At 63.8% G+C, this 108037-nt stretch carries 122 protein-coding genes, 1 tRNA gene and 3 pseudogenes (2 of these 126 only partly in view); 62 read left to right on the top strand and 64 right to left on the bottom strand.

Translation table 11 applies throughout. From position 1 onward, the window contains the following. Positions 1–620, top strand: partial view of an ArsR/SmtB family transcription factor gene (locus LIW51_RS13770; RefSeq protein ID WP_227374680.1) — the 3' portion only. The gene continues 82 nt to the left of window position 1, outside the view; only the last 620 of its 702 coding nucleotides appear in the window; the start codon falls outside the window, past its left edge; its stop codon occupies positions 618–620. A gap of 38 nt (positions 621–658) precedes the next feature. Here LIW51_RS13770 and LIW51_RS13775 read toward each other — a convergent pair whose 3' ends face one another. Next, entirely contained in the window at positions 659–1126 is a 468-nt protein-coding gene (locus LIW51_RS13775) for a DUF8526 domain-containing protein (RefSeq protein WP_227374681.1), read from the bottom strand. An 81-nt stretch (positions 1127–1207) separates the two neighbouring features. Between LIW51_RS13775 and gatD the strand changes: the two genes are divergently transcribed. Further along, entirely contained in the window at positions 1208–2449 is a 1242-nt protein-coding gene (gatD, locus tag LIW51_RS13780; RefSeq protein ID WP_227374682.1) for a Glu-tRNA(Gln) amidotransferase subunit GatD, read from the top strand. Beyond that, a complete protein-coding gene (locus LIW51_RS13785; protein ID WP_227374683.1) occupies positions 2440–3351 on the top strand; it encodes a GNAT family N-acetyltransferase in 912 nt (303 codons plus the stop codon). The genes gatD and LIW51_RS13785 overlap by 10 nt, the downstream gene beginning before the upstream one ends. A gap of 2 nt (positions 3352–3353) precedes the next feature. Here LIW51_RS13785 and LIW51_RS13790 read toward each other — a convergent pair whose 3' ends face one another. From LIW51_RS13790 to LIW51_RS13810, 5 genes are all read right to left on the bottom strand, one after another. After that, positions 3354–4478 (bottom strand): DUF7972 family membrane protein, encoded by a 1125-nt coding sequence (locus tag LIW51_RS13790; RefSeq protein WP_227374684.1) that lies wholly within the window; start codon positions 4476–4478, stop codon positions 3354–3356. A 60-nt stretch (positions 4479–4538) separates the two neighbouring features. Next, positions 4539–5297 carry a 5'/3'-nucleotidase SurE gene (surE, locus tag LIW51_RS13795; protein ID WP_227374685.1) on the bottom strand — a complete coding sequence of 253 codons (759 nt, stop codon included), beginning with the start codon at positions 5295–5297 and terminating at the stop codon, positions 4539–4541. Positions 5298–5300: 3 nt separating this feature from the next. After that, positions 5301–5576, bottom strand: coding sequence for a ubiquitin-like small modifier protein 1 (locus tag LIW51_RS13800; protein WP_227374686.1), 276 nt, complete (start codon positions 5574–5576; stop codon positions 5301–5303). 141 nt (positions 5577–5717) lie between these two features. Further along, positions 5718–6884: a DUF8167 domain-containing protein gene (locus tag LIW51_RS13805; RefSeq protein WP_227374687.1), complete on the bottom strand. Its 1167-nt coding sequence runs from the start codon at positions 6882–6884 to the stop codon at positions 5718–5720. Beyond that, the gene (locus tag LIW51_RS13810) at positions 6881–8071 is read right to left on the bottom strand and encodes a potassium channel family protein (protein ID WP_227374688.1); all 1191 of its coding nucleotides are present in this window, start codon (positions 8069–8071) and stop codon (positions 6881–6883) included. The genes LIW51_RS13805 and LIW51_RS13810 overlap by 4 nt, the downstream gene beginning before the upstream one ends. A gap of 161 nt (positions 8072–8232) precedes the next feature. Between LIW51_RS13810 and LIW51_RS13815 the strand changes: the two genes are divergently transcribed. Continuing rightward, positions 8233–9414, top strand: a complete 1182-nt coding sequence (locus tag LIW51_RS13815; protein WP_227374689.1) for an NAD-binding protein — start codon at positions 8233–8235, stop codon at positions 9412–9414. A gap of 27 nt (positions 9415–9441) precedes the next feature. Here the strand turns inward: LIW51_RS13815 and LIW51_RS13820 are convergent. The 4 genes and pseudogenes from LIW51_RS13820 to LIW51_RS13835 all read right to left on the bottom strand — a co-directional run bounded on the left by LIW51_RS13820 (position 9442) and on the right by LIW51_RS13835 (position 13064). Next, positions 9442–10965: pseudogene (locus LIW51_RS13820) on the bottom strand (universal stress protein). Between the two features lie 37 nt (positions 10966–11002). Continuing rightward, the gene (locus LIW51_RS13825; protein WP_227374690.1) at positions 11003–11785 is read right to left on the bottom strand and encodes a nucleoside phosphorylase; all 783 of its coding nucleotides are present in this window, start codon (positions 11783–11785) and stop codon (positions 11003–11005) included. Between the two features lie 228 nt (positions 11786–12013). Then, complete coding sequence (locus LIW51_RS13830; RefSeq protein ID WP_227374691.1) at positions 12014–12478, bottom strand: DUF5812 family protein; 465 nt, start codon at positions 12476–12478, stop codon at positions 12014–12016. A 67-nt stretch (positions 12479–12545) separates the two neighbouring features. Beyond that, positions 12546–13064 carry a DUF8056 family protein gene (locus LIW51_RS13835; RefSeq protein WP_227374692.1) on the bottom strand — a complete coding sequence of 173 codons (519 nt, stop codon included), beginning with the start codon at positions 13062–13064 and terminating at the stop codon, positions 12546–12548. A gap of 116 nt (positions 13065–13180) precedes the next feature. Between LIW51_RS13835 and LIW51_RS13840 the strand changes: the two genes are divergently transcribed. The 3 genes from LIW51_RS13840 to LIW51_RS40435 all read left to right on the top strand — a co-directional run bounded on the left by LIW51_RS13840 (position 13181) and on the right by LIW51_RS40435 (position 14727). Beyond that, a complete protein-coding gene (locus LIW51_RS13840; protein WP_227374693.1) occupies positions 13181–13777 on the top strand; it encodes an NUDIX hydrolase in 597 nt (198 codons plus the stop codon). Positions 13778–14012: 235 nt separating this feature from the next. Next, positions 14013–14354 carry a DUF7991 family protein gene (locus LIW51_RS40430; protein ID WP_497007380.1) on the top strand — a complete coding sequence of 114 codons (342 nt, stop codon included), beginning with the start codon at positions 14013–14015 and terminating at the stop codon, positions 14352–14354. Between the two features lie 94 nt (positions 14355–14448). After that, a complete protein-coding gene (locus tag LIW51_RS40435) occupies positions 14449–14727 on the top strand; it encodes a hypothetical protein (protein ID WP_497007381.1) in 279 nt (92 codons plus the stop codon). Between the two features lie 44 nt (positions 14728–14771). Here LIW51_RS40435 and tmk read toward each other — a convergent pair whose 3' ends face one another. After that, positions 14772–15365 carry a dTMP kinase gene (gene tmk / locus LIW51_RS13850; protein ID WP_227374695.1) on the bottom strand — a complete coding sequence of 198 codons (594 nt, stop codon included), beginning with the start codon at positions 15363–15365 and terminating at the stop codon, positions 14772–14774. An 83-nt stretch (positions 15366–15448) separates the two neighbouring features. On the opposite strand from tmk, the gene LIW51_RS13855 reads away from it, so the two are divergent. From LIW51_RS13855 to cofC, 3 genes and pseudogenes are all read left to right on the top strand, one after another. Beyond that, complete coding sequence (locus LIW51_RS13855; RefSeq protein WP_227374696.1) at positions 15449–16345, top strand: complex I NDUFA9 subunit family protein; 897 nt, start codon at positions 15449–15451, stop codon at positions 16343–16345. Between the two features lie 199 nt (positions 16346–16544). Beyond that, positions 16545–17543, top strand: a pseudogene (locus tag LIW51_RS13860) (tubulin/FtsZ family protein); the annotation flags it as partial. A gap of 99 nt (positions 17544–17642) precedes the next feature. Then, the gene (cofC, locus tag LIW51_RS13865; protein ID WP_227374697.1) at positions 17643–18254 is read left to right on the top strand and encodes a 2-phospho-L-lactate guanylyltransferase; all 612 of its coding nucleotides are present in this window, start codon (positions 17643–17645) and stop codon (positions 18252–18254) included. Positions 18255–18468: 214 nt separating this feature from the next. Here the strand turns inward: cofC and LIW51_RS13870 are convergent, their stop codons facing one another. After that, complete coding sequence (locus LIW51_RS13870; RefSeq protein WP_227374698.1) at positions 18469–19005, bottom strand: S26 family signal peptidase; 537 nt, start codon at positions 19003–19005, stop codon at positions 18469–18471. Between the two features lie 145 nt (positions 19006–19150). On the opposite strand from LIW51_RS13870, the gene cofG reads away from it, so the two are divergent. Then, positions 19151–20236: a 7,8-didemethyl-8-hydroxy-5-deazariboflavin synthase subunit CofG gene (cofG, locus tag LIW51_RS13875; RefSeq protein ID WP_227374699.1), complete on the top strand. Its 1086-nt coding sequence runs from the start codon at positions 19151–19153 to the stop codon at positions 20234–20236. A gap of 102 nt (positions 20237–20338) precedes the next feature. On the opposite strand, the gene cofH is transcribed toward cofG, so the two are convergent. Beyond that, complete coding sequence (cofH, locus tag LIW51_RS13880) at positions 20339–21688, bottom strand: 7,8-didemethyl-8-hydroxy-5-deazariboflavin synthase subunit CofH (RefSeq protein ID WP_227374700.1); 1350 nt, start codon at positions 21686–21688, stop codon at positions 20339–20341. A gap of 144 nt (positions 21689–21832) precedes the next feature. Between cofH and LIW51_RS13885 the strand changes: the two genes are divergently transcribed. Continuing rightward, entirely contained in the window at positions 21833–22852 is a 1020-nt protein-coding gene (locus LIW51_RS13885; RefSeq protein ID WP_227374701.1) for a phosphoribosylaminoimidazolesuccinocarboxamide synthase, read from the top strand. A gap of 299 nt (positions 22853–23151) precedes the next feature. Further along, positions 23152–24018: a dihydrodipicolinate synthase family protein gene (locus LIW51_RS13890; protein WP_368411795.1), complete on the top strand. Its 867-nt coding sequence runs from the start codon at positions 23152–23154 to the stop codon at positions 24016–24018. 142 nt (positions 24019–24160) lie between these two features. On the opposite strand, the gene LIW51_RS13895 is transcribed toward LIW51_RS13890, so the two are convergent. Then, positions 24161–24430 (bottom strand): hypothetical protein, encoded by a 270-nt coding sequence (locus LIW51_RS13895; RefSeq protein WP_227374703.1) that lies wholly within the window; start codon positions 24428–24430, stop codon positions 24161–24163. A gap of 225 nt (positions 24431–24655) precedes the next feature. Between LIW51_RS13895 and LIW51_RS13900 the strand changes: the two genes are divergently transcribed. Beyond that, a complete protein-coding gene (locus LIW51_RS13900; RefSeq protein ID WP_227374704.1) occupies positions 24656–25126 on the top strand; it encodes a DUF7384 family protein in 471 nt (156 codons plus the stop codon). Positions 25127–25133: 7 nt separating this feature from the next. Here LIW51_RS13900 and LIW51_RS13905 read toward each other — a convergent pair whose 3' ends face one another. The 11 genes from LIW51_RS13905 to LIW51_RS13955 all read right to left on the bottom strand — a co-directional run bounded on the left by LIW51_RS13905 (position 25134) and on the right by LIW51_RS13955 (position 31610). Continuing rightward, entirely contained in the window at positions 25134–25367 is a 234-nt protein-coding gene (locus LIW51_RS13905; RefSeq protein ID WP_227374705.1) for a hypothetical protein, read from the bottom strand. A 41-nt stretch (positions 25368–25408) separates the two neighbouring features. Then, a complete protein-coding gene (locus LIW51_RS13910) occupies positions 25409–25945 on the bottom strand; it encodes an XTP/dITP diphosphatase (protein WP_227374706.1) in 537 nt (178 codons plus the stop codon). A gap of 39 nt (positions 25946–25984) precedes the next feature. After that, on the bottom strand, positions 25985–26257 hold the full coding sequence (locus tag LIW51_RS13915; RefSeq protein ID WP_227374707.1) for a DUF5808 domain-containing protein: 273 nt from the start codon (positions 26255–26257) through the stop codon (positions 25985–25987). Between the two features lie 163 nt (positions 26258–26420). Further along, on the bottom strand, positions 26421–28043 hold the full coding sequence (locus LIW51_RS13920) for a bifunctional N(6)-L-threonylcarbamoyladenine synthase/serine/threonine protein kinase (RefSeq protein WP_227374708.1): 1623 nt from the start codon (positions 28041–28043) through the stop codon (positions 26421–26423). After that, the gene (locus LIW51_RS13925) at positions 28043–28177 is read right to left on the bottom strand and encodes a 30S ribosomal protein S27ae (protein WP_227374709.1); all 135 of its coding nucleotides are present in this window, start codon (positions 28175–28177) and stop codon (positions 28043–28045) included. The genes LIW51_RS13920 and LIW51_RS13925 overlap by 1 nt, the downstream gene beginning before the upstream one ends. After that, a complete protein-coding gene (locus LIW51_RS13930) occupies positions 28177–28500 on the bottom strand; it encodes a 30S ribosomal protein S24e (protein ID WP_227374710.1) in 324 nt (107 codons plus the stop codon). The genes LIW51_RS13925 and LIW51_RS13930 overlap by 1 nt, the downstream gene beginning before the upstream one ends. 143 nt (positions 28501–28643) lie before the next feature. After that, positions 28644–29222, bottom strand: a complete 579-nt coding sequence (locus LIW51_RS13935) for a GTP-dependent dephospho-CoA kinase family protein (RefSeq protein ID WP_227374711.1) — start codon at positions 29220–29222, stop codon at positions 28644–28646. A 4-nt stretch (positions 29223–29226) separates the two neighbouring features. Continuing rightward, entirely contained in the window at positions 29227–29424 is a 198-nt protein-coding gene (gene spt4, locus LIW51_RS13940; protein WP_227374712.1) for a transcription elongation factor subunit Spt4, read from the bottom strand. Positions 29425–29426: 2 nt separating this feature from the next. After that, positions 29427–29999 (bottom strand): DNA-directed RNA polymerase, encoded by a 573-nt coding sequence (locus tag LIW51_RS13945; RefSeq protein WP_227374713.1) that lies wholly within the window; start codon positions 29997–29999, stop codon positions 29427–29429. A 1-nt stretch (position 30000) separates the two neighbouring features. Next, complete coding sequence (locus tag LIW51_RS13950) at positions 30001–30378, bottom strand: type II toxin-antitoxin system VapC family toxin (RefSeq protein ID WP_227374714.1); 378 nt, start codon at positions 30376–30378, stop codon at positions 30001–30003. Continuing rightward, entirely contained in the window at positions 30378–31610 is a 1233-nt protein-coding gene (locus LIW51_RS13955; RefSeq protein WP_227374715.1) for a translation initiation factor IF-2 subunit gamma, read from the bottom strand. The genes LIW51_RS13950 and LIW51_RS13955 overlap by 1 nt, the downstream gene beginning before the upstream one ends. Positions 31611–31759: 149 nt before the next feature. Between LIW51_RS13955 and LIW51_RS13960 the strand changes: the two genes are divergently transcribed. From LIW51_RS13960 to LIW51_RS13980, 5 genes are all read left to right on the top strand, one after another. Beyond that, positions 31760–32683, top strand: a complete 924-nt coding sequence (locus LIW51_RS13960; protein ID WP_227374716.1) for a winged helix-turn-helix domain-containing protein — start codon at positions 31760–31762, stop codon at positions 32681–32683. 102 nt (positions 32684–32785) lie between these two features. Further along, positions 32786–33028 carry a hypothetical protein gene (locus tag LIW51_RS13965; protein ID WP_227374717.1) on the top strand — a complete coding sequence of 81 codons (243 nt, stop codon included), beginning with the start codon at positions 32786–32788 and terminating at the stop codon, positions 33026–33028. 81 nt (positions 33029–33109) lie between these two features. Then, a complete protein-coding gene (locus LIW51_RS13970; protein ID WP_227374718.1) occupies positions 33110–33382 on the top strand; it encodes a hypothetical protein in 273 nt (90 codons plus the stop codon). A 38-nt stretch (positions 33383–33420) separates the two neighbouring features. After that, the gene (locus tag LIW51_RS13975; protein ID WP_227374719.1) at positions 33421–34380 is read left to right on the top strand and encodes a DUF5787 family protein; all 960 of its coding nucleotides are present in this window, start codon (positions 33421–33423) and stop codon (positions 34378–34380) included. Positions 34381–34413: 33 nt separating this feature from the next. After that, positions 34414–35805, top strand: a complete 1392-nt coding sequence (locus LIW51_RS13980; protein ID WP_227374720.1) for an arylsulfotransferase family protein — start codon at positions 34414–34416, stop codon at positions 35803–35805. Positions 35806–35869: 64 nt separating this feature from the next. On the opposite strand, the gene LIW51_RS13985 is transcribed toward LIW51_RS13980, so the two are convergent. Together LIW51_RS13985 and LIW51_RS13990 are read right to left on the bottom strand one after the other, a co-directional pair. Further along, positions 35870–36688 (bottom strand): MBL fold metallo-hydrolase, encoded by an 819-nt coding sequence (locus LIW51_RS13985; protein ID WP_227374721.1) that lies wholly within the window; start codon positions 36686–36688, stop codon positions 35870–35872. 3 nt (positions 36689–36691) lie between these two features. Next, a complete protein-coding gene (locus tag LIW51_RS13990) occupies positions 36692–38023 on the bottom strand; it encodes an ATP-binding protein (RefSeq protein WP_227374722.1) in 1332 nt (443 codons plus the stop codon). Between the two features lie 218 nt (positions 38024–38241). Here LIW51_RS13990 and LIW51_RS13995 point away from each other — a divergent pair, with 218 nt between their 5' ends. After that, on the top strand, positions 38242–39081 hold the full coding sequence (locus tag LIW51_RS13995) for a hypothetical protein (RefSeq protein ID WP_227374723.1): 840 nt from the start codon (positions 38242–38244) through the stop codon (positions 39079–39081). A gap of 6 nt (positions 39082–39087) precedes the next feature. Beyond that, positions 39088–40287, top strand: coding sequence for a polysaccharide deacetylase family protein (locus LIW51_RS14000; RefSeq protein ID WP_227374724.1), 1200 nt, complete (start codon positions 39088–39090; stop codon positions 40285–40287). A gap of 42 nt (positions 40288–40329) precedes the next feature. Here LIW51_RS14000 and LIW51_RS14005 read toward each other — a convergent pair whose 3' ends face one another. Together LIW51_RS14005 and LIW51_RS14010 are read right to left on the bottom strand one after the other, a co-directional pair. Continuing rightward, positions 40330–40857, bottom strand: coding sequence for a hypothetical protein (locus LIW51_RS14005; protein WP_227374725.1), 528 nt, complete (start codon positions 40855–40857; stop codon positions 40330–40332). Positions 40858–40924: 67 nt separating this feature from the next. After that, positions 40925–42739, bottom strand: coding sequence for a flippase activity-associated protein Agl23 (locus LIW51_RS14010; RefSeq protein ID WP_227374726.1), 1815 nt, complete (start codon positions 42737–42739; stop codon positions 40925–40927). Positions 42740–42881: 142 nt separating this feature from the next. Here LIW51_RS14010 and LIW51_RS14015 point away from each other — a divergent pair, with 142 nt between their 5' ends. Continuing rightward, complete coding sequence (locus LIW51_RS14015; RefSeq protein WP_227374727.1) at positions 42882–44030, top strand: thiolase family protein; 1149 nt, start codon at positions 42882–42884, stop codon at positions 44028–44030. Between the two features lie 183 nt (positions 44031–44213). On the opposite strand, the gene LIW51_RS14020 is transcribed toward LIW51_RS14015, so the two are convergent. Then, positions 44214–44681: an NUDIX domain-containing protein gene (locus LIW51_RS14020; RefSeq protein ID WP_227374728.1), complete on the bottom strand. Its 468-nt coding sequence runs from the start codon at positions 44679–44681 to the stop codon at positions 44214–44216. A gap of 128 nt (positions 44682–44809) precedes the next feature. Continuing rightward, positions 44810–46486, bottom strand: a complete 1677-nt coding sequence (locus LIW51_RS14025) for an aldehyde ferredoxin oxidoreductase family protein (protein ID WP_227374729.1) — start codon at positions 46484–46486, stop codon at positions 44810–44812. A gap of 171 nt (positions 46487–46657) precedes the next feature. Here LIW51_RS14025 and LIW51_RS14030 point away from each other — a divergent pair, with 171 nt between their 5' ends. Then, complete coding sequence (locus LIW51_RS14030; RefSeq protein WP_227374730.1) at positions 46658–47194, top strand: DUF7344 domain-containing protein; 537 nt, start codon at positions 46658–46660, stop codon at positions 47192–47194. On the opposite strand, the gene LIW51_RS14035 is transcribed toward LIW51_RS14030, so the two are convergent. From LIW51_RS14035 to LIW51_RS14045, 3 genes are all read right to left on the bottom strand, one after another. After that, on the bottom strand, positions 47191–49077 hold the full coding sequence (locus LIW51_RS14035; RefSeq protein WP_227374731.1) for a cation:proton antiporter domain-containing protein: 1887 nt from the start codon (positions 49075–49077) through the stop codon (positions 47191–47193). The genes LIW51_RS14030 and LIW51_RS14035 overlap by 4 nt on opposite strands. A gap of 56 nt (positions 49078–49133) precedes the next feature. Further along, complete coding sequence (locus tag LIW51_RS14040) at positions 49134–51068, bottom strand: AMP-dependent synthetase/ligase (protein WP_227374732.1); 1935 nt, start codon at positions 51066–51068, stop codon at positions 49134–49136. 83 nt (positions 51069–51151) lie between these two features. After that, the gene (locus tag LIW51_RS14045; RefSeq protein ID WP_227374733.1) at positions 51152–52069 is read right to left on the bottom strand and encodes an MBL fold metallo-hydrolase; all 918 of its coding nucleotides are present in this window, start codon (positions 52067–52069) and stop codon (positions 51152–51154) included. Between the two features lie 134 nt (positions 52070–52203). Here LIW51_RS14045 and LIW51_RS14050 point away from each other — a divergent pair, with 134 nt between their 5' ends. Further along, complete coding sequence (locus LIW51_RS14050) at positions 52204–52458, top strand: hypothetical protein (RefSeq protein ID WP_227374734.1); 255 nt, start codon at positions 52204–52206, stop codon at positions 52456–52458. Positions 52459–52490: 32 nt separating this feature from the next. Here LIW51_RS14050 and LIW51_RS14055 read toward each other — a convergent pair whose 3' ends face one another. From LIW51_RS14055 to LIW51_RS14080, 6 genes and pseudogenes are all read right to left on the bottom strand, one after another. After that, on the bottom strand, positions 52491–53660 hold the full coding sequence (locus LIW51_RS14055; protein WP_227374735.1) for a pyridoxal-phosphate-dependent aminotransferase family protein: 1170 nt from the start codon (positions 53658–53660) through the stop codon (positions 52491–52493). Between the two features lie 123 nt (positions 53661–53783). Beyond that, positions 53784–54254 (bottom strand): annotated as a pseudogene (locus tag LIW51_RS40440) (DUF7965 family protein). After that, positions 54244–54510, bottom strand: coding sequence for a CopD family protein (locus LIW51_RS14070; RefSeq protein ID WP_227374738.1), 267 nt, complete (start codon positions 54508–54510; stop codon positions 54244–54246). The pseudogene LIW51_RS40440 and the gene LIW51_RS14070 overlap by 11 nt, the downstream one beginning before the upstream one ends. 6 nt (positions 54511–54516) lie before the next feature. Beyond that, positions 54517–54651: a hypothetical protein gene (locus tag LIW51_RS38565; RefSeq protein ID WP_255766690.1), complete on the bottom strand. Its 135-nt coding sequence runs from the start codon at positions 54649–54651 to the stop codon at positions 54517–54519. 35 nt (positions 54652–54686) lie between these two features. Continuing rightward, positions 54687–55358: a TIGR00266 family protein gene (locus LIW51_RS14075; protein ID WP_227374739.1), complete on the bottom strand. Its 672-nt coding sequence runs from the start codon at positions 55356–55358 to the stop codon at positions 54687–54689. A 183-nt stretch (positions 55359–55541) separates the two neighbouring features. Next, positions 55542–56516 (bottom strand): cation diffusion facilitator family transporter, encoded by a 975-nt coding sequence (locus LIW51_RS14080; RefSeq protein WP_227374740.1) that lies wholly within the window; start codon positions 56514–56516, stop codon positions 55542–55544. Between the two features lie 72 nt (positions 56517–56588). Here LIW51_RS14080 and LIW51_RS14085 point away from each other — a divergent pair, with 72 nt between their 5' ends. Next, positions 56589–57107 carry a metallophosphoesterase gene (locus tag LIW51_RS14085; RefSeq protein WP_227374741.1) on the top strand — a complete coding sequence of 173 codons (519 nt, stop codon included), beginning with the start codon at positions 56589–56591 and terminating at the stop codon, positions 57105–57107. Between the two features lie 94 nt (positions 57108–57201). On the opposite strand, the gene LIW51_RS14090 is transcribed toward LIW51_RS14085, so the two are convergent. Beyond that, the gene (locus LIW51_RS14090; protein ID WP_227374742.1) at positions 57202–57849 is read right to left on the bottom strand and encodes an ArsR/SmtB family transcription factor; all 648 of its coding nucleotides are present in this window, start codon (positions 57847–57849) and stop codon (positions 57202–57204) included. Positions 57850–57934: 85 nt separating this feature from the next. Here LIW51_RS14090 and LIW51_RS14095 point away from each other — a divergent pair, with 85 nt between their 5' ends. Then, positions 57935–58087, top strand: coding sequence for a DUF7859 family protein (locus LIW51_RS14095; RefSeq protein WP_227374743.1), 153 nt, complete (start codon positions 57935–57937; stop codon positions 58085–58087). Here the strand turns inward: LIW51_RS14095 and LIW51_RS14100 are convergent. Then, entirely contained in the window at positions 58084–59100 is a 1017-nt protein-coding gene (locus LIW51_RS14100; RefSeq protein WP_227374744.1) for a threonine aldolase family protein, read from the bottom strand. The two genes, LIW51_RS14095 and LIW51_RS14100, sit on opposite strands and share 4 nt — an antisense overlap. A gap of 143 nt (positions 59101–59243) precedes the next feature. Between LIW51_RS14100 and LIW51_RS14105 the strand changes: the two genes are divergently transcribed. Together LIW51_RS14105 and LIW51_RS14110 are read left to right on the top strand one after the other, a co-directional pair. Next, complete coding sequence (locus LIW51_RS14105) at positions 59244–60338, top strand: aminopeptidase (protein ID WP_227374745.1); 1095 nt, start codon at positions 59244–59246, stop codon at positions 60336–60338. Between the two features lie 109 nt (positions 60339–60447). Then, positions 60448–60597, top strand: a complete 150-nt coding sequence (locus LIW51_RS14110; protein WP_227374746.1) for a hypothetical protein — start codon at positions 60448–60450, stop codon at positions 60595–60597. Here LIW51_RS14110 and LIW51_RS14115 read toward each other — a convergent pair. Further along, positions 60572–60763, bottom strand: a complete 192-nt coding sequence (locus LIW51_RS14115) for a hypothetical protein (RefSeq protein WP_227374747.1) — start codon at positions 60761–60763, stop codon at positions 60572–60574. The genes LIW51_RS14110 and LIW51_RS14115 overlap by 26 nt on opposite strands. Positions 60764–60941: 178 nt before the next feature. Between LIW51_RS14115 and ligA the strand changes: the two genes are divergently transcribed. Further along, the gene (ligA, locus tag LIW51_RS14120) at positions 60942–62999 is read left to right on the top strand and encodes an NAD-dependent DNA ligase LigA (protein WP_227374748.1); all 2058 of its coding nucleotides are present in this window, start codon (positions 60942–60944) and stop codon (positions 62997–62999) included. Here the strand turns inward: ligA and LIW51_RS14125 are convergent. Genes LIW51_RS14125 through LIW51_RS14135 form a run of 3 tightly spaced genes read right to left on the bottom strand, consistent with a single transcriptional unit; the run spans position 62996 to position 65138 of the window. Next, positions 62996–63883 (bottom strand): ABC transporter permease, encoded by an 888-nt coding sequence (locus tag LIW51_RS14125; RefSeq protein ID WP_227374749.1) that lies wholly within the window; start codon positions 63881–63883, stop codon positions 62996–62998. The two genes, ligA and LIW51_RS14125, sit on opposite strands and share 4 nt — an antisense overlap. After that, positions 63880–64794 carry an ABC transporter ATP-binding protein gene (locus tag LIW51_RS14130; RefSeq protein ID WP_227374750.1) on the bottom strand — a complete coding sequence of 305 codons (915 nt, stop codon included), beginning with the start codon at positions 64792–64794 and terminating at the stop codon, positions 63880–63882. The genes LIW51_RS14125 and LIW51_RS14130 overlap by 4 nt, the downstream gene beginning before the upstream one ends. Positions 64795–64838: 44 nt before the next feature. Further along, positions 64839–65138 (bottom strand): DUF7967 family protein, encoded by a 300-nt coding sequence (locus LIW51_RS14135; RefSeq protein WP_227374751.1) that lies wholly within the window; start codon positions 65136–65138, stop codon positions 64839–64841. Positions 65139–65226: 88 nt separating this feature from the next. On the opposite strand from LIW51_RS14135, the gene LIW51_RS14140 reads away from it, so the two are divergent. The 3 genes from LIW51_RS14140 (at position 65227) to thrS (ending at position 69590) form a co-directional block, all read left to right on the top strand. Then, positions 65227–65835 carry a hypothetical protein gene (locus tag LIW51_RS14140; protein WP_227374752.1) on the top strand — a complete coding sequence of 203 codons (609 nt, stop codon included), beginning with the start codon at positions 65227–65229 and terminating at the stop codon, positions 65833–65835. 9 nt (positions 65836–65844) lie between these two features. Beyond that, entirely contained in the window at positions 65845–67584 is a 1740-nt protein-coding gene (locus LIW51_RS14145) for an excinuclease ABC subunit C (RefSeq protein ID WP_227374753.1), read from the top strand. Between the two features lie 83 nt (positions 67585–67667). Next, complete coding sequence (gene thrS / locus LIW51_RS14150) at positions 67668–69590, top strand: threonine--tRNA ligase (RefSeq protein ID WP_227374754.1); 1923 nt, start codon at positions 67668–67670, stop codon at positions 69588–69590. 29 nt (positions 69591–69619) lie between these two features. Here thrS and LIW51_RS14155 read toward each other — a convergent pair whose 3' ends face one another. Both LIW51_RS14155 and LIW51_RS14160 read right to left on the bottom strand, forming a co-directional pair. Next, positions 69620–70660: a DUF7972 family membrane protein gene (locus tag LIW51_RS14155; protein WP_227374755.1), complete on the bottom strand. Its 1041-nt coding sequence runs from the start codon at positions 70658–70660 to the stop codon at positions 69620–69622. Between the two features lie 45 nt (positions 70661–70705). After that, a complete protein-coding gene (locus tag LIW51_RS14160) occupies positions 70706–71566 on the bottom strand; it encodes a PspA/IM30 family protein (protein ID WP_227374756.1) in 861 nt (286 codons plus the stop codon). 54 nt (positions 71567–71620) lie between these two features. Here LIW51_RS14160 and LIW51_RS14165 point away from each other — a divergent pair, with 54 nt between their 5' ends. The 8 genes from LIW51_RS14165 to LIW51_RS14200 all read left to right on the top strand — a co-directional run bounded on the left by LIW51_RS14165 (position 71621) and on the right by LIW51_RS14200 (position 77091). Continuing rightward, positions 71621–72220, top strand: coding sequence for an alpha/beta hydrolase (locus LIW51_RS14165; protein ID WP_227374757.1), 600 nt, complete (start codon positions 71621–71623; stop codon positions 72218–72220). A 77-nt stretch (positions 72221–72297) separates the two neighbouring features. After that, the gene (gene pyrG, locus LIW51_RS14170; protein ID WP_227374758.1) at positions 72298–73944 is read left to right on the top strand and encodes a CTP synthase; all 1647 of its coding nucleotides are present in this window, start codon (positions 72298–72300) and stop codon (positions 73942–73944) included. Continuing rightward, positions 73944–74861, top strand: coding sequence for a glutamine-hydrolyzing GMP synthase (gene guaA, locus LIW51_RS14175; protein WP_227374759.1), 918 nt, complete (start codon positions 73944–73946; stop codon positions 74859–74861). Before pyrG ends, guaA begins: the two co-directional genes overlap by 1 nt. Beyond that, a complete protein-coding gene (locus LIW51_RS14180; RefSeq protein ID WP_438267340.1) occupies positions 74858–75181 on the top strand; it encodes a DUF7126 family protein in 324 nt (107 codons plus the stop codon). The genes guaA and LIW51_RS14180 overlap by 4 nt, the downstream gene beginning before the upstream one ends. 45 nt (positions 75182–75226) lie before the next feature. Further along, positions 75227–75739: a GNAT family N-acetyltransferase gene (locus tag LIW51_RS14185; protein WP_227374761.1), complete on the top strand. Its 513-nt coding sequence runs from the start codon at positions 75227–75229 to the stop codon at positions 75737–75739. 66 nt (positions 75740–75805) lie between these two features. After that, complete coding sequence (locus LIW51_RS14190; protein WP_227374762.1) at positions 75806–76291, top strand: DMT family transporter; 486 nt, start codon at positions 75806–75808, stop codon at positions 76289–76291. After that, positions 76207–76725 (top strand): DMT family transporter, encoded by a 519-nt coding sequence (locus LIW51_RS14195; protein ID WP_227374763.1) that lies wholly within the window; start codon positions 76207–76209, stop codon positions 76723–76725. Before LIW51_RS14190 ends, LIW51_RS14195 begins: the two co-directional genes overlap by 85 nt. Before the next feature lie 138 nt (positions 76726–76863). Then, positions 76864–77091 carry a hypothetical protein gene (locus tag LIW51_RS14200; RefSeq protein ID WP_227374764.1) on the top strand — a complete coding sequence of 76 codons (228 nt, stop codon included), beginning with the start codon at positions 76864–76866 and terminating at the stop codon, positions 77089–77091. A gap of 107 nt (positions 77092–77198) precedes the next feature. On the opposite strand, the gene LIW51_RS14205 is transcribed toward LIW51_RS14200, so the two are convergent. Further along, positions 77199–77870 (bottom strand): MBL fold metallo-hydrolase, encoded by a 672-nt coding sequence (locus tag LIW51_RS14205; RefSeq protein ID WP_227374765.1) that lies wholly within the window; start codon positions 77868–77870, stop codon positions 77199–77201. 72 nt (positions 77871–77942) lie between these two features. Here LIW51_RS14205 and LIW51_RS14210 point away from each other — a divergent pair, with 72 nt between their 5' ends. Both LIW51_RS14210 and LIW51_RS14215 read left to right on the top strand, forming a co-directional pair. Further along, positions 77943–78182 (top strand): DUF8142 family protein, encoded by a 240-nt coding sequence (locus LIW51_RS14210; RefSeq protein ID WP_227374766.1) that lies wholly within the window; start codon positions 77943–77945, stop codon positions 78180–78182. Between the two features lie 62 nt (positions 78183–78244). After that, entirely contained in the window at positions 78245–78556 is a 312-nt protein-coding gene (locus LIW51_RS14215; protein WP_227374767.1) for a cupin domain-containing protein, read from the top strand. Positions 78557–78638: 82 nt separating this feature from the next. Here LIW51_RS14215 and hisG read toward each other — a convergent pair whose 3' ends face one another. Further along, complete coding sequence (gene hisG, locus LIW51_RS14220) at positions 78639–79487, bottom strand: ATP phosphoribosyltransferase (RefSeq protein WP_227374768.1); 849 nt, start codon at positions 79485–79487, stop codon at positions 78639–78641. Positions 79488–79583: 96 nt separating this feature from the next. Here hisG and LIW51_RS14225 point away from each other — a divergent pair, with 96 nt between their 5' ends. The 3 genes from LIW51_RS14225 to LIW51_RS14235 all read left to right on the top strand — a co-directional run bounded on the left by LIW51_RS14225 (position 79584) and on the right by LIW51_RS14235 (position 83052). After that, positions 79584–80876, top strand: coding sequence for an amidohydrolase (locus tag LIW51_RS14225; protein WP_227374769.1), 1293 nt, complete (start codon positions 79584–79586; stop codon positions 80874–80876). Between the two features lie 163 nt (positions 80877–81039). Continuing rightward, positions 81040–81720: a hypothetical protein gene (locus LIW51_RS14230; RefSeq protein WP_227374770.1), complete on the top strand. Its 681-nt coding sequence runs from the start codon at positions 81040–81042 to the stop codon at positions 81718–81720. A gap of 48 nt (positions 81721–81768) precedes the next feature. Beyond that, complete coding sequence (locus tag LIW51_RS14235; protein ID WP_227374771.1) at positions 81769–83052, top strand: adenosylhomocysteinase; 1284 nt, start codon at positions 81769–81771, stop codon at positions 83050–83052. Positions 83053–83075: 23 nt separating this feature from the next. Here the strand turns inward: LIW51_RS14235 and LIW51_RS14240 are convergent, their stop codons facing one another. Further along, positions 83076–83909, bottom strand: coding sequence for a formate/nitrite transporter family protein (locus tag LIW51_RS14240; protein WP_227374772.1), 834 nt, complete (start codon positions 83907–83909; stop codon positions 83076–83078). 91 nt (positions 83910–84000) lie between these two features. On the opposite strand from LIW51_RS14240, the gene hjc reads away from it, so the two are divergent. After that, a complete protein-coding gene (gene hjc, locus LIW51_RS14245; protein WP_227374773.1) occupies positions 84001–84489 on the top strand; it encodes a Holliday junction resolvase Hjc in 489 nt (162 codons plus the stop codon). Positions 84490–84673: 184 nt separating this feature from the next. Here hjc and LIW51_RS14250 read toward each other — a convergent pair whose 3' ends face one another. After that, positions 84674–85354 (bottom strand): SWIM zinc finger family protein, encoded by a 681-nt coding sequence (locus tag LIW51_RS14250; RefSeq protein WP_227374774.1) that lies wholly within the window; start codon positions 85352–85354, stop codon positions 84674–84676. 276 nt (positions 85355–85630) lie between these two features. Between LIW51_RS14250 and LIW51_RS14255 the strand changes: the two genes are divergently transcribed. After that, on the top strand, positions 85631–85858 hold the full coding sequence (locus LIW51_RS14255) for a DUF7472 family protein (RefSeq protein WP_227374775.1): 228 nt from the start codon (positions 85631–85633) through the stop codon (positions 85856–85858). 54 nt (positions 85859–85912) lie between these two features. Here the strand turns inward: LIW51_RS14255 and LIW51_RS14260 are convergent, their stop codons facing one another. Beyond that, a complete protein-coding gene (locus LIW51_RS14260) occupies positions 85913–86998 on the bottom strand; it encodes a DNA primase large subunit PriL (protein WP_227376811.1) in 1086 nt (361 codons plus the stop codon). A gap of 144 nt (positions 86999–87142) precedes the next feature. Here LIW51_RS14260 and LIW51_RS14265 point away from each other — a divergent pair, with 144 nt between their 5' ends. Then, positions 87143–87730, top strand: coding sequence for a DUF7474 family protein (locus LIW51_RS14265; RefSeq protein WP_227374776.1), 588 nt, complete (start codon positions 87143–87145; stop codon positions 87728–87730). Between the two features lie 25 nt (positions 87731–87755). Here the strand turns inward: LIW51_RS14265 and LIW51_RS14270 are convergent, their stop codons facing one another. After that, positions 87756–88499, bottom strand: a complete 744-nt coding sequence (locus tag LIW51_RS14270) for a DNA polymerase sliding clamp (protein WP_227374777.1) — start codon at positions 88497–88499, stop codon at positions 87756–87758. A 168-nt stretch (positions 88500–88667) separates the two neighbouring features. Here LIW51_RS14270 and LIW51_RS14275 point away from each other — a divergent pair, with 168 nt between their 5' ends. The 3 genes from LIW51_RS14275 (at position 88668) to LIW51_RS14285 (ending at position 89981) form a co-directional block, all read left to right on the top strand. Continuing rightward, positions 88668–88817, top strand: a complete 150-nt coding sequence (locus tag LIW51_RS14275) for a hypothetical protein (protein ID WP_227374778.1) — start codon at positions 88668–88670, stop codon at positions 88815–88817. 126 nt (positions 88818–88943) lie between these two features. Further along, positions 88944–89702: a 23S rRNA (uridine(2552)-2'-O)-methyltransferase gene (locus tag LIW51_RS14280; RefSeq protein ID WP_227374779.1), complete on the top strand. Its 759-nt coding sequence runs from the start codon at positions 88944–88946 to the stop codon at positions 89700–89702. A 129-nt stretch (positions 89703–89831) separates the two neighbouring features. Further along, positions 89832–89981: a PLDc N-terminal domain-containing protein gene (locus LIW51_RS14285; RefSeq protein WP_227374780.1), complete on the top strand. Its 150-nt coding sequence runs from the start codon at positions 89832–89834 to the stop codon at positions 89979–89981. Between the two features lie 114 nt (positions 89982–90095). Here LIW51_RS14285 and LIW51_RS14290 read toward each other — a convergent pair whose 3' ends face one another. From LIW51_RS14290 to LIW51_RS14300, 3 genes are read right to left on the bottom strand one after another with little or no spacing between them, the layout of a single operon-like run. Further along, positions 90096–90821 (bottom strand): queuosine precursor transporter, encoded by a 726-nt coding sequence (locus LIW51_RS14290; protein WP_227374781.1) that lies wholly within the window; start codon positions 90819–90821, stop codon positions 90096–90098. Further along, positions 90814–90987 (bottom strand): ribbon-helix-helix domain-containing protein, encoded by a 174-nt coding sequence (locus LIW51_RS14295; RefSeq protein WP_227353343.1) that lies wholly within the window; start codon positions 90985–90987, stop codon positions 90814–90816. Before LIW51_RS14295 ends, LIW51_RS14290 begins: the two co-directional genes overlap by 8 nt. Before the next feature lie 59 nt (positions 90988–91046). Then, the gene (locus LIW51_RS14300; protein ID WP_227374782.1) at positions 91047–93533 is read right to left on the bottom strand and encodes a twin-arginine translocase subunit TatC; all 2487 of its coding nucleotides are present in this window, start codon (positions 93531–93533) and stop codon (positions 91047–91049) included. A gap of 94 nt (positions 93534–93627) precedes the next feature. Here LIW51_RS14300 and tatC point away from each other — a divergent pair, with 94 nt between their 5' ends. After that, positions 93628–94494, top strand: coding sequence for a twin-arginine translocase subunit TatC (gene tatC, locus LIW51_RS14305; protein WP_227374783.1), 867 nt, complete (start codon positions 93628–93630; stop codon positions 94492–94494). Between the two features lie 237 nt (positions 94495–94731). Here the strand turns inward: tatC and larE are convergent, their stop codons facing one another. Beyond that, positions 94732–95607 carry an ATP-dependent sacrificial sulfur transferase LarE gene (gene larE / locus LIW51_RS14310; RefSeq protein WP_227374784.1) on the bottom strand — a complete coding sequence of 292 codons (876 nt, stop codon included), beginning with the start codon at positions 95605–95607 and terminating at the stop codon, positions 94732–94734. Positions 95608–96181: 574 nt separating this feature from the next. Between larE and LIW51_RS14315 the strand changes: the two genes are divergently transcribed. Then, the gene (locus LIW51_RS14315) at positions 96182–98158 is read left to right on the top strand and encodes a MutS-related protein (RefSeq protein WP_227374785.1); all 1977 of its coding nucleotides are present in this window, start codon (positions 96182–96184) and stop codon (positions 98156–98158) included. Between the two features lie 204 nt (positions 98159–98362). Here LIW51_RS14315 and LIW51_RS14320 read toward each other — a convergent pair. Continuing rightward, positions 98363–98437 (bottom strand) — tRNA-Arg (locus LIW51_RS14320). Between the two features lie 91 nt (positions 98438–98528). On the opposite strand from LIW51_RS14320, the gene LIW51_RS14325 reads away from it, so the two are divergent. Both LIW51_RS14325 and LIW51_RS14330 read left to right on the top strand, forming a co-directional pair. Then, the gene (locus LIW51_RS14325; RefSeq protein WP_227374786.1) at positions 98529–99110 is read left to right on the top strand and encodes an AAA family ATPase; all 582 of its coding nucleotides are present in this window, start codon (positions 98529–98531) and stop codon (positions 99108–99110) included. After that, positions 99107–99532 (top strand): RNA-binding domain-containing protein, encoded by a 426-nt coding sequence (locus tag LIW51_RS14330; RefSeq protein WP_227374787.1) that lies wholly within the window; start codon positions 99107–99109, stop codon positions 99530–99532. The genes LIW51_RS14325 and LIW51_RS14330 overlap by 4 nt, the downstream gene beginning before the upstream one ends. Here the strand turns inward: LIW51_RS14330 and LIW51_RS14335 are convergent, their stop codons facing one another. From LIW51_RS14335 to fer, 4 genes are all read right to left on the bottom strand, one after another. Next, a complete protein-coding gene (locus LIW51_RS14335) occupies positions 99533–100090 on the bottom strand; it encodes a magnesium transporter (RefSeq protein ID WP_227374788.1) in 558 nt (185 codons plus the stop codon). Further along, positions 100091–100669, bottom strand: a complete 579-nt coding sequence (locus tag LIW51_RS14340; RefSeq protein WP_227374789.1) for a magnesium transporter — start codon at positions 100667–100669, stop codon at positions 100091–100093. It abuts the gene before it with no gap. A 315-nt stretch (positions 100670–100984) separates the two neighbouring features. Beyond that, entirely contained in the window at positions 100985–102370 is a 1386-nt protein-coding gene (locus LIW51_RS14345) for a signal recognition particle protein Srp54 (protein ID WP_227374790.1), read from the bottom strand. A 107-nt stretch (positions 102371–102477) separates the two neighbouring features. Continuing rightward, positions 102478–103122, bottom strand: coding sequence for a ferredoxin Fer (gene fer, locus LIW51_RS38940; RefSeq protein WP_303659912.1), 645 nt, complete (start codon positions 103120–103122; stop codon positions 102478–102480). Positions 103123–103234: 112 nt separating this feature from the next. Between fer and thpR the strand changes: the two genes are divergently transcribed. The 6 genes from thpR to ftsY all read left to right on the top strand — a co-directional run bounded on the left by thpR (position 103235) and on the right by ftsY (position 106634). After that, positions 103235–103792, top strand: a complete 558-nt coding sequence (gene thpR / locus LIW51_RS14360) for an RNA 2',3'-cyclic phosphodiesterase (protein WP_227374791.1) — start codon at positions 103235–103237, stop codon at positions 103790–103792. A gap of 53 nt (positions 103793–103845) precedes the next feature. After that, positions 103846–103998, top strand: a complete 153-nt coding sequence (locus LIW51_RS14365; RefSeq protein WP_227374792.1) for a 50S ribosomal protein L39e — start codon at positions 103846–103848, stop codon at positions 103996–103998. Next, complete coding sequence (locus tag LIW51_RS14370) at positions 103998–104273, top strand: 50S ribosomal protein L31e (RefSeq protein WP_227374793.1); 276 nt, start codon at positions 103998–104000, stop codon at positions 104271–104273. The genes LIW51_RS14365 and LIW51_RS14370 overlap by 1 nt, the downstream gene beginning before the upstream one ends. Positions 104274–104277: 4 nt before the next feature. Then, the gene (locus LIW51_RS14375; RefSeq protein ID WP_227374794.1) at positions 104278–104943 is read left to right on the top strand and encodes a translation initiation factor IF-6; all 666 of its coding nucleotides are present in this window, start codon (positions 104278–104280) and stop codon (positions 104941–104943) included. Between the two features lie 128 nt (positions 104944–105071). Then, a complete protein-coding gene (pfdA, locus tag LIW51_RS14380; RefSeq protein WP_368411798.1) occupies positions 105072–105527 on the top strand; it encodes a prefoldin subunit alpha in 456 nt (151 codons plus the stop codon). A 6-nt stretch (positions 105528–105533) separates the two neighbouring features. Further along, positions 105534–106634 (top strand): signal recognition particle-docking protein FtsY, encoded by a 1101-nt coding sequence (ftsY, locus tag LIW51_RS14385; RefSeq protein ID WP_227374796.1) that lies wholly within the window; start codon positions 105534–105536, stop codon positions 106632–106634. Positions 106635–106725: 91 nt separating this feature from the next. Here ftsY and LIW51_RS14390 read toward each other — a convergent pair whose 3' ends face one another. Beyond that, positions 106726–107133: a nuclear transport factor 2 family protein gene (locus LIW51_RS14390; protein WP_227374797.1), complete on the bottom strand. Its 408-nt coding sequence runs from the start codon at positions 107131–107133 to the stop codon at positions 106726–106728. Between the two features lie 215 nt (positions 107134–107348). On the opposite strand from LIW51_RS14390, the gene LIW51_RS14395 reads away from it, so the two are divergent. Beyond that, positions 107349–108037: the 5' portion of a methyltransferase domain-containing protein gene (locus LIW51_RS14395; protein ID WP_227376813.1), read on the top strand. The gene runs 280 nt beyond the window's last position; only the first 689 of its 969 coding nucleotides appear in the window; its start codon is at positions 107349–107351; the stop codon falls past the right edge of the window.

The raw sequence follows: 108037 nt of genomic DNA on the forward strand, positions 1-108037 counted from the left end.
ACGTCACGGAGATAAGCGAGTATCTTGGTGTCAGTCCGAAGGCGGTCATCGACCACCTCCGGAAGTTGGAAGAAGCGGGGTTAGTCGAGAGTCGGACTGACGACCAGCGCCGCAAGTATTTCCATATCTCGCGGAACCTCCGACTGGAAGTCGACGTTTCTCCCTACGAGTTCGGCATGAAAAGCGCCTACCCGGCAAGCGCCAATCTCGACGTGAGCACGTGCCAATACCTCTCGCTCGACATGCAGTACAGCCGCGACAGCGGTGAGCGGGACACGGGTGACGAGCAGGTGAGCGACGTGAAAGCGGGACAGATCGCCGACCTCGCGGAAGAACTCAACTGCTTGGAGGAGCTGAAAAGCGAACTCTCGCTCGCACAGCGATGGGTTCACGGGCAGATAACCTCCGTCCTCGATACGATGAGCGAGGCGGTGGACGGAACTGGCGAAAACCGCATCCGCGCCGAAATCTTGGCCGCACTCGCGGCGGGCGCGGAGACGGTTTCGGAAGTGAGTCAGAAAGCCGACGCCCCCGGACACGTTGTCGAGGCACATCTCATGAGCATGGCCGAACGGGGCATCGTCGAACGAGAGGACGACCGCTGGACGCTATCCGGTTAGCGGTGTCGGTACAACGGTCGCAAAGTAGCGGTCGCGGGTTAGAGGTCGCGGGTCAGGCCGTCGCGCAGGTCGCCGCCGAAGTACGCGCTGAGACCGGCCACCAGAAAACCCGCGCCGAGGCCGACCGCCGCGAAGAGGGTCCCGTCGACTGCCAGCAGCGCGAGGTTCCCCAGGAGGAAGGCTAATCCGGCCGCGACCGCCCCCCCAGTCGCGGTTTCGAGGATGCGCGAATCTCCCGTCACCACGCCGAGGACGAACGACGCGGCGAACAGCGCGACGAGTCCGCCGAATTTGTCCACGAAGGGCACCGTCCCGCCGACGAACATTGCTATCGTCAGCACCACCGTGGCCAGCAGGAAGTAGCGCGGGGAGAAGAACTCGACCGCTCGTTTCTTTGCGCGACTCCGGTAGCTCTCGCCCCCGCCCGCCTGCTGCACCTTCTCGGAGTCGCCGAGCACGTCCGAAAGGTCGTCGCTCGTCTCGCGCGTCCGGGTGCGCTGGGTCATGACTCGGAGTTGACGCCCTGCGATAATGTGCCTTTCCCCGAAACGAGTGGATTCAAGTCGAACGCTGCGTAACCTCGAAGCATGAATTCCGGAGACCGCGTCCGCGTCGAGCGGGCCGACCAGACGTACGAGGGAGTACTGTTGCCCTCCACGACGGCGGACAACCTCGTCGTCAAACTCGACGGCGGATACAACGTCGGTATCGACCGCGACGCCGCCGACGTGGACGTGCTCGAATCGTCGGTCTACGACATCGAAGACGGGGAGACGGGCGACTCGTCCGTCGTCGAGTTCGACCCGAATCTTCCGACCGTCTCGCTCATTAGCACGGGGGGAACCATCGCTTCGACCGTTGACTACCGAACCGGCGCGGTGACCGCGCAGTTCGACACCGAAGACGTGCTCCGTGCGGTGCCGGATCTCGCAGGCCAGGCGAACTATCGCGGCCGAGTCGTCGCCAACATCCTCTCGGAGAACATGACGCCGGACGTGTGGCGGGAGTTGGCCCGCGCCGTCCACAACGAGATCGAGAACGGCGCGGACGGCGTCGTCGTCATGCACGGCACCGACACGATGCAGTTCACCGCCGCCGCGCTCTCGTTCATGCTCGACACGCCGGTTCCCGTCGTCTTCACGGGCAGCCAGCGATCCGCCGACCGCCCGTCATCGGACAACGTGATGAACGCGGTCTGCGCCGTGGAAGCCGCGAAATCCGACTGTTCCGAGGTGCTGGTCTGTATGCACGCCTCCGAGAGCGACGACGTTTGCGCGCTCCACCGCGGCACGCGCGTCCGCAAGAATCACACGTCGCGCCGGAACGCCTTCGAGACCGTCGGCGCGAAACCGCTCGGCGAGGTGGACTACGACACCGGAGACGTAACGTTTCGACGCGAGCACGCCGAACGCGGCGTACGAGAACTCGCGCTCGCGGACGACCTCGAAAGCGAGGTCGAACTGCTGAAGTTCACGCCCGGCATGGGCGTCAAGGCGCTCGACCTCGCCGACGGGAAGGCCGGTCTCGTTCTCGAAGGAACAGGGCTAGGCCACGTCCACTCGGACTGGGTCGACCGCATCGCGGAACTGATCGACGCCGGAACCACCGTCGTCATGACCAGCCAGTGCATCGAGGGGCGCGTCTGCGACCGCGTCTACGACACCGGACGCGACCTGCTCGACGCGGGCGTCGTGGAGGGCGAGGACACGCTCCCCGGCACCGCCAAAGTGAAACTGATGTGGGCGCTGGCGAACAGCGCCGACCCCGCGACGACGATGCGAGAACCCCTCGCGGGCGAGATCTCCGAACGGTCGGTGCCATGGGAGTAACCGAAATCGAACTTCGGGAAGCCACCCACGACGATTACGAGGCCGTCGCCGCGTTCACCGAGAACACGTGGCCCGACCGCGACGGCGGCGACTACATCCCGTACGTCTACCACGACTGGATAGAGGGCGACGGAAATCGGACCGTGGTCGCCGCCGCGGGCGACGATATCGCCGGAATCGTGCAGGCGGTCATGCTCTCCGAGTGGGAGGCGTGGGGCCAGGGGATGCGCGTCAATCCCGACTTTCGCGGGCGCGGCGTCGCCACCGACATGACCCACGACCTGTTCGACTGGGCGCGCGGGCAGGGAGCGACCGTCTTCCGTAACATGGTGTTCTCGTGGAACGTTGCCGGACTCGGCCAGTCGCGGGCAGTCGGCTACGACCCCACCACCGAGTTCCGGTGGGCGCACCCCGACCCTGACCCCGACGCTACCCCCGCGATGGCGGTGACCGCCGACGCGGACGCCGCGTGGCGCTACTGGAGCGGAAGCGACGCCCGTGCCCATCTCCGCGGCCTCGCGCTCGACGTCGCGGAGTCGTGGGCGCTCTCCGAACTCACCCGCGACGACCTCCACCGCACCGCCGCGGACGGCGACCTGTTCGTCGTGCAGGGCGGCGGAACGCGCGGGTTCTCCTTCGCGCTCCGCGAGTACGAACGCGAGAACGAGGACAGCGAGAAACGGACGTGGGTCGAGTACGGCGTCGGCGCGTGGGCGGACGCCGACGCTGCACGGTCGCTGTTTGCCGCCATCGCCCGCGACGCCGGGAGACGTGGTGCCGACCGAACGCGCGTCCTGATTCCCGAGACGCCCCGGTGCGTCAGCGACGCGGCCTACTGCCGCGTCCCGGTCGCGGACGAACCCGATTTCGTGCTCGGAGCCGACCTCACCGCGGCGGACTGACGTCAGTCGTCGGAGTGTCTTTTCTTCGGTTGGGTGACATTCCAATCGCCCGTCGCGTTCTCGCTCCAATCGAACTCGTCGATATTCGCGCCCCGCTGGAGGATGAACGGACCGGCGGCGAGCGTGTTGAGCGTCACCGCCACTGCTCGGATAACGTACGCGGTGAGGATGATGTACGGTGCGAGCGCGATAGTGTAAGAAACGCTGACGAACAGCAACAGCGGCGAGATACCGAACACCGACGTCGCCGGGAAAATACTCGTATCCAGCGCCAGCAGGACGTATGAGGAGAAGACGATAGTCGGTAACGAGACGTACAGCAGGCGACTGGAGAGGCGCGCGAGTTCGCGCTTGTAGTACAGCGACTTGAAGTATTCGCGGCCGGTGGCGAAGAACTTCAGCGTGTCGATGAGATCATTTATCGCCTCTCGCTCGTCGTCGGCGAGACTGTGTTCGTACTTGCGCTTGAACCGTCGCGCGGCGTTAAGTTGGCGCGAGTAGTCGTAGTTCAGTCCGGCGAGCAACACCCTGAACGTGCCGAACTCGGCGTTCGACAGCGTCTCCCCGGCGCACTCGGCGTCGGCGGTCACTCGGTCGGAGAACGTCTCCGCCTCCTCGCGGAACTCGTCGTCGTCGCTCTTGGAGGCGATGTTGGCCAGCGCCGTCGTCTGTCGATCGATGACTTGGAGAATGACCCGCAGGAACTCCGCGGGACGGGCGGGGCTGACGTTCGATTCGAGGAACTCCTCGATGCGGCCGCGGTACTGTATCGAGGCGTCGATGCGCTCGCGCTGGTTCTGGATGTCGGTTATCTCTTGGGAGAAGACGATGGAGTTGATGGAGACGACGATGGAGACGAGCAGGATGATACCGCTCAACAGCGTGTTGAACATCGACTGCACCGTGTTCGTCTCCGACAGCAGTCTGTGCATATCCACCGGTCGAACCACCGACAGCAGTAACAGGGCGGCGAGTACGCCGGTCAACAGGAGCACGGAGACCGAGACGCGCGTGCCACGAAGGAGAAACCACTGGCTCAGCCGCTCGTGGATCGACAGTCGTTCGTCAGCCTCACCTCCTGGAAGGAACTCGTCGAACGATCGCTCGTCGGGCGTCACAGTTTTCATCCGAAACTAAGTTCGAATCGGCGAGGTCATTCTGTTTGAAAAGGAAAGCAAACGACTCGGCTACGCGAACTCGTCGGCGACGGTAGTCAGGAAGTCTCGCTGGCGCGTCTCGTGCCCGATACCGAGCGCCGATACGCTGATTTCGCCGTCGGCGAGCGCTCGGCGGTCGGTTCCAACTGGGTCGTCCAACTCTTCGGGACGATTCCGTTTGAGCGGGTCGTAGAACCGGTCTATCAGTTCGAGTCCGTCGTCACTCTCCTCGATTCGAACGTCGAAGTCGCGTACCGGGCGCGTTACTCGAATCGGCGGCGTCTCCTCGACCGTCGGAGCGTTGACGTTCAGGAACGTACCGGAGCCGAGAGCGTCGGCGTGCGCGACGAGATGGCGCGTGACTCGCGCCGCTTGCTCGAAATCCTCTCGCTCGAACGCCCGTAAGCCGCCGACGGCGGGGTCGTACGCGGAAACCGCTATACCGGGTACGTCGAGGAAGACGGCCTCCTTCGCGGCGCCGACGGTTCCTGAGCGGTCGAGTTTGTGCGCCCCGAAATTCGGCCCGGCGTTGCACCCCGCGACGACCACGTCCGGGTTCGCTTCGAGCGCGCGGAGTCCGACTGCGACGCAGTCGCAGGGCGTTCCATGGACGACGAGTCCGCGGTCGTGGTCGTCCACCTCGACGTTGTGCGAGTTCGTGCGTCCGACGCCGCTCTGGTCGTCGGCGGGAGCGACGACCGTCACGTCGGCGATGGTCGAGAGTTCGTCGTAGAGCGCGTCGATGCCGGGTTCGTCCGTGCCATCGTCGTTCGTCAGGAGGACGCGCACGGCTCAGCCTCCACTCACGGGCGGGAAGAGCGCGAGTTCGTCGCCCGATTCCAGCTTCGTCTCCAGCCCGTTTTCGGTGAAGACGTTTGTCCCGCTTCGGAGGACGTTGATGTGGTCGCGGAGGTGGCCATCCTCGTCGAGCACGCGATCTTCGAGTTCCGGACGCGGTTCGAGGAGCGCGTCCAAGGCGTCGCCCACGGTGTCGCCCGGTTCGGCGTCCACGGACACCGTCTTGTTCCCGGCGAGTTCGGCGAGATCCGCGAAGAGTTTCCACTGCATAGTTGCCGTGACGGGTGGGTGCGGGAAGTGGCTTTCTCTCTCGGAGGGTGGCGTTCGGTACCGCCTTCGCTATTGAGCGGACGAACCGCACGACGAACGTCAGCATCGGGGCGACCATCGCCCGATTTTGGTTTCGGTATCCTACTTAAATGCTCGTGCGGGTTCGCCCGCTCGGTCGTCCGCCGCCCGTTCGATTCGTCGGAGGAGACTCGGCCGGGCGACGACGTAGAGGGTGTCGCTTTCCGCGAACTTTCGCGAACGAAGGGGAAGCGGTTCCACGGGGCCGGACTCGGGGCGAACCGCGACCACGGTCGCGTCGAGACTGCCGACGGGAACCCCGACGAGATCGCTTCCCGGTGCGACCGTCACCACGCCCATGGTCTCGTCGGCGGCCCGCAACCGGGTGGCGAACTCGCGCTCCGGTCGGTCTCGCGTCGGGAGCGTCACCAGCCGATACCGCTCCGTCGCGTCGAGTTTCTCCGCTTCGGTCGCGTCCACCGCCACCGTCACCACGTCTTCCGTGACGCCTCGGAGTTCGCCGGTCGTGACGCGCTCGGCACCGTCTTCGTCTCGTCGCCAAACGGCGACCGCATCGCCGACGCCCGCGCTGAACGCCGGATCAGCTCGAAGCACGACCGCGACCGTTCCCGGCGCGAGCATCGGTCCGAGACCGGCGACGCGACTCCCGAGTGCGAGATACTCGATGGTTCCGTCGGCGGCGAGGTCGATGTCCACGTAGCCGACGCCGTGGTCGTCCCTGAGTCGGGCGACGAGACGCTCCTTGAGTTCGGCGACGGTCAGCCCCCGCGGGAACAGGAACGTCGAACCGGCCAGTTCGTCCTTCGTCTCCGAGGAGACGGCGTCGTGTCCGTCGATGTCATGGATGGTCTCCGGAAGCGTGATCGCGACGACGCGCCCCACCGCACCCACGATTCGGCTCACGTCGTCGTCGAGCTTCGTCACCCCCGAAAGCGCCGCCACGTTGGTCGTCAATCGATCGCCGATTCGTGCGCCGACGATGGCGGTGAGTCCCGCGAGGACGAACGAGACCACGGTTTCCGCCGCGTTCGACAGCGTCAGCACTTCTTCATTTCCGGGGGGGAGGTACAGTTGGAGCGTCTTCCATGTGCCGGTCGCTATGCCGACCGCACCGACCCCGACGAGCACGGTGAGTCCGGTCGGCACCCGTTCGCGGGCGTACCAGCGATGGACGAAGGCGACCGTACCCGCGACCGCCCCCGAGAGGACGGCGAGACCGACGATGCGAGCGAGCGCATCGACCGGAATCGGAGGGAGTTGTTGTATCATCCGACCGCCTCCGAAAACCGCTCCAGCGCGGTTCGAGGTCCCGCAACGTACAGGTCGTCGCCGTCGGCGAGCACGGTCGTTCCGTGCGGCGCGACCGTCCAGTCGTCGTCTCGCTCAACCGCGAGTATCGCCACGCCGTAGCTGTCTCGAACGCGCGTCTCGCCGAGCGTCGCTCCGTCGAGGTCGCTCCCCGCACGTATCGACATCCGCCTGAACTGCTGGCCCGCCTGCTTGAGCAGGTTGACGAGTTGGAACTCGGAACGCCGTCCGCGCGAGCGAACTCGCAACTTCAGCGGCTCGTCTTCGAGGAGTTCCGTCGCGTCGGCTCTCGGCACCGAAACCGTCACGCGTCCGTCCCCCCCGGTCGTCGTCGGCGCGCGCGAAACCGACTCGCCGTCGCCAGCCGTCTCGTCGTCGGTCGATTCGCTGTCGGTCTTCGCGCTCAGGACGGTTCCGGTCACCTCGTCGTCGGCGACCGTGAATGCGACCTCGTCGCCTCGGGCGAGACCGGTCGGCACGAGCGTATCGACCGACACCGCCCGTCGATTCGACGGAATCCGACGGGAGAGCGATCCTTCCGGCGGTGCGGCGCTCACCGTCGCCGTTCCCGTCGCGTCGATTTCGACGGTCACGTCCGCGAAGTCGTGTTCGGTTCTGAGACGGTCAGCCAACCGCGACTCCAACTCCCGAAGCGGGAGGTCGGCGGGAAACGTCCACTCCTCCTCGCGCAGTTTCGCTCGCAGATCGTCCGACAACGGCGGGTAGCCTTCGATATCTCCGATTTCACCCGCGACGGTGACGCGAACTCGTCCGAACCGCCCGACTCGCTCGATCACGTCGCTCGAAAGGCGGTGCTCTCGCAGTCGTCGAAGACCGATACGGCGAGGGAACGACGCGCCCATCGCGTCCCCTTTCGCGTGGGCGTACTGCGTCGCTAGCATCACGACGATGACCCCGACGACGACGATGGGGGAGTTGACTACGGGGGGTTCCAGCAAGCCGAGCAGCCCGCCCTGCACGCCCGCGATGGCGACCCCGAGCACCACGACGGCGAACCCCGGAAGCGAGACGCCGGTCACGTACCGGAACACGAACCCGAGGCTCCACGCGACGAGCGCCGGAACGACGCCGGTGAGCGCTCCGAGATACAGGCCGAGGAGCAGTTCGACCGGAAGCGAGTAACCCATACACCGAGCAGACGTGGCAATCACAAAGACGTACCGACCCCCGCGCTGGGGGGAACGTCAGTCACGGTGACGTCCCCGACGACGAGCGGTTCTCCAAAATTCGCCCGCCGCGGATCGATCGGCCACCTGACTTATCATTCGCGGCGTAGCAGAGCGGTCGTATGGAATGGGGTGTGCGGGAGGGGGCCGTCTCGGCGCGCATCGTCGCGTGGCTGACGATCGGCGTCGCGCTGCTCTCCATCGCCACCGGGGTGGTGGCGACTGCTACCACCACCAGCGGCGGTGGGTTGTTCGGCGGCGTAGTTCCCAATCCGGTTCGGACGACGGCGTCGTTCACCGGCACCATCGTCGGATTCCTGCTGCTCGTTTCCGCCGTCGGTCTCCGACGGGGCCTTCGAACCGCCTGGTACGCGAGCGCCGCGCTGGTTCCGCTCGCCGCGATCCACGGTCTGCTGCAGTCGTCGCCGTACTCACTACCGCTCATCGCCGTCTCCCTCGTCACCCTCCCCGCACTGTTCGGAGCGCGCCGACGGTTCGAGCGCCCCCTCGCGCTGACGGCGGCGCAGCTCGCCGCCGCGTCCGCCGTCATCGGGGCGCAGTTGTACGGGACGGTCGGAGCGTATGCGCTTCGGAGCCAGTTCCGGCGTCTCGACACGCTGTTCGACGCCTTCTACTTCACCGTCACCACCGCGAGTACGGTCGGATACGGCGGCATTCATCCGAGAACACCTATCGCGAAGGCGTTCGGAATGACCGTCATCGTGCTCGGCACCGGCAGCTTCGCGGTCGCGTTGGGCGTGCTGTTCACGCCCATCGTCGAAAACAGATTCGCCAGCGCCCTCGGCAAAACCACCGACACCAACGTCGAACTCATGGAGAACCACCTACTCGTGCTCGGATACGGGCAACTGCTCACCGAATCGATCATCGACGAACTCGGCGGCCGAACCGAGTACGTGCTCGTCGTCGACGACGCCGACCTCGCGAGTAAACTGCGGGACAAAAGGCGAAACGTGCTCCACGGCGACCCGAGCGACGAGGAGTTGCTCCGGCGCGTCGGCGTCGAACGGGCGCGGTCGGTGCTCGTCGCGACCGACGACGACGCCGAGGACGCGCTCGCGGTGCTAACCGCTCGGCAGTTGAATCCCGACGTTCGCATCGTCGCGGGCGCGACCCAGCGCGAGAACGTGGAGAAACTGCGGCGAGCGGGCGCGGACGTCGTCGTCAGTCCGTCCTTCGTCGGTCGGCTGCTCGTCAAGGCGGCGCTCGGCGGGGAGCACGCGGAGGAGCTGGCGGATCAGCTGGTCGGCGACGACGCGAACCGAACGCTCGACGAGTTCTGAAAGGGAGGTCGGTTGGTTCGCGGCGGTTCACCCGCAATGAACGACCGCCACGTCGCAGTCGATTTCGTGCATTCGCTCGAACGTCGGCGGCGAGATAAACCGCGAGGCGGCGCTTCGGTCGGTGCTCGCCCCGATGATGGCGAGGTCGTAGTGGTCGTCGTTCGCCGCGAGGAAGTTCTCGATGTTACTCCGCGAGACGCGCGTCTCGAACGAACCGGAGAACGCCTCCACGAGGTCGGCGAGGGTCGATTCGGCGCTTCTGCGCTCCGCTTCACGGTCGATACAGGTGCAGACGCTCACCGACCCCGAGCGCCCGACCAATCGCCGCGCGAAGTCGATCATGGTGTGCGCCGTATCCCCCGGTCGACGGACGGGAACGAGGACACGATTCCAGCGCCGACGCGCCCTGCTGTCGGGTGCGGGCCGGTACGCGATGGCGTCGATTCGGCCCCGGAAAAGGCCCCTGATGAACGGCGAGAGGCCACCGTGTTTCTTCTAGTACGGCGTGACGACGAGGTCGCAGTTCACCTCGCGGGCGGTCTTCACCACCGTCTTGGCGGGCGTTTTCCCGTCGCCCGTGACGACGACTTCGCAGGGGACGCCCATCTGTGTCCGGATTCGATGCGCCTGCGTTTCGAGCCGGTCGGCGACTTCGTCGGCGGCCTGCGCTTCGACGGCTTCCTCCTCGGAAGCGAGTTCCGCCGCCTCCGTATCGACGAGGTTCTGCTGGTTCTTGCCGGACTCGGCTATCGTCTCCTCGGCCTCTTCGATGGCTGATTCGTCGACTATGTCCACCAGCACGACCTTCCCGGCGTCGTGCGCCGCCGCCAGTTTCGCGCCGAACATCGCCGCTTGCTCGGCGTGCTCCCCGCGCACGGGGACGAGCACGTGGTCGTCGCCCTTCGTCGAGCGGTAGAGGTAGCGCGCCCTGCGTTCGTAGAACTCCCGCCGCCAGACGACGAACACCCCGGCGACGATGCTGCTGGAGACCGCGATACCGAGAACGTACAGGAAATCGGTTAACCATCGACCCGCACCGGCGAACGCGAAGCCGCTCGCGTCGGAGAATCGAAACATGAGGACGAGCAGGGCCGTCGAGAACGCCGTCGGCTGTTCCAGATCAAGCGACCACGTCGCGAGCACCGTCAGAAAGATGCCGAGCGCCGCGGCACCCGCGTGAACCCTCATCGAGTCCGGCGGAACGTTGTAGAGGTACTTGGCGGAGAATTCCAGTGCGACCCAACCGCAGAGCGCACCGGCGGTCATTCCCCCCACGAACTTCGTCGGGGAGGCATACTTCCCCTCTGGGTCGGCGAAGAGGGTGTACGTCCCCGATGCGAGCGGCGGGAAGAGCAGGAACCACTCGGCACCGACGGTGTTCGAGAGCCACGTGATACCGGCGATGAGGATTGGCACGAACACCAGTATCGTGAGGCGGGTCAGGTTACGCGTGTGTTCGACCCACCGCGTGAACTGCTGGATTTCACGTCGCTCGAACCGGCGGATGCGGCGTAACGCCGCGTGATACCGCATCAGCAGGTCGTCGAACATGGGGAAAATTGCGGTCGTGCGGAATAAATGCGTTCTGTTACCGGGCGAGGGCGGCGACCGCATCGAGCGAGATTCGGATGGCGCGCTCGACGTTGTTCTTCGCCTTTTCGGGGAGTTCGTCGTCCTCGGTGTCGGTGCCCTTCTGGGTGCCCTTCACGAGGTTCCCGTCCACGGTACAGATGGCTCCCGAGCGCATCCCCTTCCGACGGGCGACGGAGAAGACGGCAGCGGCTTCCATCTCGACGCAGAGGATGTTCGCTTCCTCCCAGTCCGCGACGTACTCGTCGGTTTCGGCGTAGAAAGCGTCGTCGCTCGCAATCGGGCCGACGTGGACGTCCCCGACGCTACTCGCGGTTTCACCGCTCGCTCCATCCGCGGCCCAGCGGGCCGCGCGCGCCTCCGCCGAATCGACCAGCGCGGAGAGCACGTCGTAGTCCGGCACGGCGGGGTAGGTGTCCTTCTCGTAGCGCCGAGTCGTTCCCTCGTCTTTCGCCGCGCCAGTGGCGACGACCATGTCGCCGATCTCGATGTACTCTTGGAGTGCCCCGGTCGTCCCGACGCGAATCACGGTTTCGACGCCGACGGCCTCCATCTCCTCGATGGCGATGGTCGCGGAGGGACAGCCGATACCGGTCGAGCAGATGGTCAGCGGGACGCCCTCGTATTCGGCGTTGACGACCTTGTACTCGCGGTTCTCGGAGACGACCTCCGATGAATCGCACTGCGCCGCGATTCGGTCGACGCGCCCCGGGTCGCCCGGAATCAATGCGATGTCGTTCAGGTCGCCCTCGTCCACGAGCAGGTGGGGTTGCGTTGCCATGGGCAGGGTTTCTCGGGAGTACGGGAAAAAGCGTCCGGGTTTAGCCGTAGCCATAGGTTTTTGTCATAGTGGCTGGATTTCGGTGGGGCGTCTCACTGCCCCGATTGCGGCGAAGAAGTCGACGAATTGGTGAAAGGAAGCGCGTCCGCGAGCCACACCTTCAGCGCGGCGACGGTCTGGGAGTGCCCGCACTGCGACGCGATCCTCGGCGTGAGCGACAACAGATAATCACGGCAAGTAGCGAACGCTCACGACACCCGCTTCCGACCGCACCTCCACGCGGTTCACCCCGAGTCGGGCCGCGCGCGCGAGGGTGCCCTCGTCGTCCAGCACGTCGCTCACGGCGTCCTCGGTTTCCCCCGGCGGCACCGAGAGGACGTGAATCTCGCCGATTCCGGCGCGCTCGGTTTGGGCGAGGTCGCCAACGTCCTGCTCGTCGGCCATCTTGCGCTCCTGCGTCGTCGGCTGTTCGTCGCTCTCCTCGACCGAAAGCGGTCGCCGGTCGTCGATATCCACGATTTCCCACGTGACCTCCATCGGGGGTTCGGGGGCAACCGTGGCGTCGATGGCGTCGCGGGTTTCGACGCCGGGGTTGGTCGAGAGGGTGTGCACCTGTCCGTCGTTAACGTCCTTCAGCACCGCCGACTCGTCCTCGGCGTGGGTGACGAGGAACGTGCTCGACTTCTCGGTCATGCTCGGAGATAGGTGGTCGCTCCTTTTCCGGATTCCGCTCTCTTCCGGTCGCGGTATCCTGCACGCATCACCGGGCGAGACGGTGGAGGGCGAAGATGAGGAGCGTAGCGACGAGCGGCGGAACGAGGCCGTACAACTGCGGGAGCGAGTAGAGAAATCCGCCGACCGCGCCGGGGTTTGGAGACTGGTACTCCGGCGGGACGGTGATGACGATTCCGACGTACAGTGAGACGACGAAGACGAACCCCGCGAGCGCGAGAAGGGTATCGTAGGCGGGGCGGGGCGTCTCGCCGCGTCGGTGGCGGCGCGCGACGAACAGGACGGGCGCGAACAGCGGCCCAAGGACGAAGAGGGCGATGACGCCGAGGAAGGCGTTCGAGGTCGTCCGCAACGCCGACTGGCCGAGAACTTCGGTGAACCAGAACACCAGCGCCAGCACGAAGATGATAGCGAGGAAGCTACCGAGGACGAAACTGACGAAGACGTACAGCCGAAAGGCCAGCGAGTCGGACGCGCGAAAACTGTAGCGGAACGCGCCGAGGAGGCCAGAGTAGTCGTCCGTTCCGGCGGTGGCGGCGTCGGTCATCGCTCGAAACTCGAACTCGCGCCAAGGTAAATGGCGCGACTCGCGTCGACGGACACCGACTCGCGGGCCGGACGTGTTCCGAAGAACGTTTGAGACAGATAGTTCTCTGTACCAATATGAGCACCGACAGCGCCACAGATTCGTCCGGAGAGTCCTTCTCCGAGGACGCCGACGAAGTCCACAAAAACGCCCGTAAATCCGTCGTCGCCGTGGATGCCGACGACAACGAGCAGGAAGTCGTCAACCGGCTCGAAGCACACATGGGAGACGGCGTCCGCCACCGGGCGTTCACCGCGCTCATCTTCGACGAGGACGATAACATCCTGCTCGCCCAGCGCGCGCCGACCAAGCGCCTCTGGGACACCTACTGGGACGGAACCGTCGCGTCCCATCCCAACCCGGGCCAGTTGCAGGAGGACGCGACCCGTCGGCGACTCGAAGTGGAACTCGGTATCTCGCCCGACCAGTACGACGACCTGCGCCTGACCGACCGATTCGAATACAAACGCTACTACGCCCGCGAAGGCGTCGAACACGAGGTCTGTGCCGTACTGAAGCTCACACTGCACGATACCACGCTCGACCCCGACGAAGAGGAAGTTGCGGGTCTGATGTGGGTGCCCTATGAGCGCCTGTACGAAAATCCGAGATGGTATCGCCAACTGCGACTCTGTCCGTGGTTCGAGATCGCCATGCGCCGCGACTTCGAGTAGATCGAGTTCGAACGGCGCGCGTTCGTCGCGGTGATATTCTTCGTCGGTTTAGGTGGTTCGTGAGGTAGAAACGGTTCTCGACGCGAGAGCGACTGACCGACGAGGACGTGGCTGCGCCCTACGACTAGCGAGCGATAGCAGGCGGTCGATCCGACCCGCGAACGGCGTTCACACGGAGTACCGCTCCTCGCCGCCATCCGGTACGCAAAAGAACGATGACATCCTAGCCTCGCGTATGGTCTCGGCCGCTACGACGCTCGGCTTTCTCGTCATCATCTTAGTCAACACCGTCATCACGGCCGTCGTTATCCGCTTCTTCCGCCTTCGGCTCTCGACGCGCTGGGGAGCCGTGGTGTACACCCTGCTACTGGTTCCTCTCGTCTACGTCGCCACGACGCTCGTGCTGAGCGGCGTGGTCGGCTTCGGCGGGAGCGGTATCAGGGACAAGGGCACCGCCCTCATCCTCATCTGGGTCCTTCCGTTCACGCTCGGGGTGTCCATCGACCTGTTCTGGATGCCCCCGCCCGAGGAGATCGACCTTCCGGACAAGTCGCGCGAGCAACAACAGGGTCGCTGAGGGCGCGACCGCCAGCCAACCCGCACCCGCCGTGACCGCGATTCCCTCCCAGAGGTAGACGAGACCGACCGGGCCGACGACCACCCCGGAGACGATGGTTCCGACGACGACCCGGAGCCACGGCGCCGGCGACCCGCTCAGCGCGAGCAGCGCGTCGAGAGCGTCGAGGACGAGCAGCGCGGCGACGACGCTCCGCGTGCGTACGCGAACTCGGCGCGAACGCTCCGGACGCTCTGGGCGTTCGAACACGGGAAGGATGAGCCGAATCCGGTCGGGGAGCGTGACCGGCGGGAGACTCATCGGCGGGAGCGTGAAACGGATTCCCGAATCGTCGTCCCTGTCTGCCATGGCGGAAGTACGACTTCGACCGTGAAAACTGCTCGTTCGCTATTCGCCGTGCTACTCCTTCCGCATCACCTACTCCTCCGCGTCGCCGGTCACGCGCTCGATGGTCGAGACGACGCTGTCGATGACAGCTTCGGGCGACTGTGTGGCGTCAACGCGGACGAATCGTCCGGACTCGGCGTCCATCAGTCGCTCGTAGTTCGACCGAACCTGCGCGAGGAACCCGGCCTGTTCGAACTTATTCGTCGCGCCGCTTCGCGCCGCCCCGGTTTCGGGGTCGACGTCAAGGTAAACGGTGCAGTCCGGCGGACGCGTCCACGGCTTGTGGACGCCGACGATGTACTCCATGGGGCGCGTGACGTGCCCGTCCAGCGCGACCGCCTGATATGCGTACCGAGAGTCGGAGTAGCGATCGGAGATGACGAGCTTTTCGTCCGCCAGCGCGGGTCGGACGGTGTTCGAGAGATGGGCCGCGTGGTCGGCGGTGTAGAGGAACAGCTCCGCAATGGGGTCGGCGTCGTCGTCACTGATAGAACGTTCGACGGCCTCGCCGTACCACGAATCGGTCGGTTCGCGGGTGAACACCGCGTCGGGGTACTCCTCGTGGAGCACCTCCCAGACGGTGGTCTTTCCGCTCCCGTCCAGTCCCTCCAGCGTTATCAGCATGCCCGGACGTTCGAGTCGAGTGATAAAATCTTCGGGGTTTCGTAGCAAGTAGATTTACCTACTTTCGTGTACATATCTGAACTATGAAGGTTCTCGTAGCCGGCGGAACCGGGTTCATCGGGGAAAATCTCGTGCGGGAACTCCACGAACGTGGCCACGAGGTGACGGTTCTCGCGCGCAATCCGGACGAGACCGACTTCCCCGACGCCATCAAGCGAGCGATGGGAGACGTGACCGCGCTCGCGTCCATCGAGGGCGCGTTCGAGGGACAGGACGCGGTGGTCAACTTCGTCGCGCTCTCGCCGCTGTTCAAGCCGCCACGCGGACTGACCCACATGAGCGTCCACCTCGGAGGCACGCAGAACGTCGTGCAGGCCGCGGAGGAGCACGACGTCGGGAAAATCGTCCAGATAAGCGCCCTCGGCGCCGACCCGACCGGGGCGACCGAGTACATCCGGGCGAAGGGGCAGGCCGAGGAGGTCGTGAAGGGTTCCGACCTGCGATGGACTATCTTCCGCCCGTCCGTCGTCTTCGGCGAGGGCAGCGAGTTCCTCTCGTTCACGAAGACGCTCACGCCGCCCTACCTCGCACCCCTCCCGGGCGGCGGGAAGACCCGCTTTCAGCCGATTTGGGTGGAAGATGTCGTCCCGATACTCGCGGACGGCCTCGACGAAGCGCACGACGGCGAAATCTACGAGGTCGGCGGGCCGGAGGTGTTGACCCTCGCTGACGTGGCGAAACTCGTCCGTCGCGCGGAGGGACAGCCGGTCACGATCGTCTCCCTGCCGATGGCGCTCGCGGGGGCGGGGCTAAAAGCCGGCGGCGCGATTCCGGGTTTCCCGATGGGTGCCGACCAGTACCGCTCCCTGAAGTTCGACAATACCGTCCCCGACAACGACGCGACCGACTTCGGCGTCGAACCGGAGGAGATGACGACTCTCGGTGAGTATCTCGATATTACATCCGATGGAAATAATTGACAGAAAAATAGTAGAATGGATATATCCGGGCTTAAAAAGAGGTGTATAAAAACCATCCAATCGGACATGAAAAAGCTGTTAATGCTTCGCAGTTCGTCGATTTTTAGCTTAGGCTGTCACCAGTCTGAAACGGTCATCACCACAATATTTACATTCTAATCTATATCGTTATTATAATAATTATTATCATTATAAATAGATTAAACTTGCGATGATCGGATTCGGTCAAGCAGGCGGAAAGGTCGTTGACAAGTTCCTGGAATACGACCAGCGAACACAGAGCGGCATCGTTCGTGCCACGGTCGCGGTCAACACCGCGCGTGCTGAACTCATGGGCCTCGAACACGTTCCACAGGAGAACCGTATACTCATCAGATAGTCCCGCGTCAAAGGACACGGCGTGGGTGCAGACAACGAACTCGGCGCGGAAATCGCCGAAGAGTATATCGACGAAGTGCAGGGCGCTATCGACAACATCCCCGTCCACGAAGTCGATGCGTTCCTCATAATCACCGGAATGGGCGGCGGTTCGGAAAGCGGCGGTGCGCCAGTCGTGGCGAAACACCTGAAGCGCATCGACACCGAACCCGTCGACGGGCTCGGTATCCTGCCCAGAAGCGACGAGGGTGGCATCTACACCCTGACCACGGCGCGCTCGTTCCTGACGTTCGTCCGCGAAGTGAACAACCTGATGGTGTTCGACACCGACTCATGACGCCAGTCGGGCGAGAGCGTCGAGAGCGGCTACTCCGAAATCAACGAGGAGATCGTCACGTGGTTCGGCATCCTCTTTGGAGCGGGTGAAGTCGGCGGCGACGATGTCTCGGAGAGCGTCGTAGATCCCAGCGAGATCATCAACACGCTCGCCGGCGGCGGCGTCTCGACCATCGACTACGCCGCAGAAGACGTCGAGATGCAGAACTCCGGCGGCCTCCTCTCGCGGTTCACCGGGAACGGCGGCGGTCACGGCGAAGACACTGCCCACACGACGAACCGAATCACGAGCTTCGTCCGAAAGGCGGCGCTCGGTCGACTGACCTTCCTCTGTGAGATTCAGGGAACCGAACGCGCACTGCTCGTCCTGAGCGGTCCGTCACAGCATCTAAACCGGAAAGGTATCGAGCGCGGTCGCAAGTGGCTCGAGGGGCAAACGGGCAGTATGGAAGTTCGCGGTGGCGACTCCCCCGTCCACGAACCCAACAGCAGACCAACTACCGACTGCGCTGACTGCCACACTGTTGACCGTTGCGACTCGATTTTCGCAACCCCTTAACCTACCTGCCGAGTAGCACCGCCCATGCAGGTGGTGGTGCCGTTCGCGGCTGGCGAACCGAAGACGCGACTCGCCGACGCCCTCGCGCGCGACGAACGCCGCGAGTTCGCGCGCGCGATGCTCGGAGATGTGCTTTCCGCGATTCGCGCGACCGGTCGGGTACCCGCGGTTCTCACCACCAGCCGGATCGACGTGGACGCGCCACAGACGGTCGATTCCCGGCCGCTGACGCCCGCCGTGAACGCGGTGCTGGACGAGGAGGGGACGACCGCGATCGTGATGGCCGACCTCGCGCTGGCGACGCCCGCCGCGCTGGAACGATTGTTCTCCTCCGCGGGCGACGTGGTGCTCGCGCCGGGTCGCAGGGGCGGGACGAACGCACTCGTCGCGCGCCATCCCGAGTTTCGGGTCGATTACCACGGCACGTCGTATCTCGACCACCTCCGAATCGCGCGGACGATAGGTGCCTCCGTCGCGGAAGTGGACTCCCACCGACTCGCCACTGACGTGGACGAAATCGCCGACCTCGCGGAGGTGCTCACGCACGGTGACGGCGCGGCCCGCGACTGGCTTCTGGATGCGGGCTTCTCGCTCTCGGTGACGGACGGGCGAGTCGACGTGAGTCGGGAGAGATAAGTCGAGCGAAGTGAGTCAGGACGAGCGAGGTCGAAACTACGCCGAGACGGTTGCCAAAGTGGTGGCCGGAACGGACACCGGGCGACCGGAACGACTCTAGCAATTCCGGCGTCGTGGTCGTGGCGAACTGCAGTCGAACGTGCCCGAACCACGGGATGCGGAGTTTCGCCTTGCCGACGACCCACGACGGTTTAACCGGGTCATATCGCCCCACCTAGTCGTAACCCGCGTTGTTGTCCCCCTTCATGATGAATCCAGCGTGCGGGGCGGGGCAGTTGGCCAATTCCCGACAGTTGTTCGAAACGCCGACGTAGTCGGAGTCGGTCCTATTGTACCAGTTCTCGCCCGCTTCCACCCAGAACATCGCGCGGTGGATGATCGGCGTTTCCCGACCGTTGCCGTCGGGTTCGAAGATTATCACGTCACCGTGGTCGTTGAACTCCTCGTAGCCGGACTGCTTTCCGGCGGGGTAGGTGACGACGTCCGTGTCGGCGTGGGCCGCCCCGCCCGCGAGTCGGCCTTCCTCCATCACAAAGATGAGGTCGCCGCGGTACATCTGCGGTTCCATGCTCCCGCTCTCGACGGCGACCATCGGCGGCCAGACGCCGCTGACGGCGAACAGGAGCAGACCGACGCCGACCGCCCATAACACCGTGCTCAGGACGTCGCGGACGAAGGCAACGGGTTCCTCGTCGGTGGTTCGCAACCAGTGGAGTAGTTCGGTAGGGTTGGCGTCGGTCGGCGGGGACATTCGTGTTTTCAGTGATGTATTTGTCTTGTTTGAATGTTTGAATTTACGTAAATTGATGTTCAGGGGTGGTTCCTCCTCTGACCATCCCACGTCTCGCTTCCGACTTCCAAACTCACTTTTACCCCCTGCGACCTACCACTAGTCAATGATTCCGGGGGCCGACGAGTACGACATCGACATCGCCATCGAAGCGTCCGAAATCGACCGCCTCCTCTCCGTCACCCCCGAAGACGTATCTTCCGCCGACGCGCTCACCTACGCAAAGAACGTTTTCATCCCCCTCACGACGGCCTGCCGGTACACCTGCACCTACTGCACCTACTTCGACCCACCGGGGGAGGCGTCACTGCTCTCGCCCGAGGAGGTTAAAGAGATTCTTCGCACGGGCGCGGACGCGGGCTGTACCGAGGCACTGTTCACCTTCGGTGACGACCCGGACGACCGCTACACGCAGGTCAACGAGCAGTTGACCGACTGGGGCCACGACTCGATCCACTCCTACCTCCGCGAAGTGTGCGAACTCGCGCTGGAAGAAGGGCTGCTTCCCCACTCGAATCCGGGCGATCAGACCCGAGAGCAGATGGAACTCGTCGCGGACGTGAACGCCAGCATGGGCGTGATGCTGGAAACGACGGCGGACGTGTCGGCCCACGCCGGCCCGCGACAGAAGAATCCAGGGCAGCGACTCGCCACGATTCGAACCGCTGGCGAGTTGGGCGTTCCGTTCACCACCGGAATCCTCGTCGGCATCGGTGAGGACTGGCGCGACAGGGCCGAGAGCCTGCTCGCCATCCGCGCAATGCACGAGCGATACGACCACGTTCAGGAGGTCATCGTCCAGAACGTCGTCCCGAACGAGCGGTCGCAGTTCGAGCAACCCTCCGTCGAGACGATGCGCCGGGCCGTGGCGATGGCGCGAGTGGCGCTCCCCGACGAAGTTTCGGTACAAGTCCCGCCGAACCTTTCGCCGACGCGCGACCTGTTGGACTGCGGCGTGGACGACCTCGGCGGCGTCTCACCCGTGACGGACGACTACATCAATCCCGACTACGCGTGGCCCGCCCTGCGTGAACTGGAGGATATCGCCGAGGAAGCGGGCGTCCAGCTGCGCGAGCGACTTCCAGTGTACGACCGGTTCGCGAGAGACGAGTGGTTGTCCGATTCCATCGGAACTGCCATCGACGCGGACGGTGCGGGTCGGCGATTCCGCGACCTGCTCGTCGACGTTTGAGCCCGTGAAGCGGGACCGCGCCGGGTTTTCAGCGGTTCCTCGTCGACGGTGACGTCTCTCGAACGGAGTGCCGAGGGACCAAGAGTGCGCGCTTCGAAATCCTCACTTGATCAGCGGCGTCCCGTCCGCGCACGGACCGAGCGTCGGCCCGAACGGCGGGTCGTCGGGGTCGATGTCGACTATCTGGCGGTAGTCGGTCGAGCGCTCCGCGGGCATTCGACCGACAGCGTTCACCATCTCGACGTACTCCGCGAACGAGCGGAACTCTCCGAACTCGCCGCCCGCACGCTTCGTTATCTCCTCGGAGAGGATGGTTCCCATGAAGTCGTTCGCGCCGCAGGAGAGCATCTTCAACCCTTGCTCGTCGCCGTACTTCACCCACGACGACTGGATATTTTCGATATTGTCGAGAAAGAGCCGGGAGACGGCTATCAGCAGTTCATCCTCGTGCGTCGTCGCGCCGTCGTCGACCATGCCGCGCTCGTAGAGCGGCGTGTTCCGGTGGACGAACGAGAGGGGGACGAATTCCGTTATCGCGCCCGTCCGGTCTTGCACGTCGCGGACTCGTTCGAGGTGCATCACGCGGTGCATCTCATTTTCGACGTGACCGTACATGATGGTCGCGGTGGTGTCGAGCCCGACGGTCGTCGCGGCCTCTATCGCTTCGAGCCACTCGTCCGTGCCGATCTTTCCGGGGCAGATGACGTCGCGGACTTCGTCCACCAGAATCTCTGCGGCGGTACCCGGCACGCTGTCCAGACCCGCGGCTTTCAGTCGACGGAACACCTCCTCATAGCTCCAGTCCGTGCCTCTGCGGGCGTGGTAGGCCTCCTCGGGCGTCATCGAGTGGACGTGGACGCCGGGGAGACTCATGGCGCGAAGTTGATCGGCGTAGGTCGCGGGGTCTTTCTCGTAGGCCTCCGCGGGTTTGTAGTTCAGGTCGCCGCGATCGCTCGATTCGAGGATCTCGCGGTGTTCGTCGTCCAGCGCGAGAGCGGGATGGAGACCGCTCACCGACGTGACCTCGTAGATACCGCGTTTGCGGGCGTCGGCGACGATTTCGCGCGATTCGTCCGGCGTCTTCGTGAACCCGCCGTGATCGTCACCTCCCTTCTCGAAGTTCTGCGCCGTGTCTTTGAAATTGCAGAACAGACAGCCGGTGTTGCACGCGGTCGTGACGTTGTTGTTCAGGTTGGCGACGAACGTCACGCGGTCGCCGACCATCTCCTCGCGCCTGCGGTCTGCGGCCTCCAGCACGCGCTCTTTCCGGACGAGGTCGATGCCGGGGCGGTCGGTGCCGGTCGTCAGCAGTTCGACGCCGTCGACGACCGTCAACCGGTCGCCGTTTCGCGCCTTTTCGAGCGCGTTCTCGAACGACTGGTCGGTTTCGGGGACGTGCTCGAAACCGAACTTCCCCCGAGGGACGTTGCTCTCAGCGCGCACGGTGTTCATCACTCACTTCAACCGGTTCGACCCTCAAAAAGCGGTTGGTCGCGGCAGTCAAGTCGCACGAGCGTGCATACCTTCGCCACGCTGAGAGGTCAGGTCAGCACGGAGATGGAAACTTCTTAGTCCGGGCGCGGTAGATTTCGCACCATGACGAGTGTGAAGGAGTTCCGGGTCGAACGCGAACCGACCCCGGACTCGCTTGGACGGGGGTCGTTTCTCTTCACCGACGACTACTCGGTGTTCGACTGGGGCAAGATGCCCGACCGGATTCGGGACAAGGGTGCGAGTCTCTGCACCATGGGGTCATTCAACTTCGAACTGCTGGAAGAAGAGGGAATTCCGACGCACTACCGAGGGGTCGTCTCGGAGGGGGAAGTCGTCTCTCTGTCGGACGCGACCCGTCCCCCGACCGAGATGGCGATCGACCTCACGCAGGTGCCGAATCTTCCGCGCGAGGGACGAGACTACGATTACGACCTCTTCCACAGCGGTGCGGACGACAACTACCTGATTCCGCTCGAAATCGTCTTCAGGAACAGCGTTCCGGTCGGGTCGAGCCTCCGGCGGCGCTCCGAACCCGCCGACCACGGACTCGACTTTCCCGAGTGGCCCGATGGGGCGGTGCAACTGGAAGACCCCGTGGTGGAGTTCTCGACGAAGTTCGAGGAGGGCGACCGGTATCTCTCGCGGACGGAGGCCGACGAAATCGCGGGGAAAGCTAGCGTGGACGAGCTGGAGCGCATCGCCCGCGAGGTGAACGACCTCGTCACCCGACGGGCTTCCGAGGCGAGCCTGACCCACGAAGACGGGAAGATAGAGTGCCTCTACTACGACGGCGAGGTTCGCGTCGCCGACGTGGTCGGCACCTTCGACGAGAACCGGTTCACGTTCCACGGCCAGCAGGTGAGCAAGGAGTTCCTGCGCCAGTACCACAAGCGCGAACAGTCTGCGTGGGTCGACGCGGTTCGGGACGCCAAGAGCGAGGCAAAAGCGCGCGACATCGCCGAATGGAAATCGCTATGCGAGACCGAACCGGAACCCCTCCCGGACGAGGTGCTCGCGGCGGCGCGCGGTCTCTACTGCGCCGGGACGAACGCCTACGTCGGTCGCGAGTTCTTCGACGCCCCCGCGCTGGAAGACGCCATCATGGTCATAAAAGACGTTTAGAACGCTGAGTTCGTCCAGTTTTCTCACCGGAAAAAGATGGAATCTCGCTCGAACGTGAGCGGTCGGCGTTCCAGCGAAATCGACTCCACCGATTCGTCGTGATAGTGCTGAACGGTATTGAGGAGTGGGAAGTGGGAAGGGGAAGGTGTGGGTGGTGTGCCGGGCGCGCGGAGTGGGAGGATGGGAGAGAGGTGTCGTGCGCGCCCATCCACGACTGGGGACGGTGAGGACTTAAAACCGCGTCAGACAGCCGTGTGACTGCCGTCGGATTCATGGTCGCAGCGCGAGAGCGAACGCACATGCACGGAACCGGCGTACCACTGGTGACACCGTTCGACGGCGACGGCGACCTTCTGGAAGGTGACCTCCGCGAACTCGTCCGCTGGGTCGAATCGCGTGGCGTGGATTTCATCGTCCCCTGTGGGTCGAACAGCGAGGCGGAACTGATGAGCGTCGAGGAGCGCGCCCGAGTGGTCGAGATCGTCGCGGAGGAGGCCGACGTTCCCGTTCTCGCCGGAACCGGCCACCCCGGCCTCCGCGAGACCCTGCGCCAGACCGACCTCGCGGCGGAAGCGGGAGCAGACGCCGTGCTCGTCGTGACGCCCTTCTACTTCGGCCACGACGAGGCGGCGATGGCCGACCACTACCGCACCGTCGCCAACGAGAGTCCGCTTCCGGTCTACCTCTACAGCGTCCCGGCGTACACCGACGTCGCGCTCTCGCCCGAACTCGTCGGCGACCTCGCCGACCACGAGAACGTCGCTGGGATGAAAGACTCCAGCGGGAATCTGACGCGCCTCCAGCGCGAACGCGCCCGAACCGAGGACGCCGATTTCGACCTCCTCGTCGGGAGCGGGAGCATCTACGCCCCCGGACTCGACGCGGGTGCCGACGGGGGCGTCCTCGGGCTGGCGAACGTCGCGCCGGAGCGAACCGACGAGATATACCGACTCCACCGAGGCGGGCACGGCGAACAGGCCCGACAGGTGAACGCCCACCTCGTCGAGTTGAACTGCGCGATAACGACGCGATACGGCGTTCCCGGCGCGAAGGCGGCCATGCGAGAGCGCGGCGCACCGGCGGGAGAGCCTCGCAGACCGCACCGACCGGTGAGCGACGACGTCCGCGCCGAATTGGCCGATCTGATACGTGCCGCGGAACCCTGAACTGGAGCGAGGCGACGCCGAGTCGCCCCTCGCACTCGGCGAAAATATGACTGAGAGACGAACGGTCCGCCGGTCGAAGTAAGAATGACTACTATCAGACGTTCGTAACTTCGAACCGTATCCCGACTCATAGGGTGGACAATTACAGGTAAAGGTACTTGGAGTTCGGAGGGAATCGACCCTCCAATGAACAGTACATTCGAGAACATGTAAGCGAAAAGAACATAGATGGCACCGCGTCGCCGTTCTCCATCACGTAAATAGCGTCCGCGGGTTCGACGTCGTCGGAGAGGGAGGACTGGCCGGCGGACTGCGGCGCGGTCGTGGGTGCAGTGGCCGCGACGGGCGAGATGAGCAACACCAGCACTTGCACGACAGCAAAAAGGGTCTGTGTCGTTGGTTTCCTATCCATTATAATATCGCATTTCTTATACATTAAACGATCGGGATACGATAGGTAATTGCCACGCTGTAGTCCGTTTATAGATATCATAAATCGTATGTTACTGGAGGTCACGAGTGCTTTTCACCCTTCGGTACGCACACCACCACATGACGTGGCGCGAACTGTTCGACCGCGCGGAGGAGTTCGACACCGACATCGAGACGGTTAGAGAGACGCTGACGGAGCGACGCCGTGAGTGACCCGAATCCCGCCCGCGTCGTCGCGGACGCGGACGTGCTGGCCGCGGATCTGCTGGTCGGCGGCGACGCCCGCGAAGCGCTGGACATCGTCCGCGAGCACTCGTGGGTCGAACTCATCGCCAGCGACGACCTGCTCGCCGAAGCCGAGGGAGTCGTCCGCGAACTGGCGGACGACGAACTGGCCCGCGACTGGCGCGAGAAGATCGACGAGCTTCGGATTCGGGTCGAGCAGTCACCCGGCGACCACCCCGTCCTCGCCAGCGCCCACGCCGGAAACGCGGCGCACATCCTCTCCTACGACGATTCCCTTCGAACGGCGAAGATCGGAACCGCGCTTCAGGGTCGAATCTCGGTGAGCGTCAAGCGCCCGGATGGGTTCGCGGGATTGTTCGACGCGGAAAGCCTGTACGAAGAAGTCGTCGGCGGGGAGTATCTGGGGCCGGACAGGGACGCGAGGGATTAGCCTCAAATCACACGGAACGTGTCGAAGAAGACGAGGAACGAGAACGCGATGCCGAGTACGAACGAAATTCCGTCGAGAATGAGAGGGTGAACGACCCGCCAACCTCTCCGACCGTGTACGCCTCCAGAAACACGTCCGTCGCCAGTTTCGCCGCAGAAAAGAGCGCGACGAGCAGACCGATGGCGAACGCACCGCCCCGCTTCAGCAATTCGACCCGCAGTTCGCCCATCGATTCGACCATCGGGAAAAACGGCTCGCCGACCTCTCCCCAACCTTCCGATGTTACCGCTCCGCCAACCAGTCCGCGAACTTCGCCAGCGCCCGCCCGCGGTGGGAGATGGCGTTCTTTTCCTCGGTGCTCATCTCCGCCAGTGTCTTGCCCTCGTGTTCGAAGATGGGGTCGTAGCCGAAGCCACCCTCGCCGCGTGGGGCGACGAGGCGGCCGGGAACCGCGCCGGAGAACATCTCGCTCCGCTCGCCGTCGTGGTAGGCGACGACGCAGCGGAAGTGCGCCCGGCGGTTCTCCTCTCGCTCCGCGAGTCGCCAGACGCGCTCGACGCCGAGGGTGTCCTCGACGTAGGCGGAGTAGGGGCCGGGGAAGCCGCCCACCGCGTCGATGAACAATCCCGCGTCGTCGACGACGACGGGATCTTTGCCGCCCGTCTCCGCGAACGCCTCGCGCGCGCCGTGGAGCGCGATCTCGTCGAGGTCGTCGCTCTGTATCTCGGTGTAGTCGTACTCGACCTGTCGAACTTCGTCGTCTAGATACTCGCGCGCCTCGCGGACTTTCCCCTCGTTACCGGTGACGAATCGAATCACGTGCGAAACGGCGCGGCGCGGGGAAAAAGAGGCGTCGAATCAGTCGTCGTCCACGATGACTTCCACGGGTTCGTCCTCCATCTCCTCCACGTCGGGGCCTTTGCGCTCCTGCCAGAGCAGGACGCCCGCGACGGCGAGGACTATCCACGACCGCCAGTTGGCGAGGTTGATGGTGTAGCCGACGCCGAACGGTTTCTCGACCAGCATCCCTTCGCCGGGCTTCCAGTAGGCCGACAGCATCCGCCCGATGCTGGGTCGTTCGAAGTTGTACGGGACGCCGAAGAGGGAACCGGTGGTCTCTTTGTCGGACATGTGATAGACATTGTTCGCTCTGGTTATAGCGTTTGGGGCGCTCGGGAAGGGAGTCGAAGGAAGAACACGGCGACGAGGGAGAGACGACCGCAACATTCGATCGAGATCGCGCCCGTGAGAGGCGAGCAGTAGCGGAGTCGAAACTGTCGTGACGTATGATATTTTAATGATATCGCCCGCGACCTTCTATCTCGCGCAACTGCGCCAACACCTCCTCGTCGCCCGACTCCGAGTAAGCCCCTTCGAACTCCCGACGAAGAGCGTCCGCGTCGTTCGAGGTTCCGGCGAGGCTCTGGGAGAAGACGTGCAAATCCATCGCGTAGTCCTCCGCGTCGTCGGAGTAGTAGCCGAGTCCGAAGTCGATGAACTGCGTTCGCTCCGACGAACACCGCACGTTTCTCGTCGTCGGGTCGCCGTGGACGATTCCTGCCCGGTGCATCACGCCGAGGTGGCGACCCACGTCGCGCACACGAGGCGGGGTCAACTCCTCGCGGAGGTCGGCGTCGCCCACGCGCTCGAACTCGATGATGCCCTCTGCGAGGTCGACGTCGTACACGACCGGCGTCGGAACCCCGGCGCGTCGGGCGTCGCTCGTCAGGCGCGCTTCGAGGGTCGTCCGCTCCCGACGCAGGCGAGCGTCGAGCGCGGGATGGCGGTACGATTTCGGCAGGCGGCGCTTTGTCACGCGCTCCGAACCGACGGAGACGGTCGCTTCCGCGCCGCGGATTTCGCGCTCGCCGACGTTTCGGAACACCTCCTCACGGTCGTCTCGCCACCCGACCTCGACTTGGTCGGGGCGGAAGTTCGGGTTCACCGCCGACTCCTCGACGGAGAGCGTGTCGCCTGCCGCCAGCATCTCTCCTCCGAGCACGGCGATCATCCCGGCGTTGTCCCGCAGGAATCGCGGTTCGGGGGCGAAAAAGTCCGCCCCGCGCTGATCGCACATCGCTTCTAACATCTCGCAGAGGCGAGCGTTCTGCCCGACGCCGCCGCCGAGAACGAGTTCGTCCCGCCCCGTGAGCGAGAGGGCACGCTCCGCGACTTCGGTGAGCATGGCGAAGATATTCTCCTGTAGCGAGAAACAGACGTCTTCGATGGCCTCGCCCTCATCGTACGCCTGCTTCGCCGCGCTCATGATGCCCGAGAAGGAGAAGTCCATCCCCTTCACGACGTAGGGTAGGTCGACGTACTCGCCGTCCTTCGCGGCTTCCTCGACCTTCGGCCCGCCCGGATGCGACCAGCCGACGTGGCGGGTGAACTTGTCGATGGCGTTGCCGACCCCGGTGTCCATCGTCTCGCCGAGCACGCGATACCGCCCGTTTCGGTAGCCCAGCACGTGGGCGTTCGCGCCGCTGGCGTTCAGGCAGACCGGGGAGTCGAACCCCGACTGTTGGCGGCCGATTTCGAGGTGCGCGACCATGTGGTTCACGCCGACCAGCGGCACGTCCAGCGTCTGCGACAGCGCGCGCGCCGCAGTGCCGACGATTCGGAGACACGGGCCGAGTCCCGGCCCGCGCGAGAAGGCGACGCAGTCGATGTCGCCGTCCGCTTCCGCCAGCGCCGTTTCGACGACACGGGGAATCGCGTCGCTCATGTGCTCGGCCGCCTCGCGCGGGTGGATGCCGCCGCTCTCCGGTTGGTAGGCGTCGGTCTCGATAAAAACGGAATCGGTGTTCGGGTCGTAGACGGCGTCAGAAGCGGCCTCTGACGAACCGTCGTTCGACTTGGTCGTGAAGACGGATGCGCTGGCCGCCCACGCGGTACCCTCGACGCCGAGGATTCGCATTACTGCCACTCGGTGTAACTACACTTGCCGCAGTGGAGGCGGTCGCCGTGATCCGCGAGGAACGAGTCGCCACAGCGCGGGCACTGCTCGCGGTCGGTCGCGCCGTCGTCGCCGTAGAGTTCGTAGAGCGGCATTATTCGGCCTCCTCGGCTTCCGCGTCGGTGTCGCCGTCCGAGTCCGCGGTTATCTTGTTGCGTTCGAGCATGTACTCTTGTTCGACGTCGCGGGCATGCTCGGGACTGTCGTAGACCTTCGCGTAGCCGACGGTCTTTCGCATCCCGAACTTCGTGCTCATCTCGTGAACGACGACTTCGTCCGCGTTCTTGTCGAGTTTCGCAGCGAGGCTGTCCCGTACTGAGAGACGCGAGGGCGTCGCCTCGTCGTGAACGATCTGGAATCGCACTTCAGTCCTGTGGAGCATCGGATTCTGCTCCTGTGAGAGGATTTCGACTTCCATGTGTAACACTCAGTTATACTCCTTTTCTCCCCGTAGCGTGTAAAAGGATTTCGAAGTGGGCGATTCCGCCGGGTGAGCACGCCGAGGGCGGAAAACACGTTCATCGCTACTAACCGACAGTAACGGAATTGTAAGATTCCACCCTACTCTCTGGTACGCCCGTGATAGTCGACGAGCGAGAAGAGTCGCTCCGCGTCCCCGTCCATCCGCGCCAGCAAGTCGGCGACCTGCGCCTGCACTTCCGGCGTCACCTGTACGAGAACCATCCCCTCGTCGGGCTGGCCGTAGACGACGCTCGCACCCTCCGGCGCGGCGAGCACCGCCGGAAGCGCCGCGAGGTCTTCCTCACCGTCGACGACGAGCACCGTCGCTTCGTCCGCGTGAATCGACTCGGCGAGCGCGAAGAGGAGGTCGGCGGTGAGCGTTGCGGCCGGATTCGTCACCGACACGTGTCGGGCGTCGTCGCTGACGGCGTCGCGGATTTCGGGGGCGACCGCGTCGCGCTTAGTCAAGCCGTCTACGAGCGCCACGTCCGGCGTGACGCCCGCCGATTCGAGGTGGAATGTGACGACATCGCCGACGGCGACGAGCGGACGACTCGCCGAATCGAGAAGCGTCTCCGTGTCGGTGAATATCGCCCCGAGCGGCACCTTCAGCTCGCTCCGAAGCGCGCGAGGGAGCGAAACGACGACATCGTCCGAGGAATCCGGTTCCTCGCTCATCGCCCTATCGAACCTTCAGCGCGTAGCTACCCGGCTCGGTGACTTCCATCTCCTGGCCGATTTCGCTCTTCTCGGGGTGTGCGATGACGACGTAGCCGCTCCAATCTTCGGTGAGGCTGGTCGAGTTGCACACCGGACATATCTCTTCGTCCGCGTTGAGGACGGCGTGGCAGTCGCGGCAGGCGAGTCGATTACTGGCCATGATTACTCACTCTCAGTGGTCGCTTGTCGCCGTTCGCGCTCCGCCTTCAGCCAGCCGTGCTTGCCCAGACCGACCTGCTTGGCCGTGAGACCGATCTTGCTCTCGCGCGGGTTGCGCTCGTCGATGCTCTTCGTGACGATGCGCGCCCGCACTGAATCGCCGACGCCGAGCGTGCTGTTCGACTCGCGGGAAGCGAGCTGCTGTCCTTCTTCGTCGAATGCGAGGTACTCGTCCGATATCTGCGAGACGTGGAGGAGACCGTCGACCGGCCCGATGCCGACGAACGCCCCGAAGTTGACGACTTCCACGACCTCCCCGTCCACGACCTCCTGCATCCGGGGGTCGAAGGTGAGCGCGTCGAACTCCGCCTCGTAGTAGACGCCGGGGCGGTTGGGAAGCACCGCGCCCTCGCCGATGTCGTGAACCTCGGTGACGCTTACGACGCTCCCGACGTCCTCGTCCATCCGTCCTTCTAGTTTGTCCTGTAGTAGCCGCTTCACCAGTTCCGGCGTTACGTCCGCGAGGAACTGGGGTGGCACCTCGACCGTATCTTTCAGTCTGACCCGTTTGTACATGCTATGGTTGAGTGATTGTGAGTTTGTTCTGGCCCCTTATATGGATTACCGGAACGCCGGCGTCGAGCAGGCGGTTCCGAAGGGGCGCGTCGTTCGTGACGATGAAGTCGACCTCTTCTCCGAGTTCGACCAGCGCGTCATCGGCGTACGATTCCTCGTGGTCGACGGTTCGACACCGGGTCGCCAAGTCCCGTCCCACGCTCGCGGCGGTTGCTTCCGCGCCGCCGCCCCGCGATAGTCCGTCGAGTTCGGCGGCGACCGCGCGCGGAACGACGCACTCGTACCGACCGAGGAGACGGTCGAGTTCGTCGAACAGCCTGATTCCGCTTTCGACGGGCATCATAAGCGCGCTCGTGTCCGTGGCGACCGTGGGAACCATCAGCTCGTGAGCGTCCCGATACCGATGAGTCGCCACCGCGCGCCGATGCGGCGGTTGATGGCTATCTTCGCGCCTTCCGGCGCGCAGACAGGACGTTTGAGCGCGACCTCGCACTCGTCGGCGCGGGCGCTGGTAACCGAGCCGACGGTCGTCGCGGTGCCGACGGTCAGCATGAGCGGTTCGCCCGTGCTTATCTCGTCGATGTCCTGGTCGTCAAGCCCGACGAGGCGGTCGAGCAGCTCGATCTTCATCGTGAACTGCCGCCACGTCGGCGGGAGCGTTCCGGGCGTCCCCGCGACTTGTCCGGCCAGCGCGTCACCCTTGGTGTAGCTCGGGTCGAGACCCGTGCCGACACCGAGCAGACCGCCCGGTGTCACCTCGTCCACCATCTCGCCGCCCGCCTGGAGCGAGCGCACGTCGGTTTCGATGGACTCCCACTGGGTCTGACCGCCCTCTTCGACCTCGCGGCCAGGGCGGAGTTCGATCTCGTCGCCCTCCGTGAGCTTTCCCCGCACGAGACTGCCGCCGAGGACACCGCCTGTGAGACTGTCCCACGTCGTGCCGGGGCGGTTGATGTCGAAACTGCGGGCGACGTACATCTGCGGCTCATCGTCCGGGTCGCGCTCCGGCGTCGGAATCTCCTCCTCGATTGCCTGCATCAGCAGGTCGATGTTAACCTCCTGTTGGGCGCTGATGGGGACGATAGGGGCGTCTTCCGCGACCGTACCCGACACGAACTCTCGAATCTGCTCGTAGTTTCGCTCGGCCCGGTCGCGGTCGACGAGGTCGATCTTGTTCTGCGCGATGACGATGTTCTCGATGCCGATGATGTCGAGCGCCATCAGGTGCTCTTCCGTCTGGGCCTGCGGAACGTTCTCCGTGGCCGAGACGACCAGCACCGCGCCGTCCATTAGCGCAGCGCCCGAGAGCATCGTCGCCATCAGCGTCTCGTGGCCTGGGGCGTCCACGAACGAGACGGTGCGGATAGGTTCGCTTTCGGTACCGTCAGGGCACATCTCTTCGACTGTGTAGCACTCCGGCGCGTCGACGTCCGGACACCGCCGGAACGTCGCATCGGCGTAGCCGAGTCGAATCGAGATGCCCCGCTTCATCTCCTCGGAATGCTGGTCGGTCCACTCGCCGGAAAGGGCCTGTACGAGCGTCGTCTTTCCGTGATCGACGTGGCCGACGAGTCCGATGTTCACCTCCGGTTGGTTGTGTGTTCCTGTCAACGTTGACCTCCTGATAGTAATGTTGTCGTAGATTCGGCCCGAACGACTGATAAACCTACTGTTCTCCTACGAGGGGACGTTCGTGACAGTTCCGGTACAAAAATGTAATTCACGTAACGTTTTATTCCCTGCCCCCATTATCTCTCGACATGAGCAGTGACACGAGCGGTGAGGGCGGTCTTCAGAAGTGCGAAGACTGCATCGCCCCGGCGGAGGCGTTCTCGGTCATCGCCAACGAGACGCGCCTCTCGATTCTGGAGGCGCTCTGGCAAGCGCCGGAGCGCCCCGTCAGTTTCTCCGACCTACGCAAGGAGGTCGGGATGCGCGACAGCGCCCAATTCAACTACCACCTCCAGCAGTTGGCCGACCACTTCGTCGTCCACACCGATGCGGGCTACGACTTCCGACAGGCCGGAAAGAAGGTCGTCAGCGCGATTCTCGCCGGGTCGTTCAACGAACATCCCCGGCTTGACCCCATCGACTTGGACGAGACGTGCGCCGACTGCGGCGCGAACCTGTGTGCCACCTACGAGGACGAGATGCTGGCAGTGAACTGTCCCGACTGCGGGAAATCGCACGGACGATATCCCTTCCCGCCGGGCGGCCTGAAAGACCGGACAGACGACGAGATAATGGACGCGTTCAACCAGCGAGTTCGCCACCTCCACTGTCTCGCCGCGGACGGCGTCTGTCACGAGTGCAACGGGAAAATGACGACGACCATCGTCCGCGACGCCGACGACCGACTCGGACTCGACGTTCGCGTCGACCACCACTGCGAGCAGTGTCGCCACCAACTCCACTCGGCGGTCGGTCTCAAACTGCTCGACCAGTCGGCGGTCGTCACCTTCTACAGCGACCACGGAATCGACCTCTGTACGAAGCCCTACTGGTCGCTCTCGTGGTGCGTGAGCGACGAGCACACGACGGTTCTCTCGGACGACCCGTGGCGCGTCCGCGTCACGATTCCGCTGAACGACGAGGAACTGCGCGTCACCCTGGACGACGACCTGAACGTCGTCGAAACCGAGCGAACTCGGTCGGCGGCGACTGACGCGAAGAGCACGTCGTGACGGGGAAGTTACAGGAACGGGTTTCAGTAGCGCGCCCTACAGAAGTGTAATTTATCTAACATTTTTGCCGGTGGTCGTCCTCTCTAACTGAGGAGAACGACCATGAAGTACGAAACCGGATTAGGACTCGCCGAACCGAGTTCCTCACACTCCGCGGTGCGTTGGGCGCTCGAACTGCTGCTCGCCCTCGCGGCGAGCGTCGCGTACGTCTACGGCGCGGAGCTGGTCGGGTCGAGCGTGCCCCTGCTGCTCGCCGGCTGGGTGGCGAGCATCGGCGCCGCGTTCGCGCTCCCGTTCCTCGTCGTCCGAGCCGTGAGCGCGACGCTCGCCGCACTGCGGCTGTGAGGAGCCCTTCTTTCTCGAAGGCTCGGTCGAACCCGACGCGAACGATTATCGAACTCCGAACGCAATCTCCCGTGGGGTGTGATGATGTGCCATTCGAGAGGTAGCTACTACCGCACCGAAGAACGAGAATCGACCGCCGAAACGGAACGCAAGTCGGAAGACGAGCGCGAGCGAGCTCGCCGACACGACGGACTCGTGGCGCGGACGAAAACGCGTTTCGCGTCGCTGTTCGAGAAGGCCGGTGAGGACGAACGGCGCGTGCCGGAGCCGACGGTGACCGTGCGCGAAGCGGGCGAGCGCCGGGAGGAAATCGCGGCGGACGAGGAAGAAGAGCCGATGCCCGCGGACGACTGACGCGAGACTTTTATTTTCGGCGAACGAATCGTGGTATCGTGCGAGAGTTCCCGTTCGAGCTGACACTGTGCGCCCACCTCGAAGCGACGACTGACCATCTCGTCGCCCGACAGATCGGCGGCGGCGTACGCGCGCCCTCAAACCGAATCATCGACGTGCTCTGCGTCGAACCCGGCCCGGCGTTCGACGCTCGAACGAAACTGACCGACGAGCGGATTCCCGACGCCGCGATAGAGAGCGAAGTGGGCGTCGGGCGGGCGCGCTACTGGCGGAGCGCCTTCGACACGTCGCCCGAGTACGCCCGCGAGGTCGTCGACCGGGCGGTCGATATCGGCTTCTTCGACCGCGAACGGAGAGGTGGCCGGGAGTACGTCCGGCAGGTCGCGCGCTACCCCGACTGGTTCGGGCGACTCGTCGGTATCGAAAACAAACCCGACCTCGGCGAACCCGGCGATTTGCAGATCCAACTCCGCAAGGACGTGAGCCTCGCCCTCGTGGACGAGGTCGTGTTGGCGACCGAGAGTTACGTCACCCGCGCGCACCTGAACCGCATCCCCGAGGAGGTCGGCGTCTGGCGGTTCGACGACGGAGCGCTCGAAATTGTCAGGGAGCCGACGTCCCTCGAAAGCGACGACGCGGGAACCGAACTCGTCGAGGAGCACGCCGGGCGAACCGACGTTCGCGTCGTGAGCGCCGAGGAGAAGGCCCGACGGCGCAGGCGGATGGCGGAACGCGCCTACGGCAAGGGGTGGCGAACCTACGAGTTCCCGGCCTGCGCCGAAATCGAATCGCAAGACGGCAGCCTGCCGTACTGCCGGTGGAAGGAGCGAGTCGTGAACCCCGCCCGCTGCGGAGCGGACTGTCCGGGGTGCGACCCCGCCGACCCGCCCGATATCGACCTCGACGCGGAGCGCGATTCGCGGACGCGGTGGGTCGCCGACCCCGCGGGACGAACGCGACGACAGGCAGGACTCGACAGATTCGAGAGAGATTCGTAAACATACAAGAACGGGGACGGGATAGTGTGGTGTATGCAGACGCCCTCTCGACGGCGGTTCCTCGCCATCACTGCGATGCTCCTGTGCTGTCTCCCACTGCTCGCTCCGGCGCTCGCCGCACAGTCAGGCGGGCAAGGAAGCGACGCGAACCCCTGCGTCGGAACCATCGCAAACCCGGCAAACGGAACCACCGTGGTCGCGGTGCAGGGCTACTCGTGGCTCGAAGACGGCGGCAAGGAACCCGCGAAACTCGTCGCCATTGGGCCGAAAGGGAACGTAAAGTGGGTACACCACACCGCGAAACACGGCATGGTCTGGGGCTACGACGTCGACCCCATGCCGAACGGGAACCTCTTCGTCACTGGAACGGCGAACAGAGGGACGGTCGTCTACGAGTTCAACCCCCGCACGCAAGAGCACGTCTGGAAGGAGACGCTCCCCATCCACGACACGCACGACGTCGACCTCATCAACAACGGGACGCAGTTGCTCGTCGCCAACATGCGCGCCTACAACGAGAAGGCCAAGCGAAACGACGACAGCATCTTCGTCTACGACTTGGAGAAAGACGAGGTCGTCTGGCGCTGGTACTTCCGCAAGCACTACCCGAAGAACACCGCGAAGAACTATTCGAACGACTGGACGCACGTCAACGATGTGGACAAGATCGGCGACGGGCGGTATCTCGCCTCACCGCGCAACTTCGACCAGGCCATCGTCGTCAACCGCTCCACGAACGAGATCGAGATGCGACTCGGCTCTGACGACGACCACGACGTCCTCCACAAACAGCACAACCCGGACTATCTGGAGAGTAAAGACGGGAACCCGACACTTCTCGTCGCCGACTCTGACAACGGTCGCATCGTCGAGTACGAGAAGCGCGGCGACGACTGGAAGCGGACGTGGGCGCTCGGCAAGCGGGACGACCTCAGATGGCCCCGCGACGCCGACCGATTGCCGAACGGGAACACGCTCGTCGGCGACACCAAACACCAGCGCGTCCTCGAAGTGACGCCGACGGGCGAGGTCGTGTGGGAGTTCTACACGCCGTGGCTAGTGTACGACGTGGAGCGCGTCGGTACCGGCGACGGGTCGAGCGGCCCGACCATCGCCGACCGGAACGCCACGGGAAGCTATCGCGTGAAAGGGGACACCGAGAAGTACGACGCCGAGACCATGAAGCGGTGCCACAGCTACCTCCAGTCCATCGACGGCTGGGCGGACGGGCAGAAACCAGAGACGACGACCGCGACGAACGGTTCCGGCGTGAACGACGACGCCGACCGCAACGATGGGAGTCTCGGCGGACCGACTAATCCCGGCACCGTCACCGAACACGAGACGCCGCTCCCCGGCTTCGGCTTCGTGGTCGGCGTCGTCGGCGCTCTAGTCGCTATCGCGCTGTTCGTCCGGCGGCGGTAGAGTCAGCACGGGAATCGGTAGATAGAATCGAGTCGGGACATCGATACAACGGAGCCGGTCGACGTTACAGCCGAAATCGCTCGCCGTCGACCGCCAGCGGTTCTTCGAACGCTTCCTCCACGGGGTAGAAGTGCGAGACGTGGACGAGTCGCGTTTCCTCCGCCCGGAGTTCCTCCGCCAGCGAGAGCGCCCCCTCCCGCGTCGCGTGCTTATAGCCGAACGTACGCGGAACGCCGTCTTCGTCGGGGTGTCGTCCGCCGGCCGGGTGGTACTCGCAGAGCGAGGCCGGAACGATGGCGTCCGCCAGCAGCAGGTCGGCGTCGGCCAGCGCCTTGCGGGACGCCTCGGGAATCGCGTAGCTCGTGTCACCCGTGAGCGCGAGTTTCGCGCCGTTCCCCTCCACCACCACGCCATAACAGAGCAGGGGCGGGTGGTCGACCGGGACGAGGGTCACGTCGAATCCGCAGGCGGAAAACGACGAGAGCGGCGTGCGGTCGTGAACCGTGATCCGGTCGAGGTAGTCGAACTTCGACCGAACCGTCTCCGCGACGCTCTCGCCCGTCTCCGGATCACGTTCGTCTGCGGCGTGGACGGGGAGGGCGTCGAATAGCCGGTAGGCGTTCCCGAGCCCGTCGAGGTGGTCGAAGTGGACGTGCGTGACGAGGAGTTCATCGGGAAGCGCCACCTCGCGGGTGAGAAACTGATGGCGGAAATCCGGACTGGCGTCTATCAGGAGGCTCTCGTCCGTCTCCTCGTTGCGGACATGCACCGAAAAACGCGACCGCTCGACGTCGCGCTCGCGGGCTTCGCGGCACGTGTCGCAGTCACAGCCCGGGGTCGGCGTTCCCGTGGTGTCGCCGGTGCCGAGGAGGGTGACTTCCATCGCTCAGTGGTCGTGCGAGTGACCGCTTATATCCCCGCCGGCGACCAGCGCGTCATGGTCGCCGTCGATCATGTCGAGGTCTTTCAGGTTGTCGCGCTCCTCGAAGTCCTGTATGGCGTAGAGTAAGTCCTCCTGTCGGAGTTCGGTTCGGTTCTCGGTCAGCGCCTCCAGCACGGCCTCGCGGAGGACGAGTCGGAGGTCGCTTCCGGTCAGCCCCTCGGTCTTCGTCGCCAGTTCGTCGGGGTCGAAATCGGAGATCCGCATCCGGCGCGTGATGACCCGGAGGATGTCCGACCGCATCTGCTCGTCCGGCTTCGGGAAGTTCAGAATCTCGTCGAAGCGTCGCCACGCCGCCGCGTCGAGTTGGTCGGGATGGTTCGTCGCGCCGATGAGGAGCACGTCGTCTTGGATGAGCGAGATGTTGTCGATGGATTTCAGGAGGGTGTTCACGGCGCGCTTGATGGCGGCGTGCTCGTCGCTCCGGCGCGTCTTGGCGACGAAGTCGAACTCGTCCATGAAGAGGATACAGGGCGAGAGTCGCTTCGCCACTTCGAACACCTTCTCGACGTTCTTCGCCGTCTCGCCGAGATACTGGCTGGTTATCATCGACAGCTTCACCTCCACGAATGGGAGGTCTAAGTCGTAGCCCAGCGCGCGTGCGGTCGATGTTTTCCCGGTGCCCGGCGGTCCGACGAAGAGCAGTTTCCCGATCTCGCGCAGGCCGATGTCCGCGAGGTACTCGCGGTGCTCGATGGCCTTCACGATCTTGTGAATCTCGGCCTCCTGGTCTTCGGTGAGCACGAGGTCGTCCAGGGTCAACTCGACCTCCTCCGGCGCGTGGATGTCAACGAGGTCGAGCATGCTCTCGCCGTCCTCGTCCTCCTCTTCCTCGTCGAAGTGCTCTTCGAGCAGGCTGTCTATCCACGCTCGGTCGGACTGCACGGGGCGGTTCGCCTCGCGCACCGCCTCATAGTCCGCGTCCACGCCGTCGTAGCCGGAGAGCGCGTACGCGAGCGTCGGGTTCTCCGCGATGCGCCCCTCGTCGCGCTCCGCGAACCACTCCTCTGCCATGTCCTGTTGGGTCAACTCGATGCTCCCCGAGAACGTGTCCCGCTCGGTGAACATCAGCTCCGAGATAGCCTCCCACGGCTGGTCGAGATCGGTCGCCTCGCGGGCGGTCTCGACCGATGTTCGGAGCGGTCGCTCGATCGTCCCGTCGTGCCAGAACACCTGCCGGATCTTCGGTGGCAGGTCGTTTTCGTCCAAATCTTGGTTCTCGCTGTAGATCCGCGCAGTGAGCAAGAACTCGATTACGTCCAGCGCCCCGCTGTTCATTCTTCCGTGACTTGACGCGGGAGAATCTTAAGCCCGTCGGACGCGGGACGACGGAAATTCGGGATACCGACGTTCGGCAGTCACTTCCGCCGATCCAATGCGCCGCATCGAGGATTTTCCAGCTCGTAAACGCCGTTCAGATAGGGGCTGATTTGTCTGCATTTGTAGTAGGTTGCTCGTAACAAAGATCTATCCTATCAAGGTCATCAATCGGACACATGAGGCTATCGGGATTCAATTTACCGAACTACGAACGAATCTTGGACGTGGCACTCGACGCGGGATATCGGTTTTACACTGTATCCGAGTACGTCGAAGCGGACACGGTAAACGAACCGCACGTCGTCCTGCGACACGACGTCGACCGTCGCGTCGGGAACGCTGTCGCGCTGGCCAAGGCGGAAGCCGAACGCGGCGTCGGTGCGACCTACTACTTCCGGACGAGCACGTTCGAGCCGGACATCGCCCGAGCGATGGAAGACTTCGGTCACGAGGTCGGCTACCACTACGAAGACCTCGCGGCGACGCGCGGGAACGTCGAAGCCGCCCACCGTCGATTCGACGAGAATCTGGAACGGTTCCGCGAGCACGTCGACGTGAAGACGGCCTGCGCCCACGGGAGCCCGCTCTCGCCGCACCTGAACACGGAGATGTGGGAAGATGCGCGGACGCCGGAACACTACGACCTCGTCGGGGAAGCCTACGACGCGCTGGAGTTCGACGCGATCGGTCTGTCCGAACTGCTGTACCTGTCGGACACCGGCCGCGACTGGGGTGCGTACGCGCCCGGCGTCGGAGATGTTCGCTCGACCGCCGACGTTATCGAAGTCATCGAATCGGGTGCGTGTCCGACCCTGTACGTGTTAGCACATCCGAGTCGCTGGGCGACGTCGAGATTCCAGGCCGTCGAACGACCGAGTTGGGACATCGCCGCCGAAGCCGGGAAAGTCGTCGTGAGTAGCGCCCACGCCGTCCAGCGAGCGGGCGGTCGGTTCGTCAAAGGAACCCGCGTCGGGAGAGCGGTTCGCTCGGTCACGGCGGGGATGTCACAGGAGTGAGTCGTCGTGAGTAACCAACGACGCTTCACAACAACGCGACGAGGTGCCCTCCGGGCGGTTGGTGCGACCGTCGGCGGTGCGACGCTGGTCGCCAGAACCACCGCAGCCTCCAATACGACGGGAAAGCTCGTGTTCACATACGACGACGGCCCCGTCGAGGATTTTACGCACACGTATCGAAGAGCGCATCGGAAAGAGGGCGTTCCGGGCTGTTCCGCCGTACCGGCGAGGAGCGTCGGACAGCCCAACTACCTCAGCGAGGCACAGCTCCGCACGCTCGAAGACGAGGGGTGGGAGATCATGTCCCACTCCGTCCACCACCGCGCGCTGGGGGATATTACGGTGACCGAGGATATCGCCCCCGACGACCGGAAACTGTACGTGAAGACGAACCTCCACGGGAAGCGAGCGGGCGACCCGCTCGTCGTCAGCGACGGGTCGCGCTCGACGACCGTCACGGCCGCCGGACGGGGCTCCGACGACCGCGGCGAGTTCGTCCAACTCGATACGCAAGTCGGGAAGGCGTTCGCGGCGAGCGACGGCGTCACCGAACGGTACGCGGACGAGGTGCTGCACACGGCCCTCGGAGAGTCGAAAAAGCGACTCGAAACGCACGGCGTGGCCGTCACGAACATGGTGATGCCGTACGGTGCCTACGGCGCTCGGACGCAGGAACTCGCCGGGGAGTATTACACCGCCGTCGCGAACGGTGGTCTCGCCATCGGCGGACGGGCACAGGTTCACCGACCCGAAGATATCACCCTCCCACACCTGTCGAGAGCGATGTTCCGGCGAGGAAAGATGACCGAAGCAAAACAGGGGACGTTTCTCGACCGGATAGCCGATGCCGACGCGCTCGGCATCCTCGGTGGTCACAGTTGGTGGCAAGAGCGACTTCCCCCGAGTCGAGTCCGAACCGCGATCAGGATGGCGAAGGCGCGGAACATCGATATCGTCACCCTCCGTGACGCGCTCTCGGAGTTCGAAATCACAAGAACGACGACGGAAACGACGACGGAAACGACGAGACGGACGCGCTCCCCGACGACGGAGACGAGCGACGACGGATTGGCTCCCGGACAACGGGGAACGACGACCGCAACTTCCGAGACGACGGTCGGCGACGGACAGCCGGGATTCGGTTGGCTGGCCGCGATCGTCGGCGTCGGCGGTGTGGTCGCGCTCCGGCGGCGGTTCGGCGAGTAGTTCGCGCGGGCGGCCCGCACGTCAGCTACCTGGTCGAGTCGGCTACGTCGTAGAGTCGGCCGGTAGCTCGTTTTCCGCTCCGTAGACGGTCATGTCGCTCACGTGGCAGCCGCTGTTGAATCCGAACCGCTGGAACTCGTAGCGGTGATAGCCGTCCATGTACCGGTCGATATCCTCGGCGGTATCGTCCTCGCTGGCGCACGTCGAGACGTTGTTCAGCGCGACGATGATGGGGGATTTCGCACCGCTGAGGTCGAACGATTCGTTGGTGCTGACGACGTCTGCGTCAGCGGCTTCGAGGTACCACGTGAGCGGCAGGCAGGCGTGCCAGCCGGCCCCGGGGGGTGGCACATCGTGCGCCGATTCGGTCGGCGAGTGGAGTTCTTCGCCGTAGAACAGCACGTCGGTTCCTGGGTTCTCGTCCGCGATTCGCTCGAGGTCGTGCAGCAGTGGCTTCGCGTCGGCCGAGGAGGACTGGGCGTACTGGACGAGTTGGTTGTCCGGACTCTGTGAAACCAGAAGACAGTCATCTTTGAGAATTAATAATTTGTGAAACGTCTTCGCGTTCACGGCGCGAGAATTCGTAGACGGTTGTGACCCGATAGCGGCAAGTGCGACGACGTTTCGATGCAGCCGGTCAGGTAGTTTCGTTCGCCGAAAGTCGGCTCTCGTCCACGTAGATGGACATTCCGCTGACGGTACAGCCGCTGTCGAAGCCGTATCGGTGGAACTCGTAGCGCCGATAGCCGTCCATGTACCGGTCGATGTCCTCGGCGGTGCCGCCCTCGTCGGAACAAGTTTCGGCGTCGTTCAACGCGACGACGATGGGCGGTTTCTCGCCCGCAAGGTCGCCGGAGTCGGTCGTACTGGTGACGGTTGCGTCAGCGGCTTCGAAGTACCACGCCAAAGGTAAGCGAGCGAACCAGCCCGCCCCGGCGGGCGGCACGTCGTGCGCCGACTCGTTCGGCGAGTGGAGTTCTTCGCCGTAGAACAGCACGTCGGTTCCCCCGTTCGACCGCGCGATTCGCTGGAGGTCGTTTATTAACGGTTTCATCTCGCTGGATGACTGGGCGTACTGGACGAGTTGGTTGTCCGGGCTCTGCGGGTTCTGGTACGTCGTGTCGTAGGCCGTCGCGCCGATCTGCGCCGTGACGAGCAGGAGCAGGACGGCGGCGACGACGACGCTCACGTCGTCCCGGCGCTCATACCCCTCCCAACCCCACCGGAAGATCAGTGCGAGGCCCACCGCCGCCGGGAACGCCAGCGGGACGATGGCATGCACCGTCGCCCACGCGGCTTGGATGTCCATGACGAGGGGGTAGCCGAGGACGCTGGCGACGCCCCAATAGAAGCCGAACGCGACCACGTCGTTCGGTCGGTCGCCCGAGTAGCGGTCGACGAGGAACCCGACGACCGCGAGGAGACAGAGCGCCAGCGCGCCGACCTTGAGCGTCCGGAGGAAGTCGCCGAGGAAGGGGAGGTAGGAGTGCTCGGTGTGCCCCGTCCAGCCCATGAACTTGTTCCACGTTCCGATGGTCGCAGCCCCGAGCACCTCCGGAATCATCTCGGGGTTCGAGACGGATTTCCAGAGGCCCGGGCCGGGGCGAGTCTGCGACCGCGGGGCGTAGAAGAAGACGATGATCGCGAAGAACTCCAGCACGGCGAGGAGGGAGACGCCGACTCCGCGGAGAACGGAGTCGACGGCGCGTCTGTCACCGCCCATCAGACGAACCGCACCCCGGCGCAGCCGGAGCGGAAACGCGGCGGCGAAACCATCGTTGCCGACGCGGCGGAGGAAGAGCCGATGGTCGTAAAGAAGTACCGCCGCGCCGACCCAACAGGCGAGGTAGAGCAGGGCGTTCTCTTTCATCGTGAAACCGAGTGCGAACGTCGCCACTCCCGCAAAGAGATAGCGCAGTCGCCGGGTGTCGGCGAAGCGAACGAAGAATCCGAGCGCGAACACCATGACAGCGGCCAACGACACGTCGTTGCGCATGAACCGCGAGTAGTAGAGGAGGACGGGGTTCGCGGCGAAGAGCGCGGCGAGGGCGACCGTCTCCGAGGGGCGGAGTCGCTCGCGGAACAGCAGGGAGGCAAGTGGAAGAAGTCCGCCGAGGAGGGCGACGACGAGGCGCATCGTGAAGTCGCTCTCCCCGAACAGGGAGAACACGACCGAATTGACGTGGACGAGGAACGGTCCGTGAACGATGCGTCGGTACTCCCAAACACCCGTCTTCGCGTATCGAACGATCCAGTAGGCGACGCGGGCCTCGTCCTGATGGGCCACGCGCGCGCCGAGATCCACGAGCCGGAGCGCGAGCGCGACCAGCGCGATGAGAACGATGAGGGGAACCGGATTCGCAAATCGTTCCGTCCAGTCCGACGCTTCACTCGACGCGAGAGAGCGGGAACGAGCGCGTTTCTGGGCGGTATCGGTGTCGGAGCGTTGCATCGTCGAGAGGGTATGAACTGTATGGACGGGGTTCGACCAAATAGTTTCTGAAGCCCCATCCACAGTTATTAAACTTTCAAACCGTTTCTCATTTACTCCGAGTTCTACCGCCACTTAAGGGGCTGGACGAAAATCGTGAACTATGGGTAGCGACACCACACCAGTCATCGCGAAGGCGATCCGAACACCGCAAGGGAAACAGGACGGCGTGTACGAACACGTTCGTGGCGAAGACCTCTCGGTTCCGCTCGTCAACACAATCCTCTCTGAGACGGGGCTGACGAGTGACCACGTGGACGACCTCATGTGGGGCGTCGCACAGCAGCGGAGCGAACAGGACAACAACGTCGGACGAGTCATTGCGCTCCTCTCCGACCTCGGCGAACAGGTGCCCGCCACCAGCATCAACCGTTGGTGCGCCTCCTCGATGCAGGCGCTCATCAGCGCGAGTGACGCGATTCGGGCGGGCCAGCGACAGGCCATCGTCGCGGGCGGGATGGAGAATATGTCCCGCGTCCCGATGGAGGGCGGCTACCAAGGGCGGAACATCCACCCGGAGATGGCGGAGCTGTACAACCTCCCTGAACTCCAGATGGGGATGACTGCCGAGAAGGTCGCGGACGAGTACGACATTTCCCGCGAAGACCAGGACGAATACTCGCTTCGAAGCCACCAGCGCGCCGCCGACGCGACTGACTCCGGGCGCTTCGACGATGAGATCGTCCCCATCGAGACCGAGAACGGTCTCGTCGAAGAGGACGAAGGCATTCGCCGCGACACCAGTCTGGAAGCCCTGCAGGGCCTCCCGACCGTGTTCAAGGCCGACGGAACCGTCACGCCCGGCAATTCCTCGCAAATTTCGGACGGCGCGGCGGCCACCCTCGTCACCAGCAAGGCGTTCGCCGAAGACCACGGCCTCGACGTGCTGGCGTACGTCGGCGACAACAACGTCGCGGGCGTCGACCCGACCGTGATGGGCATCGGCCCGGTGCCGGCCACGCAGGGACTGCTAGAGCGCACGGGCGAGAGCATCGACGAGTTTGACCTCGTCGAACTGAACGAGGCGTTCGCCAGCCAGACGCTCTACTCCCAGCGCCAACTCGGCGTTCCGGACGAGAAGTTCAATGTCAACGGCGGAGCCATCGCAATCGGGCACCCGCTCGGTGCCTCCGGCGCGCGCCTCCCCGTCACGCTCGTTCACGAGATGGAAAAGCGCGACGCGAAGAAGGGACTCGCCACGCTCTGCGTCGGCTTCGGTCAGGGCGGAGCAATGACGTTCGAACGGCGGTGAGGTAGTTCACCGCGAAGCGACCTCGTCGAAATTTTTCGTGCAGACGGACGATGTGACGAACGAAGACGGGTGTCCGTTATGCGTCGCGTAACAACCGTCGCCCGCTCGGACTATTCTGATCCGTTTCCACGAATCGGTTCGAAGCGCGAATGGCGGCGAGTTGCTCCAGAACCGTCTCGCTGGTCACTTCAACATCCGCGTACGGGTCTGCCACGGTCTCGAACGGTTCCGAACCGCCGAGTGCGGCCGCCCGTTCGACCGAGCGAGCGAACCGAGCGGAGAACGCCTCGCCCAATCGTTCGGCGGCCGCCGCGGGGAAACCCACTCGTAGTCGTTGTGTTCCTCGTTCAGGCTGACCACCCTGTCGTCCGTTTCGCACCGGTAGACGAGCGACACCAACGGGTTCCCGGTTTCGCCGTCGATCCATCCGCCGTACGCCGCCTCGACCGGCGGGCCGACCGTGGCGTCGATATCGAGTCCCTCTCGAAGTTCCCGGCGAAGTCCGCCGACGAGCGTTTCCCCGAACTCGAACTTACCACCGGGCGGTTCCCAGTGATCGTCGACCTTCGTGATGAGTACATCCCCGTCGGGTCCGAAAAGAACCGCTTTTTGAGTGATCTTGCCGACGTACGGCCCGGAGGGTTCGGACATACCACCGTCAATCGCAGGGGAGACAGTTCAATCTATTGATTTTTTTTTTCGTTACACTATCGAGTGCGACGGTCACAGCGTCCAGACGGAAGACTCTCCGTAACGAATCGCCGAGAGAGTAGTCGAGATCAATCGTCCGCGCTCACGGCGCTCGACCCCTCGGGAACCGTTCCGTCATCATTCCAGCCGCGTTCGTCGTAGTACTCCGAGAGCGCCGATTCGAACTCCGGCAGGTCGTAGGGCAGGGTGTCGTCCTCGCGGTCGAAGCCGCGCCGGTTGTTGAAGTGGCGTTCGAGTTCGACCACGGTAGCCCCCATCTCCATCAGTTCGTCGTACTCTGCGTCGAGGAGGGTTTCGAGTCGTTCCTCGGTCATGAAGTCGCGCGAGAACTTGCAGACGACGCCACTGTCGAGCACCGCGTTGTGGTTCTCCTTCTCGACGACGAGCGGCGGTTTACCGTCCAATCCCTCGGGGTCGACCGCCTCGTCCTTGCCGACGAGGGGGTACTCCTTCGAGTAGAACTCGGCGTACATGTGATCCGCACCGCGATTGGAGACGGCGAACGCGAGGCCCTGTCCGTTCAGGGTTCGACCGTCGTGGGCCGCGAATTCGAGGCCCTTGACCGTCCAGTCCTCGACGCCGAGTTCGTCGGCGGCGCGGTGGACGCCCTCCGCGAGCAGGTCGCCCTCGTCCTCGCGGTAGGCGATCTTCTCGACCAGTTCGTGGACGAGGTCGCTGTTGCCGAACTCGTCGTTCGCGGCGAGGTAGGCCGAGACCACGTCGCCGCAGGAGATGGTGTCCATCCCCAACTCGTCGCAGAGGTCGTTGGACTTCATCACGGAGACCACGTCGTCAACGCCCGCGTTGCTCCCGAACGACATCACCGTCTCGTACTCGGGGCCTTCCGTCTCCAATCCGGTCTCCTCGTCCTTCGTCGGTAGTTTGCAGGCGAAGGCGCACTGTGAGCAGGTTCCGCGCTTGAACTTCTTCTCGGCGACCGCGTCGCCGCCGATGTCGCTCGCGCCCTCGAACTCCAGTTCCGAGAAGTAATGGGTGGGAAGCGCGCTGACGTGGTTCGCGTACTCGGTCACGCTGGTCGTTCCGGCCTTCTTCATCGGGTGGTCGTCGGCGGTCGCGGCCTCTCGGTGGATGTCCATCTGTATCTGGTTGATATCGATGTCAGGGGCGCTATCGCCGTCGAAGCTGATGCATTTCACGTTCTTCGCGCCCATCACCGCGCCGAGACCGCCGCGACCGAACGCGCGGTGTTCGGTCGTCATGATGGCCGCGAACCGAACGCGATTCTCGCCCGCTGGGCCGGCGACGACGAGCTGGTCGTCGCCGAGACCGTGTTCGTCGTCCATGTATTCGCCGACCTCGCCCACGGTGGCTTCGGCGAGGTGGGACACGTCCTCGAACTCGACGCCCTCGTCCGTGACGTGGATCGCCAGCAGTTCGTCGCTCTGGCCCGTCAGTTCCACCGCGCCGTACCCCGCCGCGCCGAAGTTGCGGGAGAGAAAGCCCCCGGCGTTCGAGGAGAGGAGACCGCCCGTGAGCGGCGAGACGCCGGTGCAGTTCATCCGTCCGGTGAAACTCATGTTCGACACCTGCAACGGTCCGGTCGTGAAGTAGAGACTGTTCTCCGGGCCGAACGGATCGGCGTCGAACGGAATCCGGTCGTGGGCGAGTTTCGTCCCCACGCCGCGACCGCCGACGAACGACGACAGCACGTCGTCTATATCCTCGGTGCGCGTCTCCCGGTTTCCGACGTCGATGGTTAGAAGCGAACCCTCGGTGTGGAGCATGTGAACGTCTTCGGAGCTATAGGCAATAAAAATGGCTCAATCGAGACGCCCGTTTCGAGACGGCTTGTTTCCACCGTCTGAAGTCCTAAACAGACGAGTATCTTTTTGCGCCCTCTCGCCGAAGTGAAGCGTGTACGCCCGGGAAAGCCGAATCACAGAACATCGTCGACAATGAGCACCGAGTCATCGTCCGGGTCACAGACGCTTTCGCGCGACGTAGCGTTCGAAATCCTCACGAACGCTCGACGCCGCTACGCCCTCGCCTACCTCCGGTCGCAGACGGACGCCGTCTCCATCGGTGAACTCGCCGAGGCGGTCGCCGCGTGGGAACACGACACTACCACCGACCTGGTCTCCTCGAAAGAACGGAAATCGGTCTACACCTCGCTGTACCAGACGCATCTCCCGAAGATGGCGGACGCCGGCGTCGTCAGATACGACAGACAACGCGGCGTCGTGCAACTCCGAGACACGGCGGACGAACTCGACGACTACCTCTCTCCGGCGGCGGAGAAACCGAATTGGAGCGGCTACTATCTCGCGCTCGCGGTCGTCAGCGGAATCGCCGTCAGCGGCCATCTGGTGGGAATGTACCCCTTCACCGAGGCCCCCGTGTTCGCGTACGTCGGGGTGCTCCTCGGGTCGTTCGCGCTCCTCTCGGCGGCCAACATGGGACTCGTTTACAGAAATCGGGAGCGCGGCGTTTAACGCGGGTGGCAGAGGTCGATAGCGTCTCGAACCGCCTCCCTGCGCCCGAGGAACGTGACGTGGTCGCCGTCCTGAAGCGTGAACTCCTCGCTCGGTACTTGGGTCTTGCCGTCTCGTCCGACGAGCGCAATGAGGACGCCGCCCGGCAGTTCGGCGTCTAACTCGGCGATGGACTTGCCGACGAGGTCGGGTTCCGTCACCTCGATCTCCTGTACGTCGCCGCTTCGACCGAGTTCGGTCATCCAGTCCGAGAGGGCGGGGCGCTCGATGACGTTGTCGATGGCCCACGCGGTGGCGAGCGACGAGGAGATGGTACGGACGCCGAGGTCTTCGAAGGCGTCCACGTTGTCCGGGTTGTTCGCCCGGGCGATGATGGTCTCCGCGTCGAACTTCGAGTCGGCGAGTTGTGCGACGAGCAAGTTCACGTCGTCGTCGCCGGTCGCGGCCACGACGATCCTCGCATTGTCGGCACCCGCCGACCGGAGCACGTTCGTGTCCGTGCCGTCGCCTTTGTGGACGGTGAAACCTTGGTCGCGGGCGGTTTCGATTATCGTTTCGTCGTGCTCGATGAGCACGACGTTCTCTCCGCGATCTTCGAGGCGTTCGGCGAGCGAACGACCCACCTTTCCGCCTCCGATGATGAGTACACGCATTGGAATCACGTTTAGCCGTTCTGCGATGTGGCGGGCGAAGCCACCCTCGAACACGACGGTGACGACGATGACGAGAAAGACGGTTCCGATGAGCGTGGTCGCCGCCGCGTCCGCGTTCGGAATCGTCTGATTGTTCTGAAGCCTGAAAGCGAACAGGGTCGCCACGGACGCCGGGATGATGCCGCGCGGTCCGACGAAACTCAAGAACAGCTTTTCGCCGCGCGTGAACCGCGTTCCGGTGGTGGATACGAACACGAGGAGCGGGCGGATGACGAGCATCACGGTGAGGACGACGACGACGCCGCCGATTCCTAGCGAAAATAGGTCGCTCGGCTCCAACAGGGCCGCCAGCGTGATGAAGACGAACGAGAGCACGACGAGCGTGATGTCGCCCTTGAACTCCTCTATCTTCTCCTCGTACGGGAGGTCTGCGTTTCCGAGCAGGATACCCGCCGTCGCAACCGCGGCGATGCCCGCTTCGTGCGCGAAGAAGTCCGCCGCGGCGTACGCGACGAGCGCGCCGGCTAGCACGAGAAGGCGCGCGTTCTGCGGCGCGTTTTCACGCGACAGGTCGACGTGACGAAGCATATACCAGATGGCGAGCGAAACGAGGAGTCCGACGAAGATTCCCGTGCCGAGTTTGTTGACGAACTCGCTCAGAAAGTCGACGAGTGCGAACGACTCCCCGCCCGTGAGGACGACCACCTCGAACATCACAATAGCGAGAATCGCCGCCGTCACGTCGTTGACGATGCCTTCGATTTCGAGCGCGGCCGCCACCCGATTGCGGACGGGAACGACGGCAAGGATGGGGTTGATGACCGTCGGACCGGTCGCCACGAGGAGTGCGCCGATGAGAAATGAGATATCCCACGCCTCGCCGAGCGCGAAGTGGACGACGGCGGCGGTGCCGAGCAGCGCGATACCCGCGCCAAGCGTGACGAGTCGAATCTGCGCCGATGGTGCCTCGCGGAGTTTGTTCAGTTTGAGGTGAAACGCTCCTTCGAAGACGATGATGGCGACGCTCAAGCCGACGATGGCGGAGAGGGCGGTGCCGAACGACGACGGGTCGAGCAGGCCGAAACCCACCGGACCGAAGATGACACCGGCCGAGAGGAGGAACAGCACGCTCGGCACGCGGAATCGGTCGGCCAACACCTGCGACGTGACGCCGAGACCGATGATTGCGACGACGAGCGGTATCAACTCGGCTCCGGACTCGGCGCTCAAACGTGTCCCTCCATGTACTCGAACTGAGAAACTCGATGGTATAAAAACGCCCGTTCTTATTTCGCGTAGATGGCTTCGATATCGTCGGCGAATCGGTCGAGGATGTTCCGACGCTTCTTCTTCATCGTCGGCGTGAGCAGGTCGTTGTCCTCCGTGAACTCGACCGGAACGAGCCTGAACTGCTTTATCCGCTCGTAGGACTCGAATCGCCGGTTCGCTTGCTCTACTTCCTCCTCAATCCACTCGGACACCGCGACGTTCCGGCAGAGTTCTCGGGGGTCATCGGGGAGCGAGACGCCTTCGCGCTCGGCTCGTTTTCGTACCTCCTCGACGTTCGGGACGATGAGCGCGCTGACGAACTTCCGTCCGTCGCCCATCACCATACACTGCTCGACGATGTCGCAGGCGGCGAAGGCGTCCTCGATGGGGCCGGGTGCGACGTTCTTTCCGGTCGAGAGTACGAGCAGTTCCTTCGCCCGTTCGCGGAACGCGATGTAGCCGTCCGGGCGGAGCTCCACGATGTCGCCGGTTCGGAACCAGCCGTCATCGGTGAACGACTCCTCGGTCTCTTCGGGTTTGTTCCAGTAGCCGTCGGTGACGTTCGGCCCTTTCACGAGCAGTTCGCCGACCTCTCCCTCCACGTCGGCGAACTCGTCGCCCACAAGCGACGTATCGACTTTCACCGCTTCGTCCACGACCGGCGGTCCGATGGTGCCGATCTTCGGCTCCTCCGGCGGGTTGACGGCGACGACGGGGGCTGTTTCGGTCAGTCCGTACCCTTCGAGGATGGGCAGTCCCATGCCGTGATAGAGCGCACAGAGGTCGGCCGAGAGGCTGCCGCCGCCGCTGATGAGGAACTCGACGTTGCCGCCGAGACCGTCTTTGACCTTGTCGAAGACGAGTTTGTCGGCGAGCAGTTTCTTCGCTCGGAGACCGACGCTCGGCGAGTCCGCCTCGTAGTACGCCACGCCCACGTCGGTCGCCCACTCGAAGATGCGGCGTTTCGCGTCGCTCTCCTCGGCCTGCGATCGGATGGCGTCGTAGATTCGTTCGTACACGCGCGGGACGCTGGTGCCGGTCGTCGGGCGAACCGACTGGAAATCGTCCTGAAGCGTGTCGGGACTCTCCGCGTAGGCGACGGTGGCCCCGGCGGCGAACATCAGGAAGTGTCCCGACAGTCGCTCGAAGATGTGTGCAAGCGGGAGAAACGAGACGGTGCCGGCGTTCTCGTCGATGACGGGCACGTCCTTGTCCGGACGGGGACCGAACCGCTTGTAACACTGGTTGACGTTCGCGCGAAAGTTCCCGTGGGTGAGTTGGACCCCCTTCGGCTTCCCCGTCGTTCCGCTGGTGTAGATGAGCGTGGCAAGGTCGTCGGGGTTGCGGGCGTCGAGCCACGATTCGTACTCGTCGCGGTCGAACGCCTCCGCGCCGCGGTCGTGAACCTCCGCGAGTGTGTAGATGTCGTCGCGGTCGTAGTCGCGCGAGAGGCTGTCCATCACGACGACGAATTCGAGGTCGAGGTTCTCCTCGGCCTCGAACACGCGCTCCAGCAGGTTCTCGTTCTCGACGACGACAGCGGTCGCCTCCGGGTCGTCGAGGAGGTACTCGACTTGCGAGACGGACGAGTTCCGATAGACCGTCGTCACGACCGCGCCCGCCGCGAGCAGCGCGAAGTCGGTCTGCGCCCACTCCATCCTGGTGTCGGCGAAGATTCCGACGCGGTCGTCCGTCTCCACGCCGAGGTCGCGGAACCCCGCCGCGAGGTTGCGGACGATGTCGCGCATCTCGGAGTACGAAAGCGACCGAAATTCGTCCGGCGGGGCCGCCGCGAGAACGCTTTCCGTGAGCGACCGGTCGTACACGCCCCCCTTGTACTGCTGGGCGGGGCGGTTCGCGCGTCGCTCGGCGCTGTCCTCGAACATTCGGGATAGCGTCGTCTGTCCGATGACCGGGTCGGTGAACTCCTGCTCGGCGTCACGCCAATCCATGTCACGGTCTTCAAACCCGAGGCCCATTAAGGTAGTGTAAAACGATTAAGTAGTTTATTCCAGTTGGTTCGTATACTAACGAGTTATTCGCCGTCGCGGTTGTCGAGATAGTGAAGAACGCCGCGAGTGTTCATCGCGGCCTCGGCGCTGGCCTTCTTCGTTCCCCACACGTCGTCCATCTCCTGTTCGGCCACGAAATGCCGGACGACGGCCTCGTCGTCCTCTTCCGCGGCGCGCTGGGATTCGACCGCGGCGACCCACTGCGAGAGCACGTCCTCGTACTCGTCCATCGCCTCGTCCGAGTACGGGCGCGGGCCGTAGTGGGTGTAGAGGAGCGTCGTCGGAGCGATTTCGCGGATGGTCTCTACGTCGTCCAGACAGGCGTCGAGATCGAAGTTCGACGGGGGCGTCGTCACGTGGATTTCCCGGATGCTCGGCACCCAGATGCCCGCCGCGTCCGCCGTGAACACCGCGTCGTTCTGGCGGTCGTAGAAGATCATCTGATGCGGGGCGTGGCCCGGCGCGTGGATGGCCTCCAGTTCGTGACTCCCGCAGTCGATGACGTCGCCGTCGGTCAGCGCCACGACACGGTCTTCTGGAACCGGTTTTGGTTCGACGTAGAACTGCCACTGGTCGCCGACGGCGCGCTTCGTCCCCTCCACGAGGCGCCCGGGATCGACGAGGTGACGCGCGCCGATTTCGGGGACGTACACGTCGGCATTATGACATTTATCCGCGAGGAACCCCGCGCCGCCGGCGTGGTCAAGGTGGACGTGCGTCGGCGCGATGACCGCCACGTCTTCGCGTGCGATGTCGAGTTCGTCCAAGGCGTCCAAGATGTACTCGTAATTGGTGCCGATACCCGTCTCCACGATGGCCGGGCGCTCGGTGTCGAGGATGTAGACCGCCCCGTACTCCTCGGTGTCGTACATCCCAGTGTCGAGGCAGTACAAGTCCGAACAGTCCCCCGTCGTGACTTCTCGCAGGTCGCCGATTGCCATACGTCACGTCGTACCGCAGGAAGGAAAAACGATTCGCGTTAGCCTCGGAGTCGTGGCCCGCGTCGACCGCTCGGCGATAAAGACCGGCGTTCGTCCGAAAACGGCTATCCGTGAGGTCGCCACAGGAGTGTCAAATGTGTGATGACTCCGCGAGAGCAACACCTACGATGACGTTTCCGCCACATCACCAGCGAATCGTAGAGCCAAATATCGCCACCGCACTCGTCCTCCTCAACCTCCTCGCTCCCGATGGTTGCTTGTCCACCGTCGGAGACAATCCGTCGCTCACTGCGTTCACAACGAAGACCTCGCGCGGGTGCGTCGCGGAAGCGACGCGTCTTCGCGCACCGAGCGACGGGTCGTCATCTGACCGAGCACCCGAAACGTGAAGAATGAATCCCTCGAATCGGCGGGGATTACGTCACCGCAGTTGCTCTCGCGCAGCCGCCATCGCGGCTTCCAGATCCACGTCCGCGCCGGCATCGTGGAACGCCTCGCCGACCGCGCGCACGCCGCGGAGCACCTGCTCCGAGGAGAGGTTCCCCATGTTGCTCACCCGAAATATCTCGCCGCCGAGGTGGGCCTGTCCGCCGCTGATGCTCACGCTGCGCTCGGTCACCGCGTCGAAGAAGTCGTCCGGATTTTCGCGGACGACAGCCGGGAGCGAAATCGCGGTGAGCGTGTTCGAATAGTCCGAGGCGTCGTTTCGCTCGGGGAACATTGACAGCCCCATCGTGGTGAAAGCCGACCGGAACGCCCGCGACTGCCTGCGGTGACGGGAGATGCGCTCGGGCATCCCTTCGTCTACGATGTGTTCGACCGCGACCGTAAGGCCGCGAAACAGCGGGACAGCACTCGTGAATGGAGTCTGGTGGGTTTCCGCCTTTCTGAGGTGCCAATCTAGATCCTCGTAGAACGGTGCCCCCTCGCCGTCGAAAGCATCCTGCGCTCGCGGCGTGGCGTACAGCGCGCTGGTTCCTGGCGGGGCCGCGAGACACTTCTGGGCGTCCGTGACCGCCACGTCGACGTTCCACTCGTCCACGAGGAACTCGTCGCCCCCGAGCGAGGTGACCCCGTCCACGACGTAGTAGGCGTCATACTCCGCGGCGATGTCGCCGACCTCGGCGACCGGATTCAGCAGGCCCGTGCTCGTCTCGTTGTGCACCATCGTCACGGCCTTCGTGTCGTCGCTCACCGCCTCGCGGACCGCGTCGGGGTCGACGGGTTGGCCCCAATCGAACGCGACGGGGGTCACGTTCGCGTGTCGGTCGGCGATGCGCTTGAACCGTCGACCGAACTTCCCGTTCACGACGGCGACCACTTCGTCGTCACTTCCGGCGAGGTTGGCGACGGCGGCTTCCATCGCCATCGTCGCCGTTCCGTTGAAGATGAGGCTGGTGCCGCCGCTCGTGGTCGGCGTACCGTCGAGCGACGACCGCTCGAAGACGTGGTCGAGACCATCCTGCGCACGCTCGTACACCGATTCGAACTCCGACGAGCGGTGCGAGACCATCGGTTCGCTCATCGCGGTTCGAACGTCGTGCGCGAGGGGAACCGGGCCGGGATTGAGTAGGAGAAAGTCCTCTCGCATATCACACCATTCGACGCCCCGGTAAATAAGCGTCGTGCGGGGCGCAAATTCCGCCTCTTGTTGTCCGGCGCTCGCCGAGGAGACGGTCGAGGCGAATCGGTCGGCGGAAGGGAACAAGAACGACTAATTTTCGAGGCGGTAGGCGACCCGAACCATCGCCACGTCGATGATTGCGAACGAGAGGCCGACCAGTCCGCCGACGAGGAGCACGACCACACTTCCGATGAGCGCGATGAGCAGGACGTTTACCGGTTGGAGGAGCGCGTTCGGCGCGAACAGCCGGGGGACGACGGTGACGACACCCCACAAGAAGAGCACGCCGACGGTTGCACCCCAGATCGAATCCCGAACGAGCACGGCCTTCGTGCCCGACCACTCCGCGACCGACGAGAGCGATACCGCGGCGAGCACGTTCCGCGTCGCCCACTACACCACGGCCCAGAGGAGCGCGAATAGCACGAGTCCGAAGAGTGTGTTCAGCCCCGAGAGGAGATCGCCGAGACCGCCGGACAGGTGGACGAGCAAGACGAGCACCGCAACGAGACGTGCGGTGTGAAACGTCGAGAGCGCCCACACGAACAGATCACGCGCCATGCGCCAGCACCTCCGCAAGCGCGAGGATGACGAGCAAGAGGACGGTCGTCGCGCCGTAACTCGCCCGGAGCACACCCGAGGAATTGCCGTCTCGGGCGCGACGGACGAGTACGGTTCGAACCACAGAAAGTGCGAGCAGAAGGAACACGCCGAGCCGTTTGGCGGTCAGAACGGTTCCCCAGCGCGTGGCGGAGGCCGGAACCGCGGGAGCCATTGCGCCGAGGTTGCCGACGCCGGTGGCGACGAGGACGCCCATCGCGCCCTAGAACAGCCATTCGTATCGCTTGGCGACGGGGAGGGCCGATTCGGACGCGTCTCGGAAGAGCGACCACGTGACCGCCGCGCCGCCGAGCGTGACGGCCATCCCGAGAACGTGAAGCCAGCGGACGGAGAGCATATCTGAACCGATACGACAGAGAACGAAGAACTTTGCTACGACTCACCCGGCAGGTTCGGAACGAGCCACGCGAGCACCGCCGACGGACTGCGCGACTGCGTCCAGATGGTGCCCGGCCCTTCGAACTCGGCAAGACAGGCCTCCTCGGTTCCATGCAGCGATTTCACGCCTTCGACGCGCCGAACCGAGAAGTCGACGGTCTCCTCGAACGCGGCGACGTGTCCTGTATCCACGACGTACGTTTCGCCCGGGTCGAGACTGACGACCGAAATCGCACCGTAGCTCGCCACGAACGACTGGCCGGATCCGGTCAGTTCGAGCAGGAAATCGGATTCGTTCTCGACGAACGTCTCGTCGCGGCTGAACTCGGCGTCGAACGCCACGTCTGGTTCGGCGGCGAGAAACGCACAGGATTGAACGTACAGCGTCTCCTCGCGGAGTTCGTAGTGGACGATGTCGCCCGGAAACGGCGGTGCCAGCGTGACGGTGCCAGGGCGATCCGCGGTGAGCACCGTCGAAAATGCCGCGTCCTCGCCGAGTAGCGATTCCCGCAGCGACGCCGTCAACCCGCCCCGGTCGTTCGGCGCGACCTCGACACCCTCCGTATAGCTGACCAACGATGCCGCCTCCAACCGAATCTGGTCGTCTTCGTCCAGCGTCACGACGAGTTCGGCAAACGACGGTCGATTCGTGATCTCGTACTCCATACCCGCTTGAGGCACACCGTGCAGGTGTATAGCCCTCGTGGCCTCGTGATTCATCGATGACCTGCTTTTCGAGTGACGTACACGGATTCCGGAATCGAGGGGAGTCGTCTCAGGAGGACTCTGGGCACTTTCGACGATTCAACTCCACTCGTGGCGGTGTTCCGAAAACCTCCGGCGATTAACTTACACGACCGAGTGTGATGCCGTTTCCTCTTGCACTTCCGGCTCGATGTACACCTTCTTAATGTGCTCGTTCGCGTCGAACATCGCGTCCTCGATGTCGGTGATCCGGTCGTCTATCTCGCCCGTGTCGAGCGTCGGGTCGAAGGCCACGTCCGCCGTGACGATGAGGCGATCCGGGCCGAAGTAGACGGTACGGAAGTCGATGGTTCCTGTAACGCCCTCCCACTCGTCTAGCATCGCGCGGAGTTTATCTTCCTCCTCTTTGGGGAGGCTCTCGCCGAGCAGAAGTCGTTTGTTCTCCCACGCGAGCGCGACGGCGAAGCCCATCAGCATGAAGCCGATGAGCAGGGCGGCCCCCGCGTCGTACATCGGGTTCCCGGTCCAACGCGAAAGGAAGATGCCGAAGAGCGCGATACCGGCACCGGCGAGGGCGATGGTGTCCTCGGTGAGCGCCGTCAGCGTCGTCACGTTGCTGGTCTTGCGGAACGCCTCGCGGAAGCCGCTCCACTCCCGGCGCTCGATCTCCAACTTCATCGCGGTGTACGCTTTCTTGAAGGCGTAGCTCTCGAAGAGGATGGCCCCGACGAGCACCGCGTAGTTCACGTAGACGGGCGCGAACTGCTGTCCGAGCAGGGAAATCGGTCCCCCCGCGCCGACCGTGTGGTGTTGCATGAGCGCGTCGTACCCGTGCTTCGCGCTCTCCCACCCGGCGATGCCGAAGAGGAGGACACTCACGAGAAAACTGTAGAAGAACTGTGCCTTGCCGTAGCCGAAGGGGTGTCCTCTGGTCGCTTCGCGCTGACCGTATCGGATTCCGATGAGCAGGAACACCTGATTTCCGGTGTCCGAGATGGAGTGATACGTCTCCGAGAGCATCGCCGCGCTCCCGGTGAGGAGGTAACCGACGAACTTCAGTACGGCGATAGCCGCGTTGGCGACGAGGGCGGCGATAACGACGGACTTGCTACTCGCCATTATCGACTAGCGTCCATGCGGTGACAAAGCCCTTACGACGCACCCAAGGGCGACCGGCGTCTACCGCCGGACGTGATAACCATCGTCTCCGACACCCACGGTACGACCGGCCACGAACTCGCGGGACGAACGATGGCGGCGGTTCGAGACGCCGACCTCGTCGTTCATGCGGGGGATTTCACCACCGAAGTAGTCCTCAACGCGTTCGAAGCCGAGAGCACCCGCCTAATCGCGGTTCACGGGAACAACGCGACCCCCTCGGTGCGCGAGCGACTCCCAGCGGTGCGAACCTTCGAGGAGAACGGGATTCGGTTCGCGCTCACGCACCGCCGGGACGGCGGGAGCACGGGTCTCGAACTGTTCGGACGGGAACGAGACGCGGACGTGGTCGTCTTCGGTCACTCGCATCGACATCTCGCTCGCCGGACCGGCGAAGTGATGCTGTTGAATCCCGGGAGTCACGCTCGTCCGCGAGGAAACCTGCCGACGCACGTCGAACTCGAACCGGAGAACGAGGGCTTCGCTGGGGGAATTTACACGCGGAACGGGAAACTCGTGGAAGAGTTTCACGTCGGAGGGCTGGAAAGCTAATGGCGTTGGGCGGAGGGCCGAAGCAGGGCGGCTCCACTCTATAGTACGAAGCCGGACATGAAGTACTCTTGGTAAACTCAAAAACGCGTTTTAGTTATCGGTCGTTCAGGAGAAACCACCACGCGGCACCGAGGGCGATAACGAGCGCGCCGCCGGCAAAAAAGAGCACTCCCGGCGGAATCGTGGTCGCCGCAGCATCCGCCGCGGACTGAGTAGCTTCCGCGGATTGCATCGAAAACGTCCCCACCTGTCCGCCTGTATCGGTGTTCACCTCGGTGGTCTGTCCCCCGATGCCGAGTATCCCCTCGGTGACGGCGTACTGGATCGTGGCGCTCACGACGCCGAGCAGCACGGCGACGCCGAGCAGGCGCGAGAGGGCGTCTTTCAGCCCCGTCGTCTGATCTTCGCGCCCCGCGAAGAGGATGAGCGGGCCGTCGGTGGGCGCGTACACTTTCATCTCGCGGCCTTTCTCGGAGTAGATGGTGTCGATGGGGGAGATGAGTTCCGCGTCTTCGAGTTTGCCGAGGTGGTACTGGGCGTTCTGGAGCGAGGTGTCGACTCGGTCGCTGAGTTCGGACGCCGTCGCGGGCTGGTCGTGGAGCGAGGAGAAGAGGCTCCGCGCCGTCCCGGACGAGAGCGCCCCGAGTAGGTCGTCGGCGTCGTCGCTATCGACGCCGAGAACCCGCGGGCTTCCGCCCGTCGGGGCTTCTACGTCCGAACTGGAGGGCAAGAGGTCTGCCATACTTGAGCGTATACGACTACTCATCAATCAACTTTGTCACTAGCGCGGCGAAACGAATTTGGTTCGTGAACTGATAGGCACTGCTATGGAACCACTCGGACTGCTCGGAGATGCGCTCGGCGACCCCCTGTTCGTCGGACTTCTCGTCGCCATGCTCGCGTTCGTCTTCTTCATCTACCTGTTCATCCGCCGCACGCTCACCGGATTTCAGGAAGGGATGCAGAAAGGACAGCGCTAAATCGCGCTTCGAATCGCTTCCGCCGCGACTTCCACGTCCTCTCGGTTCACGTCCCAGTGCGTACAGAACCGAACGACGTGCGTGTCGAACTGCGTGCCGAGGACGTCCTGCGTTTCGCACGCGGCGAGGAACTCGTCGGCGGTGAGTCCCGTCCCTTCGGTGTTCACGAGGACGATGTTCGTCTCCGGCGGCTGTACCGAGAGACCGTCGGTGTCGGCCACCCCCTCGGCGAGGACGCGGGCGTTCTCGTGGTCGTCGGCGAGGCGAGAGACGTTGTCGAGCGCGAGCAGTCCGGGCCCGGCGATCACGCCGACTTGTCGCATCCCGCCGCCGAGCAGTTTTCGCGTGCGACGTGCGCGCGTGATGAAATCTTCATCTCCGGCGAGAAGCGAGCCGACGGGCGCGCCGAGGCCCTTCGAGAGACAGAACATCACGGAGTCGACGTTCTCCGTCAGGCGGGCGGGCGACACGTCGCGTGCGACGGCGGCGTTGCACACCCGAGCGCCGTCGAGGTGGACGGGGACGCCGAGGTCGTGTGCCGCCTCCGCCGCGGCGTCGATTTCCGCGGGCGCGATGGCGACGCCACCCTTGCTGTTGTGCGTGTTTTCGAGCGTCAGTAGTCCGGTTCCGGGTCGGTGAGCGTCCTGCACGACGTAGCCGTCACGCACCTGTTCGGGCGTCGGGGTTCCGCGGTCGCCGCCGTCGATGGTTCGAACTTGGAGGGCCGAGTGCTGCGCGAGTCCGCCAAGTTCCCACTTGTAGACGTGGCTCTCGCGTTCGACCAACACTTCCTGTCCGCGGTCGGTGTGGACGCGCGCCGCGATTTGGTTGCCCATCGTGCCGGTCGGAACGTAGAGGGCGGCCTCCATCCCCATCAGTTTGGCGGCGCGGGCTTCCAGTTCGTTCACAGTCGGGTCTTCGCCGTACACGTCGTCGCCCACGTCGGCGTCGCGGGCGGCCTCGCGCATCTCGTCGTTCGGTTTCGTCACCGTGTCGCTCCGCAGATCTATCATGTGCTAGCCGTCGCTCCCGCGAGGCAAATACCCGACGTTCCCGGCGAGCGAGATACGGGCGAAGCGACGTCACCGTCCCTCCGGCGTCGAACGACGAGATAGAGTATCGAAAGCGGTATCCAGTATCCGCGGAATCCATCACTATGGACTCTCGAATCAGGGAACACGCGGAAATAATCGTCGACCATTCGCTTGATATCGAACCCGGTGATAACGTGGTACTTCGCGTCCCGTCGGTCGCCGACGACCTCGCGGTCGCGCTGTCCGAACTGCTCGGCGAACGCGGGGCGTTCCCCCTCGTCACCGCCGGGCGGCGAGACCGAAAGCGTGCCGCGTTTCTCAGCACGGTCGACCCCGACGACCTCGCCACGCCCGAGCACGAACGGGCGCTATTCGAAGCCGCGGACGCCGTCGTCCACGTCCGAGCGCACGAGAACGCGTCCGACATGAGCGACGTTGACGCGGAGACGCACGCCGCATACAATCAGGCGTACCAGCCGATACAGGAGGAGATTCTCGCCAGCCGCTGGTGTCTCACCCAGTTCCCGTCGCCGGGGAGCGCGCAGTTGGCCGAGATGAGCACGTCCTCCTACGAGGGGTTCGTCTACGGGGCGATGAACAAAGATTGGGACGAGCAGCGCGAGTTCCAACGGCAGATGGTCGAGATTCTCGACCCCGCCGACGAGGTGCGCATCGTTTCGGGCGACACGACCGACCTCACCATGTCGATCTCGGGCATGAAGACCATCAACGATTACGGCGAGAAGAATCTGCCCGGCGGTGAGGTATTCACCGCGCCCGTGCCCGATTCTGTCGAAGGCGAAGTGCTATTCGACAAACCGCTCGTCCATCAAGGTCACATCGTGGAGGATGTTTGGCTCGAATTCGAAGGCGGCGACGTGGTCGATTTCAGCGCCGAGAAGAACGAGGAAGTGCTCGCGGGCGTGCTAGACACGGACGAGGATGCGCGTAGGCTCGGCGAACTCGGCATCGGGATGAACCGCGACATCGACCGATTCAGCTACAACATGCTGTTCGACGAGAAGATGGGCGACACCGTCCACCTCGCGGTCGGCATGGCCTACGACATTTGCGTCCCCGACGATGGAGAACAGAACGATAGTGCAGTTCACGTGGACATAATCGTCGATATGAGCGAGGACTCGTTCATCGAGGTGGACGGGGAAATAGTTCAGCAAGACGGAACGTTCCGTTTCGAGGATGAGTTCGAAGGGTAGTACGGTTCTCGCTTCTTCCATCCTCGAAGAAGCAACGCGCTGTGAAACTCTCTTATATAAGAATTGTGGCCCGCGGATTTTAAGTGGCTGGGATAGCATAGCATCTCGCGTGCCGAAAGTACCTTGTCCCGACTGTCGCCGGAACATCGCGTTTCACGAACTGGAAACCAAGACCGTCGCTCAGTCGAACGGGTTCTCGACGAACTACCGCTGTCCGTTCTGCCGGAACGTCATCAGGAACGTCGCAGAGCTGCTGTAGTTCGCACTACTGAACGATTCCACAGCCGCGCGAACAGCCACGACAGCAATCGTGCGCGCAGTCGCTCGCCGTCGATTCGTCGCCAGTCGCCCAGCGCGGCGTGCTCCTCGCGCGCCCAGTCCAGCGTGGCGAGCAAGTAGCGCGCGTTCGGGAAGTCGTCGACCATGCGCGGAGCGAGTAACGGCGCGTTAAAAGTCTTTCTGCCTCCGGCGAGTGGCGGTAACGGCGCGTTTCCAACGCCGGATTCGCGAACGTTCGGCCCGTACAGTAGAAACCTCCGAAACAAACGGCGGGCGGCGCGCAGTTGCTGAAGTTTTTACCGGACGACGAACAATCCCCGGACGATGGCAGAGGTGAGCGCGGACGAGAACCCGTATGTCGAAGACCCGCAGACCGATTTCGGACCGATAGACCGGTTGAGCGAGGACGAAGCGCGCGAACAGGCCGAACTGCTTCGGGAGGCGATTCGCCACCACGACTACCGATACTACGTCGAGAACGACCCCATCATCGCCGACCGGACGTACGACGCCCTCTTCAAGCGGTTACAGGAACTCGAAGACGCCTTCGGAATTCAGACCGAGGACAGTCCGACTCGGCGGGTCGGCGGCGAACCGCTGGACGAACTCGGCACGGTCGAACACGTCGCTCCGATGCTCTCCATCGACTCCAGCGGCGACGCGGACGACGTACGCGCGTTCGACGACCGGATTCGCCGGGCGGTCGGCGATGTGCGGTACGTCTGCGACCCGAAGTTCGACGGTCTCTCGCTCGAAGTGGTCTACGAGGACGGCGAGTACGTCCGCGCCGCCACCCGCGGCGACGGCGAGACGGGCGAGGACGTGACCGAGAACGTCCGCACCATCGCCAGCGTCCCCCACCACCTCCGCGGCGACTACCCCGACTTCCTCGCGGTTCGCGGGGAGGTGTACATGGGCCGGGACGCCTTCCGCGAGTTCAACCGGGAGCGAGTTGAGCGGGGGGACGACCCCTTCGCCAACCCGCGGAACGCCGCTGCCGGGTCGCTCCGCCAACTCGACCCCTCCGTGACCGCCAAACGCCCGCTCGACTGTTTCTTCTACGACGTGCTGGACGCCAGCGAGGGGTTCGAGTCCCACTGGTCAGAGTACGAGGCGCTGCCAAAGTACGGCCTGAAGGTGACCGACCGGACGACTCGCGTTTCGGATATCGAGGACGCCATCGTCTACCGCGACGAGCTGATGGCCGACCGCGAGAAGCTCAATTACGAGATCGACGGCGTAGTCATCAAGGTGGACGACCGAGCGAAGTGCGACAAACTCGGAGCGACGGCGCGCTCCTATCGCTGGTCGTACGCGTACAAGTTCCCGGCGCGCTCGGAGGAGACGAAGATAACCGACGTTATCGTTCAGGTTGGGCGCACGGGGCGACTCACGCCCGTCGCGCTGCTCGAACCAGTCGACGTCGGAGGCGTCACCGTCTCGCGCGCCAGCCTCCACAATCCGGAGGAGATAGCCGAGAAGAACGTCAACGTCGGGGACGAGGTGAAGGTCGAACGCGCCGGCGACGTGATTCCCTACGTCGACGAAGTGGTCGAAAAGCACGCCGAGGGTCACTACGAACTGCCCGCCCACTGCCCCGTCTGTGACAGTCCGGTCGAACGTGACGGGCCGATAGCGTTCTGCACGGGTGGACTGGCCTGCGACGCTCAGCTCCGCCGCGCCGTCGCGTACTACGCCGGCGACGACGGACTCGATATCGAGGGGTTGGGGGAAGAGCGCGTCGAGCAACTCATCGACGTCGGTATCGTCGAATCACTGCCCGACCTCTACGAACTTGACGAGGACGACCTGCTCGAACTCGACGGTTGGGGCGAGAAGAGCGCCGAGAACCTGCTCGCCGAGATAGAGGATTCGAGGCGACCATCGCTCGCGGATTTCATCTCGGCCATCGGCATCCCCCGCGTCGGAACAGAGACGGCCCGCGAGTTGGCCCGGCAGTTCGACTCGTTCGAGGCGGTAATGGACGCGAACAGCGAGGAGTTGGAGTCGGTGCCGGACATCGGGCCGACCGTCGCCGGGCAGATTCGGGAGTTCTTCGACTCCAAGCGCAACCGCGAGGTCATTCACGAGCTTCTGACGCACGTCGAACTGGAGCGGGAGGAGACCGAAGGCGGCGACGAACTCGCCGGACTAACCTTCGTGTTCACAGGGTCGCTCTCGCGGCCGCGTTCCGACGTCGCCGACCTCGTCGAGAGCCGCGGCGCGAACGCGACGGGAAACGTCTCGGGCAACACCGACTACCTCGTGGTCGGCGAGAATCCGGGGCGGACGAAGCGCGAGGACGCCGAGGAGCGAGGGGTGCCGGTGCTAGAGGAGAACGAGTTCTGGGACGTGCTGGAAGAGAATGGCGTCGAAGCTTAGAGATCCGCTCGCTCGAAGACGAAGATACCGATGGCGACCGGTACGAACAACCAGAACAACAGGTAAGCCATGACGAAGACGTCACTGAAGTAGAACGGAACCGAGCCGCCGAACGCTTGCGCGACGGTCGGTCGAACGAACTGATTAAATAGCTCCAGCCGGGCGTTCAACTGTTTCTCCGCGAGAACCGTATCGACGAGCGTCTTGTACGCCGTCGTCGGATTGAGCAACTTGATGAAGAGGGACACCTTGGCCAGCCCAGCCACCTCCATGTCGAACTGATCGTTGAGTGCGGCGACGATCTGGTTGGTGAGGGTGCTCCACAGCACGATGAAAGAGATGTACAGGGCGACGCAGGCGACCATCGAGCGTCGGCTGGTACTCGCGGCTGCGGAGATACCGACCGAGAGGCCGACGAACACGAGACCGAGCAGGAGCGTGAGCAACGCGAACAGCAGATAGTTGACGGCCGCGAACTCGAGGCTCGTGAACAAAAGAACGACAGCGGCGAAGACGAATCCGCCGAGGATTGAGACGCCGACCACGGCGCTCCGGCCGAGCACCTTCCCGAACACCACGTCGTCGCGCGAGTGAGGGAGCGAAAGCAATAGTTTCAGCGTTCCCGACTCTCGCTCGCGGGTGACGGCGGCGTATCCGATGACGATGGAGATAAGCGGGACGAGCGTGGCGGTTCCCTGTTTCATCAGGTAGAGGAAGGCGTCGGTCGTTCCGCCGCCCCGTCCGCCTCCCGCACCCATCTCAAGGTAGAACACCAACAGCGGTGGGAGCGAGAAAACCAACACGAACAGCGCGGTCAACACCCACAGCCACCGCGAGCGGAGCGAATCGCGGAAATCCTTTCGCGCGACGGCCCGCCACGTCATGCCGTCGCCTCCCGTTCGGTGTAGGCCACGAAGAGGTCTTCGAGCGACGCCTCCTCGGTCTCGAAGTCGTCGATGTCGGCCCCCGCGTTCTCCAGCGCGGCGATGACGGTTGTCTTGACGTTCGTCTCGCAAGCGACGAATAGCGTGTTTCCGTCCCGGTTCACGCCCGAGACGCCGTCGATTTCACGGACTCGGTCGAGCGCACCCGGCGGAAGCGAGGTCGTCTCGATTCGAAGCCGGGTATCGGCTCCGGTCGCCTCCCGCAGACCGTCGATGGAATCTTCGGCGACGAGTTCGCCGTCGCGGAGGATGCCGACGCGGTCGCAGACCGCCTCGACCTGCCCGAGGATGTGGCTGGAGAAGAAGACGGTCGCGCCGCGGTCCTGTTCGGCGCGGACGATTTCGCGCATCTCGCGGGCACCGTTTGGGTCAAGACCGGTCGAGGGTTCGTCGAGGATGAGTAGCTCCGGTTCACCGACGAGCGCCATGGCCAGCGCGAGTCGCTGGGACATCCCTTTCGAGTAGCCGCCCGCCTTCCGGTCGGCGGCGTCGAGGATGCCGACTCGGTCGAGGAGCGCGTCGGGGTCATCTTCCGTCTCCTTCGACTCGATGGCGAACTCGACGTGCTGGCGGCCCGTCAGTCGGTCGTACACCGAGAAGCCTTCGGGGAGGACGCCTGTTCGGCTGCGGACGGCGACGCTCTCGGCCTGCGCGTCGTGGCCGAGGACTTCCACCTCACCGCTCGTCGGGCGGATGAAATCGAGGAGGAGGTTGATAGTCGTCGACTTTCCCGCGCCGTTCGGCCCGAGAAACCCGAACACCTCTCCTGCCCTGACTTCGAGCGAGAGGTCGTTGACGGCGGTGACGCCGTCGTATCGCTTGGTCACTTCGTCGATTCGAATGGCGGCCATAGTTTCCGCTTACGCCAACTGCCATAAAACAGTATTGTTCCGTGCTACACCGTGTCCCCCGGTTCGTGTTTTTCATTCATTCGTACAGCTTCCTCGGCGTATCGTTCTCGAGTCGTCTCGTCGTCGACCGTCGACAATCTGTCATCTTCGACGGTTATCGCGGCGGTCGTCTCGCCGCCGAGCCGTCCCGCCCGTTCTTTCCGGAGATACCGCTCCCCGTCGGGCGTGGCGTACACTAGCGTCAACAAGTCGCGGTCGGAGTAGGTTCGTTCCACCAACCAGACGCGCACGTCGTCCCCGTCGCTCGCCTCGTCCACGTCGTCCGCATCGTCCGCTTCGTCCATGGTCGTCCGTTCGTCGGTCGCGGATTTGTATCTGGCGAGGACGACTTAGCCGCAACCTTATTTATCTCAGTCGCCGACCCGACAAACGATGCAACAGTCCCCGCTGTCCCAGGCGTCGGATGACCGTCTGCTGGACATGCTGTTTGCGGGAGAGGAGATAGAAGAGGAAATAGAACTGAAAGGGGCGCGAATCGCGGTGACGAGCCACCGTGTGCTCGCGTTCATGCCCGAGGGTGGGGGTCGGCGATTCGACCACGAAGACAGGCCGAACGTCCTCAACGCGAGCGTCCAGCCCGCCGGTCAGCACGGCTACCTCTCGTGGAGCGTCCGGAGCCTCGTCTACGGAACCATCCTCCTCGGCGGCGGCTATCTGATCACCAGCAGCGGAATCCTCACGCAACTCGGCGGGACACAGGAATCGGGCGGTCAGGTCGTAGGTGGAGTGAACCAACTGATAACGCTCATGGTCGGGATGTTCTCGGTGCTCCTTGACGCGTTCTTGCTGGTCGGCGCGGTGTTGGTGCTCGCCGCCGTCGCGCTCGGCGGCCTCTATCTCGCCAGCCGCTCGGAGGAGTTGGTCATCGAGCGCGCCGGTCGTGATCCCATCTGCGTACCGGTCGACGGTAAAGAAGCCGAGGACGCCGCCCGCCGGCTTCGGGAGACGCTAGGGACAAGTTCAAAGCCGAGCGCCGACTAGGCGCGGTCGATGGATTCGGCGATCGTCAGGGAACGCGCGGCGGAGCTACCGCGCGAACCCGGCGTTTACCAGTTTCTAGAGGACGACACCGTTCGCTACGTCGGTAAAGCGGTCGACCTTCGCGCTCGCGTGCGCTCCTACGCGGATCCGCGAAGCAACCGCATCGGGCGGATGGTCGAACGAGCCGACGCGCTCGACTTCGCGGTCACCGACACGGAGACGCAGGCGCTCCTGCTGGAAGCGAACCTCATCAAACGCTACCAGCCCCGGTACAACGTCCGGTTGAAGGACGACAAATCGTACCCGCTCGTGCAGTTGACGGCCCACGAGTTCCCACGAATCGAGATAACCCGCGACCCCGACCGGAAAGGTACGACCGTCTTCGGCCCGTTCACGAACAAATCGCGCGTCGAGACGGTCGTCAAGGCGCTCCGGGAGACGTACGGCGTTCGGGGCTGTTCGAACCATAAGTACGCGAACCGCAACCGCCCCTGTCTCGACTACGACATCGGTCTCTGTACCGCACCCTGCACGAACGAGATCGGGCGCGAGTCGTACCTCGCCGACGTAGAGAGCGTCGAGCGATTTCTGGGCGGTGAGGCAGATATCCTGGCCGCGCCGCTCCGCCGGGAGATGGAACGAGCGTCGCAGGAAAAGGAGTTCGAGCGCGCGGCCAACCTCCGCGACCGACTCGAAGCGGTCGAGGCGTTCCACGGCGGGGACGCCGACGCCATCGCGTCCCAAACCGACGAGCGAACCGTCGACGTGCTCGGGGCCGCGGTCGAAGGTGAACGGGCGACCGTCGCGCGCCTACACAGCGAGCGCGGGCAACTCGTCGACCGCGACCGCCACTCCCTCTCGGTGCCGGACGACGAAGGCGACGGCGTGGCGGCGGTGCTCGGAGCGTTCGTCCCGCAGTTCTACGCCGAGCGCGAGATGCCCGACGCCCTCCTACTCTCGGAGCGACCCGACGACGAGGACGTGCTCGACTGGTTGGAAGCCGAGGGCGTCGCGGTGCGCGTTCCGGGCGCGGGGCGAGAAGCGACGCTCGTCGACCTCGCGCTGAAGAACGCCCGGAGCAGGGCGACCGACCCCGACGAACTCCGGACGCTGGCGGACGCGCTCTCGCTCCCCGCGGTCGAGCGCATCGAGGGGTTCGACGTGAGCCACGCGCAGGGGTCGTCGGTCGTCGGCAGCAACGTCGTCTTCGTAGGGGGGTCGGCCGAGAAGGCAGACTACCGCCGGAAGAAGTTGGACGAGCGAAACGACGACTACGCGAATATGCGCGCTCTGTTGCGGTGGCGCGCGAGACGGGCGATCGACGGGTACGACGACCGTCCGGAGCCCGACCTGCTCCTCATCGACGGCGGGAAGGGGCAGCTCGACGCGGCGCGCGAGGCGCTGGCCGAGGTCGGCTGGGACGTGCCCGCCGTCGGCCTCGCCAAGGCCGAGGAGCTCGTCGTCACGCCGAGCGGAACCTACGACTGGGCGCGCGACGCGCCGCACCTCCACGTCCTCCAGCGCGTGCGCGACGAAGCGCACCGATTCGCGGTGCAGTACCACCAGACGCTTCGGGACGACGTTTCGACGGAACTAGACGACGTGCCCGGCGTCGGGCCGAAGACCCGGCGGTCGTTGCTCCGCAGGTTCGGCAGTCTCGACGGGATTCGGAGCGCGTCGAACGCGGAGCTTCGAGGTGTCGAGGGCGTGGGCGAGAAGACCATCGCGGCATTGCGCCGGCGGTTTTGAGCGTTCCTCAAACGCTCCGAATCCTCGCCGCTCGCCGTCTCCGTCTCAACACACTTATCTTGCGCCTAACCCGTATCTGCCCTATGAGCGATATCGTTGTCACGCTTCCGGACGGCTCGGAACTCCAGATGGAGGAAGGGTCGACCGTGGAGGACGTGGCGTACGAAATCGGCCCTGGACTCGGCAAGGACACGGTAGCGGGAGCCGTGGACGGCGACCTCGTCGACAAGGCGACGCCGCTGTCCGAGGACTGCGAACTTGTCATCGTCACCGAGCAGAGCGACGAATACGTGGACGTGCTCCGCCACTCCGCCGCCCACGTGTTCGCGCAAGCCCTCCAGCGACTCCACCCCGAAGCGAAACTCGCCATCGGACCGTGGACGGACGAGGGGTTCTACTACGATATCTCCGGCGTCGAACTCGACAGCGAGGACCTGGCCGCGATCGAGGACGAAGCGCACGACATCATCGAAGAAGACCTCGCCATCGAGCGCACCGAGAAGTCGCGCGAGGAGGCGTTCGACATATACGAGGACAATCCCTACAAGCAGGACATCCTCGACACCGAGGCGGCGGGCGAAGACCCCATCTCGTTCTATGAGCAGGGCGAGTTCTTCGACCTCTGTAAGGGACCGCACGTCGAATCGACGGGCGAAATCGGCGGGTTCGCCGTCCTCGAAACCTCGGCGGCCTACTGGCGCGGCGACGAGGAGAACGAGACGCTGACGCGCGTCTACGGCACCGCCTTCCCCACCGAGAGCGAACTCGACCAGTACCTCGAACGCCGCGAGCAGGCGGCGAAGCGCGACCACCGAAAACTCGGGCGGGAACTCGACCTATTCTCGATTCCCGACGTCACCGGACCGGGACTCCCGCTCTACCATCCGAACGGGAAGCGCATCCTCGACGAACTCTCCACCTACGTCGCCGACCTGAACCTCGACGCGGGCTACGAACCGGTCGAGACGCCCCACCTCTTCCGCACCGAACTGTGGCAGAAGTCGGGGCACTACGACAACTACGTCGACGACATGTTCCTGCTCGACGTGAACGACGAGGAGTACGGTCTGAAGCCGATGAACTGCCCCGGTCACGCGACCATCTTCGACCAGCACAGTTGGAGCTACCGCGACCTGCCGGTTCGATACTTCGAGGACGGCAAGGTGTATCGCAAGGAACAGCGCGGCGAACTCTCCGGCCTCTCGCGCGTCTGGGCGTTCACCATCGACGACGGCCACCTGTTCGTCCGCCCCGACCAGATTCGGGCCGAGGTTGACACCATCATGGAGATGATCTTCGAGGTGCTCGAAACATTCGACCTCGACTACTCGGTCGCCCTCGCGACCCGCCCCGAGAAATCCGTCGGCAGCGACGAGATATGGGAGCGAGCCGAATCGCAACTCGAAAGCGTCCTCGAAGCCTCGGAGATGGACTACCGCCTCGAAGAGGGCGACGGCGCGTTCTACGGGCCGAAGATCGACTTCGCATTCGAGGACGCCCTCGGCCGCGAGTGGGATGGACCGACCGTGCAACTCGATTTCAACATGCCGGAGCGGTTCGACCTCGAATACGTCACCAAGGAGAACGAGCGAGAGCGCCCGGTAATGATCCACCGCGCGCTGTACGGCAGCTACGAGCGATTCTTCATGGTGCTCATCGAGCACTTCGACGGGAAGTTCCCCTTCTGGCTCTCGCCCGAACAGGTGCGCGTACTCCCCGTCAGCGACGACAACCTCGGCTACGCTCACCGCGTCGCGAACGAGCTCGACGACTTCCGCACCGAAGTCGAAGACCGCTCGTGGACCGTCGGGCGAAAGATACAGCAGGCCCACGACGACCGCGTGCCGTACATGATAATCGTCGGCGGCAACGAGGAAGAGGCCGGAACGATATCGGTTCGAGACCGCAAGGAGCGGGAGGAGAAGGACGTGTCGCTCGAATCGTTCTGCGACCACCTTCGAAGCGAGCGCGAGGAGAAACGCACCGACCCGGACTTCCTCGCCTGACCGGTTCGGTTTCGTCCTCGGGCCGATTTTCAGTCCAACTCGTCGCTTCGCTTCGTTTCTCGCAGGATGAATGGGCCGATGGAGAGCGTGCGCTTCGCCACCGTGGCGATGCGGAGGATGTACGAAAGTAGGATGACGAAGGGAACGACCGCGATAGTCGTCGCCAGACTCACGACCAGCACGTCGTTGCTGATGCCGACCGTCGCGCCGGGAACCGCCCGCGCGTCGAAGTAGATTATCATCACCACGGTCACGACGAGCGCGGGAACTGCGGTGTACAGCATCGCCCGAGAGAGATTGACGAGTTCCCACTGGAAGTACAGCGTCTTGAAATGTTCGCGCGACGGTCCGAAGAAGTTGAGCGATTCGATGATGTCGTCGAACGCCTCGTCCACTTCCTTGGTGAGGGCGTCTTCGTTCTCGTTGCGAATCTTCCGCGCGAGGAAAATCTTCCACGAGTAGTTGAAGTTGAGGATGGCCGAAAGCACGTCGAAGGTTCCGAACTGCGTATTTTCGAGCGTATCGCTCACCTCGTCCGCGTTCTCGCTCAGCTCGTCGACGTAGCTTCGAATCTGCCCTTTGAGTTCCTCGTCTCGACTGTCTTCGACCGCGTCGGCGAGAACGTTCGCCCGGTCTTGCGTCTCCTCCATGAGTGACTTCATGAACGACGCCGGTTCAGGCGGTGCGGTCTGGAGGTCGAGCACTTCCTCGACGTCGCGGCGGAACTCCATCGCGCCCTCCATCCGACTTCGCTGGTCGCCGACCGGCCCGAGTTCCTGCGAGAGCACGAGCTGATTGAGCGTCACGACGAGCGTCACGCCGGTGATAATCGCGCCGATGAATCCCTGAAACGTCGTATCAACGGGGTCGTCGCCCGGCCCGACGTACTGTTCGAGCGGCGACGGGTCGCCGATACCGAGAACGACCAACGCAAGAAAGAACGCGACCAGAATACCTCCGGCGACGACCCACCGATTCGCCTCCATCAACACCCACAGTTTGACGCGACTCTCGTCGACCCGTTCGCGCATCGTGTCGCCGGGCTGTGGGTTCCCGTCTGACTCACCCATATCCAACACGAAGGCGACCGGACTCAAATAGGCGTTGCCAATCGGTTAGGACTGCTCGTCTTCCGTGGCCTGCTCGGTTTCCGTCGCCTGTTCGGGCTCCGCGTTCGACTCCTCGGCGGCGACTTCGGCTTCGAGGTCGGCGAGGTCGACCTCGTCGGCGGCGGATGCCTCCTCCGTCTCCATTTCCGCCTCCGTCTCCGTCTCGTCTTCGATGCCCATCTCGGCTTTCAACGTGTCCAGTTCGGCGTCGACTTCGCCGGAAGAGCGCACCTCTTCGAGTTCGCGGTCGAGTTGGTCTTTGTCCGAGAGTGCGTCCTCGAACGCCCCCGACTCGTGGAGTTCGTCCATCGCTTCGGCGCGCGCTTCCATCTCCTCGGTCTGCTCTTCGGCGCGGTCGATGGCCATCCCGACGTTCTGCATCTCGTCGCCGACGCCCGTCATCGCCTCCGAGACGCGGGAGTTCGCTTCCGCGGCCTCGTAGCGAGCTTTCATGCTCTCCTTTTTCGTGCGGAACTCCTCGATGCGGTTCTGAAGCGTGTCTTTCTTCTCGATGAGGTTGTCCTGCGTGTTCTGGAGCTGCGCGATCTGACCATCCAAGTCCTCTATCTGGGTCATCTTCTGCTTTTTCTTCTCCAGCGCGCGCCGGGCCAAGTCCTCACGCCCTTGGTTTATCGCCTCGCGGGCCTGCGAGTTGTGCTTCTCCACGTTCTCCTCTAGGTTCCGCTTCTGGATTTCGAGGCGCTTTTTCTGGGTCGTGAGGTCGGCGATGCCCTTCTTCACGTCCTGCAGTTCGTCGCGCATCTGTTCGTACGAGTAGTCGAGCGTCTCGGTGGGGTCTTCGGCCCTGTTCAGGAGGGCGTTTATCTTCGACCGGACGACGTACGACATGCGTGAGAGTACTCCCATACCTCTACATTCAGAACCCGACCTTTAAAATCCTCACCAAGCCAACACGCGGTCATGGAGTCGAACAAAGTCGTTCTCCCCGGCGTTCGGGACGTACGGGCGGCAATCGACCTTCCGGACGGGAGGGCGGACGCCGTAACCGTTGCCTGTCCGCCGCACCCCCAGTTCGGCGGTAACCGAAGCGACAACCGACTCGTCGCGCTCGGCGAACACCTCGTGGAGCGCGGCGTCGCCTGCCTCCGATTCGACTACGGCGATTGGGACGAAGGGTACGGCGAGCGCGAGGATGCCCGCAACGCGCTCCGGTGGTCGAGCGAGCGCTACGACCGAATCGGCGTCTTCGGCTTCAGCTTCGGAGGAGGAATCGCAACGCTGGCGGGAGCGGACGAGGGTGCGGACACGTTCGCGCTGCTCGCGCCCGCCTCGCGCCTCACCGAAGAGTTGGACGCGGTGGCGGTGCTGGACGAGGTAGACGCGCCGCTGAAGATCGTTTACGGGACGCGAGACGACACCGCGAATTGGGAGCCGCTGGTGGAGCGCGCAGAGGAGTTGGGATTCGAGACGGAGGCGTTCAGCGCCGACCACTTCTTCGTCGGCCAGGAGCGGAAGGTGGCGGCGCGGTTGGGGGAGTTTCTGGTCGAACACCTCGGATAACCGGCTCCGGCGTGCCATCCTCTGTCGAACCAGTCTCCCTCCGAAATCGTTTTGAAGAACGATTGCTCACACTCAGTATGCCGACTAACCCCGAGACACATTACGACCCCGAGATGGGAGAGAAGTTCATTTTCGTCACAGGGGGCGTCATGTCCGGACTCGGCAAGGGCATCACCGCCGCGAGCACCGGCCGACTGCTCGCCAACGCCGGGTTCGACGTGACCGCCGTGAAGATCGACCCGTATCTCAACGTGGACGCGGGGACGATGAATCCCTACCAGCACGGCGAAGTGTACGTGCTGAAAGACGGCGGCGAGGTGGACTTAGACCTCGGAAACTACGAGCGCTTCCTCGGCGTTGACATGACCTCCGACCACAATGTCACCACCGGGAAAGCGTACAAGAACGTCATCGAGAAGGAGCGCGCCGGGGATTACCTCGGCAAGACCGTCCAGATAATCCCGCACATCACAGACGAGATCAAGCGCCGAATCCGCGAGGCCGCCGAGGGCCACGACGTGTGTATCGTCGAGGTCGGTGGCACGGTGGGCGATATCGAGAGCATGCCGTTCCTCGAAGCTCTCCGCCAGTTCGCCACCGAGCAGGACGACGAGGATTTCCTGTTGACCCACGTCACGCTCGTCCCCTACTCGAAAAACGGCGAGCAGAAGACGAAGCCGACCCAGCACAGCGTCAAGGAACTGCGGAGCATCGGCCTACAGCCCGACGTGCTCGTCGGACGCTGCGACGACGAACTCGAACCCGCGACGAAGGAGAAGATCGCGCTCTTCTGCGACGTGCCGACGGACGCCGTCTTCTCGAACCCCGACGTGGAAGATATATACTACGTTCCGCTGGTCGTCGAGGAGGAAGGCTTGGACGAGTATGTCATGCACCGACTCGGACTGGCTGAGCGGGCCATCTCGGACGCCGAGCGCGACAACGAGTGGCGCGAACTCGTCACCCAAGAGACGAAAGGCGAGGTGGATATCGCGCTGGTCGGGAAGTACGCGCTCGAGGATGCCTACATGTCCATCCACGAGGCGCTGAAGCACGCCGGACTGGAGAAGAACGTGGACGTGAACGTCCTCTGGGTCGACGCCGACGAGATGGACGACGCCCACGAAGAACGACTGAAGGAGGCCGACGGAATCGTCGTCCCCGGCGGATTCGGCAGTCGCGGCACCCAAGGGAAGATAGAGGCCGTCCGCTACGCCCGCGAGAACGACGTTCCCTACCTCGGTCTCTGCCTCGGGTTCCAGATGGCGGTCGTGGAGTACGCCCGGAACGTCCTCGGACTGGAAGGCGCGAACACCGCCGAGGCGGACGCCGACACACCCCACCCCGTCATCGACATCCTGCCCGAGCAGTACGAAATCGAAGACATGGGCGGCACCATGCGCCTCGGCGCGCACGAGACCGAAATCGAACCGAACACGCTCGCCAGCGAAGTCTACGGCGCGACCGAGTGTACCGAACGCCACCGCCATCGCTACGAAGTGAACCCCGAGTACTTCGACGACTTCGACGGCTCCGACCTCGTCTTCTCGGGGCGCGCCGGCAACCGGATGGAGATTCTCGAACTCGACAGTCACCCGTACTTCTTCGGAACCCAGTTCCACCCCGAGTTCCGCTCCCGACCGGGGCGAGCGAGTCCGCCGTTCGTCGGCCTGCTCGAGGCGGTGTTGAACGATACCGAACTCCGCGAGGAGGTGGAGGTCTGATGGTCGACACCGACTCGTTCGTCGAGGAGGCCGTCGCCGAGATTCGAGCGGAAGTCGGCGACGAACACGCCATCATCGCGCTGTCGGGCGGCGTCGACTCCTCCGTGGCCGCCGCGCTCGCGTACGAGGCGATCGGCGACCAACTCACGCCGGTGTACGTCGATACTGGACTGATGCGGAAAGGCGAGACGAGCCAGATTCGGGAGACGTTCTCCTACATGGACTCGCTGTGCATCGTTGAGGCCCGTGAGCGGTTTTTCGACGCGCTCTCCAGCGTCACCGACCCCGAGGAGAAGCGTGCGGTCATCGGCGAGCAGTTCATCCGCGAGTTCGAACGCGAGGCGAAGGAGACGGACGCCGAGTATCTCGTGCAGGGCACCATCTACCCCGACAGAATCGAGAGCGAAGGGGGCATCAAATCCCACCACAACGTCGGCGGACTGCCGGACGTGGTGGATTTCGAGGGCATCGTCGAACCCGTCCGCGACCTATACAAGGACGAGGTGCGCGACGTGGCCCGCGCGCTCGGCCTCGAAGAAATAGTCTCCGAGCGCATGCCCTTCCCCGGTCCGGGACTCGCGGTTCGCGTCATCGGCGAGGTGACGCCCGAGAAGGTCGCGGTCGCCCGCGACGCCTGTCACGTGGTCGAGGAAGAACTGGAGGAGTACGACCCGTGGCAGGCGTTCGCCGCTGTCGTCGGCAAGGGAACCGGCGTGAAAGGTGACAATCGCGTTCACGGGTGGATAGTCGCGGTTCGGTCGGTCGAATCGCGCGACGGCATGACCGCCCGCGCACAGGAACTCGACTGGGAGACGCTCCAGCGCATCCAGTCGCGCATCACGGGGGGGAACGAGAACGTCGCCCGCGTCGTCTACGACGTGACACATAAACCTCCGGCGACCATCGAGTACGAGTGATGCGCGCAGTCATCGCAGGACCCGACGAGAGCGGACTCGGCTCGGCGTTGGAAACGGAGGGCGTCGAGACGACCCGCGTCGACGGCATCGCTTCCCGACCCGCGCTCGAAGACGCGGGCATCCACGACGCCGACTTGTTCGTTCTGACCGACGTGAGGCAGGCGACCGCAATAGCGGTGGGAAAGGACGTGAACCCCGGCCTTCGAGTCGTCGTCTACGACGAGAACACGATTCCGGAGTTCGCCCGCGGACAGGCCGACCTCATCGTCGACCCGAACCTGCTCGGGGCGGACGCGGTCGCGGAGGAACTGGCCGGATAGGCCGGGATAGACAGAACTAATCTTCCCGCCGTTCGACAATTTACCATGTCCCGCGACCTCCGAGGTGATTCTCTCCCCCACGAATCCCGAGACGGTTCCGTATCGCACGACCTCCGCACCGATTCTCCCACCTACGATCTCCGCGACGAACTTCCGACGGCCGAGGAGTTCGTCGCCCTCCGCGACGCCGCCGACATGGCACCCCGAAGCCTCGAAGCGGTCGAACAGGGGCTTCCGAACTCGATTTTCGGCGTCACGGTGGCGTACGATAAAGACGGCGATGGCGGGGATGGCGAAGGAAACGACGAAGTCGTCGGCATGGCGCGAATCGTCGGCGACGGCGGCTCGGTGTACCACGTCTGCGATATGGCGGTTCGTCCCGACCACCAGCGACGGGGACTTGGTTCGCGGATGATGGACCGACTGATGGAGTATCTAGAGGAGAACGCACCGGAGATGGCCTACGTGAACCTCATGGCCGACGTGGAAGGGTTCTACGAACAATTCGGATTCGAGTACACCGCGCCTGCTTCGCGGGGAATGTACCGTCGAATGTGAACCCTCGCTTCGAATCACGCGCAAAACCGGGCACGAAGTTATTCTCATCGGGCGCGTACAGCCTCCGTGTCGAGACTGGCAAGCGATGGACTTCGGGAACGAAACGACCTCACGCTGCTCGCAACGGTGCTCGTCTGGGGCGTCAACTTCGCGGTGCTGAAAGTGGCGCTCGTCGACCTCCATCCGTTCGTCGTCAACTCACTCCGATTTACCGTCTCGGTGCTCGTCCTCGGCGGCGTGTACGTCGCCGGACAGCGCGGTGGCCGCGACCTGCTGCAACCGCTCCGTGCGGGAGGCTGGCAGGTTATCGCGCTCGGCATCCTCGGCTACTGGTGTTTCCCGGTCGCCTTCATCGTCGGCATCAACGCGACGACGGCCGGAAACGCGGCGCTCATCATGGCGAGCACACCGCTTTGGACGGCGATGGTGAGCCAGTTCACCGGTCTCGAACGCCTTGGCGGACGAGCGTGGGTGGGCCTCCTCGTCGCAGTCGTCGGAACCGCGGTGGTCGTGCTCGGAGGACGGAAGTCGCGCTCGGCGGCGAAACGCTGACCGGTAACGCGGTCGTTCTTCTCGCGGTGATTCTCCTGGGCGCGTACACCGCGCTCAATCGCCCCGCCCTCGACCGGGTGTCACCGCTCGCGCTCACCTTCTTCGGCCTGCTGGTGGCACTTCCGCTACTTCACGCGCTCGCCGTGCCGTACTACGGGAACGTCGACTGGAAAGCCATCGAACTGCCCGTTTGGGGAGCCGTCGTCTTCACGGGCGCGCTCGGAACCGGTCTCGCCATCGTCTGGTGGAACGCGTCGGTTCGGGCCGTCGGCCCGTCGACGACCGGCGTGTATGGGAACATTGTTCCCATCGTGGCGCTTGGGAGCGGCGTGCTCCTGCTCGGCGAACCTATCGGCACGGCGCAGGTGCTCGGGACGGTGTTGATCATCGGCGGCGTGCTGGTCGTTCGGCGCTCGAAGCCCGTGATGGCGTAAGAGTACGACGAGTGCCGGACGTGTTGATTCGCATCAGCCGAACCGCGCCTTCACTCGGTCATAGCCGCCGCGGTAAACGAGATAGTAACTGCCGAGAAAGCCTATCGATACAAGCACCAGTGGCAACGGAATAGTCGTGTGACGAGTCGCTCTGATATCGATTTCGAGGGTCAGTGCAACAGTCATTCCGACGACGAAGAAGTCGACGAACCCGAGTCCGGTGCCGACGATGTGAAACCGCTACAGTCGCTTCGCGGAGCACAACCGCTGAACGAAAACGACCGCCAGCGGAAGTGCGAGGAGGGGACAGACCATCAGCGCGATGGAATCCAAATATGGATCTGGCGGGAGTACGAAGGTCGATAGAAGGGAAAGAGAACCACCGATCACGTAGAGCGCGCTTCCGAACTGGACGATGTTCGTACCGAGACCCATAGACGGAACGAAGCCATCGGGAAGTAAATGAATCGGTCTTACAGCGTCTCGGCTAGTTCGCGCAGACGCTCGCTCCCGTCGCGGATGAAGGGCACGCCGTGGCCCATTCCGGCGACTTCGAACGCCGGCGTCTGTTCCGCGAGCGTCACGATGCTGTCGCGCACCTCGTCCGTGTCGTAGCTCACGGCCCACTTCGACGCCTCGAGTTTTCCGTGGCTCTCCATCACGAGGTCGCCGAGGAAGGCGACGCCGAGTTCGTCGCTGACGTAGACGGTGTGGCCCGGCGAGTGCCCCGGCGTGGCGTAAGCCCTGAAACTCCCGACCTCGTCGCCGTCCTCCACGGGGCGAACGGGGCCGTCGGGCGGCGAGAGCAGGGTTCGGGCGACGCGCTGGAGCGCACCCTTGTGGTTTCGCCAGTCCGGCGATTTCACGCCCGAGAGGTACGGAACGTCCTCCGCACCGACGTAGACCGGCGCGTCGAGAGGGAGGCGCGAGAGCGCGCCGACGTGGTCGAAATCGTAGTGCGTGACGAACACGCGGTCGATGGCGTCAAGGCCGTATCCCGCCTCCTTCACTTCTCGGGCGATGTCGCCGCGATCGAAGGGCGTCCCGGCGTCGACGAGCGTCAGGTCGCCGCCGTCGTCCACGAGGTAGCAGTTCACGTTCCCGAGGTCGAACCACCAGAGACCGTCCGCGAGTTCGGTCGCCATACCGGCGCTACGACCTCCGGGCACTTCAGCGTGAACGGGTGGTTTTTGGTCGTGGAACACCGACCTACTGCCATGGGAACGTCACTGCCGACCGAATCGTCCGAGGTGAACAGGAAGCGCGCCGCGAAAGCGGTCATCCCGTTTCTCGCGCTCGGACTGTTCGACCTCGCGCTCATCCTCGGCTGGGGGATGGATCCACTCTGGGGGTTCGCCATCCTCCCGCCCATCCTCTTCATCAGCGTGCTGGCGTGGATCGGCTTCAAATCGGGGTTCATCACCGAGAACGCCGAGCACGCGGAGCAATCAGACTGAAACTCAGAAATCGAGATTCGACGAACCGGTCGGACTAAAACCCGGCGGGTCGTTCTCCCGATATGCTCGACCGCTATCCCGACCTTGACCCGGACGAGGGCGAAGTGTTGACCGAAGAACTTGTCGTGACCGACGACGTGCTCGTGAAAGCCTTCGCTCTGGGGCCGGGCGCGGAGCTCTCCCCGCACGAGCACGGCGACAGCACCAACGTCTTCCACGTTCTCGAAGGCGACGTAACCGTGATACAGGACGATTCGGAGGAGGTCGTCTCGGCCCCCGGCGTCGTTCTCCACGAGCGCGGCGTCGCGCACGGGGCGCGGAACGGGACGGACGAAACGGTGGTTTTCACGGCGAGCCTCTGTCCGTTGCCGTGACGCGGCGTTCGTCGTGAGATACCGCCGTCGATAACACGTCGCCGAAATCACCCGGTTCGAGACCACCGGCGACCGTCGCGTTCTAATCCACCAGTCGCTCGATTTCGGTGACCAAGATTCCGCTCGCGCCGAGTTGTTTGACCTCGTTGATGGTCTCGAATACTGACTGCTCGTCCACGACGGTGTGAACCGCGACTTTCCCGTTTCCGGCGATGTCCATCACGGTCGGCCCGCCGAGACCGGGAATCACGTCTCGAATCTCGTCGAGACGGTCTTCGGGGGCGTTCATCATCAGATAGCGTTTGCCCTCCGCCGAGATGACCGACCGGAGCGCCATCACGACTTGGTCGACCTTCTCGTCGCCGACCACGTCGTCGCGGGCGAACAGCCGAACCGAACTCGACAGCACCTCGTCGATGACGGCGAGACGATTCACCTTCAGGGTCGTCCCCGTACTCGTGATGTCGATTATCGCGTCGGCCATGTCCACGTGGGGTGTGAGTTCGGTCGCACCGCTGACTTCTACGATGTCGGGAGCCACGTCGGTCTCGGCGAAGTAGGTCTCCGCGATGTGCGGGAACTCGGTGGCGACGGTTCTACCCGCGAGGTCGGAGACGGAGTCGATGTCGCCGTCTTCCGGCGCGGCGAGCACGAGGCGACACTGGCCGAAGTCGAGGTCGAGGAGGTCTTCGACGTTGCCGGGGTCGGCCTCTCGCATCTGGTCTAATCCCGTGATTCCCACGTCCGCCGCGCCGTCGCTCACGTACTCGGGGATGTCGGCGGCGCGGGCGAACAGCAACGTCACGTCGGGGTCGACCGTGTTCGCGTACAGTTTGCGGTCGGCACCGTCCACGGTATGCAACCCTGCGTGTTCGAGCAGCTCCATCGACGGGTCGTGCAACCTACCCTTGTTGGGGACGGCGATTCGCATTATCTCCGGTTCGGGTCGCCAAACGGATTACTCTTGCTTTCCCGGCGCGAACTACAATCCACCAGAGTCATGCGACGGCCCGGCCAACCTGCACGCATGACGATGCTCCGAATCGCGGACGGGAGGGTGCTCCGACCGAATATGGCCGTCGAGCGCGCCGACGTGCTCGTCGACGAAGACGCGGGCGAAATCCTCGCCGTCGGCGACGTTTCGGAGGCCGACGAGACGCTCGACGCGAGCGACGGCCTCGTGATTCCCGGTCTGGTCAACGCCCACTGCCACGCCGCGATGACGCTTTTGCGCGGTTATGCGGACGATAAGCCGCTCGAATCGTGGCTCCGCGAGGATATCTGGCCGGTCGAGGGTGCTCTGACGCCCGAGGACGTGCGCGCCGGAACCGAACTCGCCCTGTTGGAGATGATCGAGTCCGGCACGACCGGCTTTGCGGACATGTACTTCCATGTGGACGAAGTGGTCGAAGCGGTGGAGAACGCCGGCGTTCGCGCCCGACTCGGCCACGGCGTCGTCACGATCGGAAAGGACGAGGACGCCGCTCGCGCGGACTTCGAAACCAGCCTCGAAGTCGCCATGGAGTTCGACGGCGCGGCGGACGGACGCGTCTCGACGGCGGTGATGCCCCACAGTCTCACGACGGTCGGCGAGAGATATCTGGAGGAGTACGTTCCTCGTGCGCGCGAGGCCGGAGTTCCGCTTCACTACCACGCGAACGAGACGCAGGACGAGGTCGCGCCCATCGTCGACGAGCGCGGCGAACGGCCCCTCGAATACGCCCGCGACGAGGGGATGACCGACTCGGACGACTTCGTCGCGCACGGCGTCCACCTCAACACCGCCGAAATTGAACTGCTCGCGGAGACGGGCACCGCGGTCGTCCACTGCCCCGCCTCGAACATGAAGCTCGCCAGCGGGATGGCCCCCGTACAGGCGATGCTGGACGCGGGCGTCACGGTCGGGCTGGGAACCGACGGCGCGGCCTCGAACAACGACCTCGACATGTTCGGCGAGATGCGCGACGCGGCTATGCTCGGCAAACTCGCCGCGAACGACGCCAGCGCGGTCAACGCCGGGTCGGTCGTCGGGATGGCGACCGCGGGAAGCGCCGGCGCGCTTGGTTTCGACAGCGGGCGAATCGAAGCGGGCGCGAACGCCGACCTCGCGGTTCTCGACCTCTCGGCGGCCCACCTCACGCCGCACCACGACCTCGTCAGCCATCTCGCCTACGCCGCGCGCGGCGGCGACGTGAGACATACGGTGTGTGACGGGAACGTCATCATGGCAGATGGCGAAGTGTTGACGATGGACGAAAAATCCGTCCGAGAGGAGGCGGAGACTCGGGCGAAAGCGGCCGTCGAGCGGTCAGAACGGTAATCCACTTTTTCCGAACCGCTCATCTTAATATCTGGCGTAATATAAATTTTGTGAAGTATTTCATGGTATGGAAATTTAACTATTATGTCGGGTTTTAAATTCTTTCGTCCATTCTTAATTGATAGTATTCTTATATATCGGTCTCGGGCGAAAATCGGGGTTTATGGGGGATCTCCGGGGTGGGAAAGAGCGCATGAATCCGAAAACGCTCGTACCAGTACTTGCGGAGACACTTTTGCTCTCCGTCGCCGCGCCCGCGTTTGCAGGTACTGGCGAAGAAGGGATGACGGTCGGCGTCTCGCAGACCGACGGCGTCGTCGTGACGGTGACGTCGAACGGAACGGCGGTCGAGAACGCCTCGGTCGCCGTCGAGGCGCTGAACAACTCCACTTACTCGGGTGCGGGAAGATTCACCTCCGACCTCCGACGCGAACGGGACGGTTTCCCTGCCGACCCCGGTGAACAACACCACGGTCGAAGTCGTTGCGAGGAAAGGCAACCTGAGCGATTCGACCACCGCGACGCTGCTCGCGCCCTAGAAGAAGAGACCGGCGACGGACCGTTGGGCCAGCGGGTTTCGGCCTTCGTCCACGCGCTCATCTCCGGGAAGGACGTGAAGCATCCGGATCGAACAATCTCGGACTGGGTGACCCAGCACAACCCCGGCGCAGACAAGAAGTCCGACCGCGCGGGGCCGAAAGACTCCGCGAAGAAGAATGGGAAAGAAAAAGGCGACGACCACCCCGACAAGGGACACGGGAAGGACAAAAAGGACGACGGTGAAGAAGAGCGGAACGACAGCTCCGGGAACGGGAAGAAAAACGGTCACGGAAACGACCGATAACCGACCGCCTTCGGTAGCGTTTTGGGTGCGGTCACCCATCTCCGAGGTATGGCAGAGTATCCATCGATCAGCGAGCAGTTGGACGACGTAGAGGTTGCTCGCGTCGAAGGACATCGAAAGATGGACTGGGCGCGCCAACACATGCCGATTCTCACGACTGTTCAAGACGAGTTCGTCGCGGAGAAACCGCTGGAAGGCCAGCGAATCGGCATGGCGATGCACGTCGAAGCGAAGACCGCGGTGCTGGTCGAGACGCTGGCGGAAGGTGGCGCAGAAGTCGCCGTCACCGGCTGTAACCCCCTCTCGACTCACGACGACGTGAGCGCCGCGCTGGACGAACACCCCAATATTACGAGCTACGCGAAGCGCGGCGTGGACGAGGACGAGTACTACGCCGCCATCGAAGCGGTCATCGACCTCGAACCCACCGTCACGGTCGACGACGGGATGGACATGGTCGCCGCCATCCACGAGGACCACCCCGAACTCATCGACAGCGTCGTCGGCGGTTGCGAGGAGACGACCACGGGCGTCCACCGACTCCGCGCGATGGACGCGGACGGCGCGCTCGACTATCCCGTTTTCGCCGTCAACGACACGCCGATGAAGCGCCTGTTCGACAACGTCCACGGTACGGGCGAATCCTCGCTCGCCACCATCGCCATGACGACCAACCTCTCGTGGGCCGGCAAGACCGTCGTCGTCGCCGGCTACGGCTACTGCGGCAAGGGCGTCGCCAAGAAAGCCGCGGGGCAGAACGCGAAGGTCGTCGTCACGGAGGTCGAACCACGCCGCGCCCTCGAAGCCCACATGGAGGGCTACGAGGTCATGCCGATGGCCGAGGCCGCGAAGGAGGGAGACGTATTCCTCACGACGACGGGCAACCGCGACGTCATCACGGAAGAGCACTTTCGGGAGATGAAAGATGGCGTCCTGCTCGCCAACGCGGGTCACTTCGACATCGAGATCAACCTCCCCGAACTGTCCGACCTCGCCGTGGCCGAGCGGGAAGCGCGCGACGGCGTCCGCGAGTACGAACTCGAGGACGGACGACGACTCAACGTACTCGCCGAGGGCCGTCTCGTCAACCTCGCCGCGCCCATCGCGCTGGGTCACCCCGTCGAGGTGATGGATCAGAGCTTCGGCGTGCAGGCCGCATGCGTCCGCGAGATGGTCGAGAACAGCGAGGAGTACGAGGCCGGCGTCCACGACGTGCCGGACGAGCTGGACCGCGAAATCGCGGAAATCAAGCTAGACGCCGACGGGGTGGAGTTTGACTCCCTCACGGACGAGCAAGCGGAGTACATGGGTAGCTGGCAGCACGGGACCTAACCGCAACTGAAACCGTTTTCGTTCTACTCGCTTCCGCGCACGACGTGTCCGTATTTCAACAGCGCGACAAACGTCGAGCCGCCGATGGCGTTGCCGACCGTCGCAAGGACGAGGAATCGTGCGTAGTCGAGCGGCGTTATCGACGGCGAGAGAAGCATTCCAGCGAGCACCTCCACGTTGCCCGCGATGGAGTGTGGAAGGTGGGCGAGGCCGATGGTGGTCGCGATGAGCCAGACGAAAAAGACTCGGGCGAGCGTTTCGCGCGCCGCCGTGACGAGCCACGAGAGCAGTCCCATCAGCCATCCCGTGAGGACGCCGCCGACGAGCAGGAGCGGCGCGCCGTGGTCGAGGAGGTTCTTCGCGATATCGACGAACGCTCCCGATTCAGCGATTCCGTAGGCCGGTGCTAGGAAGACCGCCACCGCCGCGAAGACGCCACCTCCGACGACGTTTCCGAGATAGACGAGTCCCCACAGACGGCTCAACTGCCGTATCGACGCCTGCCGGTCGAGCACCGGTAACACCGCCAGCGTGGTGTGTTCCGTGAACAGTTCGGAGCGACCGAGAATCACGAAGATGAAGCCGATAGCGTACCCGTTCGCCACGACGATCTCTGTAAGTGGTTCTCCCCACGCAGTCGCGACTAATGTAGTCAACACCGCCATGAAGAGCGGGCCGAAGCCGATGTCCAGACCTGCGGACAGTCCCGACAGGAGCAGTCCGTCCGCCGGTCGTTCGAGTTCGTTCAGTCCCGACTCGATCTCCTGTGCGAGAATCGTCTGGCCGGATTTCTGGTCGTCCGGCACGGGCTGGTCGCCGCGCTCCCGGTCGCCGTCGAGACCTCGTTGTTCGGCCACTGTCGATCGTTTCGAATCGCGAACAGAAAAACGACGTGGCCGCGTCGCTTCGACCCCTATATTAACCGTGAGACGTTAGTGTCGGATACGAATGGCGAACGCGAAAGGCGACCGTCGGGAGCGCGAACTCGTCAACAGATTGGACGAAGCGGGATTCGCCGTCATGCGCGCCCCCGCGAGCGGGGGTGCGACCCAGCGAGAACTGCCGGACGTGCTGGCGGGGAACGGGGACATGTTCTACGCTATCGAGGCGAAATCGAGTTCTGGCGATCCCATCTACCTCTCCGGAGAGGAGGTCGAGGCGCTGGTGTACTTCTCGAAGAACTTCGGCGCGAAACCGAAGATCGGCGTGCGGTTCGACCGCGAAAACTGGTACTTCTTCCACCCGGCGGACGTCCACCAGACGGACGGCGGAAACTACCGAGTCAAAAAGGAGACCGCGCTGGAGGACGGCGACTCGATGGACGACCTCTGGAGCGACGGCGAGGAGGTCGATTCGGAGCACGACCTTCGGGACGTGCTCAACGCGGTCGCGGAGGGTATCCTCTCGGTGGAGGAAGCGGAGGCGATACTAAAGTAGCTACTCGGGTCGAGGCGCGTTCTCGTACTTCAGCAGTTCGTCCGGTTTCTCTATCTGTTCGTATATCGTCTGAAACGTTTCCTCTGCGCGAAGCACGCTGTGCCGGTTGAGGAACGCCTGCCTTGCGTCGGCGAGTCCGTAAAACGCGTGCGGAAGGTCGCGGCGACCGAGAAAATACCGTAGGTTAGTTCGATTCCGGGAAGTCCGTCAGTTCGGACTGGTCGCTCGGGCGCTCGGGGTACTTGAGCCGCGAGCGCGGGAACGAGTAGCGTCGGAGGTGGTGCTCTTTTAGCTGCTCGGGTCGCAGTCCCGACGGAATCGGGTAGAGCACCTCCACGACCGGGTCGTCCGCCGGATACTCCCGGTTCGTCGGGTACTCGGCGATGGTGCAGTCTTTGCCCGGCACCTCCACCTCGTCGGCTCGTCGGTCGGTCATCCGGGCGACGATCAGCAGGTCGCCCGTCGCTCGGTCGACCACGGCGTCGCCGGACTGGAGTTCGCAGTAGTCGCAGAAGTGCACCTCGTCCGCCGTCCGTTCGTCCACGAAGACGACGGAGTCGCATCGAGCGCACTCGACCGCTTCCTTCCCCGGTGGGGGCGTGCGCCCCTCGTTGATCTCGATGGCAACCCGGCGGATGTGCTTGCACCGCACGCCCCGCATCATGTGGTCGGGACAGGTGCAGCGACCGCCGAGCAGGTCGACGAAGTACGTGTTGTCGCTCTGGCTTTCGACTTCATAGAGACCGCCACCGAGCGTCGTGACGGCCATTCGCTCCGCTCTGGCGCGCTGCGAGCGAGGGTCGGCCTCTCCGGTGTCGGCCAGCGGAGCGAGCGATACTTTTCCGGAAGCTGTTGTGTTCGTCATGTTGCTTCCTCCTGTTGCGCGAAACGCAAACGGCGAAAATCGGCGGGAAACTACGTATCTGCGGGCGTTTCTGCGTACTATCGTTAGGTGCTCGACGACCCTAAAGCTTTCACCTGATTCCGCGAGTTCGGGGCGATTCCGCGGCCGATATCGGCGGTAACGACCCGTTGAAATCGAGAGTGTCATCGTAACGTCAGATTTCGTCTGATACTCCCGCCCACCCGCGGACGAGAGTGACGAACTGCGCCCGCCCAACTTCGAAACGGAGAACTTTTGATGGAACCGTGGGAAATCCCGGGCATGAATATCGAGGGCGAGACGCTCCGCGACATCGTCGTCTCCGTCGCGTCGGTCGGACTGTTCATCGTAGCCACACTCATCGTCGGCATCCAGTTCGACAGCGGCGGTCTCACGTCGCAGGGAGCACTCGCGCTCGTCGGCGTCATCGTCGGGTTCGTCCTGCTCATGACCGGCGTGGGCTTCTGGCTGGCGAACCAGCACTAAGCAGTTCGAGCGACGTGTCGGTCACCGTCACCGACGCTCAGTCGAGCGATTCCATCACGCCAACCTGGTATCTTCCCTGTCGCGCCAGTCGGTCACGGTTCCGGTCTCGTCCAGTGCCTTCTCGTAATACGCGAGCGGATGTCGTATCGTCTCGCAGCGTTCGTCCGGATTCGCGCAGTCGCCGTAGGCTTGCAGTGACGCACAGCTCGGCGGCGCGTACTGAGCGGTTCGCTCGTCGCGCAGTCGTTCGACCCGATAGCGCAATCGATCCGCCCGCGCCGGGGTGCGGACTTCGCAGAGCGCCAGAATCTCGTCCGCGTCGAGACCGATGCTAGCGAGGAAGGAGGTCAGCGCGAACTCGGAGTGGGCGTGGAGCGCGTCGCCGTCTCGCGCCTTCGAGAGCAGGTTCTTCATGCAGGGCGGGAACAGGCCGGGCGCGAGGGTGTCGATGTCGTGCGAGAAGTCGGCGTCCGTGAACGAGGATTCCAGCTCCGCTACCTCCTCGGCGAGCGCGTCGGCGATCTCCTCCGGCACGGAAAGCGGAAGGTCGGCGGCGACGCGCGCCTCCACCGCCGTCCGGAGCAGTACGTGTAGCTCCGCCTCCGAGACGGCGACCACGCCGTCCGATAGTCGGCGCGTGACGAGTCGCCAGTCGTCGCCGCTGACGCTTTCGACGAGCGAGAGGTAGGTGCCGACCGCGACGCCGAAACCGTCGTCGCGCTCTACGACCGACTCGGAGAGGTCGAAGTCGACGAGCAGGGTGTCGAGCGTGAGCGACGCGCTGCGAGTGCTCTTCAGTTCGCCGGCGGCGGCCTCGAAATCGTCGGTGAACCGCTCGTAGGCCGTCGCCGCCTCGGCGCTAGCGTACTTCTCGACCGCTCCCGGCGCGTCGAGCAGCGACACGAGCATCCGCGCGATGGGGTACGAAAGCACCTCCGCGGTCGTCCCCCACCGCCGCCCGTCGTCCGGCGGTCGGGCCGTTCCGTCCAACAGCGCCCGGCGTACGCGCTCCACGCCGCGCTCGACCGCCAGGTGGCGGTCGCCCTCACCGGTGACGACTTCGGCGAGGTCAACGTTCGCGTCACGAACCGCCTCGCGGGCCGACGCGAGGAACGGATATCGGGCGTGAAGCGAGTCCATAATTCGCCCTTCCCGCCGACGCCCGATAAACGCGACGGTCGCGGAGTAACGAGTGATTTCCTCGCGTCGGGCGGAAGAAACGCGGCGTTTCCGCCCGACCGTCGAATCCAATCACCTATTACCACGGCGTGAGTAGCCGGTTCCGTGCCACGTTTCGCGTATCCGTGTCCGGACTGCCGAACCACGACGAACCTCCACGGGCCGGACTGTCGGTTCGACGGAGAGCCGTGGACGGACATCGAGAAAGCGTACACGGACATCGTCGCGGTGCTCTCCACGGACTCGTACACCGAGGAGGAACTCCGCGAGTCGACTCACGGACGCTGGGACGCCCTCCACGCCGCGGCGCTCGACCGCCTCCGTCACGAGAAGCGAGTGGTCGAGAGCGATGGGGCGCTCCGGCTGCTCACCGCCGACGAGTTCCGAGAGACGGTCTCGGAACCGACCTTCGAGCCGATGCAGACGATCTACGAGAAAGGAAGCGTTCCGGGCTGTCACGACAACGCCGTCTTCGCCATGATCGCGTGGTACGAGATGGTCGGCCTGTCGTGGCCCGAAACACGCGAAAATATCGTCGAATGGCTCCACGACAGCGGAACCTGGGCCAGAGGAGGGTTCGAGGAATCGACGCCCGAAGCACTGGTCGAAAACAAGCGCCACGTCTACGAGGCCGGCTACGGTTGGAAGGAGAAGGCAGAGGCCGCGAAAGCCGTCATCGATCGGAATCTGTAGTCCGCGAGAAAGGGGCGAGTCGAACTCAGTCGCTCTGGATGCGCGGCGCGAGCATATACGTGACCTGACCCATGCCCTCCGCGATTTCGAAGTGAATCTTCACCGGGAACTCCTCGCCGAGGTCGATGGTGACCTCGCCGTTGTTCGGGAGCGCCTTGTTCATATCCTTCAGATAGTCGAGACTGTATAGTGAGTGAGCAGGGCCGGCGGTGAGGTCGATAAGGTCGTCGGTGTCGAGTTTGAGGTCGACGTTGTCGGTGTCGCCTTCGGCTTCGACGTAGAAGACTTCCTCGTCCTCGTCCACGCCGAGCGCGATGTGGTCGGAGACCATGTCGGCGGCCTTGACCGCACGGTCGATGTCTGAGCCTTCGACGACGATGACCGCGGGGAGGTCGAGGTCAGGGATGTCGGGTTCCTGTCGGATGGAGTCGGGGTCGATGAGTGCGAGGGTGTACTCCAGCCCCTCGATTTTGATGTGGAGTTTGCGGGTCTCTTCGTCGAGTTCCATCTCCACGAGTTGGCCGGAACTCGCCATCCCCGCGATGCTTTCGAGACGGTCTAAGTTGACGCCGATAACGCCCCCGTCGGCCTCGTAGGATTCGAACGCCTCGGCGTCGAGTTGGAGGTCGACCATCCCGACGTTCGCGGGGTCGACCGCCTTGATAGCGAGGCCATCCTCGTCTAGGTGGATCTTACATTCGTCCACCAGCACGCCCACGGAATCAATCGTCGTCCGGAGCGTTTCTGCGCTCACGATAGCCTTGAACATGTTGACGATGGCTACGAAACCGTGGCATAAAAAGTCACCCGTTCGCGCGCGCGACGTGTGCGTGTGAGAAACATGCGTATCGAGCGTGTTGGAATCGCCGGATTATTACACCAGATACCAAACAGATTTTTGATAAACGTTTTAGGGATGAAGGTATACTGAACGAGTATGTCGCAGGAGTGGCGGCCAGAAGGATACACGCTCGACGAAAACGACCCTCGATGGGGAATATGCGAGTACTGCAAGAAGAAGGTCTTCGTCGGTGGGAAGAACAAATCCGATCTCGTCCGACATCAGGACGAGTGCGAGCACCGCTGACGGGCGATTTTCCGTCGGTCATCCGTCGCTCTCGGCGAGTGCCGACCACGCGAACGCCGGATATCGGTGACGACGCTCGTCGCCGAGTCGAAGCCCGTAAACGGGTCTGTGCAGTACGGTCGAGCAATGACCGGAAGAGACCACTACTACAACAAATCGAAACAGGAGGGCTATCGCTCCCGAGCGGCCTACAAACTCAAGCAGTTGGACGAGACCGCCCACGTCCTTCACGAGGGCGAGACGGTCGTCGACCTCGGGGCGGCTCCCGGCGGATGGTTGCAGGTCGCCGCCGAGAAGGTCGGCGATTCGGGCACCGTCGTCGGCGTCGACCTCCAGCGAATCGACGACTTGGACGGCGTCGAAACCATCCGGGGCGATATGACCGAAGACGAGACCCGCGAGAGAGTCCGCGAGGTCGCCGGCTCCGCCGACGTGGTGCTCTCGGACATGGCCCCGAACATGACCGGCGAGTACAGCCTGGACCACGCGCGCTCCGTCCACCTTGCTCGGCAGGCGTTCAAGACGGCGCTCGACGTGCTCGATTCCGGCGGCGACCTCGTCGTGAAGGTATTCCAAGGACCGGACTTGGACGACCTGCGCGAGGATATCGACCGCGAGTTCGAGTACGTCAGAACCATGAGTCCTGACGCCTCGCGCGACGAATCCTCCGAAGTGTACCTCGTCGCTCGGAAGCGCCTCACAGCCCCCGTCCGGGCGGGCGACACCCTCGAAGTGACCATCGAGGGTGTGGGAAGCGAAGGCGACGGCGTGGCGAAGGTCGAAGAGTACACGCTGTTCGTCCCGAACGCCGAGGAAGGCGAGACGGTCGAGATTCGCGTCGAAGAGGTGAAACCGCGGTTCGGATTCGCACAGCGGATAGACTGAGAAATTCTCACCTCGAAACTAAATAACACAAATATTTATCGGCACTAATTAATTCTGCCGTATGGCTGGAGAAGGCTTGTTCGTCCTGATCACCCTCCTCTTCCTGGTTCTGGCGATCGTCCTCCCGTTATGGTGTACAACGACGCACAGGAAAATAGTCCGCACAGTCCCGTTCTCTGGGCGCTCGTCGTGTTCTTCGGGGGATTACTGGGATTACTGCTCTACTTCATCATCGGTCGAACTGGACGGGGGAGACGCCCGAGCCGGGCGCAGTACTGAAAACATCACGCGTTCGGTGCGTACCACCTGACGCGCCCTTCCGGCAGTAGCAGACGAATCGTCGACGTTCAGTGTCGAAATCCGAACGCGAGCGTCGGTAAGAGAACTTACCGCTCAGTCCGCCGCGCTCGGATGCGCCGGTGCGTACTCTCGGGAGCGCAGGTAGCCCACCACGGCGTATACAAGGGGCGTGTCGAAGACGGCGATGAGCAGTTTCATGATGTACTGCCCGACGACGAGCGCGAGGATGAGGTCGCCCGGTAGTACGACTCCGACCCCGACGTACCGCGGGAAGACGTAGAACGCCACGCCGACGAAGATGACGGTGTCGATGGCCTGACTGCTCGCCGTCGAGCCGATGTTTCGCGCCCAGAGATGTGCGCCGTCGGTGAGTTCACGTATTCTGTGGAACGCGATGACGTCCCAGTTCTGGCTCACGAGGTAGGCGAGCAGGCTTCCCACGACGACGGGCGTGCTCGCGCCGAGGACGGTGCGGAACTTCGCCGGGTCGACGCTGGACTGCGCGGCGGGCGCCGCGATGGTCGACCACACCAGCGCCAGCATGACGAAGTTCATGACGAACCCGACGTTGACGAGTCGCTGGGCGGCCCGCTTGCCGAACAGTTCGGCGTAGCAGTCCGACGCGAAGAAGGTCAGTGCGTAGGCCAGCGCCGCCCCCGGCAGGACGAGCGCGTTTCCGGTGACCGGCAGGGAGAAAGGGACGACGAACTCCAGAATCTTCGCCGCGGTGAGTTGGGCTGTCATCAGCGCCGTGACGAACAGGGCGGCGATGGCGAGTTGGCCGGTGGCGAGCGCCGAGTGCGGCCGCTCGCTAGTCATCTTCGAGTCTCCCGTGGCGCTCGTCTATCTCGTCCAGCAGGTCGAGCATCTTCCGGACTGAGGCTCGAATCGCCTCGCTTCGGTTGACGAACTTTCCGTCGTCGCCGACGTGCTCGTCCAAATCCGCGAGCAGTTCGTCGGGTACCTCGACGCTTATCTTGCTCATACCTCGAGATTATCGCAAGAATATAATAAGTTGTTTGGGCTGGACGGCGGGCGGAGATGTCAGCGCCGTCGCGCTCGGTGACTGCGCACTCCGTACGCCAGCAGGCCGACGAAGAACGATAGCGCCCCGACTATCGCGGCCATCATGATCGTAGCAGTGGTGCGGGGGCGACCGAGTAACCCTTCGACCAGCAGCGATTCGGGTCGTATCGCGCTCGGAAGCATCGGCAGAACCTCGTTGGTCAGCCACGCGTCACCGCCGAAGAGAAGGGTCGCGTAGGTTACGAGGAATCCGACGATTATGACGCCGACCAGCTGTGCACCCTTCGCCCTGACGAGCCGACTGGAGCCGAGCATCGCCAGTCCGAGACCGTACGCGAGCGAGACGGGGATGGCGACAAGGAACATCGTGTAGAGGCTGTCCGGCGTCACCAGTCCCGCGACGGCGAACGTGCCCACGACGACGACTCGCCAGCGTTCGCGCATCGTGTCGTAGGAGACGATACCGCCCGCGTGGAACAGGAGCATCGAGAGCGGAACGTCGGCGAGCATCCCGACGCCGACCGTGGTGAGGAAGACGAGCCAGAAGAAGCTCTTCACCCGGTAGTAGATGACCATATCCGCCTGGTGCGCGTCGGTGACGAGCCACGAGATGATGCGCGGCGCGACGATACCGTAGCCGATGGCACTCCCGACGAGTATACCGCCGACGAGCACGCCGCCCCACAGGAAGAAGACGTTGCGGTTTCCCCTGACGAGGTTGCGCTCTTTCATCGCCGGCCACCCGTAGTACAGCACCATCGGAAGCACCGAGACGGCGGCGAGGAGGGTGCTGACCTTCACCTCGAAGATGAGCGCTTCGACGGGGTGGAGCGTGACGATGTTGAGCAGGTCACCCTTCTGGACGATCTCCTGCGGAACGCGTCGCGTGAAGTCCTCGTTGATGACCTTCATCCCGCCTTTGTACAGCGCCACGAACACGCTGGCGAGGACGAGCATGAACACGCCGACGATGCGGAACATCTTCGACGTGAGACTTCGGAAGATGAACGCGATGTCGTAGTAGTAGCCGCCGATGTCGTCTTTGGTCGTCTCGTCTTCCGTGAAGGCGTTCGCCATGCCCGCGGCGGTGCTCTGGAAAACGTTGTCGTCCTCGTCCTCGCTCGGCTGGGGCTGTTTCGCAACGTCCTCCGCCAGCGGCGCGCCGTCGGCTTCGCGGACTTTTGATTCCTCGTCTTCCGCTTCTTCCTCGTGAACTTCGTCCCAGCGGTCGAAGATGGCCTGCGCCTTCTTCGGCTGGTCGTTCTCCATCGCGGCGCGGGCGTAGTCGAGTGATTCGCCCTCGCCCATCTCCTCAAACAGTTCCGGCGGAGCAGCACGCACGCCCGCGGCGTCGAGTCCGTCGATGTCGATCGCGGTGGGTGCTCCCGCCCGCTCCACGGTCGCGCCCGATTCGAGCGAGGTGAACAGGTAGTAGAAGAGAGCGAGGACGAACGCGAGGACTGCGACACCCGCTGCGGCGACGATGATAGCCGTTCCTCGCGGAAGCCCGACCAGTTGTTCGACGGACGGGAGGGCGTTCACGGGGCGGTACTTCGCGGGAAGCATCGGGAACAGTTGTTCTTCGACGTAGGCGCCGCCACCGCGCGAGATGAACAGATAGGCCCCGCCGGCGGCGAGGAGTGCGATGCCGAGGATGTAGTTCCACTTCGCTCGCATCGTCTTTCCGAGACTCACCTCGCTGCTTCCGCGGCGGATGGTGACAACGATCTTCGTCAGATAGAGGCTGAAAGCGTACAGGACGAGCAGCGGTGCGGCCCACATGATCTGCGTGAACGGGTCGGGGGGCGAGAAGAACGCACCGAAGGTGAAGATGCCGACGACCGCGTACCGCCATTTGTCGCGGAACGTCTCGTACGGGACGACTCCCGTGTAGCCGAGCGCGCTCATGATGAGGGGCATCTCGGCGGCGAGTCCGAACGAGAGCGTGAGGACGAGCACGAACTCCGTCCACTCCACGATACCGTACTTCGGACTGAACCCCGCGTTGGTCGCGTTCTTGGCGAGGAACTCGAACATCAGCGGGAAGAAAAGCGAGTACCCGTACGCGAGGCCGCCGACAAACAGTGCGACCGCGAGACCGAGCAGCGGAACGACCTTCCAGTACGAGATGGAGAAATCGGGGTACCAGTCGCGGTGCCGGAACGAGTCGCGGGCGTAGTAGAGCAGGACGGGGATGGCGACGATGACGCCGGCCACCATCGCTATCTTCGCTTGCAACAGTATGACGTCGAACGGCGTCACCGCGACGATGTCGACTTGGTTCATCACCTTCTTCGACATTCCGGAGGTCGTGACCTCTTTCAGAAACGGCCAGACGACCTGCGCCATCGCGTAGAACGTGCCGATAAAACCGATGACGAACGCGATGAAGACCTTCTGAAGATGCGTCTGAGCGGTCGAGAGCATCGAGCCGAGCGCCTCGCGCCCGGTCGCGACCGTCTTCGCGGTATCCTCGTCGATTACGCTGCTCCCCGAAGTAGACATTCCTTGCGAAGGGTAGCCGGGTGCCAGTTATCAATCTTCTCGTCTCACGAGATGAAGAAAGCCTATAATAACCGCGACACCTAGCACCGGGTGAATGGGCGAAGAATCGGAGGCGACGGCAGGAAACAACTTATCGAAGGCTCCGGCCTCGGAGGAGGCGCCGGAGCCGCCGGAGGAGGAGCTGTACGCGCCGGAAGACCCTGAACCGGCGGTCGAGAGACCGAGCCAACCGGTTGGCGACGAGGAGATGCCGCTGGCGGATCACATCGAGGAGATGATAAAGCGACTCGCGGTCGTCATCATCGTCGCAGGCGTCGTGAGCGTCGTCGTTCTTCCGCTGGCGGACACCGTCATCAACTACCTCTGGAACTCCGTTCTTCCGGTCAACCCGGGGAGCGGACCGAACACCCGTCCCCGTCTCTACCACCCACTCGCGCTGGTGCTGACGAGACTCAAGGTCGCTAGCCTCGGCGGACTCATCGTCGCCCTTCCCGTGATGGTGTACGAGACGTACCTGTTCATGCGTCCGGGGCTATACCCGAACGAACGACGCTACTACCTCGCGGCGGTGCCGACCAGCCTCGTGCTCGCCCTCGTCGGCGTGAGCTTCGCTTACTTCCTCATCCTGCCCGCTATCTTCACGTACTTCCTATCGTACACACAGGAAGCAAACGTCGTCATTGCGTTCGGCCTGACGAAGACGTTCAACCTCATCCTGATGATGATGGGCGTGCTCGCCGTCGTCTTCCAGATCCCCCTGCTCATCATGCTCGCCATCATGATGGGGCTGACGACGCGGCAGTGGATGGCCAATCGCCGACTCTACTTCTGGGGTGGGTTCCTCGGCTTCGCGTTCCTGTTCAGCCCCGACCCGACCGGAATGGCTCCCTTCCTCGTGGCGCTCACGATGGTCGGCCTCTTTGAAGGAACGCTGTTCCTGCTGAAGTGGACGGGGAAGTAAGAGCAACCTCGCGTTTTCGTTCCTGTAACCATCGGCGTAAAACGTCACACAACGGTCGCTTGAAACCCCCGTAATCGGGTTATAACTAAGGAAGTGGCTTCCAAATTTGATAGTAGCGTTCGCGCCTGCCCTTAGCTCGCGTGCCAGCAGCTACAGACCGCAGTTCGCGTGCCAGCAAACTGCCACCCTTTGGGTGCGAACGCACACGCTCGATTTCTACGAAGGTAACGGGATAGCTCACGCTCCGTCGGTCGGATACTCCGCGGCGAACACGTCTTCGACCAGCGGTTCGTCGGACGCCGATTCACTCTCCGGACTCACGCTTCCGGTCTGATAGCCGTGCAAGTCGAGCGTGACGTGGTCGAACCCGAGCTCCATGAAATGTTCGCGGGCGGCGCGGACGAACTCCTCGTCCAGCGCGCGCCGGAGTTCGTCGTCGCCGACTTCGATGCGGGCCAGTCCGTCGTGGTCGCGGACGCGGAACTGGGAGAACCCCCACCGGCGTAGCAGCGTTTCGGCGCGTTCGATGCGCGACAATCGTTCTTCGGTCACTTCGAGGCCGGTCGGAATGCGCGAGGAGAGACACGCCATCGAGGGTTTGTCGGCGACCGAGAGACCGTAGTCGTCCGCGAGTTCACGAACCTCGGCTTTCGAGATGTCGTGTTGCAAGAGCGGCGAGTAGGCGTCGAGTTCGTCCACCGCGCGCAGGCCGGGACGGTGGCCCGCGTCCACGTCGTCGGCGTTCGTCCCGTCGCAGACGACGTCGATGCCGAGTCGCTCCGCGGTCTCGAACATCGTGCCGAGACGCATCGTTCGACAGTGGTAACAGCGGTCGTCATCGTTGGCGACGAAAGCGGGATCGTCCAGTTCGCTGAACTCCGCGAGCTCGTGCCGGATACCGATTTCCCCGGCGACGCGGCGCGCGTCTTCGAGTTCGGCGTCCGGAAGCGTCTCGCTCTTGGCGGTGCAGGCGACCGCATCGTCACCTAGCGCGTCGTGGGCGATGGCGGCGACGACGCTCGAATCAACGCCGCCGCTGAAGGCGACGAGGACGCCGCCTCGGTCGGCGAGGTCTGCCTTCGCAGCGGCCAGTTTCTCCTCGATGGTTGGCATACCTACCTCTCTCTGCTGGACGGGCAAAAGAATCTCGTGACGGAGCGTGAACCGCCCGGGGTTAATACCTCGTCTTCAAATATAATTTTATATATTTAAATTATTTATTCAATATTGGTAGCGAGCTAGCCTATTCGTATGTTATACGATAGTAATTCCGATGTAGTAATTCCGATGGAGACAAAACGACGCGACGATCCGTCCTGAAGGGTATCGGCGCGGGCGCAGTCGCAGGTCTCGGTGCGACAACCGTCGCGGCAGCCGAGGACGTGACGCCCCAGAATTGTTACACAGAATACGATTGCACGGGAGAGTCGTGCCAGTACGGCGGTGGCTATCAGCAGTACAGTCGAGAGTGTTGCGACTCCGATGACGGCTATCACTGTGGAAGCTGGAAAGACGTCGGTTGTTGCTGAACCGCCGCGAACTGTACCGACGTCGCGCGTCGTTCGAAATGCTATCAGTATGTTGATAATTCCGTCGAGTGCGAACCGCGGTCGACGAACGGCTGTTGCTGATCCGGCCACTTCAGGTCGGGAACGTTTTTTATTGGTGGCGCAATACCTCGGAGCGAATGGACTTCGAGGCGATACCGGGTGTCGGTGCGAAGACCGCCGACGCGCTCTCCGAACTCGACGACTCTGAGAGCGCGTTAGAGACCGGCGATGTCGCCACGCTCGTGCAAGCGCCCGGCATCACAGAGGGACGCGCCGCCGCCATCGCGCGTGCCGCCATCCGTATTCGACACGACGACCCGGGCGGCTTTCTGGTGACCGACAGGGCGCGCGAACTGTACCGGGACGTGCTCTCGCTGTTGCAAGCGCGAACCGTGACGACCTACGCCGAAAAGCGCCTCGAAACTTTGTATCCCAGCGCGACCGCGTCCCGCATCGAGGAAGTGCGCGAGTTCGCCACCCGGGCGATGGAGCGTGACCCGACATCGGCAGTGCGCGACGCGCTGGCCGGCGTCGAACCGCTCTCGGCGCCGCGGGAGGTGACCGTCCGCGACCGCTGTCTGGCGACGACGGACGCCGAACGATACGCGAAAGCGCGCGAGGCGGTTCCCGAGCTCCCCGTCGAGGTGGTCGAAGACGCGCGTGAGCTGGCCGAACTCGCGCGCGGCTACTCCACCGTCGTCGCGCTGGACGAGACGTTCTCGGGCGTCGCAGTCGACGGCGACGTTCGCGTCGAATCCGACGCCTTAGCGACCCCGGCGGAACTCGTTCCCGAGCGCCCACTTGCCTTCTTTGCGACGAACCGCGACAGTCTCCTCGCAGCCGCGAAAGTCCACCGCGCCGCCGGAATGGAGGCTCCGCTCGACATCGAGGAGTTGGAGTCGGCGCTGGCGCGGGTCACCCCGGAGGGCGGCGTTGCCGGCGACGAAGAACTCGACCGACTGACGAACGCGATTTCCGACTTGGACGCCGCCGTTTCGATGGCGGAAGGGGTCGCCAACGACCGGATGCGCGACGCCATCCGGGAGCGCGACGTGACCATCGAAGGTGCGGACTTGCTCTCGCTGGTCGAGCGCGGCGCTGGCGTCGACTCGCTCCTCTCGCGCGAACTGGCCGACGAGTACGACGCCGCCGTGGACGCCGCGCGCGATCACCTCGTCGAGACGCTCGCGCTCGACGCCGGCGAGATGGAGATTGCTCGGCAGGCGTTTCCCGACGACCCGACGTTCCCGGTCGGCCACGACGAGAGCGTGGTGTCCCGCCTCCGCGAGGAGTTGGAGGCGGAGAAATCCCGCCGTGCGGAGCGTCGCAAGCGCGAACTTGCTCGAACGCTCGTGGACGAGCGCGAGGCGGCGGAGAAGCTCGTCCGCGCCGCGCTCGAACTGGACGTGAAACTCGCCGTCGCACGATTCGCCCGCGACTTCGAGTGCGCGATGCCCGAGTTCGACGAAAGTGCGGGCTTTGACATCCGCGGGGGACGCTCGCCCTTGCTCGACGTTCCCTTCGCGGAGGTAGAGCCGGTCGATTACGGCGTCTCGGGCGTGGCGCTCCTCTCGGGCGTCAACAGCGGCGGGAAGACCTCGACGCTCGACCTCGTGGCGCTCATCGTCATCCTCGCGCAGATGGGGCTCCCTGTGCCCGCCGAATCGGTGTGCCTACGGCGGTTCGAGGAACTCCACTACCACGGCAAGACGCAGGGGACGCTGGACGCGGGGGCGTTCGAGAGCACGCTTCGGGAGTTCGCAGCCCTCGCCGACGGAACTGCTGGCCGACTCGTGCTGGTGGACGAACTCGAAAGCATCACTGAACCCGGCGCGAGCGCGAAGATAATCGCCGGAATTCTGGAGGAATTCGGCGAGCGCGACGTGACGGGGGTGTTCGTCACCCACCTCGCGGACGAGATTCAGGACGTGGCGGACTCCGACGTGGCGGTGGACGGTATCGAAGCCAAGGGGCTGGAGGACGGCGAACTGATGGTCGAGCGGTCGCCGGTGAAAGACCACCTCGCGCGGTCGACCCCGGAGCTCATCGTGGAGAAACTGGCCGACGGCGGGGAGAACGGTTTTTACGAGCGACTGCTGGAAAAGTTCGACTAGTCCTCTTCACACCCATCGGTGGTGTTGATTCGTTCCTCACGCACGTCACAGAATCAGCGGGCACGATGGGATTCGAACTACGCCCGAGAACCTGCGCGGAGCGCAGAACCTCGGTCTAATTCGATCCACCGTTTTCCAGTTTCCTGCTCACGCTGTTTCGAGCACACGCTTCGCGGTGCTCGACGGTCGTTCGCGGAAAATCGACGGGCACGATGGGATTCGAACCCACGACCGTCGGATTAGAAGTCCGACGCTCTATCCAGACTGAGCTACGTGCCCTCGGTTCCCGTTCTCGGCGCGTCTTCATAAGAGATAGGGATTCTGCGCGAGAGCACAGCCCTTAAGCACGGTTCACGAGAAAGTCAAACTGATGCGAGTAATCGGAACCGTCGGGCTACCGGGAAGCGGCAAGGGTGAAGCCGCGACCGTCGCGGAGGAGTCGGGCGTCCCGGTCGTTACGATGGGCGACGTCATCCGAGACGCGTGCCGGGCGCGAGGTCTCGACCCGACGGAACATCACGGCGAAATTGCGAAGGTGCTCCGGAAGGAGAACGGGCCAGACGCCATCGCGCAGGAGTCGCTCCCGCAGATTCGGGAGGCGCTGGAGGAGAGAGACACCGTGCTCGTGGACGGGATTCGCTCGGGCGTCGAGGTCGAACGTTTCGAGGACACCTTCGGCGACGATTTCGTCCTGGTGAGTATCGAAGCGCCGTTCGAAGTCCGGGCCGAACGGCTCGGCAAGCGTGGGCGCGACCGCTCCGACGAGGACGAGGAGAGCCTCCGGGAGCGCGACGAGCGCGAACTCGGCTTCGGCCTCGACCGGGCGATGACGCGGGCCGACGCCGTCATCAACAACACAGACTCGCTCGACGCGTTTCGGGAACGGATTCGCGCCCTCCTCGAAGACGGACTTTCGGGGCTGGAGAACGTACGAACCGCCGAGCAACCATGATCTACAGCGTCGACATCCAGATCACGGCACCCGTACAGGACACCGAAATCGAAGCGCGCGTCGCGGACGCCATCGAAAATATCTTTCCGGGCGCGGAGGTCGAATCGAGCCACGGCGAACTGCTGGCCAAAGCGCACAGCGTCGAACACTTCTCGGAACTGCTCCACCGACAGGAGATTCTCGACACGGCCCGCGGCGAGTTCTTCTCCGGGCGGGAAGGGGACACCCTCTCGTTCTCGCTGAAGAAGCAGGCGGCTTTCCAAGGCGTCATCAACTTCGCCGTCGGCAACCCCGACGAACTCGGCAATCTCCGCGTCCGCATCCGGGTGAACGACCCTCCAGTCGAGGAGTTCATCGACCACATCGCGCCGCCGACCGAAGACGGAAAACCGATCACGGACGAGGCTCGCGGTAGTCGATAATCACACGACTATTCTGACGACGACGAACAGCACGATGACGCCCAGCACGTCGCAGGCGTTCGTCACGATCGGGATGACTACGTCGTCCGGGTCGAGTTCGAAGCGATAGGCGGCGTAGGTGGCGACGAACGTCACGAGCACCGCGATGAACGCCAGCACGACGCCGCTCGTCAGCGAGATGAGAACGACGGTCAGCAGGCCGAGTTTCGTTCCGCCGACGAGCCACGTTAGCGCCCACGCGCCGACTCCGACGACCGGGAAGATGGTGACGGCGAGCGCGACTGTCGCCACGGCGTTCCCCGCGAGTACGTCGTCTTCGGGGCCGAACGAGAGCGTCCCGAGGTGGAATGCGGTGGAGAGTCTGGCGGCGAGGATGCTCCCGAGGTTGCCCGCCGTTCCGATGGTCACCGGAACCAGCGCGAGGAGCGTCGGATACCGGAGCAAGGTGCTCTCGAACGACCCTAGGACGAGACCGCTGCCGATTTCGACCACGGTGAGGACGAGCAACACCGGAAGCATCGCCCGCATTATCGCGCGGACAGTCCAGCGCGTCGGCATCTATCCTCCCCCGAGCGCGAGGACGGTTCTAACGGCGAGCAGGAGGAAGGAGATGCCGAACACGTCGCCGGTCGTCGTCACCAACGGACCGACGAGCGTGTCGGGATTCTGGCCGCGCCGGTAGCCCGCGAACACCACCACGACAACGGCCACGGTCAGCGCCACGCCGGAGAGCAGGCCCGCGATGAGGGCGATGGCGACCAAGGTGGAAAGCGGTGCGACGGGGTCGGAGAGTAGGCGGAGGACGAGAAACGCCACCACCGACGCGAAGAGGCTGGCGAGGATACCGTTCGCCAGTGAAGCGACGATAGCCGCCCACACTCGCTCGTCGTCGGGGACGAACGACGGTTCGACCAACCCTTGGTGGAGACCGGACGCGAGGCGCGCGCCGAGCGACCCGTAGACGTTCCCGCGGGTCGCAAGCAGAGCCGGAACCAAGACGAGCAATCCGTTTACCTCGCGGAGTTCGGCGCGCATCCCGCCGAGGACGACGCCCGCGAACAGCCCGCCGACCATGCTCGCAGCCAGCGCGGGGAGGGCCTCGCGGTACGCCTCGGCGGCGACTTCCCGAACGGTCATCTGTTGTGTGTGGTCACGGGCGTGGAACAAAAAACCGCGTGTGTTCGGGTCGTTACTCTCCCCCGATACGTGTAACTTGACAGGTTTTCGGTTCGTTCCTGCGGGCTCGCTCACCAGTCGAGCAGGTTGACCGTCGTCGGAGCCGGACGTGAGAGAGGCGGTGGAATCGATTGGTGGGGGTTCAAAAGACGAACGTCTCGTCGTCGCAGATTCGGCGTCGTGCGTTCGTTCATCGAGCCGAGTTGGTTCCGTCCTAATACTTAAAGTTCAGCACTGCCGGATGTACGACGCGAAAATACAGACTGCTCCGATGTGCTACCCGAACGGACCGAAACCGCCACCGCCGCCACCGCCGCCGCCCTGCATCTTCTTCATCATGCGCTCCATATCCTTGCCCTGCCCCATTCCTTGGAACTGTTTCAAAGTCTGGGACATCATCTTGTGCTGCTGGAGCAGTTCGCGGACGCGTTCCTCGTCCTGTCCGCTGCCGCGGGAGATGCGCTGAATCTGGCTCGCGCCGATGGAGCGCGGATTCTCCAGTTCGTTCTCGGTCATCGAGTCCATGATGACCTCGAACGCGCGCATCCGGTCTTTCGTCACGTCCATCGCGTCGTCCGGCAGTTCGTCCATGATGCCGCCGCCGAAGCCGGGGATCATGTCCATCACCTGGTCGAGCGGTCCCATCTTGTTCATCGCGTTCATCTGGTGGCGCATGTCCTTGAGGGTGAACTGGCCCTTCAGCATGTTCTCGGGATCCCAGTCTTCCTCCTCTTCCTGCGTCTCCGTCATCGCCCGCTGGACGCGCTCGGTGAGCTGTTTCAGGTCGCCCATCCCGAGCAGGCGGGAGATGAAGCCGTTCGGCTCGAACCGCTCTACGTCCTGTACCGTCTCGCCGGAGCCGAGGAACGCGATGGACGAGTCGGTCTCGTTGACGGCGGTCAGCGCGCCGCCACCCTTCGCCGTCCCGTCGAGCTTGGTGATGATGACGCCGTCGATGCCGATGGAGGCGTCGAACTGCTGCGCTTGGTCTTTCGCACCCTGCCCGATGGCGGCGTCGAGCACGAGCAGATTTCGGTCGGGGTCGACGGCGGACTCGATCTCCTCGATCTCCGCGATGAGGTCGTCTTCGAGCGCGTGCCGACCCGCGGTGTCCACGATGTGAACGTCCGCGTCGGCGGTCTCCTCCAGCCCCTTTCGGGCGATATCCACCGGGTCGTCGTTGTCCGGGTCGCCGTAGAACTCCACCTCGGCGCGCGAACACATCTCCTTCGCTTGGTCGTACGCGCCGGGGCGGAAGGTGTCGGTCTGGATGACCGCGGGGCGGAGTCCCTTCTTCGAGAACCACCACGCCATCTTGGCGGAAGTTGTCGTCTTCCCCGAACCCTGAAGACCGGCGAGCAGAATCGTCTGCTCTTCGAGCGGAATCTCCGTACTCTCGCCGACCAGTCCGACGAGTTCCTCGTAGACGATACTGAGGACGTGGTCGCGGGCCGTCGTCCCGCCCGGCGGTTCCTCTTCCAGCGCCCGTTCTTTGATGGAGCCCGAAAGCTCCATCACGAGGCTCACGTCCACGTCGGCCTGCAAGAGCGAGCGCTGAATCTCCTTCACGATCTCCTCGATGTCCTCCTCGCTGACGCGGGATTTCCCGCTCAACTTGTCGAGGGAGCCGCGAAGAGAACTGCCGAGATTGTCGAGCACCATCGTTACGACGTGTTTGGCCGTCTATCGGTTTAAATGCTTTTTCTAGTCGATTTCCATCGATGGAGCCGACGAGTCGGAGAATCGAGGGCGAGACGACGACTCCGAGTTCAATCGTCGGAGTGAGCCTGTCCGAACTGCTGGGGCGGCAATCGGAGTTCGTCGAGTTCCGGCAGGTGTTTGACGTTGTAGACGATCTGCATTTCGTCCGTCGTCGGCGCGCTGATGCAGGACAACCGGAAACCGCGGTCGACCATGCTCGACGAAAGGACGTGGTTCGCGGGCATGTCCATCTCACCCTCCACGACCGCGACCGCGCAGTTGGCACACGCCCCGCCTCGACAGGCGAACGGCCACTCGAAGCCGCAGTCCTCGGCGGCTTCGAGGAGAGATTCGTGGGATTCGACCTCCAGTCGACCGTAGTCCGCCGAGTCGAGTCCCGCCGCGGACGCTTTCCGGAACAGGTCGTCGTCGTCGAGTTCCCACCCGTAGTCGTCGAGAATCTCGTAGTTGAGATACTCGACCTGCGGTCGTTCCTGTCGGTACTGTTCTTCGACGCTCTCGTACTCGGCGTCATACGTTTCCGTTCCGTATCCCGCTTGGATCTGTTCGTACGCCGTCTGAACCAACTGAAATTCCCTCGCGGATCCGCCCACGTCGGGGTGTGTCTCCTTCACCCGCCGTCTGTACGCTTCGACGACTTCCGTGTCGTCCGCATCCGAATCGATCCCTAAGATCTCGAACGGGGAACTCACACGTAGTGTTAGGAAATCCAACGCATAAATCCTGTCCTCGACGAGGCGCGCAAGGCGGTCGCTTCGTCGAGTGGAACCAAGCTTGAAGCCGTCCCGGGGCGTGAAGTCACGTATGCGATTGTTCGTGAGCATCGACTTGCCGGACGACCTCGCGGACGGCGTCGAGGGCGTCCAAGACAGCTTTCGTGACGCGGAAGGACTGAACTTTACCGACCCGGAGCAGGCTCACGTGACGCTGAAGTTCCTCGGCGACGTGGATTCCGAGCGCGTCCCTGACGTCGAGGAAGCCGTCGAATCGACCGTCTCCGACGACGTCGACTTCGGCCCCTTCCGGGCGACGGTCGGCGGTCTCGGTGTCTTCCCCAGTCTCGACTACATCAGCGTGGTGTGGCTGGGGTTCGAGGACAGCGACGAGGAGATGACCCTGCTCCACGACGCCGTCGAATCGCGCGTCTACGACCTCGGCTTCGAACCGGAGGGGAACGACTTCGTCCCGCACGTCACGCTCGCTCGGATGCAACACGCGGGAGGGAAGGAACTCGTCCAGGAGAACGTCCGCGAACTCGACCCCACGGTCGGACGGATGCAGGTCGAAGAAGTCCGGTTGACGAAGAGCGAACTGACGGCGGACGGGCCGGAGTACTCGACCGTCGCGGCGTTCCCCCTGTAACCCCGGCTGAAAGGAACAAGATTTTAAGCGACGGCGGAAAAGTGGCAACCACTATGGGCAAGAATTCGAAGGCAAAAAAGAAGCGGCTTTCCAAGCTGGAACGGCAGAACACCCGCGTCCCGGCGTGGGTCATGATGAAGACCGACCGCGACGTGATGCGAAACCCCAAGCGTCGAAGCTGGCGGCGCAGCGACACTGACGAATAATGAGCGCAAGTGATTTCGAGGAGCGAGTTGTCACTGTTCCGCTCCGAGACGTGAAGGCAGAACCGAAGCACAAACGCGCCGGAAAGGCGATGAAGCTGGTGCGCGGCCACCTCGCCAAACACTTCAAGGTCGACGAGGACGACGTGCGTCTCGACCCCTCCATCAACGAGGCAATCTGGTCGCGCGGTCGCAAGAACCCCCCACGGAAGCTCCGCGTGCACGCGGCCCGCTTCGAAGAAGAGGGCGAAGCCGTCGTCGAGGCGGAGTACGAGTAGAGCTTTGCTTCGTACCGCGTTCAACGGGTCGTCGTACGTCGGGGTCTTCGCTCGCACCACTGACGAGTATCTCCTGATTCGCCCCGACATGGACGACGAACTGGCCGATTCGCTCGGCGACGAGTTGGATGTCGACGTCATCGAAACGACCCTCGGCGGGTCGTCCACCGTCGGCGCGCTGATCGCGGGGAACGAGAACGGACTGCTCGTGAGCAGTCGCGTGACGGACAACGAACGCGAGCGCATCGGAGACGTCGTGAACGTCCCCGTCGTCGAACTTCCGGGGCGCATCAACGCCGCCGGAAACGTCGTGCTGGCGAACGATACGGGGGCGTACGTCCATCCCGACCTCTCGCGCGAGGCGGTGCAGGCCGTCTCGGACGGTCTCGGCGTCCCGGTCGAGCGCGGCGAAATCGCCGGCGTCCGAACCGTCGGCACCGCCGCGGTCACCACGAACGCGGGCGTGCTTTGTCATCCGAAGGCGACCGACGACGAACTCGACCGGATCGAGGACGTGCTCGGCGTTCCGGCCGACATCGGCACCATCAACTACGGCGGCCCGCTCGTCGGTTCGGGACTCCTCGCCAATGCCCACGGGTACGTGGTCGGACAGGATACGACCGGGCCGGAGCTGGGGCGAATCGAGGACGCGTTGGGCTACATCGACTGATTTTTCGTCCGTCCGCGGTTCGCGATCGAATCGGGATTTTCATCTGAGTTAGGAAGATTCTTCCCGCTCGCTCCCGCAGGTGTGGGTATGAGAGCGATTACTCGCGGAGCGGAGGTCGACGTACGATGATGGGTGGCGGCAACCAAGAACTCCAGCAGCTCTCCCAGCAACTTCAGCAGTTGGAGGCCGAAAAGGAGGAGCTAGAGGCGGAAGTCGAAGGACTGCGCGACGAGAAGAACCAGATGGATGAAGCCATCGAAGCCATCGAGACGCTCGAAACGGGGTCGGTCGTGCAGGTTCCGCTGGGCGGCGGGGCCTACATCCGCGCCAACGTCGAGGATATCGACGAGATCGTCGTGGAACTCGGCGGCGGCTACGCCGCCGAGCGCGACCAGCAGGGTGCTATCGAATCGCTACGAAGCCGGAAGGAAGTCGTCGACGAGCGAATCGACGGTATGCAGGACGAGATCAGCGAGCTCGAAGACGAGAGCGACCAGTTGGAAGAGCAGGCGCGACAGATGCAACAGCAGCAGATGCAACAGCAGATGCAGCAGGTGCAGGGGCAACAGGACGAGGACGAGTAACCGGCGATGTTCGACAGTCTGAAGGATAAACTCAGCGGGTTCCGAGAGGACGTAGAGGAGACCACCGAGGAGAAGGCCGAAGAAGCCGCAGAAGAGGCCGAGGAAGTCGAGGAGGTTGCGGCGGTCGAAGACGAAACGGCCGAATCCGAACCCGCCGAGGAGCCAGTCGAAGCGGATGCGTCGGAGACGGAACCCGAGGAGAGCGGCGGACGCGGGGGCTTCACGCAGAAGGCGCGGTCGTTCGCCCGCGGTGAGATCGTCATCGAGGAGCAGGACGTCGAAGACCCCCTCTGGGAGTTGGAGATGGCGCTGCTCGAAAGCGACGTGGAGATGAGCGTCGCCCAGGAAATGCTCGAAGACATCCGGAACGACCTCGTGGGCGCGACCCGGAAGTTCAGCGCCGAGACGGGCGACGTGGTCGAAGCGGCGCTCCGCGACGCCCTGCTGTCGGTCATCAGCGTCGGGCAGTTCGACTTCGACCGGCGAGTCGCAGAGGCCGACAAACCCCTCGTCATCATCTTCACGGGCGTCAACGGCGTCGGAAAGACGACGAGCATCGCCAAGATGGCACGCTATCTCGAAGAGCACGGTTACTCCTCGGTGATGGCGAACGGCGACACCTACCGCGCCGGCGCGAACGAGCAGATTCAGGTGCACGCCGAATCGCTCGACAAGAAGCTCATCGCTCACGAGCAGGGCGGCGACCCCGCGGCGGTCATCTACGACGCGGTGGAGTACGCCGACGCCCACGACATCGACGTGGTGCTCGGCGACACGGCGGGGCGGCTCCACACCAGCGAAGGGCTGATGGATCAGTTGGCGAAGATCGGCCGCGTCGTCGACCCGGGCATGACCCTCTTCGTGGACGAGGCGGTGGCCGGACAGGACGCGGTTCAGCGCGCCAAGGAGTTCGACGACGCCGCCGAAATCGACGGCTCCATCCTGACCAAGGCGGACGCCGACTCGAAGGGCGGTGCCGCGATCTCCATCGCCCACGTCACGGGTAAGCCCATACTCTTCCTCGGCGTCGGGCAGGAGTACGACGACTTGGAACGGTTCGACCCCGATACGCTCGTGGAACGACTGTTGGGCGACGAAGCGGAGTAGTCGGGGGTCGCCGTTTTCGAAAGCGGCGCACGTACACTGGGAAAGTAACATCCCGTCTCAAAACAAGGGGTTAGATTCTCGTCCATTCCAGTTACATTTCGTACGTCTGCAGCATGGGGAGCGCGTTCGAGTAGTCGACGAACCGGCTCATTCGACCGTCTTCCAACTCGCAGACGTGTGCGTACGGGACATCGAGGTCTTTGCCCGTCTCCCTGTTCGTCCCGCGGAAGGTGCCGAGGACGACGATCGTGTTGCCGCCGTCGATAAACCGATCGGTTTCGACCTGGAAGTCCGCGAAATCCTCCAGGCAGGGCTGGAAGACGTTCTCCAGCACGGCCTCGGGGCTGTGGTGGATGTCGCCGTACGGGCTACCCTCGGGTTCGACCCACTCGATATCGTCGGCCATTGCGGCCGTGACGCTGTCGATGTCACCGTCGTTGAAGGCCTCGTACGTGTCCTGCACGATTCGGACGTTGCTCTTAGCTGCGGCTGATGCCATTGTTCTTCACCAATAATAGTGTACTATCTCGGAGGATATATAGATAGCTAGACAATGGCTAACATAGCTCGTCTTCGTTCGTCGCCCGCAACTGTCGGCGACCGATACGAACCCACCGAACCGCGGTGGTCAATGGGACAAAACTCGGCTACCGCGACCGACAGTCGCAACCCCCAAGAGCGATGCGCGACACGTATCGCATACGACGAACTCTCGTGTACCTACTCGAACTCGGCGGAGAAGACGACGAACTCGCGGCCTGCGAAGCCGAGAGCGCGGCGACCGGCGTAGAACTCGTCGCGCCCGGCCTCGCGCGAGCGACGGCCATCACCGACCGAATCGAGAAGCTCGCGTACACTCGGCGGGCGAGCGAACTGGTTGGGAAGACCGACGGCGACGTGGACGGCGCCCGCGCGCTGCTCTCCGCCGCGCGGCTTGATCGCGAGGGAACCGTCGCCGTGCGGGCGCGGAGCGTGCGCGAGACGGTCGGTATCAGCACACAAGAGGCGGAACGAGAATTGGGACAGGTGCTCGTCGAACGGGGCTTTTCGGTCGATCTGGACGACCCCGACCATGAACTGCGAGCCGTCTTTTCCGGCGATTTCTGTGCTCTCGGCTGGCTCGAAATCGAGAGCAGGCGAGACTACGGCACTCGGATGCCGACCGACAGACCGTTCTTCCAGCCGGGAAGCATGCACCCGCTGCTCGCTCGCGCGCTGGCGAACGTAGCCGGAGCGCGACCCGGCGTGACCGTCCTCGACCCGATGTGCGGGACGGGCGGCGTGCTCATCGAAGCCGCCCTCGCAGGGGCACGTCCGGTCGGCGCGGATGCACAGGGGAAGATGGTTCGCGGCGCAGGTCGAAACCTCGTGCACTACGCTCCCAACAGTGACTTCGCGACGGT

Origin of the sequence: Haladaptatus halobius, from assembly GCF_020618475.1 — an archaeon.
Classification (GTDB): domain Archaea; phylum Halobacteriota; class Halobacteria; order Halobacteriales; family Haladaptataceae; genus Haladaptatus; species Haladaptatus halobius.

What these genes read in the sequence shown, in the direction of transcription:
- LIW51_RS13775 (WP_227374681.1), bottom strand. Translation starts at nt 1,126, where the DNA reads ATGACCCAGCGCACCCGGACGCGCGAGACGAGCGACGACCTTTCGGAC.
- gatD (WP_227374682.1), top strand. Translation starts at nt 1,208, where the DNA reads ATGAATTCCGGAGACCGCGTCCGCGTCGAGCGGGCCGACCAGACGTAC.
- LIW51_RS13785 (WP_227374683.1), top strand. Translation starts at nt 2,440, where the DNA reads ATGGGAGTAACCGAAATCGAACTTCGGGAAGCCACCCACGACGATTAC.
- LIW51_RS13790 (WP_227374684.1), bottom strand. Translation starts at nt 4,478, where the DNA reads ATGAAAACTGTGACGCCCGACGAGCGATCGTTCGACGAGTTCCTTCCA.
- LIW51_RS13800 (WP_227374686.1), bottom strand. Translation starts at nt 5,576, where the DNA reads ATGCAGTGGAAACTCTTCGCGGATCTCGCCGAACTCGCCGGGAACAAG.
- LIW51_RS13805 (WP_227374687.1), bottom strand. Translation starts at nt 6,884, where the DNA reads ATGATACAACAACTCCCTCCGATTCCGGTCGATGCGCTCGCTCGCATC.
- LIW51_RS13810 (WP_227374688.1), bottom strand. Translation starts at nt 8,071, where the DNA reads ATGGGTTACTCGCTTCCGGTCGAACTGCTCCTCGGCCTGTATCTCGGA.
- LIW51_RS13815 (WP_227374689.1), top strand. Translation starts at nt 8,233, where the DNA reads ATGGAATGGGGTGTGCGGGAGGGGGCCGTCTCGGCGCGCATCGTCGCG.
- LIW51_RS13825 (WP_227374690.1), bottom strand. Translation starts at nt 11,785, where the DNA reads ATGGCAACGCAACCCCACCTGCTCGTGGACGAGGGCGACCTGAACGAC.
- LIW51_RS13830 (WP_227374691.1), bottom strand. Translation starts at nt 12,478, where the DNA reads ATGACCGAGAAGTCGAGCACGTTCCTCGTCACCCACGCCGAGGACGAG.
- LIW51_RS13835 (WP_227374692.1), bottom strand. Translation starts at nt 13,064, where the DNA reads ATGACCGACGCCGCCACCGCCGGAACGGACGACTACTCTGGCCTCCTC.
- LIW51_RS13840 (WP_227374693.1), top strand. Translation starts at nt 13,181, where the DNA reads ATGAGCACCGACAGCGCCACAGATTCGTCCGGAGAGTCCTTCTCCGAG.
- LIW51_RS40430 (WP_497007380.1), top strand. Translation starts at nt 14,013, where the DNA reads ATGGTCTCGGCCGCTACGACGCTCGGCTTTCTCGTCATCATCTTAGTC.
- LIW51_RS40435 (WP_497007381.1), top strand. Translation starts at nt 14,449, where the DNA reads ATGGTTCCGACGACGACCCGGAGCCACGGCGCCGGCGACCCGCTCAGC.
- tmk (WP_227374695.1), bottom strand. Translation starts at nt 15,365, where the DNA reads ATGCTGATAACGCTGGAGGGACTGGACGGGAGCGGAAAGACCACCGTC.
- LIW51_RS13855 (WP_227374696.1), top strand. Translation starts at nt 15,449, where the DNA reads ATGAAGGTTCTCGTAGCCGGCGGAACCGGGTTCATCGGGGAAAATCTC.
- cofC (WP_227374697.1), top strand. Translation starts at nt 17,643, where the DNA reads ATGCAGGTGGTGGTGCCGTTCGCGGCTGGCGAACCGAAGACGCGACTC.
- LIW51_RS13870 (WP_227374698.1), bottom strand. Translation starts at nt 19,005, where the DNA reads ATGTCCCCGCCGACCGACGCCAACCCTACCGAACTACTCCACTGGTTG.
- cofG (WP_227374699.1), top strand. Translation starts at nt 19,151, where the DNA reads ATGATTCCGGGGGCCGACGAGTACGACATCGACATCGCCATCGAAGCG.
- cofH (WP_227374700.1), bottom strand. Translation starts at nt 21,688, where the DNA reads ATGAACACCGTGCGCGCTGAGAGCAACGTCCCTCGGGGGAAGTTCGGT.
- LIW51_RS13885 (WP_227374701.1), top strand. Translation starts at nt 21,833, where the DNA reads ATGACGAGTGTGAAGGAGTTCCGGGTCGAACGCGAACCGACCCCGGAC.
- LIW51_RS13890 (WP_368411795.1), top strand. Translation starts at nt 23,152, where the DNA reads ATGCACGGAACCGGCGTACCACTGGTGACACCGTTCGACGGCGACGGC.
- LIW51_RS13895 (WP_227374703.1), bottom strand. Translation starts at nt 24,430, where the DNA reads ATGGATAGGAAACCAACGACACAGACCCTTTTTGCTGTCGTGCAAGTG.
- LIW51_RS13905 (WP_227374705.1), bottom strand. Translation starts at nt 25,367, where the DNA reads ATGGTCGAATCGATGGGCGAACTGCGGGTCGAATTGCTGAAGCGGGGC.
- LIW51_RS13915 (WP_227374707.1), bottom strand. Translation starts at nt 26,257, where the DNA reads ATGTCCGACAAAGAGACCACCGGTTCCCTCTTCGGCGTCCCGTACAAC.
- LIW51_RS13920 (WP_227374708.1), bottom strand. Translation starts at nt 28,043, where the DNA reads ATGCGAATCCTCGGCGTCGAGGGTACCGCGTGGGCGGCCAGCGCATCC.
- LIW51_RS13925 (WP_227374709.1), bottom strand. Translation starts at nt 28,177, where the DNA reads ATGCCGCTCTACGAACTCTACGGCGACGACGGCGCGACCGACCGCGAG.
- LIW51_RS13930 (WP_227374710.1), bottom strand. Translation starts at nt 28,500, where the DNA reads ATGGAAGTCGAAATCCTCTCACAGGAGCAGAATCCGATGCTCCACAGG.
- LIW51_RS13935 (WP_227374711.1), bottom strand. Translation starts at nt 29,222, where the DNA reads ATGAGCGAGGAACCGGATTCCTCGGACGATGTCGTCGTTTCGCTCCCT.
- spt4 (WP_227374712.1), bottom strand. Translation starts at nt 29,424, where the DNA reads ATGGCCAGTAATCGACTCGCCTGCCGCGACTGCCACGCCGTCCTCAAC.
- LIW51_RS13945 (WP_227374713.1), bottom strand. Translation starts at nt 29,999, where the DNA reads ATGTACAAACGGGTCAGACTGAAAGATACGGTCGAGGTGCCACCCCAG.
- LIW51_RS13950 (WP_227374714.1), bottom strand. Translation starts at nt 30,378, where the DNA reads ATGGTTCCCACGGTCGCCACGGACACGAGCGCGCTTATGATGCCCGTC.
- LIW51_RS13960 (WP_227374716.1), top strand. Translation starts at nt 31,760, where the DNA reads ATGAGCAGTGACACGAGCGGTGAGGGCGGTCTTCAGAAGTGCGAAGAC.
- LIW51_RS13965 (WP_227374717.1), top strand. Translation starts at nt 32,786, where the DNA reads ATGAAGTACGAAACCGGATTAGGACTCGCCGAACCGAGTTCCTCACAC.
- LIW51_RS13970 (WP_227374718.1), top strand. Translation starts at nt 33,110, where the DNA reads ATGATGTGCCATTCGAGAGGTAGCTACTACCGCACCGAAGAACGAGAA.
- LIW51_RS13980 (WP_227374720.1), top strand. Translation starts at nt 34,414, where the DNA reads ATGCAGACGCCCTCTCGACGGCGGTTCCTCGCCATCACTGCGATGCTC.
- LIW51_RS13985 (WP_227374721.1), bottom strand. Translation starts at nt 36,688, where the DNA reads ATGGAAGTCACCCTCCTCGGCACCGGCGACACCACGGGAACGCCGACC.
- LIW51_RS13990 (WP_227374722.1), bottom strand. Translation starts at nt 38,023, where the DNA reads ATGAACAGCGGGGCGCTGGACGTAATCGAGTTCTTGCTCACTGCGCGG.
- LIW51_RS13995 (WP_227374723.1), top strand. Translation starts at nt 38,242, where the DNA reads ATGAGGCTATCGGGATTCAATTTACCGAACTACGAACGAATCTTGGAC.
- LIW51_RS14010 (WP_227374726.1), bottom strand. Translation starts at nt 42,739, where the DNA reads ATGCAACGCTCCGACACCGATACCGCCCAGAAACGCGCTCGTTCCCGC.
- LIW51_RS14015 (WP_227374727.1), top strand. Translation starts at nt 42,882, where the DNA reads ATGGGTAGCGACACCACACCAGTCATCGCGAAGGCGATCCGAACACCG.
- LIW51_RS14020 (WP_227374728.1), bottom strand. Translation starts at nt 44,681, where the DNA reads ATGTCCGAACCCTCCGGGCCGTACGTCGGCAAGATCACTCAAAAAGCG.
- LIW51_RS14025 (WP_227374729.1), bottom strand. Translation starts at nt 46,486, where the DNA reads ATGCTCCACACCGAGGGTTCGCTTCTAACCATCGACGTCGGAAACCGG.
- LIW51_RS14030 (WP_227374730.1), top strand. Translation starts at nt 46,658, where the DNA reads ATGAGCACCGAGTCATCGTCCGGGTCACAGACGCTTTCGCGCGACGTA.
- LIW51_RS14040 (WP_227374732.1), bottom strand. Translation starts at nt 51,068, where the DNA reads ATGGATTGGCGTGACGCCGAGCAGGAGTTCACCGACCCGGTCATCGGA.
- LIW51_RS14045 (WP_227374733.1), bottom strand. Translation starts at nt 52,069, where the DNA reads ATGGCAATCGGCGACCTGCGAGAAGTCACGACGGGGGACTGTTCGGAC.
- LIW51_RS14050 (WP_227374734.1), top strand. Translation starts at nt 52,204, where the DNA reads ATGTGTGATGACTCCGCGAGAGCAACACCTACGATGACGTTTCCGCCA.
- LIW51_RS14055 (WP_227374735.1), bottom strand. Translation starts at nt 53,660, where the DNA reads ATGCGAGAGGACTTTCTCCTACTCAATCCCGGCCCGGTTCCCCTCGCG.
- LIW51_RS14070 (WP_227374738.1), bottom strand. Translation starts at nt 54,510, where the DNA reads ATGGGCGTCCTCGTCGCCACCGGCGTCGGCAACCTCGGCGCAATGGCT.
- LIW51_RS38565 (WP_255766690.1), bottom strand. Translation starts at nt 54,651, where the DNA reads ATGCTCTCCGTCCGCTGGCTTCACGTTCTCGGGATGGCCGTCACGCTC.
- LIW51_RS14075 (WP_227374739.1), bottom strand. Translation starts at nt 55,358, where the DNA reads ATGGAGTACGAGATCACGAATCGACCGTCGTTTGCCGAACTCGTCGTG.
- LIW51_RS14080 (WP_227374740.1), bottom strand. Translation starts at nt 56,516, where the DNA reads ATGGCGAGTAGCAAGTCCGTCGTTATCGCCGCCCTCGTCGCCAACGCG.
- LIW51_RS14090 (WP_227374742.1), bottom strand. Translation starts at nt 57,849, where the DNA reads ATGGCAGACCTCTTGCCCTCCAGTTCGGACGTAGAAGCCCCGACGGGC.
- LIW51_RS14095 (WP_227374743.1), top strand. Translation starts at nt 57,935, where the DNA reads ATGGAACCACTCGGACTGCTCGGAGATGCGCTCGGCGACCCCCTGTTC.
- LIW51_RS14100 (WP_227374744.1), bottom strand. Translation starts at nt 59,100, where the DNA reads ATGATAGATCTGCGGAGCGACACGGTGACGAAACCGAACGACGAGATG.
- LIW51_RS14105 (WP_227374745.1), top strand. Translation starts at nt 59,244, where the DNA reads ATGGACTCTCGAATCAGGGAACACGCGGAAATAATCGTCGACCATTCG.
- LIW51_RS14115 (WP_227374747.1), bottom strand. Translation starts at nt 60,763, where the DNA reads ATGGTCGACGACTTCCCGAACGCGCGCTACTTGCTCGCCACGCTGGAC.
- ligA (WP_227374748.1), top strand. Translation starts at nt 60,942, where the DNA reads ATGGCAGAGGTGAGCGCGGACGAGAACCCGTATGTCGAAGACCCGCAG.
- LIW51_RS14125 (WP_227374749.1), bottom strand. Translation starts at nt 63,883, where the DNA reads ATGACGTGGCGGGCCGTCGCGCGAAAGGATTTCCGCGATTCGCTCCGC.
- LIW51_RS14130 (WP_227374750.1), bottom strand. Translation starts at nt 64,794, where the DNA reads ATGGCCGCCATTCGAATCGACGAAGTGACCAAGCGATACGACGGCGTC.
- LIW51_RS14135 (WP_227374751.1), bottom strand. Translation starts at nt 65,138, where the DNA reads ATGGACGAAGCGGACGATGCGGACGACGTGGACGAGGCGAGCGACGGG.
- LIW51_RS14140 (WP_227374752.1), top strand. Translation starts at nt 65,227, where the DNA reads ATGCAACAGTCCCCGCTGTCCCAGGCGTCGGATGACCGTCTGCTGGAC.
- LIW51_RS14145 (WP_227374753.1), top strand. Translation starts at nt 65,845, where the DNA reads ATGGATTCGGCGATCGTCAGGGAACGCGCGGCGGAGCTACCGCGCGAA.
- thrS (WP_227374754.1), top strand. Translation starts at nt 67,668, where the DNA reads ATGAGCGATATCGTTGTCACGCTTCCGGACGGCTCGGAACTCCAGATG.
- LIW51_RS14155 (WP_227374755.1), bottom strand. Translation starts at nt 70,660, where the DNA reads ATGGGTGAGTCAGACGGGAACCCACAGCCCGGCGACACGATGCGCGAA.
- LIW51_RS14160 (WP_227374756.1), bottom strand. Translation starts at nt 71,566, where the DNA reads ATGGGAGTACTCTCACGCATGTCGTACGTCGTCCGGTCGAAGATAAAC.
- LIW51_RS14165 (WP_227374757.1), top strand. Translation starts at nt 71,621, where the DNA reads ATGGAGTCGAACAAAGTCGTTCTCCCCGGCGTTCGGGACGTACGGGCG.
- pyrG (WP_227374758.1), top strand. Translation starts at nt 72,298, where the DNA reads ATGCCGACTAACCCCGAGACACATTACGACCCCGAGATGGGAGAGAAG.
- guaA (WP_227374759.1), top strand. Translation starts at nt 73,944, where the DNA reads ATGGTCGACACCGACTCGTTCGTCGAGGAGGCCGTCGCCGAGATTCGA.
- LIW51_RS14185 (WP_227374761.1), top strand. Translation starts at nt 75,227, where the DNA reads ATGTCCCGCGACCTCCGAGGTGATTCTCTCCCCCACGAATCCCGAGAC.
- LIW51_RS14205 (WP_227374765.1), bottom strand. Translation starts at nt 77,870, where the DNA reads ATGGCGACCGAACTCGCGGACGGTCTCTGGTGGTTCGACCTCGGGAAC.
- LIW51_RS14210 (WP_227374766.1), top strand. Translation starts at nt 77,943, where the DNA reads ATGGGAACGTCACTGCCGACCGAATCGTCCGAGGTGAACAGGAAGCGC.
- LIW51_RS14215 (WP_227374767.1), top strand. Translation starts at nt 78,245, where the DNA reads ATGCTCGACCGCTATCCCGACCTTGACCCGGACGAGGGCGAAGTGTTG.
- hisG (WP_227374768.1), bottom strand. Translation starts at nt 79,487, where the DNA reads ATGCGAATCGCCGTCCCCAACAAGGGTAGGTTGCACGACCCGTCGATG.
- LIW51_RS14225 (WP_227374769.1), top strand. Translation starts at nt 79,584, where the DNA reads ATGACGATGCTCCGAATCGCGGACGGGAGGGTGCTCCGACCGAATATG.
- LIW51_RS14230 (WP_227374770.1), top strand. Translation starts at nt 81,040, where the DNA reads ATGGGGGATCTCCGGGGTGGGAAAGAGCGCATGAATCCGAAAACGCTC.
- LIW51_RS14235 (WP_227374771.1), top strand. Translation starts at nt 81,769, where the DNA reads ATGGCAGAGTATCCATCGATCAGCGAGCAGTTGGACGACGTAGAGGTT.
- hjc (WP_227374773.1), top strand. Translation starts at nt 84,001, where the DNA reads ATGGCGAACGCGAAAGGCGACCGTCGGGAGCGCGAACTCGTCAACAGA.
- LIW51_RS14250 (WP_227374774.1), bottom strand. Translation starts at nt 85,354, where the DNA reads ATGACGAACACAACAGCTTCCGGAAAAGTATCGCTCGCTCCGCTGGCC.
- LIW51_RS14255 (WP_227374775.1), top strand. Translation starts at nt 85,631, where the DNA reads ATGGAACCGTGGGAAATCCCGGGCATGAATATCGAGGGCGAGACGCTC.
- LIW51_RS14260 (WP_227376811.1), bottom strand. Translation starts at nt 86,998, where the DNA reads ATGGACTCGCTTCACGCCCGATATCCGTTCCTCGCGTCGGCCCGCGAG.
- LIW51_RS14270 (WP_227374777.1), bottom strand. Translation starts at nt 88,499, where the DNA reads ATGTTCAAGGCTATCGTGAGCGCAGAAACGCTCCGGACGACGATTGAT.
- LIW51_RS14275 (WP_227374778.1), top strand. Translation starts at nt 88,668, where the DNA reads ATGTCGCAGGAGTGGCGGCCAGAAGGATACACGCTCGACGAAAACGAC.
- LIW51_RS14280 (WP_227374779.1), top strand. Translation starts at nt 88,944, where the DNA reads ATGACCGGAAGAGACCACTACTACAACAAATCGAAACAGGAGGGCTAT.
- LIW51_RS14285 (WP_227374780.1), top strand. Translation starts at nt 89,832, where the DNA reads ATGGTGTACAACGACGCACAGGAAAATAGTCCGCACAGTCCCGTTCTC.
- LIW51_RS14290 (WP_227374781.1), bottom strand. Translation starts at nt 90,821, where the DNA reads ATGACTAGCGAGCGGCCGCACTCGGCGCTCGCCACCGGCCAACTCGCC.
- LIW51_RS14295 (WP_227353343.1), bottom strand. Translation starts at nt 90,987, where the DNA reads ATGAGCAAGATAAGCGTCGAGGTACCCGACGAACTGCTCGCGGATTTG.
- LIW51_RS14300 (WP_227374782.1), bottom strand. Translation starts at nt 93,533, where the DNA reads ATGTCTACTTCGGGGAGCAGCGTAATCGACGAGGATACCGCGAAGACG.
- tatC (WP_227374783.1), top strand. Translation starts at nt 93,628, where the DNA reads ATGGGCGAAGAATCGGAGGCGACGGCAGGAAACAACTTATCGAAGGCT.
- larE (WP_227374784.1), bottom strand. Translation starts at nt 95,607, where the DNA reads ATGCCAACCATCGAGGAGAAACTGGCCGCTGCGAAGGCAGACCTCGCC.
- LIW51_RS14315 (WP_227374785.1), top strand. Translation starts at nt 96,182, where the DNA reads ATGGACTTCGAGGCGATACCGGGTGTCGGTGCGAAGACCGCCGACGCG.
- LIW51_RS14325 (WP_227374786.1), top strand. Translation starts at nt 98,529, where the DNA reads ATGCGAGTAATCGGAACCGTCGGGCTACCGGGAAGCGGCAAGGGTGAA.
- LIW51_RS14330 (WP_227374787.1), top strand. Translation starts at nt 99,107, where the DNA reads ATGATCTACAGCGTCGACATCCAGATCACGGCACCCGTACAGGACACC.
- LIW51_RS14335 (WP_227374788.1), bottom strand. Translation starts at nt 100,090, where the DNA reads ATGCCGACGCGCTGGACTGTCCGCGCGATAATGCGGGCGATGCTTCCG.
- LIW51_RS14340 (WP_227374789.1), bottom strand. Translation starts at nt 100,669, where the DNA reads ATGACCGTTCGGGAAGTCGCCGCCGAGGCGTACCGCGAGGCCCTCCCC.
- LIW51_RS14345 (WP_227374790.1), bottom strand. Translation starts at nt 102,370, where the DNA reads ATGGTGCTCGACAATCTCGGCAGTTCTCTTCGCGGCTCCCTCGACAAG.
- thpR (WP_227374791.1), top strand. Translation starts at nt 103,235, where the DNA reads ATGCGATTGTTCGTGAGCATCGACTTGCCGGACGACCTCGCGGACGGC.
- LIW51_RS14365 (WP_227374792.1), top strand. Translation starts at nt 103,846, where the DNA reads ATGGGCAAGAATTCGAAGGCAAAAAAGAAGCGGCTTTCCAAGCTGGAA.
- LIW51_RS14370 (WP_227374793.1), top strand. Translation starts at nt 103,998, where the DNA reads ATGAGCGCAAGTGATTTCGAGGAGCGAGTTGTCACTGTTCCGCTCCGA.
- pfdA (WP_368411798.1), top strand. Translation starts at nt 105,072, where the DNA reads ATGGGTGGCGGCAACCAAGAACTCCAGCAGCTCTCCCAGCAACTTCAG.
- ftsY (WP_227374796.1), top strand. Translation starts at nt 105,534, where the DNA reads ATGTTCGACAGTCTGAAGGATAAACTCAGCGGGTTCCGAGAGGACGTA.
- LIW51_RS14390 (WP_227374797.1), bottom strand. Translation starts at nt 107,133, where the DNA reads ATGGCATCAGCCGCAGCTAAGAGCAACGTCCGAATCGTGCAGGACACG.